The sequence below is a fragment of the Nocardia sp. NPDC058058 genome, from assembly GCF_042885355.1.
Lineage (GTDB): Bacteria > Actinomycetota > Actinomycetes > Mycobacteriales > Mycobacteriaceae > Nocardia.
The window spans coordinates 1,356,396-1,471,738 of record NZ_JBHVSA010000003.1; the positions used below are offsets into that span (position 1 = coordinate 1,356,396).

Here is a 115,343-nt window from a genome sequence, read left to right on the forward strand (position 1 = left end):
CGGTGCGCTGACCCGATGGCAGATCGCAATGGTCGCCGGGGTGACCGTGACCGCGGGCATGGCGTCGCTGTGTTACGAACGGCCGGGGCTCGGACTCGCCGGTGCCGGTGCGGCTCTCACTGTGCTCGGTCTGGGCATCGTGCTCGCGAAACACGGTGTGACGCCGCCCGGTTCACTCATCGTGGCGCGAGGGTCGATATCGCGCCGATACCTGCTCGGATACGCCGTCGCGGGCTGGATCGTCGGCGGCACCGTATTGCCCGCGCTGCATGTTCTGCTGTTCCGCTGGAACGCGCTCGGGGCCGAACAGACGAATCTGCTCTTGCTCGCCTCGGTTCCGGCGATTGCCGCGCTGATGCTGCCCGGCCCGCGAATCGGTGCCGTTGTCCCGCTGCTGATTCTGGCCGCCGGGGGACCGGTGCTGGTGGCGACCGCACCCGGACGGGTGACCCTGACCATTGGGCTCGGCGTGGCGCTGGCCGCCGCCGCTCGCGCCGCGCGGGGGCTCGACCTCGCCGTTCGGGCCGAGGCCGCACGCTCGCATCGCATGGCCGCGCTCACCGCATTGACGGTGGTCATCGCCGGGGCGGGGGGTCTCGCCACGGTCACCGCACTGGGCGAAATCCTCGGTACCGGTTCCGGATTGACCGTGCTGGCGATTCCCGCGCTGGCGCTCGCGCCGCTGTGCGTGCCACGCGCCCCGGTCCGGGTGTCCCGGTCGCCGCTGATCGCCCAGGTTCTAGAAGGAGAAGCCCCGTGATTCGCACCATCGCCCGCTGTCTGGTCATAGTCGCGGCGGCCCTGCCGATGTGGACCGCCCCGGGCCGGGCCGCGCCCGAATCCGGGGCCGCCATCCAGGTGAGCGCTGTCGGTGATCTGACCGAGGGTCAGCGAATAACAGTGAACGGCAGCGGATTTCGCGCCGGACTCGCCGCCGTCGCGGTCGGGCTGTGCAAACAGGGCTTCACCAACGGGTTGAAGGACTGTGATCTCGAGGGCGGCGCGACCTTCGTCAATATCTCCGGCGACGGCACATTTCCCACCGTCACCCTCACCGCGCGCCCGCGTTTCCGCGATATCGACTGCACCCGCAGGCAATGCGTCATCGCCGCCGCACCGCTGCCCGGCACCGAACCGCAAACCGTGATCGACGCGAATTCCGCCGAAGTCGCAATAGGTTTCGCCGGGTCACCGCCCCCGGCCCCCACCTCGGCCCCCACCTCGGCCCCGAGTGCCGCGTCCGTGCGCACCGAGTCCGGCACCAATGGTCCGTCGACGCTGCTCTGGGGTGCGACCGCCGCGCTATTGCTCATCGTCGCCGTCCTGGCCCTCGCCGACCGGCGACGGCTCTGAAAACCCCTGGAGGAACCATGAAAACCATTCGAGCCCGCAGCGCGCTGGGTGCGGTGGCATCGGCCGCGGTGCTGCTGTTCGCGGGCAGTCCGGCGGCCACCGCCGATCCCGCCCTGACACTCAGCGCGAGTTCGGGTCTCGCCGCGGGACAGGTGATTACGGTGTCGCTGGTGGGGCTGCCGCCCAATCTGCCCACCGTGGCGGTGGGACAGTGCAAGCCGGCGGTGGTCAGTCCGGCCGATTGCAACCTGGGCGGATCGCTGATGGGCCGCGCGGACGCACAGGGGGAGTGGCAGCCCAACGGCGGCAATCGGTCGATCACACTGCTCGCCGCGATCGGCGGAACCGATTGCGCCGCAACGTCCGGAGCCTGCACCGTCGCGGTGACGAGCCTGACCGACCCCACCCATATCCTGGCGTCGGTGCCCCTCACCTTCGGCGCCGAGCGGACCCAGGCTCCCACCGCTACCACCACCGCCGCGTCCAAGGACTCGGACGATGACGGCGGCAATACCGGCGTGGTGATCGGCATCGCCGCAGGTGTTGTCGTGGTGCTGGCAGCGGTGGGCTTCGTCGTCGCGCGACGGAGAGGCGGCACCTCGCGCTGAGCGTCTGTGCTGCGCCGACGGTATGGGAGTCTGTCCCGGTGCCGTCGGCGCTTCGCTGTGCCCGGGAAATCATGCTGCGGGCCAACGGAGTTCAGTACGCGGACCGCGACGATCCTTCTGGCGGTCAGCGTTTCGGGTAGGAGAGGATGTCGGCCGGGTCAGAGCTGCGGATAGGCGCGTGCGGACAGGCCGGAACCACCGGCCCGGAACGCGGACGGGGCGTGGCGTACGGTCGTCTGCACGTATTCGCGCAGACCCTCATCGGCGTATTCGCGCCCGAACCCGCTCTGTTTGGTACCGCCGAAGGGTGCCCGCAGCGACATTCCGGTGCGGTTGTGGGTGTTCACGAAGGTGAATCCGGCTTCGATGCGCGCGGCGAAGGCGAAGGCGCGATCCTCATCGGCCGACCACACCGAGGCTCCGAGCCCGAGTTCGCAATCGTTGGCCCGGGCCAGCACGTCGCGCTCATCGGTGTACGTCAGTACCGGCACCGCCGGTCCGAACTGCTCGCGCCGGACCAGCCAGGCGTCGTCGGGCAGATCCAGTGCCAGGGCGGGTGCGACGTAGTAACCGTCTGTGTCGGAGGGGATTTCGGCGAGCGGCACCAGCCAGCCGCCGCGACTCCAGGCGTCCGCCAGCAGGTCGGTCATGCGATGGGCGGCGGCGCGGCTCACCACCGGCCCCATGCTCGTGCGCTCGTTCACGGGGTCACCGACGATCAGAATCCGGTGTGCCGCATCCAGATACGATTCCAGGAACTCGTCCAAGCGCCGCGCGGGCACATACAGCCGTTTGGCGGCCATGCACACCTGCCCCGACGTAGCGAACGATGCGAGTACCAGGCGTTCGTAATCGGCGGGGGAGAGGGTGAAGTCGTCGAGGAATATCGCCGGATCATTGCCGCCGAGTTCGAGCAGCACCGGCGTGAGGGCCTGCCCCGCGGCCGCCGCGATACTGCGCCCGGCTTCCGCGCCGCCGGTGAAGGCCACCTTGCGAATCAGCGGATCGGCGATGAGCGCTCGAACCGTCTCCGGTCCGCCGTGGATGACCCGGACACCGGGCAGCAGCCCCGCCACCTCGGTGACGGCCAGCGGCGCGAGCGGAGAAGGTTTGAGCACCACGGTATTTCCGGCAGCCAGCGCCGGAGCGAGCTTGAGCACCGACAGGATGATCGGCGCGTTCCACGGCGTGATCGCCGCGACCACCCCGAACGGCGCGGCGGAGCGCACCAGCCGCCCCTGCGCGTCATCGATCGCCGAGGCGGTGAGCACGGCGGCGGCGTTATCGCGTACCCAGCGCAGATACGTTGCGGCGAAACCGATCTCACCGCGGCAATCGGCGATGGGCTTACCGCTCTCGCGGGCGAGCAGTTCGGCCAGGTCCGGTGTGCGGGCATCGAGCGCTTCGGCCGCCGTACCGAGTGCGGTCAGCCGCTGCCCGAGCGGTCGCGCCGACCAGTCCAGGAACTCCCGGTGTGACTGCCGCACCACGGCTTCCACCGCCTCGGGCGCGGTTACCGGCACCGATCCGACAATCTCGGTGGGATGGGCCGGATTCTCCCGATCGATCTTCATGGTCATCTCCTGATCGGCTTGATCGCCGGATCTGGACCCGGCGTCGTATCGCGCGGTGACCGGTAGTTCACCGTGGGGTCGCCAGCGAATCGAGCAGGCAGGCGCGGCGCAGATACGCCCGCGCGGCCTCCGGATCCGCTGCCAGCGCGCGCAATTGGTCGCGATAACCCGCGTCGTCACTTCGTAGTCGCTGCCAGTTGTCATGGCTGGTGCGCTGCACATGGTCGACGGCCACGGTGCGCCGCAGCGTGGCGGCATCGTCGAGTCCGCTCTCCGAACCACCGCCGAGCACCTCGGCCAGTGCTTCGCCGAGCCGTACGGCATCGTGGATACCGCTGTTCATCCCCATCCCGCCCAGCGGATTATTGACGTGCGCGGCATCACCCGCCAGCAGCACCCGGCCGATCCGGAAGGATTCGGTGACGCGCTGATGCACGCGGTACAGCGAACCGTGCAGCACCCGCCACGGCCTGCCCAGATCCGCGACCGCGGTCAAACGTGCCGGGAGCCGGTCCATTTCGAGGTGGTCGGCGGTATCGGCGGGCGTGGGCAGCAGTACCCGCCAGTGTTGCGGGGTGCGCAAAAGCACCAGCCATTCGTGCGGATCGAAGACGTAATTGATCGGTGCGATCCCGGGCAGCGCCGCCGCGAGATCCTCATCGACCGAGGCGACCAGGAAGCGTTCGGGATAGGTGCTGCCGTCGAATCCGGCGTGCACGCCATTGCGCACGATCGAATGCGCGCCGTCCGCGCCGATCACCCAATCCGCGCGCACCGGTCCGCGCGAGGTGTGCAGGATGACCCCGTCCGGCCCGGCGTGCAGGCCGTGCACCTCATGATCGAAACGCACCCGCGCGTGAGCGGGTAAGGCGTCCAACAGGATCGGGGTCAGCCTGCTCTGTTCGCACTGCACCCGAAAGGGATAGCGAGTGTCGTGCGCGAGTACGCCGAGATCGAGCGTGGCGATCTCCCCGCCGCCGCGTTCTCGATACTGGAAGGTCGAAGCGATGATCCCTTGGACGAGAAGTGGTTTCAGTACACCGAGGGTTTCGAGCATCTCCAAGGTCGGCGGATGGAAGGTCGAGGCGCGTGATTCGGTGGCGAGTTCCGCGCCGCGCTCGAGCACCGTCACCTCGATGCCGCGCCGGGCCAGGGTCAGCGCGGCGGTGAGGCCCACCGGCCCCGCGCCGACCACGACCACGGTGCTCATGAGGTGTGCAGGGCGAAGCGGCCCTCCACGCCCACCACCCGGGCACCGGTGAAGAAGCGCAGCGTCTCGCCGGTGCCCTCCTCGCCGAGTCCGGACCAGCCCCACGCCGGGCGCGGTGTCATCAGGTGCAGGCTCATCACCGAGGAACCGTTGACCTTGACCTCCCCGGCTCGAATCCGTTGCGCCACGGCCAGAGCCGCTTGCTCGTCCGCGCCGCAGACGTAGCCCTCGAGGCCGTAGGGCAGCGCATTGGCCAGGTGCACCGCCTCGTCCACCGATTCGTAGGTGACCGTTCCCGCGACCGGTCCGAAGATCTCCTCGGTGAGATCGCCGTCCAGCAGTGTGGGCGGCAGATAGTTTCCCTCGCGTGGCGGTGTGCCATAGGTTCGGAACTCACGCCCGGACAACGCATCTCGCACCGCACCCAGGTGCCGCGAGTGCACCAGCGGACCGAACTCGGTCGCGGGATCCAGCGGCGGTCCGAATCGCAAGTCCCCGAGCCGTTTTCCGATGGCTTCGAGGAGTTCACCGGCTCGGTCGGCGGGCAGGATCAACCGCCCGAGCGCCCGGCACCACTGGCCGTTGAGCGTGGTGAGCAATTCGGCGGCGATGCGCGCCGCACCGTCGGTATCGGCATCGGGCAGCACGATGAGCGGATTGTTGCCGCCCAATTCCAGTTGGCACGGCCGCAATAGCGGTGCCGAGGCGGTCGCGACCGAACGCCCACCTGCCAATCCGCCGGTGAAGGACACCGCCCGGATCCGCGGATCGGCGACCAATCGCGCCCCGGTCTCGGGCCCACCCTGCACCAGCTGGAACATCCCCGCCGGAACATGCGCGGCGATCGCCTCCGCCAGCGGAATCGCGCTGTACGGGGCCAGCTCGCTGACCTTCAGAAGCACCGGACAGCCCGCCGCGAGCGCATTCGCCACCTTGTGGGCGGCCATGGGGGCCGGGGCATTCCACGGCACCAGGCATAGCGCGGGCCCGAGCGGGAGCCGGTGCACCTGTACGCCCTCGCGGTCCTCACGCAGTATTCCCGCTCGCACCTGCGCGGCGGCGAGCCGGAACGCCCCGGCGACGATGACACCGAACAACGCGGTCTGCCGTATCGGGACACCCGTCGCACGCGAATCCAATTCGGCTATGTATGCCAATCGCGGTTCCAGCTCGTCCGCGATGGCGTCGAGCATCTCCGGGGTGATCACCCCGGTCGCGCCGTCCGCGACCGCGAGGGCGCGATCGACCCGCTCGGGTGTACTGGCCAACGCCCGGGCCACCTGCTCCCCGGTGGCCGGATCCTCCAGCGCCACACCGAGATCCACACCGGGGACGGCCCACTCGCCATCGATGAACTCGACGATCGCGGGCAGCTCCCCGGTCACCGCGCGGCCTCGGCCGGTGCGGTGGTGAACAGTTCGTTCGCGGTGGCATCGGTGACGATGCGCGCCACCTCGAGCATGCCGCGCTCGGCGGGAAAGGTCATGACCAGACCCATGGCGAGATCGCGCAACGCCCGGCCCGTCACCCCGCTCATCGACGCCGCCGAGGTGCCGCCGGCTTTGAGCGCACCCAGCGCCACCGCGAAGCACGCCTCGGTGACCGCACCCTTACCGAGCCGCCACTGCGTGAAGACCTCCTGCTTGGGTTTGATCGGCGGCTCAACGGTTTCGATGCCCAGCTGATAGCGCAGCCACAGGTAGGCCGACTGAAGCTGACGGGTCATCTCCCCGATGAGCACCTGGTGCACCGGTGAGGACGCGATCGGTTCCCCGGTGTCGGCGAAGGTCTTTCGGGTCGTCGCGGCCAGGGTCTCGTCGTAGACCTGCTGCGCGCACCCGGTGTAAACCGCCGCGATGGCGAGCTGATTGCCCACGAAACTGCCCCGGCTCATGGTGAGCATCTTGGGAAACGCGCCGGGAATGGCCAGGGCTTCGTCCTCGGCGATGAAGACATCGTCCAGGCGAATGCCGTTATTGGCCGTGGCCCGCATCCCGAGCCCGTCCCACGGCGCGCGCACGCTCACCCCCGGTGCTTCGCGCGGGACGAAGAAGGTCGCCAGCCCCTGCGCGGTGTCGTAGCCCTCGAGTTTGGCCGAGGTCAGATAGAAGTCGGCGACGCCGGTGGCGCAGCCGAAGGACTTCTCCCCCCGCAGGATCCAGCCGCCCTCGACCTTGCGCGCGGTGGTGGCGATGGTGATATTGGCCTTGGCGGTCTTGACTGATTCCGAGGCGAAATTGGCCAGCCACACCCCCTCGGCCATCCGGGTCAGGACCTTCTCGGCGAACGCGCGCACCACCGGAATCTCGGTGTCGGCGAACAATCCGGCGTCGATCGCCTCGAGCGGGAGCAGCCCGCGCGAGGCGCTGGTGTTGTGGAAGAAGTAGGCCAGCGCGGTGGACGGGCAGGCGGTACCCATGGCGTAGGTGGCCGCGGCCAGATCGCGCAGGGTGCCGCCGAGTCCGCCGAATTTCTCCGGCACCACCAGGCCCAGCAGTCCCGCATCGCGCAGCAGCGCGACATGGGTGGCGGGGAAGGCGGCGGTGCGGTCGGCCTCCTCGGCGGCGGCGCGCAGTGCGGGCAGCACATCGTCCACCCGTTGCGCGCGTGCGCGTTCGGCGGCGGTCATATCTTCGACGAGTCGTTCGCCGATCATCGAGCTATCCCCTCGTAGTAGGTGCGATCGTGATAGATCAGTGGCGGTGCGGGTCTGGGGGTCGCCGCGTCCTGCACCAGGCCCAGGACGATGGTGTGATCGCCCGCCGGGTGGCAGGCCGCAACCACGCAGTCCACCCAGGCCACCGCATCGGTGAGCACGGCCGCGCCGGTGGTCGCGGTATCCCAGCGTCCGGCGGTGAACCGGTCGTCACCGGCGGTGGAGGTGGCGAAGCGGCGGCCGATGTCCTCGTGATCGTGGCCGAGCACATTGACCGCGAAAACGCCGCTGTGCCGGACGAATCGGCAGGTGCTGCTCGCGGTGGCCAGACATACCGAGACGAGCGGTGGATCCAGGGCCACACTGGTGAAGGAGCTGGCGGTCATGCCGTGCCGGCCGCCGCCGTCGCGCGTGGTGGTGACCACCACGACGCCGCTGGCCCACTGTGCCATGACAGCACGGAGATACGTCGTATCCACCCTGCATCTCCGTTTCGATAGAGGAAACACTGTTACGCACAAGGTAACGCTGCGCGCGGGGTCGCGCAAGAGGGAACGGCCCTGTGACACAGCGATTTCGGCGAATGCGCCCGGATTTCCGCAGCCTGTTTCCCATGGGGAAATTCCGTGCCCTAAGCTGAGAGCGTGTCGGACACCGAGGCCGAGAACCAGAGTCGTTCCATCGCCGCCGTCGAACGGGCCATGGACGTGTTGTTGCTGTTCGGCCGCACCGGCCGGCCCGATCTCGGGGTCACCGAGATCGCCAATGAACTCGGCCTGACCAAGGCCGCGGTGCACCGCATCCTCACCGCGCTGCGCAATCGCGAACTCATCACCCTGGAACCGACCTCGCGCCGCTACGCGCTGGGCCACGCCGCCATCGCACTGGGCCGCGCGTATCTGGCCCGCACCGATCTGCGCGTCATGGCGGCCCCCGAACTGCGCCGCCTGGCCCCGCTCACCGGTGAGACCGCGACGCTGTCCATTCGGCGTGGCGATACCCGCATGTACGTGGATCAGGTTGTGCCGGACCAGGAATTGCGCATGGAGGTCGCGCTCGGGGTGCCGTATCCGCTGCACGCGGGCAGCTCGTCCAAGGTGATTCTGGCGAATCTGCGCAAGCAGGAGATCGACGAATATCTGGATCGGCATGAGCTCACCCCGTTCACCGATGCCACCATCACCACCCCGCGCAAGCTGCGCACCGAACTGGCCGAGGTGCGCAAACGCGGCTACGCGATCTCGCTGGGGGAGCGCCAGATCGGAGCCGCGTCCATTGCCGCGCCCGTACTCGATCATGACGGCGGCGTGGTGGCGGCGATCAGCATCTGCGGCCCGCTCTCGCGCTTCGAGCCGAAGATGAAGGAGTACGTGCCGCTGCTGCAGAAGGCCGCGGCCGCCCTCTCGGCCCAATTGGGTTACACGGCTTAGCCTTCGGGCCGCGGGGTCAACCGCCCAGGTGCGCGCCGGGTTTGAACACGCCCAGCGCCGCTGCGGTGAGCACGCTGCCCCAGATCGCCCACACGTACGGCAGGCAGCCGTCCACGCTGCCGCGCAGGGTTCGCTCGACCTGATCGGTGGAACCGCTGGACATGAGCGTGCCGAACGCGGGGCCGAAGGGGCGCAACGTCATTCGAATGCCGAGGCCCGCCGCGATGGCGGTGGTGTACAGCAGGATCTTGCCGCCCAGCCACTTCGGGTTCGTGGTGACGCCGAAGGGTTCGCTCACCAGCAGCGTGTAGACCCCGGCCGCGGCCATCGCGGCGATAACAGCGCACCTGATCGCGAGATCGGCGCGGTACACCAGCCTGCGGCTGCCGTGTGTTCGGTGCTGAATCACCGTGAGCGCCAACCAGATAGCGGCGAACAGCCACACCGTCACCACGAGCCACCACGGAAACAGCTCGATCCCGAACAGTGAGGCGCCGTGCGGATCCAATGCCATCAGCGTGATGCCGCTGGGCAGGAACAGCACCAGGCAGATCTTCGGACCGAGATCGAGTCCGCTCATGATCGCCAGTGCGGTCGCGCGCGCGGGCGGCGTGAGATCCGGGTTGATCACGAACCTGCTCGAGTAGTACACGCCCAGGTCGCCGCCGAGCCAGAACACGAACAACACCAGGTGCAACAGAATCCACCAGCCGTGTGGATGCGACCCCATGGGCGGGTCTCCGTTCTCTTCTGCGAAACAGTGTTTCGGAGTATGCTCCGCCGATAGTTTCACATCGAAACAGTGTTTCCACAAGCGAAACGGGAGACCCATGCGCGCCATCTCCGCGGCCGCCCTGTCCCTGCTCCTGCTCACCGCCGCACCGGCCGCCGCCGATACCGGTGGCGTGCACCACACCGCGGCGCACATCTCGACCGACGACGCCACGGTCTGGTACCCCGCGCACGCGGACCATCGACTACCGGTGGCCCTATTCCTGCCCGGGGCCAATGTCGGCCGCCAGTACTACAGCCAATTCGCTTCCGCCATAGCCGATTACGGCTTCGTGGTGGTGGTCCCCGAGCGATATCCGATGCCGATGATCGACTACCGCCTGCCGAGCGAATTCCAGCTCACCGACGTGCTCGCCTGGGCGCGCTCACAGGCGGCGGACGCGTCCTCGCCGGTCGGTGCGATCATCGATCCCACCACGCTGGTGGTGGCCGGACACTCCTACGGCGGCGCGGCGGCCCTGTACGCCGCCGCCGACCGCTGTCAGATCCCCTTCTGCCTCGGCCTGAGCTACCGCCATCCGCCGGAGCTGAAAGCCATTGTCGGACATGGCACCAACACCACCATCGGCCCGGTGATCGACGCGGTGGCGGTGAGCGACATCCCGGTCATGTTCATCAACGGCACCCTGGACGGGATCAGCGAGCCCGACGAGGCGCACGAGAGCTTCACCAAACTCACCGGCACCCCCACCGCCGAATACGTGAACCTGCTGGGCGCCAACCACTTCGGCCTCACCGATATCGACGACCCACCCGGCGCGGTCCCCGACACACACCCGGAAACCGTGCCGCGCGCACAGTCGATCGCCACCGCCGCCCGCTGGACCGCCATGTGGTTCCTCGCCCAACTCGGCGACGCCACCGCCCGCGACTACGTCTATCGCACCGGCCCACGAGAGGATTCCACCGTCACCGTCGAAATGCGCTGAGGGGTCGAGCTCGACAAGGGGCCGGGAACCGTGACGAATCGCTGACAGACCAGCGCGGAACCGCAAATTCCGCGCGCCCGGGGTCGAGAATCGCAGTGGTGACCGAATGGGTGTTCCCGGCCCGGCCAACTACTGAAAGGTCCACTGCGATGCCCGACTACAGCGATCTGCGCGCCCTGTTCATCAACTGCACCCTGAAACGGTCGCCGGACCGCAGCAACACCCAGGGCCTGATCGACCTCTCGGCCCACATCATGGAGAAGAACGGCGTCTCGGTATCGCATATCCGGGCCGTCGACCACGATATCGCCACCGGAGTCTGGCCCGATATGACCGAACACGGCTGGGAGCGCGACGAATGGCCCGCCCTGCAGCGCAAGGTGATGGATGCGCACATCCTGGTGCTGGCCGGACCGATCTGGCTGGGCGACAACAGTTCGGTCATGAAACAGGTCATCGAACGGCTCTACGCCAATTCCAGTGTGCTCAACGATGCCGGGCAGTACGCCTACTACGGTCGCGTCGGCGGCTGCCTGATCACCGGCAACGAGGACGGCATCAAACACTGCGCGATGAACGTGCTCTACAGCCTCCAGCACATCGGCTACTCCATTCCGCCGCAGGCGGATGCGGGCTGGATCGGTGAGGCCGGACCGGGACCGTCATACCTGGACCCCGGTTCCGGCGGACCCGACAACGATTTCACCAACCGCAACACCACCTTCATGACCTGGAACCTCATCCACCTGGCCCGCATCCTTGTCGACGCGGGCGGCTTTCCCGCACACGGCAACCAGCGCAGCGAATGGGACGCCGGGTGCCGTTTCGACTTCGAGAATCCCGAATACCGCTGACCGCGGACCCGGCCTGCCACCGCGCTACCGGTTCAGGATGTCCAGTGCCGCAGCGAGGTTCAGGACATCGGCGTATTTCGCGTTGAGATCGTAGAGGTTGCCCTCGTGCAGTCGGGGGTCGCGGTCGCCGCAGGCGTCGGCGACCACCAGCGGGCGGAAGCCGTGCTGCAGGGCATCGGTGGCGGTGGCTCGGACGCAACCGCTGGTGGTGAGTCCGGCGATGAGCAGGGTGTCGATGTGATCGGCGGTCAGGTTGGCGGCCAACGCGGTGCCGTGGAAGGCGCTGGGATACTGCTTGGTGACCACGGTTTCGCCCGGGAGCGGGGCCGGGTCATCGAGGAACTCGCCCAGCGGGTTTCCCTCCTCGAAGACCGCGAGCGTGGGCACCTTGCGGCGGAACAGGCCGCCCTCGGAGGTGCCGGTCCGGTAGGCAACCCGGGTGAAGATGACCGGAATGCCCTTCGTCCGAGCGTGATTCACCAGCGTCGCCGCTGCCGCGACGGCGGATTCCACCGGCGCGCGCAGCGGTGAGTCGTCGTCGAGGTAGGCGGCGCAGATATCGATCACCAGCACCGCGGGATGAGCACCCGCCCCGAGCGGGGTTCCGTACCCGGCGTTGCGGGCGTCTTCGGCGAGATCCTTCACGCTCAATTCCCCTCAGACCACGCCGGATTCGGCGAGTTCGGCCAGTTCCCGCGCACCCAAGCCGAGCAGAGTGCCGTACACCTCGGCGTTGTGCTGTCCGAGGTCCGGTCCCGCATGCCGGATCGCACCGGGTGTGGCGCTGAGTTTGGGCACCACATTGTGCATCGGCAGATCGCCGAGCTCGGGGTGGGTGATGCGCACGATCGCCTCGCGCGCCGCGAAATGCGGATCCGCGAACATATCTCGGGCGGTGTAGATCCGACCCGCCGGCACTCCGGCGGTATGCAACCTGTCCAACAGCGTCTCGGGCGCGACAGTCGAGGTCCAGGCGGCGATGAGGTCGTCGAGTTCGCCCATCCGCGCGCCCCGGGCGGTGTGATTGGCGTAGCGCTCGTCGGTCGCGAGTTCGGGACGGCCCATGAGTTCGGTCAGCCGCGCGAAGACCGTGTCCTGATTGGCGGCGATGAGGATCATGTCACCGCTCGCGGTGGGATAGACATTGCTGGGCGCGACATTCGGCAGCACCGAACCGGTGCGCTCACGCTGGTATCCGGTGATCGCGTATTCGGGAAGCAGCGATTCCATCATGGCGAGCACGGCCTCGTAGATGGCCGAGTCCACCAACTGCCCCTGCCCGGTGCGGGTGCGGTGATGCACCGCGACGAGGGTGCCGATGGTGGCGAACACCGCCGCGAGCGAATCGCCAAGGGAAATGCCGGTGCGGGCGGGCGCGCGGTCGGGATCGCCCGTGGTGTAACGGATTCCGCCCATCGCCTCGCCGATCGAGCCGTAGCCCGCACGCGGTGCGTACGGTCCGGTCTGGCCGTAGCCGCTCACCCGGACCATGATCAGGCCCGGATTGAGTTCGCGCAGCACGTCATAACCCAGGCCCCAGCGTTCCATGGTGCCCGGCCGGAAATTCTCGATCACGATATCGGCCTCGGCGATCAGCGCCCGCGCCAGCCGCTGCCCTCGCGGATCGCGCAGATTGCAGGTCACGGACTTCTTATTGCGCGCCACCACCGGCCACCACAGCGATTTGCCCTGCGCCTGTTCGCGTCCCCACTGGCGCATGGGATCTCCCGAACCCGGTGACTCCAATTTGATCACCTCGGCCCCGAAGTCGCCGAGTAGCTGTCCGCAGAACGGCCCGGCCAGCAACTGACCCATTTCCACGACCCGAAGGTCGGCCAAAGGCCCTGCGGCGGTGGTGGTTTCGGATGGCATGCGGCGGCCCCTTCCAAGACAAGAATGGATACACTGTATCCCTGAGTGAAACAATGCGGCAAGGTAGCAGGAGGATCCATGGACGTCACGGTGGTCGAGGTCGCCCCGCGCGACGGATTGCAGAACGAGTCGCGGATCATCGCGACCGCGGCCAAGGTGCGGTTGATCGAGCGTTCGATCGACGCCGGACTGCGCCGCATCGAGGCGGTGAGTTTCGTGAATCCGCAGCGGGTTCCGCAGATGGCCGACGCGGAGGCGGTGATGGCGGGCGTGCCCCGTCAGCCCGGAGTGTCCTACGCCGGGCTGGTCTTCAATGATCGCGGCCTGGATCGGGCGCTCGCGGCGGGCGTGGACGAGATCAATGTGGTTGTGGTGGCGACCGATACGTTCAGCCGCCGCAATCAGGGCTGCACCACCCAGGAGGGCATCGACCGCTGGCGGGCGCTGGCCGAGCGGGCAGCGGCGGCCGGATTGCGCCGCACCGTAACGATCGCCGCGGCGTTCGGCTGCCCGTTCGAAGGCGAGGTGCATCCGGCCGCGGTACTGGACCTGATCGACAGTGTCGCGGCCGCCCATCCGGACGAGATCGCGCTCGCCGACACCATCGGCGTCGGTACGCCCGATCGGGTGCGTGCGGCCGTGGCGGGGGCGATGAAGCGCGCGCCCGGCATTCCGCTGCGGTGCCACTTCCACAACACGCGAAATACCGGGTACGCCAATGCCATTGCCGCACTCGAAGCCGGAGCGCGGGTGCTCGACGCCAGCACCGGCGGGGTCGGCGGCTGCCCGTTCGCACCGGCCGCCACCGGCAATATCGCCACCGAGGATCTGCTCTACATGCTCGATCGCATGGGCGTCGGCACCGGGGTCGGCATGGAGACCGTGAGCGCGACCGGTCTCTGGCTCGGCGAACAACTCGGCGCACCGGTGCCCGCGCTGCTGGGCCGGGCGGGCGGATTTCCCGCCTGACGCACAGTATTTGGGACGCGAGGTCGCGCCGACGGCCCGGCCGCCGAGGCAGCCGGGCCGTGGCACAGCGGATCCGGATCAACCCGGAACCACCGGTTCGGTGACCTCGAGCAGCGTCAGCAGCTCCTCGAATCGGCCGGGCGCGGCCAACCCGTAGACGGCCTCGGTGACGGCGTCGGCACGGGCGGGGGTCAGTGCCCGCGCGGTATTCAATCGGAACTTGGTGGCGAGTTCGCTTGCCGACAGCGGATTCCCGGGACCGCCGCGATTGACCTCCACGCGTTCGGTGAGCGTGCGCCCATCGCGCAGCCGCGCGGTGAGCACGGCCGGGAATTGAAACGGGAAGATCTGTTCGGATCGGGTATCGGGGACGCATTCGACCTTGGCTGCCAAGGCCAGTCGTCGCGGATCCGCCGCCATGGCGTCGGTGAAATCCTCGTGGAACAGGCCCAGCCCGCCCCCGCCGAGCAGGGCCGCGGCGACCGTGTACGGACCGGAAAACGCTGCGTGGTAACCGGATTCAGGATGCCGCTTGTGTTCGATGGGTTCGCCGATGGTGCGCAGCACGGGCGCGGGTGCGCCGAGGACCAGTCCATCCACCTCGGCGGCGCGGACGCCGCGAGCGCGCAGGCGCAGCGCGGCATCGATGCCCGCATGGGTGAAGTGGTTGCAGGGATAGGGTTTGAAGAACACCCCGGGCAGCTCCCAGCGCTCACCGAGCTCCGCGGTCACGACATCCGGAGTCGCCTGATCGCCGCAAAACGCTTGCAACAGGCCGAATCTGCCCTCGATCACGGTCGGCGGGCCGGTGAGCCCGTGCCGTGCCAGGCTCGCGGCAGTCACCGCGGCGTGCGCCGCCCATCCGCAGTGCACGCGTTTCACGGTCCCGCCGGTTCGATTGGCTTCCAACAGACCCGAACCCATACTCGCCGCGATCCCGAGTGCGTGCGCCACGCCGTCCGCGTCGAGGCCGTAGAGCATGGCCGCCGCGGCTGCTCCGCCGACCGCGCCGCAGATGGCGGTCGCGTGCTGGCCGCGTTCGAAGAACACCGAATTACCCAGTGCCCGGTCATATCCCGCCATGCCCAGTCGGACGGTGACCTCCACCCCGACGGCGATCGCGTCCAGCAACGCCGCACCCGAAGCCCCGGCGGTCTGGGCCACGGCCAGCGCGGTGGGTACCACGGTGGCCGAGGGGTGCAGCACCGACGGCAGATGCGTGTCATCGAAATCCAGTGCGTGCGCGAGTGTTCCACCGAGCAGTGCCGCACCGGCGGCGGGATATCGGCCGGGCTGACCCAGCGCGGTCGCCTGCGATGCGCCTTCCCATTCTAGGATCACCGCCCGCACCGCCGCAGCGGCTGGCGTGTGCAGGGCCGCGAGACTGTTGCCCAGCACATCCAGCACCCGCCGCGCCGCATCCGCCCGCAGCTCGCTGCCCACCCCGTGTGTGCGCGTGGTGATCGCGAAGTCCGCCAACTGGTGGACGATCGTCGGCGCGCTCATCGGCTGACCGCCGCGAGTGGGCGCACCGGCGAGCCGGTACCGCCGACAATGCGCAACGGCGCGAGCACGAAGACGAATTCGTGTAACCGCTCGGCCGCAAGCGTTTCCAGTGCGAGATGCTCGAGGATATAGATCCCGTTTTCCACCAGTAGTACCCGATGCACCGGCAGCACACTGTGCCCGGCTCCCGGCGCTAGGCATTCGTACGCGGTGGTATCGGCTCCGGTGGCTGAGATATCTCGCGCGGCAAGCCATTGCGCCCCGGCGACACCGACCCCCGGGACACCGGTCACCGAACCCAGATAGGCCGGAGGATCGTCGAACCCGCGCGCCCACCCGGTGCGAATGAGCACCACATCGCCCGGTTCGACTCGTACCCCGGCGTATTCGGCCGCGCGCTCGAGATCGCGCACCGTCACCTCGTAGCCGCCGGGAAGGACATCGGTGTCGTGCACCGCGGCGATATCGAGCAGGATGCCCCGGCACACGAATCCGGGCAGCTGCTCCGCGCCGTGTTCGCTGAACGCCCCGCCCCGCTGCGCCGCGAGGGCGTCGACGCCGCCGTGCAGCATGCCGTTCTGGCTGACATGGCTCAGCGCGTCGATATGGGTGCCAACGTGCCCACCGGTGACGATGATCTCCGCCGCCGCCGAGCCGCCGTCCGGGCGCATCATGTCACCGTGCCTGCGCGCCAGCGTCATTCGGAATCCGGGATGATTCGGTGAACACGGCATGCCCGTGAAGAAGGGCTGACCAAGTTCGATAAGCCGGACCCCGCCGCGCACCGCCTGGACCAGAGAGTCGCTCATCGCACCACTCCCGCCGCGCGCAGCTCGGCCAGCGCATCCGGGTCGACCCCGTAGCGGCCCAGCACCTCGGCGGTGTGCGCGCCCAGAGGTGGTCCGGTCCAACGGATTCGGCCCGGGGTCTCGGATAGCCGGAACAGCACGTTCTGCATGCGCACCCGCCCCAGTTCGGCGTCGGGCAGTTCGGCGATGGTGCCCAGTGCGCGGTACTGCGGATCGGCCAGCACATCGGCGGCGGTGTAGACCGGAGCGATGGCGGCCTCGGCCTGTTCGAAGGCTTTCACGACTTCCTCGGTATCGCGCTCGGCGATCCACGCGCCGACCGCGTCATCGAGTTCGTCCGCGTGCGAGGCTCTTTCGGCCCCCGAGCCGAACCACGGTTGGTCGATCAGATCGGGTCGCCCGACCAGGCGCAGGACCCGTTCGGCCACCGAACGCGCACTCGCGGACACCGCCACCCACCCGCCGTCGGCGGTGCGATAGAGATTGCGGGGCGCATTGTTCGACGACCGATTACCCATGCGCGGTTGCAGTTCGCCGAGCTGGTCGTAGGCGATGAGCTGCGGGCCGAGCAGGGTGAGAATCGGCTCGATAATGGCCAGGTCGATCTGCTGGCCGACCCCGGTGCGGTCCCTCGCGCGCAATGCGGTCATGATCGCGAAAGCCGTTGCCTGCGCGGCGATTCCATCGGCCAAGCCGAACGGGGGCAGCATGGGCGGCCCGTCCGGCTCGCCGGTGATCGCGGCGAATCCGCTCATCGCCTCGGCCAGCGTGCCGAAACCGGTACGCCGGGCATAGGGGCCGATCTGTCCGAAACCGGTGACGCGGGCCAGCACCAGGCCCGGATTGATCTCGCGCAGTTCGGGATAGCCAAGGCCCCAGCGTTCCAATGTGCCCGGCCGGAAGTTCTCGACGACCACATCCGCCTCGGCCACCATGCGGCGGAAGATCTGCTGACCCGGCGCCGACCCGAGGTAGAGCGTCACCGATTTCTTGCCGCGCCCCAGCATTTTCCACCACAGTCCCACGCCGTCGCGCTGTGCGCCGTGGCTGCGCACCGGATCGCCGTCGGGATGTTCGATCTTCACCACATCCGCACCGAAATCCGCCAGCAGGGTCGCCGCCAGTGGTCCGGCGAACAGCGTCGCCACATCCAGTACCCGGATTCCCGACAGTGGGCCGTCCATCGCTCAACTCCTACCCGCCACAGCATGTTTCCCACAGCGAAACGTGAAAGTGGGTGTGCGGCATTGACTGTCAGCGCATAGTACTGCGATGATCGCCCAAGTGGTAAAGCTGTTTCGCACAGAGAAACTGGAGTGAGCCGTGGCTACCGAGCTGTTGATCCGGAACGCCCGCGTCGTGCGCCCGGGCGATCCATCCACCGACAGCCCCCGGGCGGTCGATATCGCGATCGCGGGCGGGGTCGTCACCGAGATCGGCGCGCGATTGCCCGCCTCGGGCGTGGACACCGTGATCGACGCACACGGGCTGCTGGCCTTTCCCGGTGTGGTCGACGCCCATCAGCACTGGGGCATCTATCAGGACCTGGCCGCGGACACCGATACCGAGAGCCGCGCGTGCGCCCAGGGCGGCGTCACCACCTCGATCACCTATATGCGCACCGGGCGCTACTACCTCAATCGAGGCGGGGCGTACCGGGACTTCGTACCGGAGGTGCTGGCCGCGATGGCCGGTCGATCCTTCGTCGACCACGCCCTGCACCTGGCCCCGATGACCGCCGAGCATATCGCCGAAATACCTGCTCTCATCAAGGAATTCGGCATCACCTCGTTCAAGATCTTCATGTTCTACGGTGGCCACGGCCTGCACGGCCGCTCCTCGGATCAGGCCGAATTCCTGATGATCCCGCCCACCGAGCGCTACGACCTCGCGCACTTCGAATTCGTCATGCGCGCGATCCAGCGCGCCCGCGCCGGCCTGGGCGATCAACTCTCACTGTCCCTGCACTGCGAGACGGCCGAGATCATGGCCGCCTACACCGAACTCGTCGAACGCGAGGGCACGCTCACCGGGCTGCGGGCCTACAGCGCCTCGCGCCCGGCGCATTCGGAGGGCCTCGCGATCACCACGGCGTCGTACCTCGCCCACGAAACCGGATTGGCGAATATCAATCTGCTGCACCTGTCCTCGGCCAAAGCGGTCGAGGCAGCACTCACCATGGCAGCGGCCTTTCCGCACGTCGACTTCCGCCGCGAAGTCACCATCGGACACCTGCTCGCCGATGTCGACACCGCGCACGGCCTGGGCGGCAAGGTGAATCCGCCACTGCGCGAACGCGAGGATGTCGAGGCGCTCTGGCGGCACCTGCTCGCCGGGGATATCGACTGGGTGGTCAGCGACCACGCCTGCTGTCGCGAAGAACAGAAATTCGGGACCGACCCCGAGGATGTCTTCGCCGCCAAATCCGGCTTCGGTGGCGCGGAGTACCTGCTACCCGGCCTGGTCGGCGAGGGAATACGCCGCGGCCTGCCGCTCTCCCGCATCGCCGAACTCACCGCCCGCAACCCGGCCCGGCGCTACGGACTGGCCGGCAAAGGCGACATCGCACCCGGCTACGACGCCGATATCGTGCTGGTCGATCCCGAGGCCCGATGGACGGTCCGGGCCGCGGATTCCGAATCCGCCCAGGAATACACACCTTTCGAGGGATTCGACATGCGCGCCCGCGTCGACACCGTCCTGCTGCGCGGTCACCGCGTCTACGGCGGCGGCAAGATCCAGGGCGATCCCCGCGGCCGCTACCTGCGCCGCGATCCGCGCGCCGACGGCGGTCGCGAGCAGACGTTGTCCTGATTCGCGGTGTTCTCGGACCGGCCAGCTCAGTCGCGGGGAGTCTTACCGCCATCTGGCGTGTCGGCCGTCCCGGCGGTGCGCTGGCCGGAAGTCGCGGTGTCATCGAGTTCGGTGGAGAAATCACGCAGGGCGCTCACGATCTGAATCATGGCTCGATGGGTCGTTTCCAGCTCCGACTCCGATAGCCCGGACAGCGCGCTGCGCATCCGGGTGGCCAGCGGCATGAAGAACGCCGCGGCCACGGCCATTCCGTGATCGGTGTAGTGCAGCTTCACGCGTCGCCGGTCGGTGGCGTCCACGGCGCGTTCGAGGTGTCCGGACTCGATCATGCGTTCCACCAGGTAGGTGATCGCGGCGGGGGAGACGCCCGCCAGTGCGCCCAATTGTCCGGCCGTCAGCGGCGCGCCCTCGGCTTCGGCGGTCGCCACGTGTACCAGCGCGCGGAAATCATTGGGGCGCAGCTCGTGTGAGCGCGCGAACGAGTGGCCGATCTGCTCGGAGACCGCGGCCAGGGCGCGGACATCGCGGGCGATCTCGGTTTCGAGCGCGGAACGCGCGGTACCCGGTGGGGGCGTACTCGCCGGACGGTCGGCCACCGCTACCTCCTTCGTGGTCAGGCCTTCAGCCTAGTGCCCGTCCGAGATCACCTTTGCGAATTATTTAAGTTTCTGAAATAGTTGCCCGCATGGGTGTATGGGATCGCTACGCGGACCTGGTCACCGGGCGCAGAGCGTGGGCCTTGCTGCTCGCGGTGGTGCTGTCCGGCGGTTTGATCATGGGCTTGGCCGGGAGTAACGACAGTTCCGGGCAGGGACCCAAATCGCTTCCCGATAGCGCGGAGTCCGCGCGTGTCGCCGCCGCGGTCGAGCGGTTTCCCGGTGGTGACACCGCCGCGGCCGTGCTCGTGGCCAGTCGCGCGGACGGCGGGGAGCTGAGCCCGCAGGATCTCGCGGCGGTCGACGCTGCCGCGGACCGCATGCGCTCGGGAGGTGAGCGCGCACCGGCGGTGGTCGCGCCCGATCGCAAGGCCGCACTGGTCACGGTTCCGGTCTCGGCGGAGCTGAGCGGCTTCGCGCTCTCGGATCGAGTCGCCGACCTGCGCGCGGCCGCGAACCGGGATGCACCGGCGCAGCTGACCTTTCAGGTCACGGGCGGTCCGGCCTTCGGCGCGGATATCGCCGAATCGTTCTCCGGCGCGAACGTGCTGCTGCTGGCGGTCACCGCGCTGGTGGTGATGGTGCTGCTCATCCTCACCTATCGCTCACCGGTGCTGTGGTTGCTGCCATTGTCGGTGGTGGCCTTCGCTGATCGGGTCGCCACCGGTGTGGGTACGGGGCTTTCGCAGCTGACCGGGCTCGCATTCGACGGATCCACCAGCGGGATCACCAGCGTGCTCGTCTTCGGCGCGGGCACCAACTACGCGCTGCTGCTGGTTTCGCGGTATCGAGACGAACTGCACCACAACGATTCTCACCGAGACGCACTGCGCGCCGCCGTACGCCGTGCCGCGCCCGCGATTCTCGCCAGCAATGCCACCGTGGTGATGGCGCTGCTGACCCTGCTGCTGGCCGCGCTGCCGAATACCCGCAGTCTCGGGGCGTTCGCCGCGGCGGGATTGGTCGTGGCGCTGGTGTTCGTGCTCTTCGCGCTACCGCCGCTGCTGGCACTGTGCGGTCGAAAAGTCTTCTGGCCCTTCGTTCCCCATCCGGATGATCGTGATGAAGCGCAATCCGGGGTCTGGTACTCGATCGCGCGGCGCGTGGTGCGGCGACCGGTACTCGTGGTGGTTCCGGTGCTCGCGGGACTCCTGCTCTGCGCGAGCGGACTCTTGGTCACCGACGTCGGGCTCGCGCAGACCGAGCAGTTCCGCGTACGTGCGGAATCGGTCGACGGCCTGCACACCCTGGCAGACCATTTCCCCTCCGGCACATCGGATCCCGCGATCGTCCTGGCTCGCACCGATACGGTCGCGGCGGTACAGGCCGTGCTCGATCGCACCGGGGGAGTCTCGCGCGCGGCCGTCAGCGGTGAGTCGGGCGCCGGGCTGACCCGATGGTCGGTGGTCCTGGACGCCCCACCCGCCTCCGCCGAGGCATTCACCACCATCGAAGCCCTGCGCTCGGAACTGCGTGCCATCCCCGGCTCCGAAGCGATGGTCGGAGGCTCGGACGCCCAGGCGCTGGACATCCGGGACGCGGCGCGCCGCGATCAAATGCTGGTCATCCCACTGATTCTCGCGGTCATCCTGCTGGTGCTGCTCGCGCTGCTGCGCGCGGTTCCGGCCGCGCTCATCCTGGTGGCCGTCACCGTGCTCAGCGCGCTCGCGGCACTGGGCCTGGGCAGCCTGGTCAGCGACCACGTCTTCGGCTTCCCCGCGCTGGACACCAACGTGCCGCTGTTCGGCTTCCTGTTCCTGGTCGCCCTGGGCGTGGACTACACCATCTTCCTGGTGGTCCGGGCGCGCGAGGAAGCCGATCGGCACGGGACCGTCGAAGGCATGGTCCGCGCGGTCTCCTCGACCGGCGCGGTGATCACCAGCGCCGGCGTCGTGCTGGCCGCGGTCTTCTGCGTGCTCGGGGTGCTACCCCTGATCACCCTCACCCAGCTGGGCATCGTCGTCGGAATCGGCATTCTGCTCGACACTTTCGTCGTGCGCACCGTGGCGGTGCCCGCGCTGTTCGCCATCCTGGGTGACCGCATCTGGTGGCCCGGCACCCATCACCCCGACAGATCGGGACAGGAGGCCGAACCCGCGACCGTGCACTGATCGAACCTTCGAACTCGTCCGACGAGTACACCGCTAGGTAAGGACAAGCACCATGAATCGAAACCAATTCCGCACGCTGGCAGCGGCTTTCGCACTGAGCGCCGCAACCGTCGCGATCACCGGAACGCCCGCGGCGAACGCGCAGGACCAACCGCAGCCGATAGCCTCCCTGGACCTGAGCCGCTACCTCGGCACCTGGTACCAATTGGCCGCCATGCCACAGTATTTCAACCTCGTCTGCGCCCGCGACACCCGAGCCGAATACGCCCTGGATCCGCAAGGCGATGTCTCGGTACACAATTCGTGCACCACCTGGGCGGGCGGCCCCAACGAGATCCGCGGCACCGCCACCGTCACCGACCCGGTAACCAACGCCCAACTACATGTCAGCTTCCCGGGCGTCCCCACCCAGGAATCCCGCTACGGCGCACCCAACTACATCGTCACCGCCCTCGGCGACAACTATTCCTGGGCCCTGGTCACCGACCCGAACCGCCTCTCCGGCTTCGTCCTCTCCCGCACCCCATCCCTCGACCCCGCCCAGTGGAACGATATCCGCGCCGCGATCACCAGGGCGGGCGAGAACACCTGCCTGTATCTGACGAGCCCCACCACCGGTGGTCTCGACGCGCTCGCCCCGCTATGCGCGGTCTGATCCGGACATCCTCGGGCGCGCGGGCGACCGGTTCGCCAGGCTGCATCGATCGTGAATCGAATGACGCTAGGGTGGGGGCATGAGCGCATCGATCGTGCTTTTCACCCGAGACCTGCGTGTGCACGACAACCCCGCCCTCGATGCGGCGTGCCGGGAGAGCGAGCAGGTGGTGCCGCTATTCGTGCTGGACGCGGACCTACTCGCCAAGGTCTCCGACGCGCCCAACCGGCTGCGGTTCCTCAATGCCGCGCTGGGCGAGCTGGATGCGGAGTTGCGTTCTCGCGGTGGGCGATTGGTGGTGCGCAGCGGGAATGTCGTCGATGAGGTCGAGCGGCTCGCGGCGCAGGTGAAGGCCCCGAGCGTGCATATGGCCGCCGATGTCACCCGCTACAGCGTCAAGCGGGAGGCGGCCCTGCGGGAACGACTGTCCGGCAACGGTTGTGCGCTGCACAGTCATCCCGCGTCCATCACCGCGGTGGATACCGCCACATTGCGGCCCGATACCGGGCGCAGTCACTACGCGATCTTCAGCCCGTATTTCCGGCGCTGGCTCGATACGCCGATGCGGCGGCCGTTGACGCCGCCGACCGCCGTGCGGGTGCCGAAGGTCGCGAGCGAGCCGATTCCCGATACCGCCGCGATCGGGTCCGGATCACCCGACCTCGCACTGGGCGGGGAGACCACCGGGCGGAAAATGCTGGAGCACTGGCTTTCCGGTCCGGTGCGCGAGTACGCCGACGTCAAGGACATCCCGTCGGTGGACGGCACCTCCGGGCTGTCGCCATATCTGCACTTCGGCTGCCTGTCCGCCGGTGAGATCGCGTTCCGGACCGATGCGTCGGATCCGGGCGGCAATGCCTTCGTGCGGCAGGTGGCGTGGCGCGACTTCTATCACCAGGTGCTCGCGGACCGTCCCGAAGTCGCCATCGAGGACTATCGCGGGACGAACGAGCCCTGGCGGAACGATCCGCACGCGGTGGCGGCCTGGCAGGCCGGGCGCACCGGAATTCCGATGGTCGACGCGGGCATGCGCCAGCTCACCGCGACCGGGTTGATGCCAGGCCGTTCCCGGCTGATCGCCGCGAGCTTCCTGGTCAAGACGCTGCGCATCGATTGGCGTCTGGGCGCGGGCTATTTCGAGCAGTGGCTGGTGGACGGTGATATCGCCAATAACCGGATGAACTGGCAGTGGATGGCCGGGACCGGCACCGATACCCGATCGAGCCGGGTGCTCAATCCGTTGCGGCAGGCCGAGCGATTCGATCCCGAAGGGGATTACGTGCGGCGCTGGCTGCCGGAATTGGCGCATCTGCCGGGTGCGGAGATCCACAAGCCGTGGCGTGCGGGGATGCTCGCAGGCGATTATCCGCCGCCGATCGTGGAATTCAACGGCATGTGAACGGGATTCACGGCTCGGGGAGTCCGACCTCGCGGGGTTCGATACCGCGGGGGAGGACATCCGATTGCGCCGGATCGATGCATCGAATATGCATCGATTACCTGGGATGCGCTGAGGCGCGCGACCGTATCCGAGCGGAACGGAACTCGGACCACGCCGGCAGCAGCGCGGTCACCGGCGCCGCGGAGTTAAGCGCGCGCAGGTTGCTCCTGCCGCACACCCAGCTCCCCGAGCGCCTCGACCAGGGTGGCGACGCGGTGCGCCGCATCCGGCAGCAACAGACCATCCCATCCGGGTCCGGTGACCAGCACCCGCGCTCCCGCCTCGGCGCAGGTGCGCACCGCGGAGGTGAGCGCGGTCGCCTCCTGCTGCGACCACAGCACCACAGTGGCCGCTACCCGCAGTCGATTCAGCGTGTCGGACAGGGCGATCGAGGGCACATCGGGTCCGAGCATGCGCACTCCCGCACCCCGCTCGGCCAGCGCCGCCCGCAGCACTTCCAATGGCAGCGAATGGGTTTCGCCACTCGTACAGGCCAGCACGATCGGCACGGACTCATCGATCGCGGTCGGCGCGACGGCACGGTGCAGCGCCGTCACCACGCACCAGGACAGCAGATGTTCCACGTCCACGCAGCCCTCACCGTCGACCTGACGGTCCACGATGCCCGCGAATACCGGGCGGCACAGTCGATCCCAGGTGTCGACGACCCCGTAATCACGCAGATGATTCTCCAGCAGCGCGCACGCGGTGCTGGAATCGAGCGCGAACGCCGCCGCCAGCAGCGTCGCCTGATCGCCGAAGGACAGCACCGGCCCGCGCGCGGCCTCGGCCGCGGCGGCGGGCGTCGACCCCGCCCGGATCAACTCCACCATGCGGGTCAGCACCGCGATATCGCGCTCGGAGTAGAGCCGATGCCGGCCGGGCCGCTCCTGACGCGGCCCGATCCCGTAGCGCCGATTCCAGCTGCGCAGCGTCGCGGTCGGAATGTCCAGCCTCGCCGCGACCGCGCGCACCGACAGCTCGGTCGGTTCGGGCGCGGTCACGGGGCGGTGCATGTCTTGATTGTGCCTGTTCGTCATCGAAAGGAGTGATCACGTGCGGTGTGTGGTTTTCGGAGCCACCGGTTACATCGGCGGCAGACTGGTGCCGGAGTTGCTCGCCGCCGGTCACGAGGTACGCGTATTCGCCCGAGACCCGGGCAAACTCGGCGACGCGCCGTGGCGCGATCAGGTCACCGTCAGCAAGGGCGACGTCACCCGTGCCGAGGACGTCCGGGCCGCCCTGGTCGACCAGGAGGTTCTCTACTACCTGGTGCACTCGCTGACCCGATCCGATTTCGCAGATGTCGATCGTGACGCGGCGAAAATCGTTGCCGCCGAAGCCGACCATGCCGGACTGGCACGCATCGTGTACCTGGGCGGCATCACTCCGGCCGGGCAAACCCTGTCCCGGCATCTGGCCTCGCGCGCCGAGGTCGGCGAGATCCTGCTGGATTGCGACACCCCCGCGGTGGTGCTGCGCGCTGCGGTCATCATCGGTTCCGGCTCGGCCAGTTTCGAGATGCTGCGCTATCTCACCGAGCGGCTCCCGGTGATGGTGACGCCCCGCTGGGTCCGCAATCGCATCCAGCCCATCGCGGTGCGCGATGTGCTCTACTACCTGACCGCCGCCGCCGACCTGCCGCCAACGGTCAACGACGCCTTCGATATCGGCGGCCCGGACGTGCTCACCTACCTGGGCATGATGCGCGGCTACAGCGAGGTCGCCGAACTGCCGCGCCGATTGATCATGCCGGTGCCGGTGCTCACCCCGTGGCTGTCGGCGCAGTGGGTGAACCTGGTGACCCCGGTGCCCCGGGCAATCGCGGTCCCGCTGATGGAATCGCTGGTCAACGATGTCGTCTGCGCCGATCATCGTGTCGCCCAATGGATTCCCGACCCACCCGGTGGGCTCACGCCGTATCCGCGCGCGGTCAGCCTTGCGCTGGAACGCATTCGGACCCTGGACGTCCCGACCCGCTGGTCCGACGCCAGCCCCACCGACGCGCCCTCGAACCCGCTGCCGACCGATCCGGAATGGTCCGGCGGTTCGGCGTATTCCGATGTCCGGGAACAGGACTCCACCGCCGACCCGGCAACCCTGTGGTCGGTGCTGGAATCGATCGGCGGCGTCAACGGCTGGTACTCCTTCCCGCTGGCCTGGGCACTGCGCGGCTGGATCGACCGCCTACTGGGCGGTGCGGGCCTGCGCCGCGGCCGTCGCCATCCGAATCTGCTGCGCGAGGGCGATGCCCTGGACTGGTGGCGAGTCGAACGCCTCGAACGCGGCCACCGCATCCTGCTGCGCGCCGAAATGCGGGTACCCGGCCGCGCCTGGCTCGAATTGACCGTCACCCCGCTGCCCGACGGCGGCTCGCACTACCGCCAGCGCGCCCTGTTCGACCCGCACGGCCTGGCCGGCCATCTCTACTGGCACGCCATCGCACCCTTCCACGCCGTCATCTTCGGCGGCATGGTTCGCAACATCACCGGCGCGGCGGAACGGACACGCTGACCTGCTGAAACCGGCAGCGCCCGAACAGGTGTGATCTGTGTCGTCGGGGAGCTATCCTCGAAGGTGGCCGAATCGATTGCGCCACGCACCGCGCGTGCTCGCTTCGTCCCTTCCCACCCCGGACCCCGGTGGAACCGATCGAGTCCGAGGTATGTGGAAGGGGCATCACCATGATGCGCAACGATTGTCATGTCACAGCATCCGTCATCCGGTAGTCGCGCGGCGGCGATTCCGCTCTCGGCCATTGATGTTCGCTGGTCCGAGGCCGAATCGGCGTTCGTGGCGCGGTCTTCGCGCTATCCGGATCTGATGCACGCCGATCCGTGGTCGGCGCTGGCCGCGGTCGAGGGGTTCATCGAGCGCGCCGCGATGCGACGGGATATCGAACGGTGAGGCGCCGCGACGGCGCCTGCTCGCAATCGTTCAGTTCTGGCGCCGCAGGCGCTCGTTATCCTGCTCGAGCCGTCCATTGTCCAGTTCGAGGCGATCGTTGTCCTGCTCGAGGCGATCATTGTGCGCCCGCAGATCGACATTGGAATCCTCCAGGTCGAGGATGCGCGCGATCGCCGAAAGGTTCACGCCCTCCTCCGCCAGGGCGGTAATGCGTTGCAGCACAGCGAGGTCGTCACCGCTGTAGCGGCGGGTGCCGCCGGGACTGCGTGCGGGCGTTAGCAATCCGTGCTGTTCGTACAGGCGCAGGGTCTGCACGCTGATGCCCGCGAGCTCGGCCGCGACCGAGATGCTGTACACACCGCGGCCTCCGTCGGGCAGATGGGGCTCGTGCGGGGGCGTGTCGGGTTGCGGCAATGCGGATCCTCCTTCTGTACGCGAGAAACTCTCGACGATGGGCTTGCGTTTTCATCGTAGCCGTACTACAAAATCTATATCCATCGACACAGATATTGTGCGGTGAGCGAACGACAAACGTTGATACTGTCAAGCGAGGAGGACCATCGATGACGCGCGAGCGGAACCCGGGCACGACCGGCTCGCATGAGGTATTTCTCCGGCACCGCGCCCCAGCGGTCGAGCCGGGCGGCATCGACCCGGCAGCGGTGCTCATCGATGAGAAAGTGCCGGATCAGGCAGCGCGCCTGGGACCGGTCACGGGCAGTTTCCGATTCTGGTTCGAATCGCAGCGCTGGGAGTGGTCCCCGGAGCTGTACCGCATGCACGGCTACCGGCCCGGCGAGATCGAACCGACCACGGAACTGCTTCTGGCACACAAACATCCGGAGGATCGCGAACACGTCGCCGCCGCCATCGCGCGATCCATCGAACAGGGCGCGCCGTTCTCCAGCAGGCACCGATTCATGGACCGGGCCGGGGTGGAGCACACCGTCATGGTCGTCGCCGATCGTATCTTCGACGATGCGGATACCCCGGTCGGCACCACCGGTTTCTATATCGATCTCAGCGAAACCCTCGCCGACGCAGCACGTCTCACGCTCGACGAGCGCCTACCGGAAATGCTCGAGGCCCGCGCGACGATCGAACAGGCCAAAGGCGTGCTCATGCGCATGTATCGAATCAACCCGGACCAAGCATTCCGGGTCCTGACCTGGCGCTCACAGGAGACCAACGTCAAACTGCGCGTCCTGGCCGAACAACTCATCAAGGAACTGCCGACCCTGCCCGCCCCGGTGCCCTCGACCGTGGCGGCGTTCGACCACGCCCTGCTCACTCTGCACGAGCGCATCCCGCCGCAGTAATGCGGATTGCTCCGAGCGTGTTTCGGTCGCACCGAGTCGGGTAGATCGCACACAGGCCGAGGAATGGAGTAGTCCCATGCCCACACAACTCGATGGCGCCCGTGTCCTGATCGCCACGTCCAATACCGGGGTAGAGCACGACGAACTGATCGTTCCACTGAACGGCCTGCGCGAACGAGGCGCGCTGGTCGTGCACGCGGCGCTGAAAAACGAACCGGTGCACACCTTTCGGCACGACCTCGACCCGGCCGCGACGGTGCAGCCCGATATCGCCCTCGGCGAGGTCGATCCGGGAAAGATCGATCTACTGGTAATTCCCGGCGGCACCGTCAACGCGGACAAACTGCGAATCGACGAATCGGCTCGCGAACTGGTCCGGACCCTGGCCGCCGCGGGCACGCCGATCGCGGCCATCTGTCACGGCCCCTGGCTGCTGGTCGATGCCGGAGTGCTGCCCGGGATGACGCTGACCTCCTACGCGTCACTGCGGACCGATATCGAGAACGCCGGCGGCAAATGGATGGACGAACCGGTGGTGCGCACCGAGTACGACGACTGGACGCTGATCACCTCACGCAAGCCCGACGATCTCCCCGATTTCATCGACGCCATCACCGACCTGCTCGCATCCCGCGGAAGGTCCTCCGCCTGGCGGCGAAGCCTGGGATGAGCGGATGAAACAGTAAGCGTCACTGCGGAACTCGGCATCCTTACCCCGTCGATGGCGGGATAAGGAGTGCGCGGCGGTCGCATCTTCCGGTGGAAGAAATAAACGACCGAATCGTCGATAAGTTGCGCGGATGTGACTTGGGACTCTACGGTCGAGCGGAAACTGTCTGGGCCATTACCCCTTCGGCCCACCGGTGAGGGGCTGTCACCCGGCCCCTGCGACCTTTCACCTCGAGTCAGGGAGTCCTGCGTGTTCCGCCCGAAATTTCGAAGAGTCGCAGCGCCGATCGCTGCGCTGATGACGTTCTCGCTCGTCGCCTTACCGGCGGCAGCCGCCGACCCAGCCGCCAGCGCGCCGGTGTTCACCGGTGTGGACGGCGGGGATCTGGGGGCGCAGTGGACCGCGACGGCCGATGGCCCGCAGCCATTCGACGCGGTGAGCCCTGACCTGGCGATTCCACTGACCATGGACGACGGGGTGGTGATCAAGACCGACGTCCTGCACCCGGCGCACGGTGCGGATCGCTCGAACGAGCCGGGTCCCGTGATCGTCCAATTCCAGGGCTACGGCAAACAACTCGTCAATATCGCCTCGGTGCTCATCAAGATCCCGGGAATCAAGGAAGCGCTGCTGCCGTGGATCGCGTCGGTCCAATTTCCCGGTTCCGGCCTCGACGGCATCACCGATCTCACCTCCGAACTCAGCGGCGGCGCGCTGGAACAGGCGACCCAGGATTTGACGCTGGTCAAGGGCGGCTACACCCTGGTGCAGGTCGACATTCGGGGGACCGGAACGTCCGAGGGAACGTGGCAGGCCTGGGGTGATCGGGAGCGCCGCGACGCCATGCGGGTCCTGGACTGGATCGACGCTCAGCCCTGGAGCAATGGCAAGGTCGGAATCCAGGGCACCTCCTGGACGGGCATCACCGCCATGCAGGCCGCCGCCACCGCCGGTGACAGGGTGAAAGCCGTGTTCGCGGTGGTGCCGAGCTCCGACATTCTCACCGACATCATTGCCCCCGGCGGCGGCGTCGGCATCGGATTCGCGCCGTTGTGGTTGACCGCCATCTCGTTGGCGCGGATGCTCCCCGATGCCGAGGCGGTGCTGGCCGGACGCTTCGATCCCGCGCAACAGTTGCAGTGGGTGCGCGACCGAATCGCCAACCCCGCCCCGCTGCTCGATGTCATCGCCAATGTCGTCACCGCGACCACCACGGATCAGTTCACCGCGAAGACGAAGGAGTTCATGGACGCGAATTCGCCACTGCGCCAAGCGCTGACCTACGACTCGGCGGCGGTTACCGCGCCCACCTTCCGAGCCGGTGCGTTCTCCGACATCTTCGCCAATTCCCCGACCGATTCCTACAACCGCTCACGCTTGTCGGCGCAGGAGAACAAGCTCGTCATGGGCGACGGCTACCACATCAACCCGGTGGTGGAAGGGTACGGGCGGCCGGGCACGCCGCCGCGCGTCGATGTGCTGCAACGTGCGTGGTTCGACAAGTGGCTCAAGGGAATCGACAATGGGGCCGAGACCTACAGCCCGCTGTCGTTCCAGCATGCCGACGGCAGTTGGTCGACCACCTCGTCCTTCCCCCGCCCCGGCGTGGATTACCAGCGCATGTACCTCGGTCCCGCCACCAGCGGCTCCGCGCCGACCGCGCAATACGACGGAAGCCTCACGCGCACAGCAGATCCGGGTATCCAGGATCTGACGGTAGCGCCGAGCCTGCTGAGCATCTGCTCGCGCGACGGCGCGGTCGGCACGGCGGGCGCACTGTCGGTGATCGTGGCATGCGCCGAGGATTCACGGATTCGGGAGCGGGAAGGGCTGACGTTCAGCAGCGGTCCCGTCGCGGAGTCGACCGCGGTGTCCGGCCCGATCGCGGTGCACCTGAACACCATTCACGACACGCAGGACGGCTATTGGACGGTGACGGTCAATGATGTTGCCCCGGATGGGTGGTCCCGGCAGCTCAGTTCCGGGCAGCTGGTGTCCTCGCTCCGGCAGATCGACGACTCGCGCAGCACCACGTCCGCGAATGGCGACTACACGCGCCCGATTCCATACGTCGACATCAACCGCCGCCAGAAAGTGGTTCCGGGGCAACCGGTTACGCTCGATATCGCCACCACGCCGATCGATGCGACCCTCGAGCCCGGACACCGCCTGCGTATCGACGTATTCGCCTCCAACTTCCCCCGCGGATTGCCGCCGACCGCGATTCTGGTCGACAGTCAACTCGCCCCGCAGCATCTGCGGTTGGATCCGTCCGAGCCGAGCTGGGTGAACATCCCGCTCTCGCTATCGATCCCGGAGTAGATCAACGCGGAACGGTTCTGCCCGAGCCGATTCGAGGGTGCGACTACTCGAGATCGAGGAACGCCGAGAAGACCGTCTCGATCGGCCCCTCGAGTGCCCGGTCCAGCTCGGGATCCGGGAATGGCAAGGCGTACAGCGCATCTCCGTCGAAGAACCCCAGAATGATCTTCAGGGCGATCAAGGCCCGCTCGGGCGGAACGCCGGACAGGATCGGAACGGTTCCGGCGGTACGGGCGATTGCTTCGGCGTACGCCTGCAAGGTCGGTTGCAGACACCGCCGCAGATCCGCGTCTGTCCTGGCCGCCACCATCAATTCGGTCCACACCGCATTGATGGGACGGCGGGCGCTCTCCCGCAACAGCAGCAGCACGGCCTGACGGTCACCGGGATCGGCCAACTGCGCGAAATTCGCTTCGAACTGCGCGATTTGGCGTTGACCGACCTCGGCGGCCGCGGCGGCGATGAGGTCGGCCACGGTATCGAAACGCCCGAATAGCCCCCCGCGGGAAACCCCCGACCGCCGGCAGATCACCGCCGCCGTGGTCCGGGCGTACCCGAGTTCCACAATCGATTCGATGGTGGCCTCTACCAGTCGATCTCGTGTCTGGATCCGCCGCTCGGCCTGCGAGCGCCGGGGTTGAGCACGTTCCGGCACCGGTTCAGGCTCCTCGCTTCGGGGGTCCAGCTGTGAAAAACGAGCTTATCCGAGGAGTCGTCCACGGCGGCAAACGGCGTGGCCCATCCCGGACCGCACGCGTGCACAGGTGCGAGATCCAGCGGAGGTCTTGACTTTCCTGCCGGGAAAGTGGAGTCTTACTTTCCAAGTAGGAAAGTGGAATTACTTCTGAAAGGGAGCCCGATATGGGAATCTTCCGCAAGACCAAGCGCGAATCCGAGCCGCAGCCCGACCAGCAACCCGCCTCCGCGCAGGACCAATCCGAGCAGGAAGCCAAGCGCCGCCGCCGGCGTCGTCGCCTCCTGGGCGGCGCATACACCGGCGGCTGGAGCGGAAGCTGAATCCGGCCGCTGCCGACCGGAATCCGCTCAGCGTCAAGCGCTTCGGGCGTACTCGGCCGGGCCGAGTGCCTGTTCGCGCAGTTCGGCCAGCGTCTTGGTCAGGATTCGGGACACCTGCATCTGCGAGATGTTCAAGCGTTCCGCGATCTGGGATTGGGTGCGATTCTCGAAGAAGCGCCACACCAGGATCTGGCGTTCGCGTTCGGGCAGCGCCGCGAGCAGCGGGCGCACGGCCATCGCGTCCTCGAGCAGTCGATAGCTCGGCTCCTCGCTGCCGAGCGTCTCCGCGATCGGCGCGGGCCCGGAATCGTCGTCGCCGTGCGGGGTGTCCAGCGAGCTGGCCTGGTAGGCGTTGCGCGCGATCATCGCCTGGGTGACCTCGACCAGATCCACCTCGAGCTCCGCGGCGATCTCCCGGGCCGTGGGCATGCGGCCGAGCCGCTGCGACAGGGCTTCGGTCACCGGTCCCAGCTGCTGCTGCAACTCCTTGGCCCGGCGCGGCACCCGCACCGCCCAGGTGTGGTCCCGGAAGTACCGGCGCACTTCACCCATGATGGTGGGCACCGCGAACGACAGGAACGTCGTCCCGCGTGAGACATCGAAGCGATCCACGGCCTGCACCAACCCCAGTCGAGCGATTTGGTTCAGGTCGTCGAACGCCTCGCCGCGCCCGGTGAACCGGCGCGCGATATGCACGGCCAACGGCAAGCAGGCCCCGATGATCTCCTCGCGCAGCCGCGCATGCCGCGGATCGTCGGCCGGAATCTCGGCCAGCTCCTGAAACAGGGGCTCGATATCGTCGTAGCTGTCCCCGGCTCCACGGGGCCGGGATGCTTCGGTGGGAAGTATTGCCTCGGACATGGCGATTCCTCTTTCAAAGTTGGCCGACTGGCCGAGTGCTACCCGCACGATTGAAGCTCAAACAGGATGCGCGAGAAAAAATCTCCCGCGTGGCATCGGTTCCGCATCGGATCCACTGAAATGCCCTGTTCGGACCGATTTTCGCGAGATCTAAGTCGGTCATATAGCTGATGGCCGGGCGCGGTGATCACGGGCACTTCGGCGAGCCGCCGCGCCCGCCAGCTCCGAATGAATCAGCTTGGAGCCGAGCGCGAAACGCGGGTGGCGAGCACTCGCACCCCCTCGCCGTCGAGTGCGTCCAGGCCTGCGGGGCGACCTGCCAGACTCATGGCGATCGCTTCGCCGGGTCCGCGCACCTCGGGGCCCTGTCCGACTTGCCAGTCGATATCGGCGGCGCTCAGGCGCAGGCCGCGCATGCGATTCGTAGCGCCCGCGAACGGGTCCGGATTGTCGAGCACGGCGCGCAGGCGCGCTTCGGGGATCACCCGGTCGAGCCCGAGTGGGCGACGAATGTCCTGGTGGTGAATCACCAAGTCGACCAGCGAGAGTCGCGGCAGCACCGCCGCGCCCAGTCCGGCGTCGATCGACGCCTCGACGCGGTCGATCAGCTCATCGGTCGACCACGCCGCCGCGCGCCGCACCTGAATGTCGTTGAGCCGGTGCAGGGATAGCCGTGCCTTCGCGGCATCGCCGAGGTACGTCGCCGTCGGCATGGAATCGTGCAGCAGATGAGCCACGACATCGCGCACTCGCCAGCCGGTGCACAGCGAGGGCGTCTCCCACTGCGCCGGTGACAGTGTGCGCAGCAGCGCGGCCAGATCCGCGCGTTCGTCCCGAATGAGCGGGCGCAGGTCGAAACCGCCGAACAGCGCGATCGGAGAGGTTCGAGCCGAGTTCGTCATAGGCGAATCCTTCCTGAGGTCCGCGCGATTAGGCGGATCGGCGCGGGATCAGAGTCCGAGCCGGATGAAGTTCCCGAGCCCGTGTCGCCGCCAGTCGACGAGCATTTTCGGGGTCGGTAGCCAGAAGGAGTCGGGAACCGGTATGCCCGAGCGGGATTCACGGGTGAGCCCGAAGCGCGGCGCGTTGCGCAGGATATGCGCCATCGAGAGCCTGGGCTGATAGTCATGATTCAGGCGTCCCGGAGCGAGAACCTCGGTGATGACCGCCGCCATCTGCTCGGGCGCGCGGGTGATTCCGTGGATGTCGGGGTGCTTGTCCCGCCATTGCCGCGCGGCATCCTCGGAGGCGAAAAAGCTGTTGTAGTCGCACCATCCGACCACACGATGCGGCATCTCGCGCACGGGATATCCCAGGTGCACGCGCAGGGTGCGCGGCTCGAAGTCGATCAACACGCCGTCCCGCCCGATCAGACGAATGGGTACGCCGGTCTGCCTGCACACCGAATCGACCACCACCTCGGCTCCCGGGAACTGGCCCGAGATCGCGCACGCCTCGACCGCGCATTCGGCGAACCAGCGCTGCACGCCGTCGACGGAGATCCGGTAGTGGTTGGCGAACGCGGCGAACGGTCGCGCGTAGACGATCTCGCCGAGCGCGGGTTGTGGGTTCGCGAGCGGTTCATCCTGAAAGACCGGGCTGTCCGCGTGCTCATCGTCCTGTACGGCAACGCAAATCGCGCCTTCGAGATTGCGTAGCTCACCGCGAAGTTCATCGTCGGTCAGATCGAATTCCGTGCGTAATTCCGCCATGGTCGGCACGGTTCCGAACTCCCGTACCTGGCTCATGATGCGGTCGCGGATGCGGTGAGCGCGAGCGTTGAGTGTGGCCACGAAGCCCTCCAGGTCTGGTCATGTCCGGCATTGTGCATGTACTGATCACTATGCGATCAGTGTTCACTTTTGCGTGAATCGTGTCAACATCTGGACGCCACACCGCTGGTAGCCAGCCGAAAACAACGACACGTCACTTCGCGTACAGTGTTCACAAAGTGAACGGAATGGCGTAACTCCATGCGAGCACGCCCGCCGACGAAGGGATGCCCTCGATGCCCGATCCCGCAGCCGGGACGGTCACCCGCCGCGCCGAACGCCGAGCCGCCACGGTCGCCGAAATCAAGGCGCACGCGCGGCGGCAATTGGCGACCGAGGGCACCGGCGGTCTCTCTCTGCGCGGCATCGCCCGCTCGATGCGCATGTCACCCGCGGCCCTGTTCCGCTACTTCGACAGCCAAACCGCCCTGATCACCGCACTGTGCGTCGATGCCTATGACGCTCTCAACGATTCGATCACCGAGGCGCAGTCCGCCGCCGACCCCGACCCCGCCGCGCAATGGCGAACCCTGTGCCTGACCACCCGTCGCTGGGCGTTGGACCACAGCGCCGACTTCGCCCTCATCAACGGCACCCCCATCCCCGGCTTCGAAGCCCGCCCCGAGGACACCGGCCCGGCCGCCGGCCGCCTACTCACCCTCGTCTCATCGGGCTACATCGCCGCAATCGCCTCCGGCGCAGCCGATCCCGCCGCCACCCAAGTACCACCCCTGGCCACCGGCCCCCTCCTGAACTCACTCCTGGGCACAGACTCCATGCCCGACAGCCCAATCCCCGGCATAGTCCTCAACGGCTGGGCCTCAATCCTCGGCTTCATCGCCGCAGAAGTCTTCGGCAGCCTCGGCACCCTGATCGCCGACCCCGACGCCCTCTACGACGCACACCTCCGAACGGTCATGCACGGCATGGGATTCACCGCGTAATCCCATCCGACCCGAAGCGCTCGATATAGTTCTCACCGCCGCCGGGCTCACGAACGACGGACGATTGGCGACGCAGCGATGAGCGGGACTTTAGCGGTTGCCGCGGGCGGCGGTGGTGATGCCGTCACCGCGGCCGTAATCGCGTCTGCGATGGCGGAACTCGGGGTTTCGGCGATCCTGACCTACTCGTGGGACCGGCTCATGATCGATCCGACACCGGGTCCGCGCTCGGTGGCGGACTTCGACGGACTGGTCATTCACTCCCGATCGGTGGCGCAGGTTCCTGCTACAGCCAGCTTGCGGACGGGCAGCCGATCCACGATTCCCCGCCTCGCGCAACATCTTTCGCTGCCCCTGCTGTTGATGGATATCAGTAATGGTGCGCCGGGGCTGGCGTCCCAAATCCGCGCCGCCGCTGAGGTTTTCGGTGCCGATTCGGTGGTGGTGATCGATGTCGGCGGGGATATTCTCGCCGAGGGGCATGAAACAAGTCTGCGGAGTCCTCTAGCCGATTCATTGGCGCTCGCGGCATCGGTGATCTCGAGACTTCCAGTTCGGGTTTTGGTGGCAGGTGTGGGGCTCGACGGAGAGTTGACCGACACTGAGCTTCAGAACCGTCTTGCCCGCCTTGATGCGCAACCCGTCAGAATTCTCGCACCATCGGATGTTCTTGCCTATGAAGGTGTTTGGGAGTGGCACCCGTCCGAAGCGAACGGTCTGCTCGCGGTCGCGGCAAGCGGGTGGCGTGGCCAGGTCGAAACCCAGCGCGACGCCGTGATTCGGATCAGTGACAATTCGGCGGTGGTGTATGAAGTCTGCACCGCCGGTCTCTACGAGTCCTCGTTGGCTTCACGGCTATCCGTTCTGCAGTCGCTCGCCGAGGTCGAGCGTCTGCTTCGGCAGGTTCGTGGATACAGCGATATCGATATCGAACGGCGTCGACTGCAAACGCGACCGGAGGCGCGCCAACCTACCGAAGGAGCACTGGATCTCATCGATCGATACGCCGCTGATGCTGCCGCCCGCAGTATCGACGCTTTGACGATCCGCCGAGTTGCCGAACTGGTCCATGCGACCGACCCCGAGGCAGTCGAAGCCCTTCGCGTCTCGCTGATGCGTATGCGTCCGAGCCAATTTCGCCCACCCCTTTACCTCACCCGCCCGCAGGTGCCCATCAATCGATCGAGCCCAACGGACGCCGTGTAGAAATCCTCGGCGTGGTCCACATGTGAGAGAACAAGGTTGCCCCGCCATACGTGGTGCTCGCCATGGTGCGACGGGCTGCGGACTCTATTCCACTGCTGCTGTGACGTTCTCGACCCAGGCCGCATATTGCTCGATCGCCCATTCGACAGGGGTAGCGACGATTTCGGCCGCCGCGGCCCACGGGTGAAGTTCCTGAATTCGGTTGGCGAGGTCGTCGCGGGTGGCGGCGGAGGTTTTGAGGGTGACGCGCCATTCTTGCCCTTCACCGAGCTCGCCGTTGTGCCAGAACACCGACATGGCCGGGCCGGTTACTTCCGCGCCGGCGGCGAGCCGTTCGGAGACTGCGGTTCGGGCGAGAAGTTGGGCGTCCTCCGCTGTTGGGGTTGTCGAGGTGACCGACCACACCCTTGCCTCTGTCATGTCCTCGACTCTATTCGGGCCGCCGCGCCCGTCGACACGCGGTTTCGTACGGTCGCGCGTGGCACGAACCCTGCTGTGTGACGCTAGCCACACTGTTGCTAACTATTTGCCTTGCGTGTTCGATGATTGCTTTGTGATCAATGATCGCGTTCCGGTGAACCGATGGTGAGGAGCTTCGTCATGAAACGTGTAGCACTGGTGGCCGCCGCGATCGCGGGTATCGCGGCACCGATTGCGGCTATGCCCGCCGCGAATGCCGCGCCGGAGGGGTCGGCGTACTTCAACTACGGCGGGAAGAACTGTGCGATCACCCCCGACGGGGTTATCGGTTGTGACGGTTGGCAGCAGGTTCAGGTGTTGTCGATTCCGCTGGGTGGGGGTATCCCGGTCTCCATTCCCGCGCCGCAGTCCATTCAGGACGCGGGTGGCGTCCGGCCGAGTTATGACTTCAGTCAGCCGTTCACTCAGCCCGGCGGGAACCCCGACTTCTTCGCGGTGGCCAACGATCAGGGACCGTTCGGTCCGAAGCTTTCGCATGCGGGTGCCTTCTGCGAGATCAGTTTTCGCGGCTGGTTCCGCTGCGTCGCTCGCGGACAGTAGCCGCGACCATTCCCGCGTGACTCGAGAAAGGCACTGACAAGTGAAGCGATTACTCACTGCACTGGCGGGCTTGGCTCTGATTGCCGGCGCCGCAGCATGTTCCAATAGCTCCACGCCCGCACCGAGTACAACCACGGCCGCCGCATCGACCACGCAAAAGGCCACGATGACCACCTCGGTCGCCGCAACCTCGGTCCAGCCCGCCCCGACCACCACGCAGCAGCGCGGTGCCGACGGCTCCACGGGCAACAACCTCTCGGCCGAATACTGTGCGAAGAACCAGGATCCCGGTTGTCCCGCAGGTAGTTACATCGGCCCCAATGCCATCCAGAATCCCAATGGCAACGGCACGTGGGTGCCTTGCGAGGGCACCATTTGCACCAACCCCAATCATGGTGCGGGCCCGGACATCACCACACCCCCGCCGGTCGAGACGACCACCCCGCCCCCTAACGGCGACAAAGTCGCGGGCGCACCCTGTGAAGGCGATGGCCGCTGGGTCCACCTCGAGGGCGGCAACGCCGGTCACTACGGCACCGAATGGCTGTGCCAGCACTGACATCGATTCCTTCGACGGTCACCCGTCAGAGTCCGAACAGCGGAAACAGTTGGGCGCCATGAAAAGCCACGACTCTGCTGATGCCCTCGGCGGTGACCGTCAGGACGTGCAGGGCGTGGGGATGGCGCGTGCCGTCATCCCCACGCCGGTACACGGCGAATGCGGGTTGTCCATTGGCGGAGGTGGCGACCAGCTCGGTGGGGCCGATGATCCGCATTTGTCGAGCCAGGAACGCGCACACGGTGTCGCGACCTTCGAACCACACTGCGATGGGCGGCATTTCCCATCGCGCGTCTTCGGTCAGGACCGTGACGAGTTGATCGACATCGGCGGTCTCGAAGGCGGTGGTGTAGCGCTCCAACAGGTCTCGCTGATGCGGCTCATCCGGCTCGGTGAGATCGTCCTGGCTGAGCGGGATCTGGGCTCGTGCGCGTTGCAGTGCGCTGTTGACGGCCGCGGTTGTCATCTGGAGCAGTTCGGCAACTTCGGTGGCGCGCCATTGCAACACATCGCGCAGGATCAGCACCGCCCGTTGTCGCGGCGGCAGTTGTTGCAGCGCGCCCACCAGAGCGAGACGCATTGATTGACGCTGCACCACAACGGTTTCCGGGTCGTCCGGCGCGGTGGAGAACAGATAGTCGGGTATCGGCCGCAGCCACGGTATTTCCGGGTTACGCGGGAGCGGGCCGATGCCCGGATCAGGCTCGGGATCGCCGAGGTCGGCGGGCAGCGGTCTGCGCCGGATCCGTTCCAGCGCTTTGAAACACGCGCGAGTGGCGATGCGGTACAGCCAGGTGCGCAATGACGAGCGGGCCTCGAACCGGTCATAGGCCCGCCACGCGTCCAGGTAGACCTCCTGCACCACTTCTTCCGCGTCCTCGGCCGAGCCGAGCATGCGGTAGCAGTAGGCGAGCAACTCGCGTCGGTACGGTGCACTGAGCCGTCCGAAATCCTCGTTGCCGGTGCTGGTTTCGGTCATTGTTTGCATGTTCCACCTAATCTGCCGAAAGTGCGGGCGATCTCATCGCACGGTGATGCCGGCCATGTCGATGGCGACCAGCACGATCCGGTCGTCGCCCACTGCGGTGTAGGCCCGCCGGGTTGCCGGGATGATGATGCCGTCGACATCGCGATAGTCCTGGGCGTACAGGTGTGACTCGGTGGACGGGTCGACGATGTCGATGGCGAAATCGTGACGGCGCAGCAATCCGTCCGGTCCGAAGCAGAACACCTGTTCGCGGGAGTGGGTCTTGATGTTGTCCGGGAACTTCACATGGAGCCGCCGCCAGATTTCACCCTCGAACTCGATGGGCGTGATCTCGTCGCACTCGAAACCCGGCCAGGTGAATAGGAACGGCGCGTTCAAGTACGTCCACAGCGCTTCCCCCGTGAAATACGCGAGATGCAAATCGTCCCAAGGAGTTTGGAACTGATGGCCCTCGAACGACCGCTCCGGGTCCTGGCGTTCCCCGATGAGCGTGCCGTCGGCCCGTTCGAGAACGACCCGGTCAGGCTCGAAAACCGTCCGCCGATCTCGGCCGACGAAATCCATGGTCAGTCGCTCCCGCCTGGTATCAACCTCGAATCGGATGTCCCGCAATGCGTCACCATGTCCCTTGATCTGCCAGAAGGCCCCGCTGATCGCGGCCTCGACTCGGATTGCCCGGATTCGATTCCACCGGTCCGAACCGCCGTGCGCGGCAAGCGCACTCGCGAGTAATTCGTTCATTGCTGTGCTCCTGCGCCGGGTGGTGCTCAGTCGACGATGATTCCGCCGGTCAGATTGGCGACTGTGCCGGTCATCGCCGATGCGTGATCGGAGGCGAGGAAAACCGCGACCGCGGTGAGCTCGGCCAACGTGGTCGGCCGCTTGCGATGGGTCAACTCGACTGCGGCAGCGGTGAATTGGTCCCGTGTGATACCCAGCGCATCGGCGTGCAGCTGATACACCACGTCGATCACCGGTGTCTCGACCATGCCCGTGGTGCGCAGGCAGATCGAGCGGACCCCATGCGGCGCCCATTCGGCGGATAGCGCCCGGTTGAGCGCTTCCATCGCCGCCCACCCCACGCTCATGCCACCGACCAGCGGCATACTCGCCCGGGCGGGTTCGGGCGTATGCATCATGATCACGCCGGATCCACGGGGAATCATGTGCCGCGCAGCCGATTTCGCCGTCAAGAAGTGCGTCCGTGCGTAGGTCTGCACCGGCCGCAGGAAATCGTCGACCGGCAGATCGGCGAGCGGAACCCCCTGCAACCCGCGCGGCGAGATACCGATCGCGTTGAAAGACACATCGATTCCGCCGGAATCGGCGACCACGCCCGCGAGGTGCCCGCTCACGGCCCGCTCGTCCAAGGCGTCCACCACCGCTGCTTCGGCGACGCCACCCCCGGCGACGATCTCCTTGGCGACGGCATCGAGGACGCCGGAATCTCGTCCGGTCAGAAACACTTTGGCCCCCGCACGTGCGAATTCCCGAGCCACCGCACCACCCACGGCCCCACCCGCACCATAGACAACGACGTTCTTGCCTTCGAGCAACATATTCTTCTCTTTCCGGTCGTTCACCCGGCGCACGAAGTCCGCCTACTCATATAGAGGCGAGAGCAACGCGAAAGTCATCGGTGCCCAGCTGCGGCAGGTTGACCGGCCTACCTCACGACTGCGGCTCCTTCGTGCCGGCTGGCGCGCGGAGGTGCGGATCCGGTGGGGCGTTGGGCGACCGACAATCTGTGCCAAAGTTCGCTCGTCAATTGCCAACGTGCTGTTTACGTTTCAGGATTCATGAACTGCTATTGCTTGATTGTTAGGGGGAACGTTGTCCTATCCCATCCCGCCCGCCTCAGATCCACAGTTGAAGCGTCGCACGCGCAATAAATGGATACTCGCCATCGTCGGCGGTATCGCGGGTGTTCTGGTGTTGCTAACCGTTGTCGGTGCGGTTTTCGGCAAGAAGACGAATTCGTCCGCTTCCCAGTCGATCACGGCGTCAGCACCGACGCTGGTACCCGCGCCGTCCACTGTTGTGCCGACCGCTGAGTCGCAGGCGGTTGCTCCGGAAGCCGCTGTTACGACGTCGGCCACGAACAGTGCGCCGACGACGGCCCCGCAACTCGGGGCCGTTCCTTCGGATCCGCGATGCGCGCCAGCCTCCGCGTCAGTGGTCACGGCGGTGGCGGCGGGACTGAGTAAAGCGGGCTATGAGTTGCGCAACGGCACCGTAATCACCGCCGGGGGGCTGGTCTACTTCGGTGGGTCGATCTTCGATGGTGCGGGGAAAATGAAGGAACGCTCGGATGTGTGGGTGGTCAAGAATGGAGCGGTGTACGCATCCACCGGTGGAGCTCGCAACAACACGATGTTTCCGAAAGCCTCTGCGGCACCGTTGAATATCTCACCGGGCGACGAGATCGTGCAGGCTCTGGACCGATGCGTGATCAATCAGACGCTCGGTCGTTGAGCTGTGCCGAAACAGCTAGCGATAGACCGCGGGGCTGAGGGCGGACAGGACGCGGCCGGTGTTGGGGCCGAAGCAGAGTAGGACGGCGTCGGACATGTCGATGATTCGTTTGTCGCGGCCCGCGGGGGTTTGGGCGACGCCGGGGAGTTTGTAGAGGGCGGAGGGGCCGCCGATGGAGTCGAGGCCGTCGGTCATGACCAGCAGGATGTCGGGGCGGGCGGCGATGAGGGCTTCGCTGGTGATGGTGACGAAGGGTTCGGTGAGACCGGCGGCGGTGCCCGCGTCCTCGGCGCGCAGGCCGGTGATGAGGGCGTCGGCGCCGGAGCCGGGGCCCGCGAGCATTGTCAACGCGGTGCCGCGCAGGTAGATGAAGGCGATGCGGGGTTGGGGGTTGTGCGGTGTGATCGCCGCGCCGGCGGCTTGTATCTCGGCGGTGGTGCGGGCGGCGAGGGCGGTGCCCGCGTCGTGGACGCCGAGGGCGTCGGCGACCGCCTGGATCTGTGGTCCCGTTCCGGCGAGTGTGCGGGCGGGATCGAAGAATACGAGGGTGACACCGGCCGCGCGCAATTGTTCGAAGACCGCGGCGGTGCCGGTGGTCGAATCGGTGAGCAGCACCGTCGGGTGCAGCGCCAGCACGGCTTCGACGCTCATCGATTCGCCGTTGGGGGTGACGTCCGGGCGGTTGATGATCGCGGGCAGCTTGGCCGCGGTGCTGCGGCCGATCAGATGCGTGCCGAGGCCGAGCGCGTACACGGTCTGGGCCAGCGTGCCGAAGCGGTCGACGGCGATAATGCGATCGATATCGGAGACCGTGACGGAATTGCCGTCGAACCCGCGCAGCGTGACCGGCAGTACCGGGTGCGGATCGGATGCGATCGGTGTCGGATCGGGATCGCGTAGGGTTGCTGTAACTTCGCCACTGGCTGCGACATTGGCGGGCCCCGGTGATGAGCATGCTCCGAGGGCAACCGTGAGTGCGAGTCCGATGGCTACGAGTCCGAACCTGCCGCCGCTGAACATGGTTGTCATGATAAGCGGTCGCAGCGCACCGCTCGCTACTCAATTCTGGCGGTCCCGGGTGTGGAAATCGGCTTCCTGCAAAGGTTTTGCGGATTTCACCCGCTGTTCACCCGCGCCCCGCGGCCGTGCCCGGAAGTTTCCAGGTGGGGATATCGAAGTCGGCGGTTCGACCCCGGAGGTGAACTCGGCGCATCGCAGGTGAACGTCTACCTAAGCGTGAGCCAATAGGTCGATTGACCAGTAGTTTTCGCGGGGCCGGTGTCTGGTACGCCGGGTATTGGTCCGGTCGATGACCTTGCGATTGTTGGGTAGAGTGCCGTTAACCCGAGGGTATCGGTCGATTGATATCCCGGCGCACCGTGGGTGGGACGCAAAGGGGAAAATCTGAAATGGCAACCGTGGCATGGATATTGCGCTGGCGCCGAGCGATTGTGCACGGTGATCACTGCCACGGGGTTGCGGACTGTTCGCGCGGCCGGGGCTTCGGCGCATGAGCCGGGAGCCGGGCACGGTGGCCGCGCGGCTGAAGGCGCGGCAGCAGGACGTACTCGACAGGTACCGCCGCGAACTCGAACTCATCGGCAGTGCGCTCGTCGCCGATCCCGAGGTATGGGACGAATGCGTGATCCAGGCGTGCCGGATCATCGGCGAATGCGCCGAGACCCTGGATGAGGACGGGCAGCCGACCGGCGTGCACGTTCCGCTCCAGGCGATCGTCGATATGGCGGAACGACGTGGCGGCAGGGGAATTCGGCCGGACTCCTCGGTGCGCGCGGCGATGATCCTGTTCGAACTGGTACTGGCGGAGGCGACCGAGGTGGTGAAGTCCGGGCGGGCCGACGCCCGGCATCGGATCGCGGATCTTGCCACGCAACTGAGCCGCAGCCTGTTCACTCGGCTGGAAGCGGGCGCGAAGGGATACGACGCGTTCCTGCTCGATCAGATCCGCATCGTGAACGATGCCGACCGGCGCATGCTCGCCCGCGAGATCCATGACCGGCTGGGCAATACGCTCAGCCTCGCCATGCATCAGCTCGAGATCATCGCGGCGGGAGAAACCAAGGGCCGCAAGGGCATCGAGTCCGCGGCTGATGTGCTCTCGGACGCGATCGGCGAATTGGCCGCGATCACATCGGGATTGCGCACCGTCGAGGGCGGAACCTCCCTGCGCGATGCGCTGACCGCCTTCGTGCAATCGCTGCGCCGCACGGTGCCGGTCGTGGATATTCGCGTAAACGGTTCGCAATCATGGGTTTCCGCGGAAGCGCTGGACGAGGTCTTCCTGGTACTGCGCGAGGCCCTGCGCAATGCCTTCGCGCACGCCCAGGCGACCAAGGTCTCCGTCGAGGTCGACCTGGCCCCGCACGAGGTCTGGGCACGCGTGGTGGACAATGGAATCGGCTTCGATCCCGCCCGCCCGCGCCGCGCGAACGGACTCACCTCGATGCGCGAACGCGCCGAAGCGCTCTCGGGTTCGGTGACATTCGGCTCGTGCCCCGGCGCCGGGACCCGCATCGCGCTATGGATACCGCTGACGATCGACGAGGCGCGCTGATCGCGATGATATCGGTGCTGGTGATCGACGATCACAACATGCTGCGCGGCGCCCTCTGCGAAATCCTGGACCAGGCAAGCGATATCACCGTGATCGGGGAGGCCGCCGACGGCCGCGCCGGTGTCGAGCGGGCGGAGCTGCTGCGCCCGGATGTCGTGATCCTCGATGTCGAGATCCCCGGCGACGACGTCGTGCAGACCCTGCGCAAGATCCAGCAGGCCAGTCCCGAATCACGGGTGCTGATCGTGAGCATGCATCAGGACATGAGCCTGATCCGGGAACTGGTCGAGCACGGCATCGCCGGTTACCTGCACAAGAGTGCCCGGCTCGAGACGCTGCTGTCGGCGATCCGCACCGCCGATGGTGACGGCGAGGTCATCGTCTACGTGTCCTGGCAGGAGGACCGCCGGGCGCGCGCCGACAGCCGGTCCGAATCGCCCGATCAGGCGCTCACCGCACGGGAATTGGAGATCGTGGAACTGGTGGCGAGCGCCATGAGCAACCGGCAGATCGCCAATGCCCTCGGCATTACCGAGGGCACGGTGAAGCGGCACCTGCGCAATATCTTCCGCAAGCTCGGCGCGGTCTCGCGTCTGGATACCGTCAAACGCGCGACCGCCGCCAAGCTCATCGGGCCGTATTCGCCGGAGTGATCAGACCGGCAGGACGCTCAGCACCGCACCGGCGTTCGCGGCCATCTGGGTGATCATGAACGCTCGATAGGGCCGCCGGCTCACCGGTCGCGGATCGCGATAGCGCGTGGTGAGCGTATTGCCGATCACCATCGCGGCACCGAAAATAACCACCGCACAAGGATATTCGAGTACGGGCAGGTGGTACGCGCCGATCGCGAGTCCACCGGCGACCGCGGCGGCTGCCACGGAAATCGAAGTGCGCAAACGCATTTCACCGACAAGCAGGGTCAGCACGCGCCGATGCGCGGCCCGATCGCCCGCCACATCGGAGAAATCTTTGACCACGGCCCCGACCAGTCCCATCCATAGTGACATCGCCACGGCGAAGACGATCAGATCGGCGGTGCGCGGCGCACCGGTGGCGACTGCCCCGGCCAGGTAGGTGCAGAGCCCGCCGAGGGTGACGATCACACCCGACCCGGCCCAGGTGCGGCTGAGCCGGAACGGCGGCATGGAATAGGCGTAACCCAGCGCGAGGAACGCGATCACCAGCACGGTCATGGTGAGCCCGACGAACACCGCGAGTCCGAGCGCGGCCGCCGCGATGACCCAGGCGGCGGTGGCGGCATCACGCGGATCCAGCTCCCCGCGGCCCACCGGCCGCCCCACCTCGTTGACGCGGTCGTTCACGCTGTCCGCGATGCCGTTGAGTAAATAGACGTGGACGGTCGCCAGGAACCAGGCGGCCAGCGCGCACAGATAATCGGTCCAGGCCGCATGCGGTATTCCGGAGAACTGTGACGCGGTCAAACTCGATGCCGCGATGAAACGTAATGCGAACATCAATTGAACAGCCGGTCGTGCTTCGATGAAACAAAGAAATAGAATTCGTACTGGTTTAACAATCGGGAGGGCTGCGGTTCGCATGGAATATTCCGACGTTCGACTGTTGATCGCCATGTCCGCAGTCTTACAGATCGCATGCGAAATGGTCCACCCACCAGCCATTTTCTATAACTCGTTTCATTTTAAATGCGCCCGTGTACCACTTTAGATACACGTCCGTGTGCTCCCTTTGTGACCTTCAGTGCGTCCGCCGATCCTGTTTAGATGAGACGGAATCGTGATCAACCGTGAAGGGGTAGGCATGGCAAAGGTGGCAGTGATCGGCGCTGGAATAGCAGGCATATCGGCTGCTTATCACCTGCGCGGGCATGCCGAGGTGACGGTATTCGAAAAAGAAGCCGTCGCAGGCGGACACGCGAATTCCGTCGAAGTTACCGATGCGGGCCGGACGCTCGGTCTGGATACCGCCTTCATTGTCTACAACGAGCCGCACTACCAGAAGATCACGCAGTTCTTCGCCGATCTCGGGGTGGCCTGCCAAGCGCATCCGGGCCGCTTCAGCTTCCACAACGCCGATACCCGGGTCTGCTACGTCTCCGATGATTTCGAACTGGACGAGGCCGCGATCCGGGCCAAATATCCGGCCGATTTCGTGCAGCTGTGGGCCGAGGCCGAGCGTTTCTACACCGAATCGCCGGGCCATTTCATCCGCAAGCAGGCCGAGATGTCGCTCGGCGACTATCTGACCGCGAACGGTTACAGCGATACCTTTCGCTACGGATTCATCGTGCTGGTCGCCACCGCCGCGTGGTCCGTGCCCGCCGATCGGATCTGGGATATGCCCGCCGCGACGGTGATCGCGTTCTTCCTCGGGCACGGTCGCGAAGGGCTCGGCGGCCGAACCGCGCCGTGGCGCACCGTAACCGGCGGCAGCATCAACTATGTGCGGGCCGCGCTGGAGCGGTTGCGCGCGGCCGGGCACGAGATCAAACTCGGCACCGCGGTCGAGCGGGTCGCGGAGGACGCGAGCGGAGTCGCGGTGACGACCGCCGCGGGTACCGAGCATTTCGACGAGGCGATCATCGCCCTGCACGCCGACGATGCGCTGAATGTGCTTGCCGCCCCGACCGACCCGCAGCGCGCGCTGGAGGCGATTCAATACAACACTACGCGCGCGGCCCTACACACCGATACCGCCTGTATGCCGCTGGATCGGGAGAAGTGGCGGAGCTGGAATTACGCTCGCTCGGGCAGTAACGACGATATGAGTACCTGGGTCGTCTATTACTTGAATTCGCTGCATGATTTCACCAGCGAGACAGATTACTTCCTCACCCTGGATTATCCGTTCGATATCGATCCCGAACGGATCATCCGGGAATTCGACTACCGGCATCCGGTGTTCACCACCGCTGCCCGGGCATTGCAGTCCACGATCCACTCCATCAATGCGGGCGATTCGCGTGTGAAGTTCGCCGGATCATATTTCCACTCGCGGAAAATGGGCATCGATATCGTCGGCAGTCACGAGTCGGGTTTCGATTCCGGCACGGCCGCGGCCGATGCGGTGCTGCGCAGTCTCTCCATCGATAGTGCTCTCTGACCATTTCGAACAGCTGCTGGAGTTTTCATCATGACCGAAAAGGTTGACGTCCCCGCCCTCACCGTCGAACAGGTCCAGGACTGGCTGGCCGAGAAGATCGCCTTCAAATTGCAGGCCGAGCCCTCGGATATCTCCTTCGACGACTTCTTCGATTCCTTCGGACTCGATTCCACCGAGGCCCTGGTGCTGGGCAACGAGCTGGAATCCTGGCTCGGTTTCGAGCTGGAGACCACGGCCCTGTGGTACCACCCGACCATCGCTGAGCTGGCCCGCTACATCGTCACCGAGAAGGACCGCCTCGCGGCGGCCTGACCGGTCGAACATCGCCGAGGGATATGCAATGGACAATCGGATGAAGCTGAGTGACACCCCGATCGCGATCGTGGGCCTGGGCGCACTGTTCCCGCGTTCGGCCGACCTGTCGGAATTCTGGACCAATGTGGTCGAGGCCGCCGACTGCATCGAGGACGTGCCCGAATCGCACTGGAAGATCGAGGACCATTACGACCCCGATCCCAGCGCCCCGGACAAGACCTATGCCAAGCGCGGCGGATTCATTCCGACGGTCGACTTCAACCCGCTGGAGTTCGGTCTGCCGCCGAACCAGCTCGAAGTCACCGATGTACTGCAATTGCTCAGCCTGGTGGTGGCCAAGCAGACCCTCGCGGACGCGGGCGCCCCGGATTCGCAGTGGTACGACTCCAGCCGCACCGGCGTCATTCTCGGTATCACCGGCGCGAATTCGCTGACCCAGCCGCTCGCGACGCGTTTGCAGACCCCGGTGCTCAAAGAGGTCGTGCGCAGCTGCGGCCTGAGTGATCAGGACGCCGAGGAGATCGCGGCGAAGTTCGTGAAGGCGTTCGCGCCCTGGGAGGAGAACTCCTTCCCGGGCATGCTCGGCAATGTCGTTTCCGGGCGCATCGCGAACCGCTTCGATCTGGGCGGCACCAATTGCACGGTCGACGCCGCGTGTGCGAGCTCACTGGCGGCGGTGCATATGGCGGTCGCCGAATTGGTTTCCGGCCGTGCCGATCTGATGATCAGCGGTGGTTGCGACGCCGAGAACACCATCCTGATGTACCTGTGCTTCAGCAAGACCCCCGCGCTGTCCAAGTCCGGGGTGATCCGGCCGTTCGACGAGAACTCCGACGGCACCATGATCGGCGAGGGCATGGGCATGCTCGCGCTCAAGCGTCTGGCCGACGCCGAGCGCGATGGCGACCGTATCTACTCGGTGCTGCGCGGTATCGGCAGCTCCAGTGATGGGCGGTTCAAGAGCATCTACGCCCCGCGCAAGGAAGGTCAGATCGTCGCGCTGGAACGCGCGTACGAGGACGCCGGATTCGGACCCGAGCAGATCGGTCTGCTCGAATGCCACGGCACCGGAACCGCGGTCGGCGATGTCACCGAATTGTCCGCGCTGCGTGAGGTTTTCACCGCGGCCAGCGCGGACAAGCAGTTCTGCGCGGTGGGCAGCGTCAAATCTCAGATCGGCCACACCAAGGCGGCGGCCGGTGCGGCCGGACTCATCAAGCTGTCGATGGCGCTGCACCAGAAGGTGCTGCCGCCGACCATCAATGTCGAAAAGCCCAAGGAATCGGTCGATTTCCCGAATTCGCCGTTCTGGGTGAACACGACCACGCGGCCGTGGGTGCTGGAGCCCGCGCGTGAGCGGCGGCGGGCGGCGAGCTCGTCGTTCGGCTTCGGTGGCACCAATTTCCACTGTGTGCTGGAGGAATACGACCCCTCCGGCGCGGACGCGCATGCGCTGCACCGGGATTACCAGGTGCACCTGTGGCAGGGCGCTGACACCGAGGCGCTGCTGGCCGAAGTCGCCGCGAACCCGTCCGGCACGTCTGCCGAGCACGCATTAGATGCCGACCAGCCGCGCCTGGCCGTGGTCGCTCGCGACGCCGCTGAGTTGAAAGCGCTGCGGGACAAGGCAATCGAGCGACTGCGCGCCGAGCCCGCGATCGAATCCTTCGAACTGCCCGGCGGGGCCTGGTACCGGCGTCGCGCCGAGGTACCCGGTAAGGTCGCCGCGCTGTTCGCCGGACAGGGCAGCCAGTATGTCGGTATGGGTGGGCGGGCCGCGCTCGCTATCCCGCCGATTCGTGCCGCCCTGGACGCCGCCAGCCGGATCTCGGACCCCGCCGAACCGCTGAGCCGGGTGCTCTTCCCGCCGCAGTCGTTCGACGCCGACACCGCCGCGGCCGGTGAAGAAGCGTTGCGCCGCACCGATTTCGCGCAGCCCTCGATCGGCGCGCTGTCGGCCGGTCAGTACCGCTATCTGACCGAGCTCGGCTTCGCCGCCGACGGGGCGATGGGCCACAGCTTCGGTGAGCTCACCGCACTGTGGGCGGCGGGCGCGGTGGACGAGGACGGTTTCCACCGCTTGGCCCGCGCCCGTGGCCGGGCGATGGCTCAGCTGCCCGAGGGCGAGTCGGATCGCGGCACCATGGCCGCATTGCGCTGTGCCCCGGAACAACTCACCGAATTGCTGAGCGCACACCCCGACGTGGTGGTGTGCAATATCAACGCCCCCGAGCAGACGGTGGTGGGCGGCGGCACCGACGCCGTGCGCGCCTTCGCCGCGGCCGCGAACCAGCTCGGGCTGGGCGCGAACCTGCTCCCGGTGTCCGCGGCATTCCACACCGCCTATGTGGCGCACGGTATTCCGGCGTTCCGGGAGGCGGTCGCCCAGACGTCCTTCGCCCGCCCGCTCATCCCGGTGTTCGCGAACACCGGGAGCGCGCAGTACACCGAGGACATCGAGGCCAATCGGTCGGTGCTGGTCGACCAGCTCTCCCAGCCGGTGGCTTTCGCGCCGCGCGTGCTGGAGATGTATGAGGCCGGGTACCGGGTGTTCGTCGAATTCGGCCCCAAGTCGGTGCTCTCCGGCCTCGTGCGCAAGATCCTGGCCGATCGGGACGACGTGGTCGTGCTGGCCGCCGACGCCGGTCCCGGTTCCGACGGCGACCGTTCGCTCAAACAGCTGGCCGCGCGGCTCGCGGTCCTCGGACTGCCCCTGGCCGGATTCAACCGCTACAGCGCACCAGCCCCCGAAGTAGTCGAGACCAAAGGAATGAGGATTCCCTTGAACGGCATCAACTATGTGTCCGAGGAGCGCCGCGAGGCCTATCGCGACGCGCTCGAGAACGGGTACCAGGTCCCCGCACCCGCCGCCGCGCCGGTCGCCGGCAACGGCAACGGCAATGGCAATGGGAACGGAAATGGCAACGGTCACACCGTGACCGCTCCGGCTCCGGCCGCGCACACGGCCGGACACGATAGCATGGCGGGCGACCACCTGGCCCTGCACCGCGAATACCTGAGCAGCCAGCTGCGGGTCGCCGAAAGGCTCAGCGGCATCCTGGAATACGACGCCATGCAGGGCACCCTGAGTGACCGCACGGTGGCCGGACTGGCCTCGGTCAGCGATCAGAGCGTCGCGATCGGCCAGGCACACGGCCAGGCCAGCGAGGTACTGCTGGGCTTCGCCTACCTCGAGGCCGGACTCGGTGGCGCGGCTCCGGCCGTGCGCCGCCCGGTCGAGCGCGTCTCGCGTCCCGAGCTGGAGGTCGGCCACTCCTCCTACGCCCCGGCCATTTCCGCTCCGGTCCAGGCCCCGGTTGCCCAGCCCGTGGCGTACGCCCAGCCGGTCGCCGTCGCTCAGCCGGTGGCGGTTCCCGCCGCACCGGTCGCCCCTGCTCCGGTCGCCTCGGTTGCTGCACCGGTTGCCGCGCCTGTCGCCCCGGCCCCGGTTCCCGCGCCCGCCGCTCCGGCCCCTGCCGCTGTTGCTCCCGCCGCTCCGGCCGGTGACGTCACCGAGACCGTCCGCCAGGCCCTGCTCGAGGTCGTGGCCGAGAAGACCGGCTACCCCACCGACATGCTCGACATGGACATGGACGTCGAGGCCGACCTCGGCATCGACTCCATCAAGCGGGTCGAGATCATGGGCGCGCTCGGTGAGCGCTTCCCCGACAGTCCGCAGGCCGGACCCGAGCAGATGGGTGAATTGCGCACCCTGGGCGGCATCGTGGACTTCATCAGCGGTGCCCTCGCCGGTGCGAACGGGGTGGAGGCGAACCACCCAAAAGCTGATGGCGCGTCCCGCATCGGCCGGATGCAGGCGCGCCTTATCGAAATCCCCTCTGTCTTCACTCTGGTCGGCGCGTACGCCGAAGCGCCGGTGGCATTGGTCGCCGGCGCCGGGAGCACGCTGGCCGACCCTCTCACCGACGCCTTGACGGCGGCGGGCTGGACCGTGCAGCGCGGCACGGAACTGCCGGTGGGCCGGGTGGATCTGGTGCTGTTCCTGGCCCCGGATGCCCCGGCCGACTGGGCCGAATCCATCGCATCGTTGGAATCCGCCCTACTGCTGGCGGGCTCGGCTCAGCGTGCGCTCGAAGAGCGGGCCGAGACGAGTCGCGCGGGCTTCGTCACGGTCAGTCGTGTCGACGGGCTGCTGGGTCTCTCGGGTTCCGCCGATGCCGCCGGTCTGCTCGGCGGTCTGCCGGGTCTGGTGAAAACCCTTGCGATCGAGGCTCCTTCGCTGTTCTGCCGGGCGATCGACGTGAGTCCCGCGCTCACCGCGGCGCAGGCGGCGGCACAGTTGGTCGCTGAGATCAACGATGCGGAGACCGCCACCGCCGAGGTCGGCATCGCGGCGGATCTGACTCGTCGCACGCTGGCCGCCACCCTCGACGATGGGACCGATCCGCTCCTGCCGCAGGGTGATTCGGTTGCCGAGCCGACGACCGCGGATCTGCTGGTGGTCACCGGTGGCGGGCGCGGTGTCACCGCGGCGTGCGCCATCGGCCTGGCTCGCCGCTATCGCTGTGGCCTGCTGCTGCTGGGCCGCAGCGAACTCGCCGACGAACCCGCCTGGGCCGCAGGGGTACCCGACGGTGCCCTCAAGGGCGCGATCGTCACCGATCTGCGGTCGGCGGGCACCAAACCCACTCCGCGTGAGGTGGAACGGATCTATCGCGGCATGGTCGCCGGTCGGGAGATCCGGGAAACCCTGGCGGCGATCCGGGCCGCGGGAGCCACGGCGGAGTACGTGGCCGTGGATGTCACCGATACCTCCTCCACCACAACAGCACTCGCACCGTACCGGGATCGGATTACCGGCCTCGTGCACGGCGCGGGTGTGCTCGCCGACAAGGCGATTGTCGATCAGCGCGCCGCCGATGTCGGCCCGGTGTTGGCGACGAAGCTGGCCGGCTTGCGCTCGGTGCTCGACGCGCTCGGCGAAGAGCGGCTCACCCACGTGGTGCTGTTCTCCTCCATCGCCGGATTCTTCGGCAATCGCGGCCAATCCAGCTATGCCAGTGCGAATGAGGCCCTCAACCGGGTCGCCACCGCATTGCGCCGCCGACTCCCGCGCGCCCGGGTCACCTCGGTGAACTGGGGCGCGTGGGCGGGCGGCATGGTGACCCCGGAGCTGGAGCGCATGTTCGCCGAGCGCGGGGTGACTCTGATCCCGCTCCCGGTCGGCGTGGACTTCTTCACCGAACAGTTCAGTGCCGCTCGCGCACACGATGTGGTGTGCGTGGTCGGGCCCAATCAGCCGCTGTCGGTCAAACCCGCGCGTGAGATCGGCTCCGGCACGGCGATTCTGCGGCTGCCGCTGACCGGTCTGGCGGACGATGAGGTGCTGTCCGACCATGCCATCGGTGGCATCGCGGTACTGCCCGCCACGGCGGCGGTCGGGGCGATCCTGGGTGCGGTGCAACGACTGCGCGGCGGTGTGATCTCCCGGCTGACCGATTTCTCGGTGCTGAAAGGTCTGGTGTTCGACGAGAATTCGCCGCAGCACCTGGACCTGGCGGTGACCGGGGCCAAGGTGCTGGTGACGGATTCGTCGGGACGTCCGCGCTTCCGTGCGCTGGTACCGGCGCAGATCCCGGCCGCCGCAACCGCTCTCGTGCTGCCCGACCTGGCAGGCGTCGAGCCGACCACCGCCTACACCGCCGGTGTGCTCTTCCACGGCCCGTCGCTGGCCCGGATCACCGGCACCCTGACAGCTTCGGACGGCCGACTGGTCGCTGTGTGCCGCCCGGTCGAACCATCCCTCGCCGCAGGAACTTTCGCGGTGGGGGAGTACGCACCGGAATCCGCCGACCTGCTGTTGCAGGCGGCACTGATCCAGGTGCACGCGACCACCGGACTCAACAGCCTGCCGACGGCGATCGGTGCGGTCGAGATCTACGACGCACTGCCGCGAACCGGTGAGTTCCTGGTGGTGGTGGATCCCCTGCAGGTGAATGGCTCGGTGGCGCAGGGTTCGGTCACGGCGTGCACGCCCGACGGGCGGGCACTGCTGCGCTTCGATGCGGTGCGACTGGTCGCCGACGCGGCGCTGGGCGCGAAATTCCTGACAGATCAATCGGATCGGACAGCGTGACTTAGCATGTCGGACACATACAGCGGCACGCCGATCGCCATCGTCGGCATCGGCTGTCTGCTCCCGGGCGCGACTACGCCCCAGCAGTTCTGGGACAACCTGCTCACCGGCGCGGACCTGCGTCGGCCGGGCGGTGCCGAGACCTTCGGCACGGATCCCGCCACTCCGGGCGGCTGGGGTGACGAGACCCACGGAATCACTTCCGTACGAGGGGGTTTCGTCACCGAGCCGGTCATGGATCACGAGGGACTGCGCATCGACGCGCAAACCGTCGAGGACCTGGGAGCGGTGGTCCGGTGGCCGCTGTACGCGATCCGGCAGGCGTTGACCGACGCCGGGATCGCCGAGGACGACCCGGTGCTCGAGCGCACCGGGCTCGTCCTGGGCAACTATTCCTTCCCCACCGAGGAATCGGTCCGACTGTGCCTGCCCTTCTTCGAGGAGGGCGTCAGCCGGGGTTTGCGGCAGGCCGGACTGTCGTTGCCGGACAATGGATCCGGCCCCTGGCAGCCGCACGAACAGGTGCGGTCGCTGTGGCCCTCGGGCCTGCCCACCACCGTCGTTGCCGATGCGCTCGGCCTGCACGGGCCGCGGCTCGCGCTGGACGCGGCGTGCTCCTCGGCGCTGTACAGCATGAGCCTGGGCCGCGACTACCTCGCGACCGGTGCGGCCGATGTGGTGCTCGCGGGTGCGGTGTGCGCTCCCGATCCGACACTGATTCACCTGTCCTTCAGCGACTTACACGCGTACCCGGGCAATGGCGTCAGCCAGCCCTTCGACGCGGCCTCGACCGGCATCGTGACCGGTCAGGGCGCGGGGGTGTTCGTGCTCAAGCGCCTCGCCGATGCCGTGCGCGACGGCAACCGCATCCACGCCGTGGTCGAGTCCATCGGCCTCGGCAACGACGGCGCCGGCGCACATCCCCTGGTACCCAATATCTCCGGCCAACTCGCCGCGTACCGGCAGGCCTACGACGACCGCGTCGACGCGGCCTCGGTGGACTACATCGAATGCCACGCCACCGGTACCCCGGTCGGCGATCCGATCGAGCTGCGTGGACTCACCGAATTCTTCGGCGCGGCAGGCATACCGCTGCTGGGTTCGGTGAAAGGCAATGTGGGCCACCTGCTCACCGTCGCGGGCTTCACCAGCGTGCTCAAGGCGATCATGGCCATGCGCAATGGGATCATCCCCGCGACTCCGGCGCAGACCGAGCCGATTCGCCCCGCCGGAGCCGAATCGGCGGCCGATCGACTCGTCACCGCGAACCAGCCTTGGCCGGATAACGGCGGGCGCCCCCGCCGGGCGGGAGTGTCGGCCTTCGGTTTCGGTGGCACCAACGCACACCTGGTACTCACCGACGCCGTGACTTCCGGGCCGGAATCGGCTCACGTACAGAACGCGACGGTCTTGTCGGAGACGTCCGCCACACCAGTTACGGCAGACGTGAACACCACTGCTGGTTCGGCCGCTGCGACGGTCACCGGTGATTGGGCCGACGCGACCGCTGCTCCTGGTTCGGCCGCTGCGGCGGTTCATCCTGATTCGGCGGACGTGAGCGTCGCGAGGCCTGCCGTACCAGCGCCGGTAGTCGGGGCTCCGCAACCGGTTCGGATGGCGATCACGGGTCTGAGCGTACGGGTCGGCGCGGTCGCCGGTGTCGCCGCGCTGCGCCGCATTCGGCGCGCGGGTCGTTCCGGGCTGGCGCAGCGCCCCGAAACCCGTTGGTACGGGGCGGAATCCCTCGGAATCTCCGAGTTGGAGCAGGATTTCGCCGCGGGCTATGCCGACAGTGTCGAGGTCGATGTGCGCGGCTATCGCATGCCGCCCGCCGAACTGCGCCAGGCCAATCCGCAGCACCTGCTGCTATTCGAAGCGGCCGATGAAGCCCTCGCCGAGGCCGGACTGACCGCCACGAAGGAACGGCCCGAGCGCCGTATCGGTGTGGTCGTGGCCATGGAGATGGAACCGCGTTCGCATGCGCACCGCGCCCGCTTCGACATCGGTGCGCATGTTCGCGCCGAATGTGACCGCGCCGCACTGGATCTCACCGCAGATGAGATCGATCGTCTCGAGGCCGCGGTGCGCGCTGGCCTGCACGATCCCATCGGCGCGAACGAGGTGCTGAGCTATATCGGCAACGTGATGGCGGCGCGCATCGCCTCCGCGCACAATTTCACCGGCCCGGCGTTCACCGTGTCGGCCGACGCGACCGGCGGCGCTCGCGCCCTCGAGGTCGCCGGACTGCTGCTGCTGGATCCCACCGTGGAAGCGGTGCTGGTCGGTGGCGTCGAGCTGGCGGCGGGCTACGAGAACACCCTGGTCCGAACAACTCTCGCCGATGGTGTGCGCCCGATCCTGGGCGACGGCGCGGCGGCGGTCGTGTTGACCCGCGCCACCGACGACTCGGCACTCACCCTCGACGCGGTGGCCACCACCGTCGACGGCGCCGAATCGATTGCGCGCCAAGTCCGCTCGACGCTGGCTCACCACGGCCTGACGCCGGAGGACATCGGCTACCTGGAACTCGCCAGCGGCCTGGACTCCGCGGGCCTGACCGACCTGACCCGCCTGTACGGCGACCGCGGCGCGGATGCTCCCGGTTGCGCATTGGCGGGGCACCTACCGCTGGTCGGCGATACCCAGCAGGCGAGCGTGCTGGTCGGCGTGGTCGCCGCGGCGTTGAGCCTGCGCCATCGCGAGCTGCCCCCTGCCACGCCGGAGCTGCGCGAGATTGCCGGTACCGCAGCCGAATTCACCGATTCCGCACTGCGCCTGCTCGACGCCGCGGTCCCGTGGCTGGGATGCGGTGTCGACGACCGCCTCGTCGCCGCCGTGCACGCGGTCGACGGCCCGCGCGTCGCGCACATCGTGCTCTCCGCCGCCCCCGCACGACCCCCGGTCGAGACGATCGACTGGCCGGGCGCGACTGCCCCGGTACTGATCCCGCTCTGCGCCGACAGCGGATCGGACTTGGCCGCCGCCGCACTGGAATGCCTCGCGGCGCTCGACGCTGGAACCGCTCTGATCGACATCGCCCGCGACCGGGTCAAGGCGGCCCGCCCGGAGCCTGATGACGCCGCATGCTCGGGGCTCGAGACCGCTGTGCTCTCGGGACGTACTGACACTGTGCGCCCAGGGCGCTTTACGGCCGTCATCGTCGCGGCCGACTCGGAGGGAGCACGTCGCGAGCTCAATGCGGCAATCAAGCATCTTCCGGAAACCATTGCCGTGGAGCGTGATTGGACGACGCCATCGGGCAGCTATTGCACCGCGCGCCCGGTCGGCGCGCGGGGCCGGATCGCCTTCGTCTATCCGGGTGCGTTCACCGCGTACCCCGAAGCGGGACGCGACCTGTTCACCGCATTTCCCGGCCTGCTCTCGGAGTTCGAACGCGATGCCCGCGCACCGTGGGCGGAATACAAGCATGCGGCCGTGTTTCCCAGCGGTGCACTGGGATTCGACCGCACCGCGCTCATGCGGCACGAGGGCGAGCTGATCGAGTCGATCCCCACCATGCTCGCCATCGGCACGAATGCAGCCGTGCTCTCGACCCGAATGCTGCGCGACGCCCTGGGAATTCGCCCCGACGGCGGCTTCGGCTACAGCCTGGGGGAGAGCAGCATGCTCTTCGCCATGGACGTGTGGGACGCGGCCGTGCGCGATGACGCCGCGCTGAACCGCTCGCCACTGTTCATCGATCAACTGCGCGGACCCAAGAAGCTCATCAGGTCGCTGTGGGCGCTGCCGGACGAGACGCCGGACCGTGAAGTGTGGACCACCCAGGTGCTTCTGGCCGACGCCGAACAGGTGCGCGCGGCCATGGCGACGCTGGATCGGGTGTACCTGACCCACGTCAACACCCCTCGGGAAGTGGTGGTCGCCGGATTCCCCGAGCAGGTCCGCGCACTCATCGCGACCCTGGGCTGCAAGGCCGCCAAAGCCCCCGCGAACCACGTCATGCACTGCGCCGCGGTGGAATCCGAGCGGGCCGAATTCGCCGCGCTGAACAACCACCCGCTCGGCGCTCCCACCCGGGGCCTGGAGCTGCTGTCCAGCTTCGACTACGCCACCGTGGACACCGCGGACCGCGCCGTCATCTCCGACCGTATCGCCGAAACGCTCTGCACCACCGTTGATTTCGCCAAACTCACCGAGAACGCGTACGACCGCGGATTCCGGGTGTTCATCGAAGTCGGTCCCGGCGCCACCTGCACCCGCTGGATCGGTGAAACCCTCGGTACCCGAGAGCATGTCGCGGTCGCGGTGGACCGCCGGGGCATGTCCGTCGGGCAGTCGGTCGCCGCCGCCCTCGCCCGGCTGGTCAGCCACGGTGTCGACGTACGACTGGACCGCCTGTTCCCCGCCGCGAGCGCCGCACCGGCGCGCCCGGTCTTCCGTGCCACCGTCACAGTTGGTGGGGAATCCCTGGTCGAGCGGGTGCGCGAGCGCGCCCGGCCCATTCTCGCCGAATCGAACGCACGTCGCGCGGCTCAGGAAGTCGAGGCGCAGCTGCTCATGCCGATCATCATCGAACCCGATGCCATCATCATCGAGGGGGAACCCTTCGTGTACCTGCCGCAACGCCGTCCCACAGCGTCCGCCACCCCGTCCCCGTTCATCGCCGCACCCGTGGCCGCGGCTGCCGCACCTGCCCCGCTCGGCTCGGGTTCCGCCGCCCTGGCCCCCACCGCGTACCAGTTCACTCCCGGGGCGTCCGTGTCCCAGTTCGCTGCCGGGGATCCCGCCGCATCACCTTCCGCCGCGCCGCGATTCGCGCCCGGCGGCACTGTGCCACAGCCTGCTTCGCCCTACGTGGTCGCGGCACGCACCCGCGTCCTACAGCCCATGCGCCACAGCGTGTCCTACGCGCACGAGTCGTTCCTGCGGGTGCAGGGCGCGCTCGCGCACGCCAGTCTCGACGCCCTCGAGGCGAGCCGCGGTGCGGTGCCACCCTCCGATGCGCTCCCGGCCGTGCCGTCTCAGCCCACCCGCCCGGTGATCTGGGATGAGGCGCAGCTGCTCGAATTCGCCTCGGGCAGAGTCGAGAACGTCTTCGGTCCCGATTTCGCTGCCTACGACACCTACCCGGTCCGCGTGCGTCTGCCCGAGCCGCCGTACCACTTCGTCACCCGCGTCACCGAAATCAACGGCACCCCCGGCGTTTACGAGCCGTCCTCGATCACCACCGAGTACGACGTACCGGTGGGAGCCTGGTACACCGTGGACGGCCTGGTGCCCTGCGCGGTCACCATCGAAGCCGGACAGTGCGATCTGCTGCTGATCAGCTATCTGGGCATCGATTTCCGCAATCAGGGCCGGCGCGTCTACCGCCTGCTGGACAGCGAATTGGTCTTCCACGGCGGACTGCCCCGCGAGGGCCAGACCCTGCGCTACGAGATCAATATCGCGCGCTTCGTATGGAACGGCGACAGCCTGCTCTTCTTCTTCAACTACCGCTGCTACGCCGACGGCGTGCTCATCCTCGAGCTGCTCAACGCCTGCGCCGGGTTCTTCTCCCCGCTGGAGCTGGAGAATTCGCTCGGCGTGGTCAGCAATATCGCGGACCGCAGGCGTCGCGAGGCCATGGTCCGGACCTGGTTCAAACCGCTGGCCCGCACCGAGCGCACCGCACTGTCGGGCGGGGATCTGGAACTGCTCGCCCAGGGCCGTCCCGCCGAGGTGTTCGGCCCCGCCTGGGATCAGACCGCCGACGGCTGCAATCGCTCACTGCGCCTGCCTGATTCGATGCTGCGCATGATCGACGAGATCACCGCGATCGATCGCCTCGGCGGTCCGTGCGCGCTCGGTGAGATCAGCGCGGTCAAGTATCTCGACCCCGAGGGCTGGTACTTCAAGTGCCACTTCCCCGGTGACCCGGTGCTGGCCGGGTCGCTGGTGGCCGAGGGCGGCGTGCAGCTGCTCCAGGTGTACGCGATGTACCTGGGCATGCACCTGGTGCTGCCCGATGCCGAATTCCAGTCCATCCCGGGTCTGAAGACCCAGGTGAAGGTGCGCGGGCAGATCACCCCGGGACAGCGTGAGATCCGCTACCACGTCGAGATCACCAAGCTGACCATGCTGCCGCGTCCGGCCGTTATCGCGGATATCACCGTGTACGACGGCGATAAGGCGATGATCAGCATGCAGAACTTCGGCGTGCAGGTCCGGGAGAAGCCGGGCACCCCGTACCGGCCCGAAACCGGCGGCATCCCAGCGTTTCTCGGCCGCCGCAATGCCCACGGTGAGCCCGCGTTCATCAACGAACTGCATCTGGCGCACGCCGCCAAGGGCGATCTGGCCACCGCCATGGGCCCGGAATTCGAGATCTACGCCGACCGCAAGGCCCCCTATATCCCCAACGGGGACTTCAGGTTCGTGGACCGCATCATGCGATTCAGCGGTGTGCGTGGGCAATTGAAGTCCGGCTCCACCATGGAGACCGAATACGACTGCCCGCCCGAGGCCTGGTACTTCCACGAGAACGCGTTCCCCGGCATGCCGAACTGCGTCTACATGGAATCCTCACTCCAGGCCGCGATTCTGCTCGGCTACTACCAGGGTGCGAGCCTGGCCACCCCGGACCAGGAACTCAATATTCGCAACCTGGACGGCACGGCCAGTCTTGTCAAGCAGATCGATTTGCGCGGCAAGACAATTCGCCAGCACACCCGGATGACCTTCAGTCAGATCATGCCCGGAACCTCGCTCCAGAAATTCGCGTACGAGCTGTTCGCCGACGGTGAGCTGTTCTATCGCGGTGAATCCATGTTCGGCTTCCACACCGCCGACGCCCTGTCCAACCAGGTCGGTCTGGACGGCGGCAAATACGTCGCCCCGTGGCTGGCCGAGCAGCAAAACCTGCCCGCCGACGCGATTCGCTCGCTCCCGGTCCGCGGCCGGGACGACTGGTTCACCCGGTCGGGCCTGCGCCTGGCCGATGGCCACCTGCGCATGGTCGACACCGTGGACATCGTTTCCGGCGGCGGCAAGTACGAGCGGGGCTACCTGAGCGGACACCGCGAAATCGACCACGACGACTGGTATTTCGAATGCCACTTCTACCGTGATCCGGTCATGCCCGGCTCACTCGGCGTGGAAGCGCTGATCCAGGCCCTGCAGGTCTACGCGATCGATCAGGCGATCGGTGCGGAGCTCGAGGACCCGGTGTTCGCCATGCCGCTCGGTGTACCCATGACCTGGAAGTACCGCGGCCAGATCTTGCGCACCGAGGGCCCGATGACCTTCGACCTGCACATCAAGGAAATCCGCCGCGAGGACGACCGCACGCTGATCATCGCCGATGCCAATGTCTGGAAACCGGGCATGCGCATCTACGAGATCACCGATATCGCCGTCGAGGTGCACAACCGCCGAGAGGACGAACGATGAGTATCACCGTCGGAACCGAACCCGCCGTCGAACCCGCAGTCCACACCACCGTCCAAGGTTGCTACGAGACCCTCGTCGACCTCGACGCGCCGATCTATGTCGTGCACACCGCGGACGGCAACGGCATCGGACTGAGCACCCACCGCCCGCTCGATGACGCGACCGTGATCGCCGCCGTCGGGCCGCTGTCCCCGGATCGCTTGGGCTCCGCCGCTTTTCGCGCGCACCACGGGGTGAAGTACGCCTACATGGGCGGTGCCATGGCCGGGGGCATCGCCTCGGCCGACTACGTGATCGCCCTCGCACGGGCCGGATACCTCGGCTCGTTCGGAGCCGCGGGCATGCTGCCCGCTCACGTGGAGGCGGCGCTGCAACGCTTCGCCGCCGAGATTCCGGGACTTCCGTACGCCGCCAACCTGATTCACAGCCCCAGCGAAGCCGAACTGGAGCGCGCGGCGGTGGAGCTGTTCCTGCGCTACGGGGTGCGCTGCGTCGAGGCGTCCGCGTTCATGGATGTGACGCCGAATATCGTGCGATACCGTGTGGCCGGGCTCGCTCGATCCGCCGATGGTGGCCTGATCATCGGAAATCGGGTGATCGCCAAGGTTTCTCGCGCCGAGGTGGCCGAGAAGTTCATGCGGCCCGCGCCCGAGGCCATGGTCGCCGATCTCGTCGCGGCCGGTCTGATCACCGCCGAACAGGCGGAGTTGGCCCGGCTGGTGCCGCTGGCCGATGACATCACCGCCGAGGCCGACTCCGGCGGCCACACCGACCGTCGCCCGCTCACCACGCTGTTCCCTTCCCTGGTGCGCCGCCGCGATCAGCTGCGCCACGAGTTGAACCTGCCGGTGCGCGTGCGGGTCGGCGCGGCGGGCGGTATCGGCACCCCGATCGCCGCCGCGGCTGCCTTCGCCATGGGAGCCGACTACATCGTCACCGGTTCGGTGAACCAATCCTGCTTGGAGGCGGGCACTTCCAGCGAAGTGCGGCATCTGCTCGCCCAGGCCGGCGTCGCCGATGTGGAGATGGCACCCGCCGCCGACATGTTCGAACTCGGTGTGGAACTTCAGGTGCTCAAGAAGGGCACCATGTTCGCGATGCGCGCCAAGCGCCTCTACGAACTGTATTGCGCCTACCCGGGTTTGGACGCGGTCCCGGCCGAGGAACTGGCCAAGCTGGAGCGGCAGATCCTGCGCCGCACGGTGGACGAGGTGTGGCAGGACGTGGTGGAGTACTTCACCCGCCGCGATCCGGACCAGCTCACCCGCGCCGCCGGTGACCCGAAACGCAAGATGGCCTTGATCTTCCGGTGGTACCTCGGCATGGCCTCGCGCTGGGCCGTGGTCGGGGACGGCGATCGCGGTCTGGACTACCAGATCTGGTGCGGCCCCGCGATGGGCAGCTTCAACGAATGGGTGCGCGGGTCCTACCTGGCCGCCGCGGAGAACCGCCGCGTCGTCGATGTCGCCCGAAACCTGTTGCACGGGGCGGCTTTCACCACGCGGGTGCAGCAGTTGGCGCTCGCCGGCGTACGGCTGCCCCTCGATTGCGGCGACTACCATCCCGCCCCGGCCGAGCAGATCGGCGACGAGCTATGACAGTCGTGGTCGACACCGCCGAAACCCTCGCTTCGGCAACCGCCTCGCCGGAAACCAGTGCCGCCCAACTGTATTCGGCGGCGGCCGATCTCGACGCCGCACTCGGTGATCCCGAGGACCCGCACAATGCGTGCGGATTCGCCGCCATGGTTACCCGCGCGGAGTCGGGGAACTTCCCCGACGCGCTTTCCGAGGCGGCCGGACCGGTGCTTCGGCTGGCATATGTGCCCGAGTCCGCCGGCGGCGAATTGATCCGATACGACGAGACATACGCACTGGTGCGCGTGGCGGCCCGGCGCGATCTGACCCTCATGCCCGCCACGATGATCGATATCACCGCCGCCACCTGCGTATTGCTGTCCGGCTCGGCGGCCCAGCGCCGCTGGGTCGTGGATCTGCTGCGCCGGGGCCGCTCCATCGGATTCGCGTTCTCCGAGCCCGAGCACGGCAGCGATCTGCTGGCCAATACCTGCGCGCTGTCCAGGTCCGGGGACGGCTGGCGTCTCGACGGGGTCAAGTGGCTGGTCGGTTTCGGCCGCGAGGTCGAGGCGGCCCTGGTGATCGCGCACACCGGTGGCCGGGGTCCCGCCGCGTTCAGCGCGGTAATCCTCGCGGATCCTCTCGAAATACCTTCCCGCACAGCGGAGCCCGGTGCGTCGATTCGATTCCAGCGGGTAGCCGGTATGCGCGGCGCGCGCTACGCGGAGTTCCATTTCGACGATGTCCAGGTCGAGGCGGACGCGCTGGTGGGACCACTCGGGCGGGGCATGGAAACCGCCATGAAGGCCATGCAGATCGTGCGCGCGACCAGCACCGCCGCGAATCTGGCCGGGGCCGATAGCGCGCTTCGGCTGACACTGGACTTCGCGCGCGGACACCTGGTCGCCAATCGCCCGGTCGACAATCACGCGCCGAATCGCCGCGAACTCGGCACGGCCGCAGCGGCATTGATCGCCGCCGACGCGGCCGCGCTCGGGTGTGTGCGTGCGATGCATACCTTCCCGGAAGTGCAGAGCCTGTGGTCGGGCACCTTGAAGACGGTCCTGACCGGACTCTCGGAAGAGGTGTTCACCCGCTGCGCCGATGTGCTCGGCACCCGCAGCGTGCTGCGCGAAGGTCCGGCGGGCGCGTTCGATGTGCTGCGCGCGGACAACGCCGCCGTCCGGTTCTTCGACACCAGCCCGATGGCGAATCTGCGCCTGGTGTCGATGCAGCTGAACTGCTTCGCCGATCCCCGGCCCGCACCGTCCGATCGCGAATTGCTGGCCGCGACTTTCGATTTGGGAAGCGACCTGCCGCCGTTCGACCTGCAACGATTCACGCTGTCCGCGCGCCGCGATGTAGTCATCGGAGCCCTGTCCGGTGTGCTGGCGGACATCCGGGCCGTACTCGAGCCCTCCGCGCTGGACCGCGGCATCCTGGAAGCCGACGCGATCCAGCTGCTCGAGGAACTCGAGTTGCTCGACCTCGAGGTGCGCTCGGCGGTTGCCGATATCCGCCGCCTGCCCGAGCTGCCTCCCGTACAACGCGGTGTGGCACAGCTGGATCTGGCCCGCCGCATCAGCTATCTGACCGCCGCCGCGTCCTGCGTGCACCTGTGGTGGTTCAACCGGGACCGCTCGCTGTACCGCTGCCCGCCCGGCGCGGTCGGCTGGCTCACCGCCGCGGTCGCCCTGCTGCTGGACAGGTCCAGCGAGCGCACCGCACGACTGCCGATTCCCTTGGCGGGCACCGCGTTCGCGGTGACGTCCCGCCTCTGCCAGGAACGGCGGCTGCTGTCCGCCGTGCCCATCCCGCTGGCCGGACCGCACACCGCTCCGGTGCGGGAGAAAGGACACGCGCTGTCATGACCGCGCAGCACAACCTCACCATCGCCGAACAGCTCGAACGCGATCTCGGCGATCCGCACGATCCGGCGACGCTGCTGTCGTTCCAGCGGATTCTGCGCTACGACGAACTCGAGGAATTCCCGCACGAACTGGTCGGCGAACTGCAGCGGCGCGCGGTGCACGAATACTGCCTGCCCGCCGAATGGGGCGGGCGCGCGGGCGATGTCGAGACCGGCTTCCTGCTGCTGCGCCTGGTGGCTCGCCGCGACCCCACCACCGCCAGCGCGCTCATGCTCACCGACCTGGCCTTCATGCCGACCTGGATCGGCGGCAGCGATGAGCAGCGCCTGCGGTTCGTCTCCATGATCAACAACGGCGCGAAGATGGCGTGGGGGCTGTCCGAACGGCACCACGGCAGCGATGTGCTCGCCAATGACACGCACGCGGAGAAGGTCGTCGGCGGCTACGTGCTCACCGGTGAGAAATGGCTCATCGGTATGGCCACCCTCGCCGATGTGGTCACCGTGCACGCTCGCACCGGAGCCCGCGGCGGTCCCGGTGACTGGTCGGTGTTCGCGATCGAAAAGCGTTTGTGCACCGCAGGTTCGGTGCGTGAGGTGCCCAATGAGCGCCTGCACGGGCTGCGTGCGCTGGACCTGAGCGGTATCCGCCTGGACGAGGTGTTCGTGCCCGAGAGCCACCGCATCGGCGCGGAAGGCCAAGGGCTGGAACTGGTGTTGAAGAGCGCGCAGGTCGCACGCACCACCATCAGCGGTATCGCACTCGGCGCGGCCGATACCGCGCTCCGGGTGACCTGTGATTTCATCGTCACCCGGGAGATCTTCGGCAAGACGGTCGATCAGATCCCGTACACCCGCCGCCAGATCGCCGAGAGCTTCGCCGATCTGCTGCTGGCCGAAGCGGTCGCCACGGGCGGGGTGCGCGGGCTGCAAGCCTGCCCCGAACAGGCCGGTGTGCTCTCGGCGATCGTCAAGTACTTCGTGCCGACCTCGCTCGAGCGCACCCTCGCACAGCTGTCGCTGGTGCTCGGCGCGCGGCTGTACCTGCGCGAACATCCGCACTACGGCATCTTCCAGAAGATGTTGCGGGACATCCTGGTATCGGTGTTCGCCGACGGCAATACCGTGGTCAATCTCAAGAGTGTCGGCGCGCAACTGGAGACGATTCTCTCGCGCGGACAGCACGCGACGCCGGAGCAGCGCGCGGCCGCGGCGACCAAGGTCGCGCTGATGTACGACATCGACGCGAAACTGGAGACCTGGGTTCCGGCGCAACAGCAGCTGTTCTGCCGCGACGGCGATATCGCGTTGCTGGCGCTGCCCGCGGCGATCGAGCGGCTGCGCGAGCTCGCCCTGACCCGCGACGGTGCGCAGCGCGCCTGGCTGGAGCGCTCGGCCGATCTCGCCGAACGTGTACTGGGCCAGGCGGATCGGCTCGCGACCGAACAGCGCGACGCCCAGCAGCGGCTGGGCCGCGACTACGGTTCCTCGGCCGAACTGTATCGGCTCGCCGAACAGTACTGCGCCCTGCACGCCGGTGCGGCGATCGTGCATCTGACCGTCAATTCCGCTGCGGCGCTGTCGGATCCGTTCCCGGACGGCGCGGTGCTGCTGCTGTGCCTGGAACGGGTGTGGCGCACCTTCCATCCCATCGAGACCCTTACCGGCGCCGCCGAGATCGATCGCGTCGCCGATGTGCTCCTACTTCTGCATCGAGACCGAAAGCTGTTCTCGCATTGGCAGATCCAGCTACAGGCCTCCGGCGACGCCGGAACCACGGAATGAATGGAATTGGCATGGTGTATTCGATGACCACGCGGCATCCGGCGTCGTGCGGGCCCGAGCAGGTGTGGGACGTACTGCTGGACTACGCCTCCTACCCGGAGTTCATGACCGGTGTCAACGAGGTCGAGATCCTCGATGACGAGCAGGGCCGCCGCACCAGCAGTTGGGTGGTCGAGCTCAAGGGCTCGGAAATGGAGTGGGAGCAGGAGGATCTCATCTCCATCGAGACCCGCCGCATCGAATTCCGGCAGACCGACGGCGATCTCGCGGTCTACCACGGGTACTGGCAGGTGCACCCCGATGCCCTGGAGTTGAGCGTGCTGTTCGATATCGGCATGCCGCTGGTCGCGGAGATGATCCATCCCGCCGTGGCCAAGGCGCTCGAAGGCTACGCGGGCTCGGTTGTCGCCCGGGCCGAGCAGTAGGGGCGTGCCATGAGCGATATCAAGGCCTCCGACGCCAAGTCCACGTTCAAGCGGGTCAAGCGGCACTTCTCACCGTCCATGGCACTGGCGGGCAAGTTCACCGGACAGGGCGCGGTCGAGGCCGGCTCCAACGGCTGCCGGATCACCCTGTCCGATGGCCGCGAGGCGCTGGACTTCGGTTCCTACGCGGTGGCGCTGCTCGGGCACCGTCACCCCGCGGTCGTGGACGCGGTTCGCGCACAGCTGGATTCGATGCCGACCTCCACCCGTTCGGTGCTGAATCCGGTGCCCGCGCTGGCAGCCGAAACCGTGGTCGACTACCTCGGCGGCACGCTGCCCAAGGTGTACTTCGGCGGCAGCGGTGCCGACGTTGTCGAGGCCGCGGTCAAGCTCGCCCGCGTCGCGACGGGCCGCGGCACGGTCATCGCGGTGCAGGGGTCCTATCACGGTAAAACCCTTGGTGCGCTGGCGCTCACCCACCACCCTCGGTTCCGGGGCAACCTCGACGCACTGCTCGGCGGTGCGGTGCACGTCGATCCCGAGGACGCCGGCGCGGTGGCGCGGGTGCTCGCCGAGACCGAGGTCGCCGCGCTGATCTTCGAACCGGTACAGGGTGAGAACGGTGTCACCGCACTGGATCCGGAGATCCTGGAGCGGTGGTGCGCCGACGCCAAGGCCGCCGGGGCGTTCGTGATCGCCGATGAGATCCAGGTCGGATTGCGCCGCTGCGGTGAGCGCTCCCTCGCGCTCGCGGCCGGACTGCCCGTGGACGCCGTGCTGCTGGGCAAGGCCCTGGGTGGCGGCATCGTTCCGGTGTCCGCGCTGGTGTGCTCCGAACAGCTGTACGCGCCGCTGGCGGCGGATCCGGTGCTGCACACCGCGACCTTCTCCGGGCATCCGCTCTGCACGGCGGCGGTGATTCCCGCGCTGACCGCGATCGAGGAGCATGTGCACGACGGAGTGCGGATCAGCGGCGAAATGGCCGCCGGGCTGGCCGGAATCGTCGATGACCACGACACCGTCGTCACCGATGTGCGGGGCCGAGGTCTGCTGTGGGGCATCGACTTCCACACCCCCGAGTTCGCCGGTGAGGTGCAGGTCGGCCTGGCCCAGCGCGGGCTGGTCGTGTCGACCTGCCTGAGCCGTCCCGAGGTGCTGCGCCTGATCCCGCCGATCGTGGCCACCTCGGCGGATGTGGCGCAGGCGCTGTTCCTGCTGCGCGGATCGATCGAACAGGCTTGCGCCGCAACGGCGTAACGAGAGCGCGGAGGAACCGGACATGACATCTCTCGAAATCGAAGGCGACGCCGAACAACTCGCCGCCGACAGTGTGCTGGCCGCGGATGTGCGCGGCTTCATCCCGCGCACGTCTGCCGCCGCGGCGCGGTCGGTGCTGCTCACCGGCGCGACGGGCTTCCTCGGCGCGTTCCTGCTGCGGGAATTGCTCGCGGCGGGATTGACCGTGCACTGCCTGGTTCGCGCGGACTCGGTGGAGGCGGGCCGGGATCGGTTGCGCGCCAACCTGGAGACCTACGACCTTACCGCCGCCATCGCGATGGAGCGGATCGAGATCGTGCCGGGCGATATCACCCTGGAGCGATTCGGCTTGTCCGAGAACGACTATGACGATCTCACCGGTCGCATCGAGGCGATCTATCACACCGCGGCCAAAGTCAACTTCCTCACGCCCTACAAGTGGCTGCGCAAGTCCACCGTCAGCGGCATTCACGAGGTGCTGCGCTTCGCGTGCGCGGCTTCTGCTCCGCTGCACCATATTTCGACCACGGGCGTATTCAGCGGTCAGACCGGCGACAACACCACCCCGCGCGGCGAACAGCACATCACCGGCCCGGCGGCCGGAATGCCGCTGGGCTACACCAAGAGCAAATGGGTCGCCGAGCAGCTGATCGCCCAGGCCCGCGAGCGCGGGGTACCGGTAACGGTGCATCGGCCCACCCAGGTGTGGGGCGATTCGCGCTCGGGCGCGTGCCAGCGCAATGATTTCGTGTGGCGCTTCGTGATCGGCTCCATCCAGGCCGGTGCGTACCCGCGCAAATTCCGGCTGAAGATGAATCTGGTGCCGGTCGACTACGTGTGCGCGGCGGTGGTGGCGATCTCCCGCCAGGATGCCGCGATCGGCGGGATCTATCACCAGATCGGGCCGGTGGCAATCGATTCCGCCATGATCCGCGACTTCATTCTCGCCGCCGGATACGACCTGCGGGAAGTCAGCATCATCAAATGGATGAAGGCGATCACCGCCGACGTCGAGAACGTCATGTTCCCGCTGCTGCGCACCACCATGCTGATGGAGCACGAGGAACAGCCGCCGTTCGACGATGAGATCACGCGCCGGTTCCTGCGCGGAACCGGGCTCGACGGCGGCGATGTGAGTTGCCCGCCGATCGACGCGGCGCTGTTCTCCACCTACGCGGAATTCTTCGTCCGCAGCGGGTTCCTGCCCGCACCGTAAGACACTCGAGCAGCAGGAGAGTTCGATGACCATCGTATCGTTCGCCACGCAGCGCGATACCTCCGCCACCCTCACCCGCCGCGAGCGTGTGATCGTGGCCCTGGCGGCGCAGGGCATGCCGAATCGCGAGATCGCCGAACGATTGTTCATTTCGGTACGGACAGTCGAAAACCACCTGCAACGTAGCTACATCAAACTCGGAATTCACAGCCGACAGGAACTCGGCGACGCCGCGGTGCGCGCATCGGCCGCCGTATGAACGGAGGGGTCATGGCACAGAGCGAATCCCTACTGGGTGCGCTGCTAGCGCCGATTCGATGGCGGGTGCGCGCGGCGATGCTCGCCCAGGGGCTCGGTGCGATCGCGGGGGTGCTGCCCTTCATCGCGATCGCGGAGTTGGGCCGAGTGCTGGTGGAAACGGGGCCGGACCGCGCGCATGACGCGTGGCGCTGGGTGCTGGTCGCGGTACTGGCGCTGCTGGTGCGCACCGCGCTGTTGCTCACCGCGGGCGGTATCACCCACTTCGCCGATAATGAACTGCAACTGCATATTCGGCGGCGGCTGGTGCGTCGACTGCGTGAAGTGCCGCTCGCGTGGTTCTCCGATCGGAACTCGGGGACCGTGAAGAAAGTCGTCACCGACGATGTCGAGGCGATGCACCATCTGGTGGCGCATTCGATGCTGGAGTTGACCTCCGCGGTGGTGGTGCCGGTGACCTCGCTGGCCTATCTGGTGTGGGTCGACTGGCGGATGACGCTGGTGACCATCGCGCCGCTGGTGATCGGGCTGGGGCTGTACACCATCACCATGGCGGCGATGGGGCCGCGCATGGGGGAGTACGACCGGGCGATGACCGAGATCAACAGTCGCGCCGTGGAATTCGTACAGGGCATCGGGGTGGTGAAGATCTTCGGGCAGACCCGGCGGGCGCATGCGCGCTACGCGCGAGCCGCGGATGACTTCGCCGCCTTCTTCACCGCCTGGGTGCGCTCGACCTTGAATTCCAAGACCGCGGCCGAAGTGGTCTTGTCGCCGGTGGCGGTCTTGGCCGCGGTACTAGGCGGTGGGGCGATCTTCGTGACGCAGGGCTGGTTGACCGCGGTCGACCTGCTGCCGTTCGCGCTGCTGGGGGTGGGCCTGACCGCTCCGGTACTGGCGCTGTTCTACGCCAGTTACGAACTGCGACTTGCCAAGTCGGCCGCGTTGCGGGTGAGCGAGACGCTCGCCGCCGAGGTGCTGCCGGTGGCGGCGCACCCGCGCGTTCCGCAGGGGAACACCGTCGGGTTCGACGGGGTGCACTGCTCCTACGACGGCGATACCGAAGTGCTCGCCGGTATCGATCTCGAACTCGCCGAGGGGACCGTGACCGCGCTGGTCGGGTCGTCGGGTGCGGGTAAGAGCACCCTGGCCACACTGGTGCCGCGCTTTCGGGATGTGAGCGGGGGCGTTGTCACGGTCGGCGGGGTGGACGTGCGCGATATCGCGCCGTCGGAGCTCTACCGCCGAGTCGCCTTCGTATTCCAGGACGTTCGGCTGATTCGCGACAGCATCGCGGCCAATATCGCCATGGCCCGGCCCGGGGCCGAGCGCGAGGAGATCGAGGCCGTTGCGAAAGCGGCCGGAGTGCACGAGGAGATCGAGGCGCTGCCGCGCGGCTACGACTCGATCCACGGCGTGGATGTCCAACTGTCCGGCGGTCAGGCGCAACGGGTTTCGATCGCCCGGGCGCTGCTCGCGGACACCCCGATCATCGTGCTCGACGAAGCCGCGGCCTATGTCGATCCCGAATCGGAAGCGGTTGTGCAGGAGGCGCTCTCGCGACTGACCGCAGGCAAGACCGTGCTGATGATCGCGCACCGGCTCTCGACCGTGACCGGGGCGGACCAGATCGTGGTCCTGGACGGCGGTGCGATCGCCGAACGCGGCACGCACCCTGAGCTGGTGGCCGCGCAGGGCCGATACGCCCGCATGTGGGCGGCATACGAACGCACCAGCGAGAGGACCGGGGCATGATTGGCAAACTGTTGAAAGCCGTTGGCGCCGAGCATGACCGGGCGTTGCGGCGGATGCTCGCGGTGCTGGTCGCCGGTGCGGTGTTGCAAGGCATCGCCTTCGCGCTGTTGGTGCCGATTCTGAAGGCGCTCTTCGGATCCGATCCCGGATCGGTGTGGCCGTGGATCTATCTGCTGCTCGGCGTCACCGCGGCGTACTCGGTGGCGTACTACGTGAGCATGCGCCTGGGCGTGGACGTCGGTTCGGCGCTGTCCAAGAGCCTGCATCAGCGGCTGGGCGATACCGTGTCCACGCTGCCGCTGGGCTGGTTCGGGGCGGAGCGGGTCGGTCAGCTCGGTCAGCTCGCCACCAAGAGCGTCATGGACATCATGGGCGTCCCCGCGCATCTGCTGCGGCCGGTGGTGACGACCGTGGTCACGCCGCTCACCGTCGTCCTCGCCATGTATCTGTTCGACTGGCGACTCGCGGTTGCGCTCACGGTGATGGTTCCGCTGATCGTACTGGTCTACCGCTGGAGTGTGACGCTGAGCGGTAAGGCCGATGCCGGGCGCGCCGAGTCGCGTTCGGCAACCGGTGGGCGCGTGGTCGAATTCGCCCAATTGCAGCCGGTGCTCCGGGTTTTCGGTCGCGGTGAGACCGACGAACTACTCGATGAAGCGCTGCGCACCGATCACGGTGCGTCCCGGCGGGTGCTGGCCGCCACGGTGCCCGGCCTGGTCGGATTGAGTGTCGCGGTCCAGACGACCTTCACCGTCGTCATCGTCCTGGGCGTGTACCTGGTGCTCGACCGCGGCCTCGAGGTCGCGACGCTGCTCGCGGTGCTGGTGCTGGCGGCCCGATTCACCGAGCCCATCGCCGAATTGGCGATCCTGGGCTCGACCCTGAAGTCCGCCACCGGTGCCCTCGATCGTGTCATCGCCCTGCTGGACGAACCAGTGCTGCCGGAGCCGCTCACGCCGAAAGAACTCTCCGGCAACGAGATCCGCTTCGAGAAGGTCGAATTCGGCTACGGCGACAGCTCGGTACTGCGCGAGGTGACCTTCACCATCCCCGAAGGCACCACCACCGCCCTGGTCGGCCCCTCCGGTTCCGGAAAGACCACCATCGGCCGTCTGATCGCCCGCTTCTGGGATGTCAACGAAGGACGAATCCTGTTGGGCGGTGTAGACATTCGCTCACTCGCCGGTGCCGACCTCATGTCCCGAATCTCCGTCGTCTTCCAAGACGTCTACCTCTTCGAAGACACCATCGAGGAAAACATCCGCCTGGGCCGCCCCGGCGCCACCGACGCCGAAGTACACGCCGCCGCCGACGCGGCCCGAGTCACCGAAATCGTCACCCGCCTCCCCGACGGCTGGGCAACGCGCGTGGGCGAAGCGGGCGCCTCCCTCTCCGGCGGTGAACGCCAACGCGTTTCGATAGCCCGAGCCATCCTGAAAAACGCCCCCATCGTCATCCTCGACGAAGCCACCGCGGCCCTGGACCCCGAAAACGAACAAGCCGTCCAAGAAGCCTTGACCACCCTCACCGCCGACCGCACCGTCCTGGTCATCGCCCACCGCCTGCACACCGTCATGCGTGCCGACCAAATCCTGTTCCTGGACAACGGTTTCATCATCGAACACGGCACCCACCCCGAACTCATCGCGGCAGGTGGCCGCTACGCCGGCTTCTGGGCCCAGCGCGACCGAGCCAGCACCTGGTCCCTGACCTGAGCGGCCCAAGTCGCTAGTGGTCGACGTATTGTCCGAGCGTTTGCTGGAGTTCGCTGAGACCGGGTTCGGAATACAGCTTGCCGAGTGTCATCACCAGGACCGGACAACGCTCCTCGCGTTTGCCCACGACCCGCTCGGACGCTACTTTCCGGCCGGTCTTGGCTTCGTACAGGTTCGCCTGGTAGATGCCCTGGTACATGGGCAGGGTCTTGCCTCCATCGAACCAACAGTCCTTTATGAGCACCCCTTCGGAGGCCTTGCCGAGGCATGCGATGAGCTGAATCCGGTGCATGTCCGGACGTGTGAGCTCCGGTGGCCCCCATTGGGGCGGCGCCTTGGCGTCCTCCAAGATCACGGGCTGGATTCTCCCCGTATCGGTGGTGAGGAACGTCGTGACTCGATGCGGACCGCTTCCGGTATAGGCGTCCATATCCGGGTAATAGATCCGCGGGCTGTCGCATCCACCGCGCATCTCCCAGATGGATTGAACCTCAGCGGAATTCGCGACCAGCGACGGCTTCTCATCCCGCTTCGCCAGCTCCATATCGACGATGTAGGAGAGTGCCATGCACACCGCGACCGCCCCGGCTACCGTCCATCGCCGCTGCCGTGACCACGGCTTCGACGAGGGCCGTGCGGTGGGGGAGAACGACCCTTGTCGTGGGGGAGTGAGCGGCACTTGTCGTGCGGCGGTGATGGGCTTTTGTCGTGCGCGGGTGACGGACTCTTGTCTTGCGGGGGTGACCGATCCCCGTCGCCCCCGTGGTGCTCGGACCATCTGCCCGGCCTCACCGAGCACCATCGGCAGCACCGAATCGATCCCATCCAGCCGCGTCCCGAGCACATCCGCCTGAATCGCATCCAACAACTCGACCCGATCGAGCCCATCCCCTCGTAGTGCCCGCGCAGCCGCCGACCTCTCGTCCGCGACCAACCCCAGCACCATCATCCCCACCGGCAACGGCCACAGCCCATACCGATACGCCAGCCGCCCCGCAACCTCCATCCCCACCGCACACCCATCGGTCAAAGGCACCCCGTTCCAATCGAACGCCCCCGCCCCAACCGCCTCCGAAACCGGCTTGCGCCCAACAGCATCCGGATCACCCACGAACAGCTGAATCCGCCCCCACCGCCCCACCGAATCAGCCTGCATCAACTCAACCAGCAGCGCCCGCGTATCAACCGGCCCACTCGCCCGCCCAGCAGCCGCCCGCAACGCCGCCACCACCGTGGAATGCAGCGACGCCCCAACAAGCACGCCATTCATGATGAAATCCCCTCAGCTAGAGGAATCCATCATGAATATCACCAGCGTTCTGGCGCAATATATTTGGGAGTCTGCCGAAAATACGCTATCGCTCAATGTCGGTGAATGGGACGAGGTAGGGGGAGACGCTGGTGAGTTTTTCGCAGGTTTCCTCGAATTCTCGGTCGGGGGTGGATTGGGCGATGACGCCTGCGCCGGCGCGGAGCCAGGTGGAGTCGGGGGTTTGGTAGACGGCGCGTAGGACGAGGGTGGCTTCCAGTTCGCCTGCGGCGGAGAAGGTCACTACCGCACCGGAATAGAGGTTTCGGGGGGAGTTGTCCAGGCGGAAGATGGCGTCTACCGCAGGGTGTTTGGGGATGCCGGAGGCGGTGACTGAGGGGAAGAGGACTTCGAGGGCGTCCCAGGGGGTGTGGTGGGGGGAGATGTGGCCTTGGACGGTGGAGGCCAGGTGCTGGACGCTGCCGCGTTCGCGGACGGACATGAAGTCGGTGACGGTGAGGGTGCCGGGGGTGGCCACGGCGGAGACCTCGGTGCAGGAGGCTCGGACCGAGACCGCGTGTTCGACAATCTCTTTGGGGTCGGATTCGAGGTCGGTGCGGGCGGCGGAGTCCGAATCCCGGCCGCGGCCGAAAGCGCGGGTACCGGCGAGGGGTTCGGTGGTCACCGTTCCGTCGAGGTCGACGGCCGCCACCAGTTCGGGGCTGAAGCCCGCTGCCTCCAGGGTGCCCAGGCGCAGCAGGAAGGAACGTGCGGGGGTGTTGTGGGCGCGGCCCAGGCGGTAGGTCTCGGCGATGTCGACCTTGAACGGCACGCTCACTCGGCGCGAGAGAATGACCTTGTCGTACTGGCCTTTTCGAATCTCGGCAATGGCGGTGGCGACGCGCTCACGGTAGTCGGTCTCATCGACGGTGACATCGATCGGACGCGGCGTCGACGTGGGCTCGGGGGCGGTGCCGAGTACGTTCGCGATGAAGGCGGCTTCGGCGTCCGACGCACCCGTCACCGTGACGCCGTGGTCCGTCAGCGTGACCTCGACGCGGGGAATCATCAAGTGCGCCAATCCGATTCCCGGACGCAGATGATGTTGGGCGTCGAAGGACCGCGCGCAGAACTCGAAGCCGATCCAGCCGTAGACGGTGCCGGACGCGGCGGCCGGATCGCTCATGCGGAGCTGGTCGAGGGTGCGTTCGAGCACGGTGACCGGGCGGCCGGTCCAGGGCTCGTCGGAGACCCGGTCACCGGTGGTGACGCGGATGCGGTCGGTATCCAGTTCGATGGTGGCGAGCGGGTCGGCGGCGAAGACCACCGCGCCGAGGCGTTCGTAGACCACGTATTCGCCGAATAGCCCCGATCGTGCCAATCTGCTGACCGCTGCCACCTGATCGGCGGTGGTTTCGGGCGCGGCGAACTCTGTTGTTGTCACGTGCGTACTCCGTCGTTGAATTAGGTGTTCAGCGAAAAGCGTTGGTCACTGGTACATGAGGGCTTTGTCCCACGATTCGTGTGGGCCGAAGAGGTAGCGCGCCTTGAGAATGTCGCGGTGGGAGGTGAGGACCTCGGTGGGCACCAAGGTGCCGGGCGGCAATGCGGTGATGCGGTGCGGGATATCGAGGGTTTCGGTGATCGCGGCGCTCAACTCCCGCCTGGCCTGTTCGCGCACCTCATCGGGTGCCTCGAATTCCAGGATCACCGCGTCCGGGGTGGCCTGCGCCCGCCAGAACATCACCTGATATTCGAGGGGGAGCCCGAATACCAACTCCTCCAACTGATTCTGCGTCACCGTGCGCCCACGCACCGGATAGCCGAACCCGGCCCGCCCGAAGACCCGGACGGTGGGCAGCACCAGCCCGCACGGGCACGGGGCGTAGCTGATCTCGACATCATCGGCGAGGTTGTAGCGCAGTAGCGGCATGGCTTCGCGATAGAGCGGCGTCACGACCAACTGCCCACGGCCGTCGGCTCGAATCTCGCCGGTCGTGGGGGAGTACACCTCGAAGATCGCCCGATCCGCCCACAGGTGCAGGCGTCCGTCGGGGCATTCACCGGCCACGGTGCCGGTCTCGGTGGACCCGTACTCCTCGACGATCGCCGCCCCGCCCCAGATCTCGCCGAGCCGTCGCTTGCGCGCCGCTGTCATCGGTTCCGCCGCGACGAAAAGTGCACGCAGCGAAGGGAAGTCGACATCGGGACGCAGACCCGCCGCGCGCGCCGCCGCCGCGATCGTCACCGCCTCGGTGGGGTTGCACCAGGTCAGACTGACCTCCAGCGCCGCCATCAGCCGCACGATGCGCGAGAGCGGCAATGCCAGCGACCGCGCGTCCCCCGGCACCACGGTCGCCCCGCGCAGCCGCCCGGCCGCCTGGGCGAGATGCCCGGTGATGACCAGCGCGTACGGCGTGCGCACCAGAAAAGTGTCCTCGGGAGTGATCCCGACCCATTTGCGGGCATATCGCTCGGCCAGATCAACCCAGTCGCGCTCGGTGTAATACGACGCCGTCGGCTGCCCCGAAGTACCACTGGATTCGTGATAGGTGGCCAACTCCCGCCGGTCCACCGCGAGCAAACCGAACGGATAGGAGTCGCGCAGATCCTGCTTGCCGGTCACCGCGAGCGATTCGAAATCCGCGGCCGTCACCGGTGCCCCGCCCCCCGCATAACGCCGGGCATAGAACGGCGAGCGCAGCGCCCGCTCGAACAGTTCGGGCAGGCGGGACCGCTGTAGCCGCGCGAGTTCGTCGAAGTCCGACCAATCGCCGAGATCCGGGCGCTCACGAGTCTCGGTGCGGTCGGCCGATAGTTGCGTCATGAATACTCCTTCAGCGAAACATATTCATGACTACCGCGCCGCACCCGGCGCTGCCCAGAGGGTAGGCTACTCAAACCCGGTCGCGGCCTACTCAATTTGCGGAATGTTTTCCGGCGCAAATAAATTGAGTATCGACTACTCATGATTTCTCGGCACTCATAGTGGTCGTATGGTCTTCATGCGGACCCAAGACCTCTTCCTCGCAGGCATCGGAAGTCAGGTGCCGGAACTGATTTCGACCGAAGCGGCCGTCGCCGCGGGCTGGTACGACGAGGCGGCGCGCAAGGCCTCGGGCCTGCTCTCGATCGCGGTGAGCGCGACCACCCCCGCCCCCGATCTGGCCATCGCCGCCGCGCGGACGGCACTGTCCGCCAGCGGGCACTCCGCCGACGATATCGGCGCGCTGCTGCACAGCTACACCCATCACCAGGGCCCGGACGGCTGGTCCGCGGCACACTACATTCTGAACAACACGGTGGACCGCCCGGTGCCCGCCATGGAGATCAAGCAGGGCTGCCTCGGCATGCTCGCCAGCCTGGAGTCGGCGGCGAATCGGCTGGCGGCCAACCCTTCTCACGATGCGGTGCTGATCACCACCGGCGACAACTTCTCCACCCCGCTGGTCGACCGCTGGCGCGCGTCGAAGCTGTTCGTGCTCGCCGACGCCGGATCCGCCGCGGTGGTCTCGCGCCGTACCGGTTTCGCACGGGTGCACGCGGTCGGATCGCTCTCGGATTCGTCGATGGAGATCCTGCACCGCGCGGGCGAAGACCTCTTCCCGCCGGGCGTCACCCGCGGCGTCGGACTCAATTTCGATGACCGGGCGATGAAGGTTCGCGAGCAGTGGGCCACCGGTCAGGCCCCGCCGATTCGCAACTTCGGGCTCCGCGTCGCCGCGATCGCGAACCGCACCCTGGACGAGGCCGGCGTTTCCATGGACAAGGTCGCCAAGGTCTGCCACATCGGCTTCTCCCGCGACTCGCTCGAGGCCATGTTCCTGCTGCCGCTGGAAGTCGAAGAGCACCAAGAGGTTTGGGACCATGCCCGGACCATCGGCCACACCGGCGCGGCGGACCTGTTCCTCGGACTCGAACACGTATGGCGCACCGGACAGGTGCAGCCCGGCGACCACGTACTCATGATCGCCGCCGCGACCGGTATGGAAGCCGGTGCCGCCGTGGTCGAGATCCTCGCTCCCGCACCGGCCGAATAGGAGATCGTGATGCTGGCCGGATGCACCCCGTGGCCCGAAGACACCGCCGCTCGCTATCGCCGCCTGGGCATTTGGCGCGGCGAAGCCCTCGACACCGTACTGACCCGCTCGGCCGAACGCGATCGCGATGCCATCGCCCTGGTCCACGATGAGCGCCGCATCTCGTTCGGGGACCTGGACGCGTGGGTGACCCGCCTGGCCGCCGGTTTCGCCCGCGAAGGCGTGCTGCCCGGCGACCGAGTCCTGGTGCAGCTGCCCAACATTCCCGAATTCGTCGCGATCGTATTCGCGCTGGTGCGGGCGGGCGCGATTCCGGTGTTCTCGCTGATCGCGCACCGCCACACCGAAATCAGCCACCTGGTGCGGCTCTCGGGGGCAACGCACTATGTGTTCCCGGATGCGCACCGGGGCTACGATCACCGTGGTCTCGCTGCTCGAATCAAGGACGAAAACAGCGAACTGCGAACACTTTTCGTCATCGGCGAGCCCGTCGACAGTATGACCGCGGTGGCCGACCTGGCAGGCGAGGACACCTGGACACCTCCGCCCGCCGACCCGTCCGATATCGCCTTCTTCCTGCTCTCGGGCGGCACCACGGCCCTGCCCAAGCTCGTGCCCCGCACCCACGACGACTACCTGTTCCAGATCACCCAGGCGGGCATCCTGTGCGGACTCACCGACAAGGACGTCTACCTGGCGGTCCTGCCCATCGAATTCAACTTCGCCTGGGGCTGCCCGGGAGTGGTGGGCACCCTCGCGGTCGGCGGCACCGTGGTGCTGGCGGACACCCCGAACCCCATGGCGTGCCTGCCGTTGATCGAACGCGAGTGGGTATCGATCACCTCCCTGGTCCCCTCGGTGCTCACGCTCTGGCTCGAAACCGCCGAATGGACGCCCGCGGACCTGACCAGCCTGCGCCTGGTCCAAATCGGCGGCGCGAAACTTGCCCCCGAGCTGGCCGCCCGCGTCATGCCCGCCCTGGGCTGCGATCTGCAACAGGTCTTCGGCATGGCCGAGGGTCTGCTGTGCTTCAACCGCGCCGACGATCCGGCCGAGGTGAAGGTGAACACGCAGGGCAAACCGATCTCCTTCGCCGATGAGATCCGCATTGTCGACGGCCTCGAACCGGTGCCGCTGGGCGAGGTGGGGGAGCTGATCACGTGCGGCCCCTATACGATTCGCGGCTACTACCGCGTCCCCGAACACAATGCCCGCGCGTTCACCAGCGACGGGTTCTACCGCACCGGAGACCTGGCCCGGCTCACACCGCGCGGCGATCTGGTGATCGAGGGCCGCATCAAGGATGTGATCATCCGCGGCGGCGACAAGGTCAATGCCGCCGAGGTCGAGGACTACCTGCTCGCGCACCCGGCCATTGCGGCCGCGGCAGCGGTCGGACTGCCCGATGAGCTACTCGGCGAACGCATTTGCGCGTTCATCGTCCCCAGCGGCCCCACGCCCGCGCTCGCCGAACTCCGATCGGCGATGCACGCGCGCGGTGCCGCCGACTACAAACTGCCCGACGAAGTCCGAGTCGTCGGTGAACTGCCCCTGACCCCGCTCGGCAAGGTCGACAAGAAAGCGCTGGCGCGCGTAGAGGAAGGAGTGCCGTCATGACGAACGGTGCGGTGCATGCGATTTCGGCGATCCCCGATGAGCCCCAGCTGCGCGCCCTACTGGCGGCGGCGTTGGAGCTGGCCGACCCGGCCGAGCTGGACGCCGATGCGAATCTCGTCCTGCTGGGCTTGAGTTCGCTCGAGGTGATGCGAATGGTCGGGCGCTGGAACAAATCCGGCGTACGCGCCGATTTCGACGCCCTGATCGAAACCCCGACGCTGCGAGCCTGGCTGGTCTACTTCGGCGAATTGGCGCAGAACTGATGGGCGAGAAGGCGATTCTGCTCGAAGGCGGCTGCGTCTATCAGGCCGATGCCGCCGGTAGCGTGCTTCCGCGCGGCTCGATATTGATCGTGGGCGACCGCATCGCCGCGGTGGGTTCCGCAGACGATGTCCGTGCCGCAGTCGCGGCCCTGGACGCGGATCTCCGCGATAACCTCGAAGTCGTCGACGCCCGCTCGATGATGGTGCTGCCCGGATTCGTCAACGCGCACTGGCATGACATGTTCGCCATGGGATTCCCGCTGCGCGGCGCCCTGCGTCCGGCCTCGGACCGCGCCGATGAGATCGGATTCTTCGGCGGCGGTGGCGATATGCACACCATCTCGCGCACCTTCGATTCCTTCGACGGGCTGATCGCGGGCCTGACCGCCGATGAGGCCTACGATATTGCCCGATACTCGATGTGGACCCAATTGCGCGGCGGTGTCACCACCATCGGTGACGTCGGCTCACTCAATCAGCCACTCGAAATGGTGCGAGCGGCACAGGATCTGGGCATTCGCCTGAGCGCCACCACCTGGGCCGGCGATGCCGTCTGCCCGCCGGACGGGGACCGCTTCCAGCGCACCAGGGACACCGATACGGTCCTGACCGCCGTCGAGGATCTGTTGCGGCACTGCGCTTCCGACACCACCGGCCGCATTCGCTGCCGCCCGAGCATCGCCTACGTCACCAATATGACCGACGAACTCGGCCGCGGCTTCGCCGATCTGGCGCGGCGGCACCAGGTCGGCTTCGCCACCCATGTCGGCGCGGTGCGCAATGAGCCCGACACCCTGCGCAAGTACTACGGCACCTCCGGGGTGCGACGGCTGCACGATCTGGGCCTGCTGACCGACCGGTTGATGGCGGCGCACTGCGCCTTCGTCGACGACGAGGAGCAGAAGCTGCTGCTCGACGCCGGTGTCCACATCAGCCACTCGCCCGGAAAGTACGGCCCCGCAGGCGAATCCACGCTCACCGAATCCGGTGTGGTACCCATCCTGCGCCGCGCTGGACTCGATGTGTCGCTGTCCACCGACGGCGCGTCGCTCCCCAACGCCGGTATGGCCGAGACGATGCGAGCGGTCTGGCAGATGTACAACGAGATGGCCGCCAGCCAGATCGACGTGCTGCCCACCGACGCGCTGGCCATGGCCACCCGCATCGCCGCCAAGGGGCTGGGCTGGTCGAACGAGATCGGCAGCCTCGAGCCCGGCAAACAGGCCGACCTGGTGCTGATCAGGGCCGACGATTGGCGCTATCTGCTCAATCCCCGTCCGCTGGAAAGCTTCCTGTGGCTGGGCGGGTCGGCCGATATCGACACCGTCATGGTCGCGGGCCGCACGCTGATCGAGCGGGGACAGCCCGTCGGCGTGGACTACGCCGAGTTGCGCGACCGCTACCTCGACGCGCTGGCCGGCTTCACCACCCGCTGCCTGCGCGTGCCCGGCGAAGTGGTCGCCGGTGTGCTTTCCGGAGTGCCGCGATGAAGGTCGCGCTGGTGACCGGAGCCGCGGGCGGTATCGGCGCGGCCATCGTTCGCGAACTGGCCGCGGCCGGCATCGCCATCGCGCTGGTGGACCGCGACAAGGATGAATTGCATCGGGTCACCACCGGATTGACCGGTCGCGCCCTGGCTATCGTCGCCGATGTCAGTTCGATCGAGCAGGTCGAAGCGGCGGTGCTCGAAGCCGAAGCCACCCTGGGGCCGATCGACTTCCTGGTCAATGTCGCCGGTGTGCTGCAATCGGGCTGGATCACCGAAATGTCCGCCGCGGATTGGTATTCCACCCTGGCGATCAATGCCGGGGGAGTGTTCAACGTCAGCCGCGCCGTGGCGCGCGGCATGATTCACCGCACCGGCGGGGCCATCGTCACCGTGTCCTCCAATGCCGGATCGACACCGCGCGTGGGAATGGCCGCCTACGCCGCCTCGAAAGCCGCCGCCACCATGTTCACCCGCTGCCTCGGACTGGAGCTGGCCAAATACGGCGTCCGCTGCAATGTGGTCGCCCCCGGATCGACCGCGACCCCGATGCTGACCGACCTGTGGAAGGACGATGCCGGGGAACGCGCCGCGATCGAAGGCGTCCCCGAATCGTTCCGAGTCGGAATTCCCCTGGGCCGCATAGCCCAACCCGAGGACATCGCAGCGGCCGTGCGCTTCCTACTCTCCGACGCCGCATCCCACATCACCCTGCAGGAGCTCGTCGTCGACGGCGGCGCGACGCTGGGTACCTGACAACCGGAGGACCGTCGCCGTGGCGATATCACCCATAGCCCCCTATCCCATGCCGACCGAGTCCGAGCTGCCCGAGAACATGGTCGACTGGCCACTCGACGCGCACCGGACCGTCCTGCTCGTGCACGATATGCAGCACTACTTCCTCGCGCCGTTCGATGACGCGCACGAACCGCTGAACACCCTCATGCGCAATGTGCGCTGGCTGCGCGGACGCTGTGCGCAACTGGGCATTCCGATCGTCTACACCGCACAGCCGGGCAGCATGACCACCGATCAGCGCGGTCTGCTGCTGGACTTCTGGGGTCCGGGCATGTCGGCGGATCCCGAGCACCGGGGTATTCCGGTGCCGATCGCCCCCGCCGTTGGCGATGCCGTGCTCACCAAGTGGCGGGCCAGCGCTTTTCATCGCACCGAACTGCTGGAACTGATGCGGATTCACGACCGCGACCAGTTGCTCATCTGCGGTGTCTACGCCCACGTCGGTGTCATGCTCACCGCCGCCGACGCGTTCGCGAACGATCTGCGAGCGTTCGTCGTCGCGGACGCCATCGCGGACTTCACCCCCGAATTCCACCGCATGGCAGTGGATTACGTGTCCAGCCGGTGCGGGCGAGTGCTCAACGCCTCGCACGTGGCCGCCGAACTCGCGCGTTCCGAGACGAGAGTGCCGTGATCTCCGCCGAACAGCGGCTGATCGACGAATTGGCCTGCGGTGGTGCACCGTTCGCGCTGCTGTGCCGGTCCGAGAACGAATCCGGCGCGGTCATCGAACTGCTGCGCGGTGAGCTGCACGAGGTGCCGTCCACGGCCGGGTTACCCGACACTCCGACCTGCGCTCGGGACAGTCACGATCTACTGGCCATCCTGCCGTACCGCGTGGTGGGCGAACGCGGCTTCGCGCACCGCCCCGATGCCGTGCCGATCTCGTATCTGCGTGTCACCCAGCAGTTCCGGCTCGATCGCGAACGGTTCCGCGATGCGGTGCCCGACCGCCGAATCGAGGTCGCGGACGGCGACTTCGACCTCGGTGACACCGAATACGCCGAACTCGTCGCCCGGGTCATCGCCGAGGAGATCGGTCGCGGTGCGGGCGCGAACTTCGTCTTGCGCCGCACCTGGCAGGGGCGGATCCAGGGCTGGGATGTGCGCACGGGCCTGGCGCTGTTCGCGCGCCTGCTGGCCGGTGAACGCAGCGCGTACTGGACCTTCCTGGTCTACACCGGGGACCGCATGCTCATCGGCGCCAGCCCCGAACGGCATGTCAGCCTCGATCGCGGCCAGGTCGTCATGACCCCGATCAGCGGCACCTACCGCTATCCCGACGGTGGCCCGACCACCGGTGGCGTGCTCAACTTCCTGGCCGACGGCAAGGAAGCCAACGAGCTGTACATGGTGCTCGACGAAGAGCTCAAGATGATGTGCCAGCTGTGCGACGACCCGTACGTGCGGGGACCGGAATTGCAGGAGATGGCACACCTGGCGCACACCCGCTATGTCATCTCCGGCCACAGCGACCGCGACTATCGCGAGGTGCTGCGCGCGACACTGCTGGCTCCGACCGTCACCGGCAGCCCGCTCGAGAACGCCTGCCGGGTGATCGCCCGGTTCGAACCGGACGGCCGCGGCTATTACGCCGGGGTGCTCGCGCTCATCGGGCGCGATGAACGCGGTGCGCGGCGCATGGATTCGGCGATCATGATCCGCACCGCCGATATCGATCGATCCGGTGGCATGCGAATCGGCGTGGGAGCCACCGTGGTTCGCGATTCCGATCCGGCCGCCGAGGCGCAGGAGACCCGCGCCAAGGCGGCCGGACTGCTGAACGCACTCCAGCACAACATCATTCGGCCGAGCTATCCGGACGTCGGCGGCCGCGACGCGGTGCGCCGTGCCCTCGCCGCGCGCAATCGCCCGCTCGCGCCGCTGTGGCTCGAACCCGCACCGTCCTCGCCGGAACATGCCGGTCGCACCGCGGTGATCATCGACGGTGAGGACTCCTTCACCGCCATGGGCGCGCGACTGCTGCGCGCGCTCGGATTCGCGGTCACCGTAACCAGATTCGACGCCCCGCTGGATCCGCTGGGTTTCGATCTCGCGGTGGTCGGCCCCGGTCCGGGCGATCCGCGCGATCTGGCCGATCCCAAGGTCGCCCGTTTGCGCGCCCTGACCCATGAGCTGCTGGCGAGCGAAAAGCCGTTCTTCTCGGTATGTCTGGGCCATCAGGTACTCAGTGGCGTGCTCGGTCTGCCGGTTCGCCGTCGATCGGTATCGAACCAGGGCGTGCTGCGGGTGATCGATCTGTTCGGCAACCCCGAGCCGGTGTACTTCTACAACGCCTTCGAGGCGCACAGCGCGACCGACTTCTTCGAGACCCCGCACCGTACCCGCCCGGTCGCCGTATCCCGTGACCCGCGCACGGGCGAAGTGCACGCCCTGCGCGGTGACGGTTTCGCCTCGCTCCAGTTCCATCCCGCCTCGGTCATGTCCCGCAACGGCAGCGCGATCGTGGCGGAACTGGTGTCGGGACTGTTAACTCCGGCTGAACTGTCCGCCGCAGCGGTTGATAAGGTAGGTGAGTGCTCACTAAACTAAGCGGCATGAGTTCATCGGCTCGAGTGCGAATGTCGGCGGCCGCGCGGCGCGAACAGGTGCTGGCCGCGGCTATTTCCGAATTCGCCACCGGTGGCTTTGCGGCGACGTCAACGGAGTCGATCGCCCGGCGGGCCGAGATTTCGCAGGCCTATCTCTTCCGATTGTTCCCGACCAAGAAGTCCATCTTCCTCGCCGCGACGAATCACGCGTTCGACGCGGTCGAGGTGGTCTTCCGCTCGGCGGCCGCGCAGAGCGGGGAAGCCGACCGCTGGGACGCGATGGCGGACGCCTATATCGAGATGTTGAGCGATCGCCAATCGCTGGTATTCCAATTGCAGGTATACGCCGCCGCGGGCCTCGACGACGAGATTCGCGATCTGGCCCGAGACCGCTTCCATCGCCTCTACCAGCTCGTTCGTGACCTGTTCGGCACCGATTCCGGTGGTGCGCTGGACTTCATGGCGCAGGGCATGCTGCTCAATGTCACGAGCGCGCTGGATCTGGATCTGCTGGAACCGCCCGCCGCCGAATAGTGTTCGATTCTCGGTAGGTTCCTGGCGTATCCGTATTCATGTGACACGCGAAATATCCTCACAAGGAAATACCGATGACAAACACGGACAATCGTCGCGTGTTGGGGACCTTCGTGGTCAGCGGAATCGCCATCTTCATGGTTTCTCTCGACAATCTTGTGGTCTTCAATGCCCTGCCGACAATTCGGACCGAACTGCACACGGGCCTCGACGGCCTGCAGTGGATTATCAATTCCTACACGTTGACCGAAGCGGTTCTGCTACTCGCCGGTGCGTCACTCGGTGATCGGTTCGGCCGCAAGCGCCTGTTCATCGCGGGTCTGATCATCTTCACCGCGGCCTCGGCGGCCTGCGCGCTCTCCTCCTCCATCGAGATGCTGATCGCCGCGCGAGCGGTGCAGGGTCTGGGCGCGGCCATCGTCATCCCGCTCACCCTGACCGTGCTGATCCAGGCGGTGCCGAATGCCAAGCGCGGCGCGGCCATTGGAATGTGGAGTGCGGTAAGCGGTTTGGCGGTCGGACTGGGTCCGGTCGTGGGCGGTGCGATCACCAATAGCGCGTCGTGGGAATGGATCTTCTGGATCAATGTCCCGATCGGCGCGGTGCTCATTCCGCTCGCCGTCGGTGCGCTGGGCGAGAGCTTCGGTCCCGATACCCGCCTCGACCTGGTGGGTAATACCTTGATCGCCGCCAGCCTGTTCGGAATCGTCTTCGGCCTGATCCGCGGCAACGATCACGGCTGGACGAGTACCGCTGTCCTGGGCCCGCTGCTGGCCGGAGCGCTGCTGCTGATCCTGTTCGTGGTCTGGATCAATCGCGCCTCCGAACCGATGGTGCCGCCGGTGCTGTTCACCAGCCGCGGTTTCTGTCTCACCCTGCTGGCCGGACTCGGCATGGCGGTCGGCATGTTCGGCGCGGTCTTCTTCCTGGTGCAGTTCCTGCAGACGGTGCAGCACTATTCGGCGCTGTCGGCGGGCGTGCACACCCTGGCCTGGACCGCCGTCCCGACCCTCACCGCGCCGATCGCGGGCGTGCTGATCGATCGCGTCGGCGGTAAACCGTTGCTGATCGCCGGTCTCGCGCTCCAGGCGATCGGACTCGGCTGGCTGGCCGCGGTCACCTCCGCCGATGTCTCCTACGCGGTCCTGGTCCCGGCCTTCGTCATCAGCGGTGCGGGCATGGGCCTGTTCTTCCCGCCGATCGCGCGGCTGGCGCTGGAATACGTCGCCCCGCAGTACGAAGGGGTGGCCTCCGGATTGTCAAGCGCGGTGCGCTATTTCGGCACCGTGCTCGGAATCGCTGTTCTCGGTGCGGTTTTCGCCGCGCACGGCAGCTACGCCGATCGCGACTCGTTCACCGCGGGGTACCTGCCCACGCTGTGGTGGGCCTGCGCCTTCCTGGCCGTGTCGACGCTGATCGCGCTGCTGCTGCCGCGTCGCCCGGCCACTACGGAGGCCGCCGATCTCGTCGAGTCCGATCTAACTGAGATCGAAAAGTCCACGGCTCGTTGATCTTTCACGCCCGAAAGGGGTAATGCCATGTTGGAACGATTAGGTCATTTCGTCCACCGACGCCGACTCGCCGTGCTGTTCGTCTCGGCCGTGATCGCGATCCTGTCCGGCGGCTACGGCCTGGGCGTATTCGGCGATATGGTGCCGAACGGTTTCGAGGCGCGCGGCTCGGAAAGTCGCCACGCCGCCGAGCTGGCCGACAAATCCTTCGCACAGCGCAGTCCGGACGCGGTGATCGTCTACCGCAGCGCGGATCGCACCGTCGACGACGCCGGATTCCGCAGCTCGGTCGAGAATGTGCTTACCGCACTGCCGGATTCGGCGGTCACCGGATCGGTCGACTTCTGGCGCTCGGGCCTGACCGAACTGGTCAGCCATGACCGGCACGCCACCTACGTGCTGCTGAACTTCGTCGGCGGTGACGACAACGCCAAACAGGACAGCTACCTGAAGATCAAGGACAAGCTGTCCGCGCCCGGCCTGGAGACCTTCCGCGGCGGCAATACGCCCGCCGGATACGAGGCGGGGGACCAGGTGGGCAAGGACCTGGGCATGGCCGAAGGGCTGTCCTTCCCGGTGCTGTTCATCCTGCTGGTCATCGTCTTCGGCGGATTCGTGGCCGCCAGCCTGCCGCTCGCGGTCGGTGGCCTGTCGATCCTGGGGTCGATGGCGGTACTGCGGATCTTCGCGCAATTCACCGACATCTCGGTTTTCGCGATGAGTTTGGTGACGATCATCGGCCTGGCCGTCGCCATCGATTACGGCCTGTTCATCGTCAGCCGATTCCGCGAGGAGATGGAGCAGGGCCGCACCGGAGCCGACGCGGTGGGCCGCACCCTGGCCACCGCCGGGCGCACCGTCGCGGTCTCGGGCATCACCGTGGCGGTCGCGTTCGCCTCGATGAGCTTCTTCCCCTTCGTCTTCCTCAAATCCATGGCCTACGGCGGCATCGCGGTGGTGCTGCTGGCGATGTTCTTCTCCCTGATCGCCCTGCCCGCCACGCTGGCTCTGCTGGGGCACCGGATCAACGCGCTGTCGCTGTGGAAGCAGCGCCCGGCGGCCGCCGGCGCCACCGGATTCTGGGATCGGCTGGCCCGCGCGGTCATGCGCCGCCCCATCCTGGTCGCCACCGGAGCCATCGCGCTGCTGCTGGTGCTGGCCGCGCCGGTGCTGCGCATCGAGTTCGGCGTGAATGACGCCCGGCAGCTGCCGGATTCGGCGCAGGGCCGACAGGTCTACAACATGCTGGAGAAGGATTTCCCGGCGGGCGGCGCCAAGACGATCGACGCGGTGATCCAGCTGCCCGGAGCCGCCGATCAGCCGGAACAGCAAGCCGCACTGTCGGATTACACCCAGCGGTTGATCGCGGTACCCGGTGCGCGCCGCGCCGAGATCACCGGTGTCGGCGGCACCGTCGCGCGGATCTCGGTCGACTACGACGGCGCGGCGGTGTCCAAGCCGAGCCGGGAGCTGTTGCACCGCTTGGAGGATCAGCCCAGGCCGCCCGGTTCGACCGTCTACTTCGGCGGCGAGACCGCGACCTACGATGACACGCTCAACAGTCTCGGCGACGCCCTGCCGGGCATGCTGCTCTACATCGCGGTGGCCACCTATCTGCTGCTGTTCCTGGCATTCGGCTCGGTACTGCTGCCGCTCAAGGCGATCGCGATGAACCTGCTCTCGCTCTCGGCGACCTTCGGTGTGCTGGTCTGGGTGTTCCAGGACGGTCACTTCTCGGATCTGCTGGGCTTCCAGCCCACCGGCAATATCGAACCGAATATGCCGATCATGTTGTTCGCCTTGATCTTCGGGCTCTCGATGGACTACGAGGTCTTCCTGCTCTCGCGGGTGCGCGAACAATACGACAAACTCGGTGACCCGACCGCGGCGGTGGCAACGGGTGTACAGCGCACCGGCCGACTCATCACCAGCGCGGCGCTGCTGATGTGTGTCCCGCTGGCCGCGATGTCCTCCAGCAAGATTCTGACGATGATTCTGTTCGGTGTCGGTATGGTCGTGGCGATCGTGCTCGATGCCACCGTGGTCCGAATCCTGCTGGTGCCCGCCATTATGCGACTGCTCGGACACCTGAGCTGGTGGGCTCCGGGGCCGCTGCGCCGGTTCTACGACCGCTACGGCATCCACGAGTCGGACGGCGATATCGCAGCACCCGAACCCGACGCGAAACCCGAGCTGGCCGCCAGCGCCTCGGTCTGAGCGGTCGTTCCATCCGTACCGAATTCGGTCTGCCGACACAGGAGTGGCGATGCCGCAGAAGATTCGAATGATCAGCGAGTTCTCCTTCCCCGCAGCGGTTCTGCACGAGGCGCTGGTCAGTGCCGAGTACTGGGAAGCTCGGGTACGAGAGCTCGACGGCCCGCACGCCGAGCTGTCGATCCACCACGACGATGACGGAACGCTGGTCGCGTCGATCTCCAAACCGGTTGTCACGGAGCGAATTCCCCCGCGACTGCTGCGCTTCTGGCCGTCCGGATTGCGGCTGGACTACTCCGAACACTGGCCACCGCTGGTGGACGGGGTGGCCACGGCCGAAATCAGCGGCGGTATCGCCGCGGTCGGCTCGCTGACCGGAATCTGCGAGCTGAGCGATGGCGCGACCGGGTGCCTGTCGGAGTACTCGGTCACGGTCGAATCCGGAATTCCCATGGCGGGCAAGCTGATCGCCGGTGCGTTCGCCAAGGGCATCATCGAGGACTCCGGAGCGGTGGACGCCTTCACCGAGCGCTGGCTGCGGATGCGCCAGGAGCGGGTGTGATACCGGAGGAGGCGCTCGCGAACTGGACCCGGCGCATGCGCCGGGCCGATCCCGGTCGCCCGGCGCTGGTGTGCTTTCCACCGGGCGGCGGGGCGGCCGGGGGGTACCGCGCCCTCGCGAACCACATCGGCCCCGGGATCGGCGTCTATGCCGTCCAGTACCCGGGCCGCCGGGACAGGCTGCGCGACAGCCTGATTCCCTGTCTGATCGAACTGGCGGATGCGGTGACGGCGGCCCTGGAACCGCTGCTCGGTGGGGAACTCGCGCTGTTCGGCCACAGTATGGGCGCGACGGTCGCGTTCGAGACCGCGCGCCGCCTCGAGGCACGCGGTCAGAAGCTGACCGCGCTGTTCGTCTCCGGTCGCACAGCACCGTCCGAACCGGTATCGGACCGACTGGCAGACACCGGTGACGCCGCGCTGATCGCCGAAATGGAGCGTCTGGCAAACGATCCGGCGTCGGTGGCCGTGCTGCGCACCGACCCCGCGCTCGCGGCCGCGGTGCTGCCCGCGGTCCGCAACGACTACCTCGCGATCGAGAAGTACCACTACACCCCCGCAGAACCCCTGCAATGCCCGGTGATCGCCCTCACCGGCGAGTTGGACCCGGTGGTCACCCCGGCCCAGGTCGAACGCTGGAGTGCGCACACCACGGGCGCTTTCGAACTGCTCACCTTCCCCGGATCGCACTTCTACCTCGACGCCCAGCCCGCCGTCATCGCCCAGGTGATCAACAGCCGTATCTGATCCGAGCGCGCTCGCCGCTCACATTTCGGCAGCGGCAGGACAGCCCGCGAGAGGAACAGCGGTGACCCGCACCCGATTATCGGCCGATGAGCGCCGCCGGCAGATCACCGGCGCGGCGATCGAGGAATTCGCCGCGAATGGATTCGCGGCGACGACGACCGACGCCATCGCCCGTCGCGCGGGCGTCAGCCAGCCCTATGTATTCCGGCTGTTTCCCTCCAAGACGGCGTTATTCATCGCGGCGTCGCAGAATGTATTCGAACAGGTGGGTACGCAGCTCGAAATCATCGGGCGTGATTCGGCGACCGCCGATCGACCCGCCTGTGCCGCGGCCTGCCGAAATGTGCTGGGCGACGGCGTCAATGCGCGGTTTCTGGTGCAGCTCTACAGCGTGGCCTGCATCGATGACGAGGTCCGGGCGACAGCGGCACAGGGGTTTTCGCAATTGTGCGCGCGCTTACTGCTTCTGTTGGAAGGCGATATCGCGCAGGTGCACGCCCTGGTGACCCGGACATTGATGTCGCGCATTCATATCACTTTCGAGGTATGCGACTACCCCCAAAGGGGACTCCAGCTCGCGGGCGAGCCCACATAGCCTGGGAAGCACGCTATTTCGGACAATGAAGGTTGGATATGACTGAGGACGATGGCTCGGCCGGTGCACGGCAACGCCTCATAACGCGTCGCATCGCCGGAATTCTCTTGATAGTTATGCCGTCGGTGGAATTCGGCGGATATTTTCTCACCCTGGTCGACACCGGTAAGGTGCCCCAAACCGCTTTCCAGCAGAGCTTCGATCGGGCCGGGCACGCACACGCCGGTGTGCTGTTGATCCTGTCACTGGTCACGCTGCTGTTCACCGATTCCATGCGGCTGTCCGGCTGGTTCGGTCTGGCCACCCGATTGCTGATTCCCCTTGCGGCCGTACTGGTCTCGTCCGGCTTCTTCCTGTCCGCGCTCGGTGCGGGCCGGACACAGCCGAATGCGTTCGTCATTGTGCTGTGGCTGGGTGTGGTCGCGCTGGCCGGCGGATTGATCAACCTCGGCGTCGCGCTGCTGCGCCGCTAGCTTTCTCGAGTTTCCGTTCCGAAGTTTCCGGTTGGAGTCCTGCCATGTTCACGCGCATCGCGATCGTCAATCGTGGGGAGGCGGCCCGCCGCCTGATTCACGCCGTCCGGGAATTCAATTCCGAACATCGGGATCGTGCGCCACTACGGACGATCGCGCTCTACACCGAGGGTGAACGACACGCGGGATTCGTGCGGGCCGCCGACGAATCGTATGACCTGGGTCCGGCCGCGGCGCGGCCCTACCTGGATCTGGCGGTGCTGGAGCGGGCGCTGACCGAGACCGGCGCGGATGCGGCATGGGCCGGTTGGGGCTTCGTGGCCGAGGATCCCGCGTTCGTGGAACTGTGCGACCGGCTCGGTGTGCGATTCCTGGGTCCGAGCGCCGCGGCCATGCGGTCGCTGGGCGATAAGATCGGCGCGAAACTGCTGGCCGAGGACGTCGGCGTGCCCGTCGCGCCGTGGAGCCGCGGCCCGGTCACCTCGCCCGAGGCGGCGCTGACCGCGGCCGCCGAGATCGGCTACCCGCTGATGCTCAAGGCCACCGCCGGTGGCGGCGGGCGCGGCATTCGTATCGTGGCCTCGCCCGATGAGCTGCGCGAGGCATACACCCGCACCAGCGCCGAAGCCGAGCGGGCCTTCGGCAGCGGGGTGGTGTTCCTGGAACGGCTGGTCGAGGGCGCGCGGCATATCGAGGTGCAGATCATCGCGGACGGCCACGGCACCGCCTGGGCGCTCGGGGTGCGCGACTGCACGGTGCAGCGGCGCAATCAGAAGATCATCGAGGAGTCCGCGTCACCACTGCTGAGCGCGGAACAGATTGCGACGGTGAAGGATTCGGCCGAACGACTGGCACTGACCGTCGGCTACCAGGGTGCGGCCACGGTGGAGTTTCTCTATCAGCCGCAGGAGCGGCTGTTCGCCTTCCTCGAGGTCAACACCAGGCTTCAGGTCGAACACCCGATCACCGAATTGACGACCGGCTTCGATCTGGTCAAGGCCCAGATCGAGGTCGCGGCCGGGCTGCCGCTGCCCGGCGCGCGACCGGTCGAGCGCGGGCATGCGATCGAGGCGCGACTCAATGCCGAAGACGCCGATCGCGACTTCGCGCCCGCTCCCGGGCGCATCGAACTGCTGCGCTGGCCGTCCGGACCCGGCATCCGCATCGATACCGGCGTGGTCGAAGGTGATGAGATACCACCGGATTTCGACTCCATGATCGCCAAGATCATCGCGTACGGCCGCGATCGGAACGAGGCGCTCGCACGCCTGCGCCGCGCGATCAGCGAGACCACCGTGGTGATCGAGGGCGGAGCCACCAACAAGAGTCTGGTGCTGTCGCTGCTGGACGATCCCGCCGTCGTCGACGCGACCGCCGACACCAGGTGGGTCGATCGCGCACACGCGGCGGGTGCGCTCGCACCGGTCCAGCAGCCGGGTATCGCACTCGCGATTGCCGCCATCGCCGGGTACGAGCGCGATGAGCAGTCCCGGCGCACGAGACTGTGGGAGACCGGTCGCGGCGGGCGACCGCAGGTATTGGATGAGGGGATACCTGCGCTCGACGTCGAACTCGGCGGTCGCGGATATCGGGTGGCCGCGGCCCGGCTCGCGGCCGACCGCTACTGGATCACTATCGGCGACAGCGGATTTCCCGCCGAACTCGAGCGCCGCGACGGCTATTCCTGTGTGTTGCGGGTGGGCGAGAATGGCTATCGGATCGTCACCGCCGTGCACGGCGCGGTGCGCATGGTCGAGGTGGACGGTATCGCCCATCGGATCAGCCATGACGGGGGCGGCGCGGTACGAGCGCCCGCTCCGGCGCTGGTGGTCGCCACCCCGGTCGGCGTGGGTGACGAAATCGCTTCGGGCGCACCGGTGCTGGTGCTGGAGAGCATGAAGATGGAGACGGTGCTGCCGGCTCCGTTCGACGCCCGGGTGCGCAGGCTGCTGGTCTCGGTCGGCAGTCAGGTGACGACCGGAACGCTGCTCGCGCACCTGGAACCGGTGGGGGAGGGCGCACCGCAGGTGCGGACCGAGCCCGGTGATCTGCTGCTGCCGCCATCGGTGCGGGACGAGTCCGTCACCCGGGACGCACGGTCCCTGTTGGCTGAATTGGCCGGAGAGATAACGGGTTTCGATCGCAGCGACGAATCCGTTTCGGTGCTGGAGCGGTACCTGCGCGAGCGCAACCGGCTGGTGGCCGAGGACAGCGCACCGCTCGCCGCCGAGGCCGCGCTGATCGATGCCTTCTGCGATCTGGCCGAATTGTTCGACCCGGCGCCGGAACCGGACTCGCACCGCAGCCACCGCGAACAACTGCACACCTACCTGCACACTCTCGATGCGGGTGCCGGAGCGCTCTCGGCGGGCTTCCGGACCGCGTTGGCCGCGGCCCTGGGCCGCTACGGCGTCGACGGCGCGGCTCGCACACCCGAGCTGGAGCAGGCTGTCTATCGAATCATTCTGGCGGGTAAGCGATTCGACGACAGCGCCCGCATCGTCCAGGAAGTGCTCAAGGTATGGCTCGCTGAGCCGCACCCCGGTGACAGCCCCGCCATTCGGGCCGCACTCGCACGGCTGAGTCGCGTCGGCGCGGTACGCACGCCGATCCTGGCCGAACTGGCCCGCAGCGCCGAATTCCGCTGGTACCTGCATCCCGAGGCACAGGCGGCACAGGCCGCCGCGCTGGCCGGTGTCGCCGCTGAACTGCGGTCGCTCGCCGGTACACCCGAGTCGGCCGAACGCACACGGCGGATCACCGCGATCGCCGATATCGCGGAATCGTTGGACCACATGGTTATTTCGCGGCTGCGGCAGGACGGGGTCGGTCCCGCCGAGCCGATCCTGGAAGTGCTGTGCCGCCGCCGCTACGGCGAGCAGCGGCTGCGCGCGGTGTACGCGGAAACCATTGCGGGACGGGCCTTCGCCGTCTGCGACTATGCGCTCGAATTGCGGCCGGACAACTCGGTGCCGACCACCTGCGTTGCCACACTGGGCCGAATGAGCGACCTGCGCGAAGGACCGACGGGCGCTCTCGTGACCGCACTGCGCGGCCTGCTCGACCGCGCGCCCGCGGACCATGTGCACGTGGTCGATCTGCTGCTGTGCTGGCCGTACGCCCCCGCCTCGGTGGAGGAACGCGCGAGCGGCCTACTCGAGGCGCTGAGCGACACCGGACTCGCGGCGCATGCCCGGCGCATCACCGTCGCGCTCGCTCCTTCCGAGGGAAACTCGCTGGAACACTTCACCTTCCGGCGGCGCGCCGGAGAGCTGTTGGAGGACAACGTGATTCGCGGTGTGCATCCGCTGGTCGGCAGGCACCTGCACCTGTGGCGACTGCGTGATTTCGAGCTCGAGCGCAAGCCCGCACCGGCCGATGTGCTGATGTATCACGCGGTGGCCAAGGACAACCCGCACGATGAGCGACTGGTCGCCCTTGCCCAGGTCCGGCGCTTCGAGCCGATCCGGGACGACGCGGGCGCGATCATCACCGTGCGCGGGGCCGAGACGGTGCTGAACGCCTGCGCCGAGGTGGTGGCACAGACCCGTCGCGATATCGACCCCGCCGGAACGCGATTCGAACTCAATCACGTCTGGCTCGATATCCGTCCGGTGATCGATATCGACACCACCGCCCTGGCGGACTGGCTGCACGCGACCGCACCGCAGATCGTGCGGGCCGGTATTCAGGAAGTGCTCGTGCACGGGCGGATTCGCCGCACCGACGGCTCGCACGAGTTCCAGGTCACCCGCTTTCGCTACGACCTGACCGGCGGCACCGAGGTGACCATGGACGCCCCGCCGTCCGCGCCGCTCGCCCCGCTGGGCGATTACGACCAGAAGGTGCTACGGGTGCGCCGTCGTGGTGCGGTCTACCCGTACGAACTGATCGATCTGGTTCGCGGACCCGGCGGCGGTTTCACCGAACTCGATCTGGATTCGAGCGGCACCGGCCTGGTCGCGGTGGATCGTCCGCGCGGCCGGAACTCGGCGGGTGTGGTGGTCGGAGAGGCCAGCACGCCGACCGCGCTGCACCCTGAGGGCGTGCGGCGCGTAGTACTGCTCGGTGACCCGTACCGCGAACTCGGCGCGCTCGGCGAGCCCGAATGCGCCCGCATCGAGGCCGCGCTCGAACGCGCACAGCGCGAAGGCATTCCGCTGGAGTGGTATTCGCTGTCCTCCGGTGCGCGGATCTCGATGGAGTCGGGCACCGAGAATATGGACTGGGTGGCGCGGGTACTGCGCGCGATCGTGCGATTCACCCAGCGCGGCGGCGAGATCAATATCGTCGTGGCCGGAATCAATGTCGGTGCCCAGCCGTACTGGAATGCCGAAGCGACCATGCTCATGCACACCCGGGGCATCCTGGTGATGACCCCGGCCAGTGCGATGGTGCTGACCGGCAAACAGTCCCTGGACTTCTCGGGCGGGGTCTCCGCCGAGGACAACCTGGGCATCGGCGGTTACGCCCGCGTCATGGGCCCCAATGGACAGGCCCAATACTTCGCACCGAATCTGCCTGCCGCGCACGAGATCCTGATCGGTCACTACGAGCACACCTACGTGCGGGCCGACGAGTCCGGCCCGCGCCGCGCCGAATCCACCGATCCGGTGCGGCGCGATATCACCGTTTTCCCGCACAGCCACCCCGACAGTGATTTCACCACGGTCGGTGAGATCTTCGCCGCGGCAACCAATCCCGACCGCAAGAAGCCGTTCTCGATCCGCGCGGTGTTGCGGGCGGTGTCGGATCAGGACCACCTGCTCACCGAGCGCTGGGCCGATATGGCCGAGGCCGAAACCGCGGTGGTGGCCGACGGCCGCATCGACGGCCGGTCGGTCTGCCTGATCGGCATCGAATCCGTCGTCGTCGCCCGGCACGGCTTCCCGCCCGCGGACGGGCCGGAATCCTTCACCGCCGGAACGCTTTTCCCGATGTCCTCGAAGAAGGTCGCCCGCGCGATCAACGCGGCCAGCGGCAATCGTCCCGTCGTGGTGCTGGCGAACCTGTCCGGCTTCGATGGCTCACCGGAGTCGATGCGACGCCTGCAATTGGAGTACGGCGCCGAAATCGGCCGCGCCATAGTCAATTTCGAAGGCCGAATCGTGTTCTGCGTCATCTCGCGCTACCACGGCGGCGCATTCGTCGTGTTCTCCAAGGCGCTCAACCCCGATATGACCGTGCTGGCGGTGGAAGGCTCGTTCGCCTCGGTCATCGGCGGAGCCCCCGCCGCGGCAGTGGTTTTCGCGCGCACCGTCGACGCCCGTACCGACCAGGACCCCCGAATCCGCGATGTCGAACAGCGCATCGCGACCGCCGACGACTCCGGTAAACGTGCGGAACTGCTCACCGAGGTCGCCGAACTGCGCACCTCGGTCCGCGCTGAGCAGCTGTCCGCGCTGGCCGCCGAATTCGATGGCGTGCACAGTATTCAACGCGCCGTACAAGTAGGTTCCGTCGATGCGGTTATTCCCGCCGCGGAAATCCGTCCGCGCATCGCCGCCGCCATAAATCGCGAGTAATCGGCATCACACAATAGGCGGGGACAAATGTCCCTACCTGGCCGGGTGTGCCCAGACTTAACGTTTCCTTGTCAAGCACTGAATGTTTCAGCAAATTCGAAGCAGTAGGGGTTGGAAGGGGAACGTCATGATCAAGGTCAAGTATGCGGCGGTGGCGGCGCTGGTTGCGGTGGCATCGGCGGTATCGGCCGGGACGGCGAACGCGGCGACCGGATCGGTCGGTGACGTGATTCACTACAACGCCTCGGCCACCGATCATTCGGCGACCATCTCCACCGATATCGGCTCCATGGATATCGCGGACGGCGTCTTCGAAATCAAGGCGCCCAATGGCGCCGTGGTCGCCGGAACTCAATTGTCCTTCCGCGTAGACGATTTCGTCTTCCCCATTGCCGCGGCCATTCGCGACAATTCGGCAACCCTCACCCCGCTGTTCGATCTTCAGCACGCGAGCTACCAACCGGTCGCCCTGCCCTATCAGGACGGCGCACCGTGGAAGACTCCCTACGACCGGGAGCAGGCCGCGTGGAACCGCATGAAGGACACCATCGCCCTGGGCGCGACCATCGGCACCCTGGTCGGCGGAATCGGCGGCGCCGCAGTCGGATGCGCACTCGGCGGCATCGCGGTCGGCGCGGGCGCCAGCATCGCCACCGGCATCATCGGCGGCCTGTTCTTCTTCCTCCCGGGCGCGGTCGTCGGCTGCCTCGCCGGTGCCGCGGCCATGGGCGCACTGGGCGCGGTCGGCGGCATGATCCTGATAACCGCCCCCGTCGCCATCGCCGCAGCGGTGCAGTACTTCACCACGATCAACGAACCCTTCACCCCCGCCCCGGCGAAATAGTCCGTCCCACCGTACGACCGTGTCTTGACGAGGTTCGAGACACGGTCGTACGTTATATGTATGAGTCACACATATAACGCGGACGGACCCGCAGTCGCTGCGGTGGAACCCCCGCAAGCCCGCATGAAGACCGTCGCCAGTCTCGACCTGCTCACCGGGATCGAACACCTCCAGAAGGCGATTCACGCCGGAGGCGTCGACCCGCTCCTGCTCGAACTGGTCCACCTGCGCGCCAGCCAAATCAACGGTTGCAGCCCATGCGTGCTCTCCGGCGTGCAGTCCGCGAAACAGCAGGGCGAGACCGAGGAACGCTTGCACAGCGTGATCGCCTGGCGAGAAACCCCCTACTTCACCGAAGCGGAGCGAGCGGCGCTCGACCTGACCGAGGCCGCCACCAGGATCCAGGACGGTTCACCGGGCGTGACCGACGAGATCTGGGAGACCGCCGCCGCCCACTTCGGCGACAAGCAAATCTTCTCGATCATCCTGAACGTCGCCATCACCAATTTCTTCAACCGGATCAATCACACGATCCGAGAGCCGGCCGGCAAGCCCTGGTGAACCAGGAATACCGGTTGAGTCTCAGCTGGTCTTCTTGATGGGGGGAAGGTATTTGCCGAGGGTTGCGGGGTTCTTCGCGTCGGCGTCGGGGAGGTAGATGCGGTAGTTCAGCCGGAACTGCCCGTCGGCGGCCGAAGGCAGCCAGTTGTCGGTGTGGTTCGCCGGTTGCTGGTTCTGAATGTAGATATCGAGGGAGCCGTCGGGATTCTTGATCAGGCCGGGGGTGCGGTCGCCGATGGAATAGCGGTCGATCGGGTTCTTCACGAGCTGAAAGTCGGCCCCGTACATGGTGATCGACCAGAATCCGCCGGGAAGCGTGGGCGGAATCTGGTCGGCGTCGAAATGCAGCACATACTTTTGTGCACCGTCGAGCAGGTTCGCGTCGCCGTCTTCGTAGGTGCTGAAGTACTCGGCTTCGTCGCGGTCGTGAACGAACAGTCCCTCCAATGACCCTGCGGCGCGGTCGAAATAGTTGACACCGTAGGTACCGGGTTCGAGGTTGTTCCAGCGCGTGGGATAGGGGGTGCCGCGGTATTTCACCTTCCATGACATCACCTGCGGTCCGTCGATCGCCGCCTGCGCCAAGCCCTTTCGCATCGGCTCGCTGAGGTTGTTGACATCCATGGGCTTGCCGAGGGTGATTCCGCCGCGGCTGAGCAGCTCGATGGCGGCCTCGTTGCCCGGTGCCGGGGGATTTTCGGCGGCCAGGTCGGCGACCGTTTGGAAGAACGCGAGATCGCCGTCGTAGTGCGGGCGTATGCCCAGATCCGGCACCGCCGCCCGGCCGTGTTTGGCTGGGTCACTCCAATTGGATAGTGCGGTAAGCGTGAATTTCTCTTGCAGCGCATTGACTTCGGCGAGATCGCCGGTATCGCCGGGCAGCACGCCGATGCGGATCGCGAACATCACGCTGTTGTTCGGCACCCGATGTTCGATCACTCCGGGCGGTAGGTCACCGTGCCAGTTCGGTCCGACGAAGGCGTGGTCGCCGCCCCTACCGCCGGTCGCCCGGGTTCCGATGTAGAACACATTGTTGGTGTAGGTGTCGGCGACCTCGACCGACCAGTATCGGTCCATGATGTCCGGGGCGGTCAGGATCATCGGCTCATCGCGAAGTTCCAGCAGCGCACCGCTGTACACGGTGTCGTTGTTCGGGGTGTAAGGCATCGTATCGTCAGCTGTAGCAAGGGTTTTCATGTGGCCGATCTGGTTGAGCGGAGCGGCCGGAGCGTACGCTTTCGCCTTCTCCAACGCGACCGGATCGAGCCGCAGGGTGCGCTCGCGTTCGTAGATCGTCAGCGGGAGACCGAACACATAGTTCTGGATCCCGACCGAATAGGCCCATTGTTGCTCGGACTTCGCGTCCGTCGCGCGAGTGTCCGAACCCTGCGGCGAGGCATCGTCGCTCCCGCCATTCGCGCCGCTCGCGCATCCCAGCAACAGGATGGCAAGTCCAAGACACAGCGCTGGCACCCGGATATGGCACAGGTTGCGTCGCGGCGGTCGCGGACCAGTCCGGCGCACATTCATGGCGACTCCCTAGACCTCGAAGACCGGTACCGGGTACTTTCCGTCTCGTATGTCCTGGTTCGGGCCGTACATCCGCAGGATCAGGTAACTGTCCTTGTCCGGGATGGGCAGGTAGTTCGGGTCGTCGGCGTGTGTGCTGACATCGGAGCCGAGTTCGAGTGTGTAGTAACCCTCGGAATCGGCGGTGAGGGTGCGGTCGCCGCGACTGTGGCGGTTGATGGCGTTATGTGCCATGAGCCGGTCGTCATTGCCGTAGACGGTGAATGACCAGAATTCACTGACCGGCGGGGGCCGGAAGCGGGCCCGGTAGGTCTTGCCGCCGGACCCGTTGATCGGCAGTCCATCCGAGCCGGTCTCGATCTTCAGGTACACCGATTCGACCGGGGGCAGACCCCACTGGCCGAGGAAGGTGCCGATCGCGAAGGTATCCCGGGGTGTGTTCTGCAGGTCGGCGCGGGTGCCCAGCAATTGCTCGGAGTTGGTCAGCCGCGGGGCGAGTTCGTGGATGCGAGCCATTCCCAGTCGCTGTCCGCGCTCTGCGGCCTCCAGCTGTTCGGATGTGAAATCCTTTGCGCCGGGACCTAATCCGTTCTCACGGTAGCGGGCGAGCCAGTCGGCATCGGCGGTCGCCATCGCGCCGAGCGTGAGCACGAAATCAACGCGCCCGAGCCAGTTCGTCGAAGCCGGATCCGGGTAGTCACGAGAAACCGGCACCGGTCCTGGAACATCCAGGAATCGCGACAGCGTCTGTATCGCCCATCGATCCTGTAGATCACGGGCGATGGCCAGGTCGTCGCCACCGGTGGTCATTATTCGGCCCATGACCTTGATCAGATCCGATTCCGAGCGCACGACCTCGTCGATGCCGGATGGCACCGCGCCGGCCCATGTGCTGCTCGCGAACAGGAACCGCCCGCCCTCGGTGCCGCGGGTACGCGAGCCGATCATGGCGTTGGTGTAATGGCCCAGGTCCATGGCGTGCAGGATCCAGTAGCGGCCGGGATCGAAATCGGGGATGGTGACCACCACCGGCTCGGCTCCCACATCGAACCATCCCTGCAGGTGCAGGGTGTCGTTATTGATGGTGGGGTGCGCGGTGTAGGTGTCATCGGCGAGATCGCGCAGCAACTGGAAACGATTGAGTTCGATGCCCGGTTCGATGGTCGTCTCGTAGAGGAACTTGTACGCCTCGTCGATCGAATACCCGTACAGGTAGGCGTCCCTGGCCAGATCGTCGGGAATCGCCATACGATCACCTCCGAGTTCACATCGAACGGCGTCAACGGACCCAGCACATCTCCAGCAATCGGAGCGCGGACTCAGTATGCCAGGCGGACTGCGAGTTCATCTCCCCGATCCCGGTGAGTTCGACGCTCCGGCATTCGACCGAACCCTGCGCGGGCACCCTCGGCGAATCGGCGTTCCGCCCCCTCGGCCCCTTCGACCTAGCGCGGCCGAAGGGGCTTTGAATTGACACCCTGCGATTCTCAGCTCTTGGCGCAGGTGAACTGGACGACGTCGATCAGGCCGGAGCGGAAGCGGTCGGCGCAGCCGGTGAGGTAGCGGATGTAGGTGTCGTAGGTTTCCACGCCGCACAGGGCGATCGCTTCGTCGCGGTGGTCCTGTAGGGCGGCGGCCCAATTGTCCAGTGTGCGTGCGTAATGCGGTTGCAGGGCGTGCATGCGCTCGACGTCGAATCCGGCTGCTTCGGCGTATTCCTTGACGCCCTTGAAGGCGGGGCTGGCGGGGAAGGGCAGGCAGCCGTTGGGGAAGATCTCCTTGCGGATGAACTTGAGGAACTCGACATCGTCACGGGTGTAGGAGATTCCGCGGTCGTGCAGATAGCCCTGGGTATTCATGACTATGGTGTGCAACAACATTCGGCCGTCGGCGGGCATGGCCGAGTACGCGAAATCGAAAAAGTCGGGGTAGCGCTCCTTGCGGAAATGCTCGAACGCTCCGATGCTGACAATTCGATCGACCTGTCCGTCGAATTCTTCCCAGCCCTGTAATCGCACCTCGGCGTGCCTGCCGCCGCCCGGGCGGCTGTCGAGCTGGGACTGGACGTAATCGTGCTGGTTGCGGCTCAGGGTCAGCCCGATCACGTTGACGTCGTAAGCGTCCAGGGCGCGCAGCATGGTCGCGCCCCAGCCACAGCCGACGTCGAGCAGGGTCATCCCCGGCCGCAGATCGCATTTACCCAGTGCGAGATCGACTTTCGCGCGCTGCGCTTCTTCGAGGGTGTAATCGTCCCGCTCGAAGTAGGCACAGCTATAGGTGCGGGTCGGATCGAGGAACAGTGCGAAGAACTCGTCGGACAGGTCGTAATGGGCCTGAATATCGTCGAAGAACGGCGTGTGACGGCTCACGGGTGAATTGCCTCCGGATTCGTGGGACAAACGGTGAGTAATTCAATTACCAACGAGTCGGTTTGCCCGCCGCAAACGCTTGGTGAATTTCTGTGATCTGCATCACGTTTCAATGCTCGGAAAGTCGATCCGCCCGGTCGAGGAGATATCGCTGTTCGGGCAGGCTTGTCGTACGCCGGGCGGCGAGCAGATACGCCGCACGCGCGGCGGCGTCGTCGCTCGCCAACTCCAGCAGATGAGCGCGCACCGCGTGCAGTCGATGATGCCCGGCCATGCGCGAATCGGCGTCCAACTCCGCCAGCAGCTCCAGCGCCACCCGAGGTCCGTCCGTCATCGCCACGGCGACCGCGTGATTGAGGGTCACCATCGGGTTCGGCGCGATGCGATTCAGGATCTTGTAAAGCGTGCGGATCTGCGACCAGTCGGTGTCCTGCGCGCGGGGCGCTTGCACATGCAGCGCCGCGATCGCGGCCTGGAGTTGATACGGGCCGAGCGCCGAGCGCGCCATGGCATCGCTCACCAGGGTCACGCCCTCCTCGATTCGCGCTGTGTCCCAACGGGTTCGGTCCTGCTCGGCGAGCGGGACCAGACCTCCGTCGACATCCACGCGCGCCGAGCGGCGTGCATCGGTCAGCAGCATCAATGCCAGTAGCCCCGCTACCTCGCCGTCATCGGGCAATGCGAGATGCACCGAGCGGGTCAGCCGGATCGCCTCCGAGGCGAGTTCATCGCGTCGCAGCTCGGGTCCGGAGCTCGCGGTATAGCCCTCATTGAAGATCAGGTACAGCACATGCAGCACCGCACCCAGCCGCTCGGTGTACTCCTCGCCGGTCGGCATTTCGAAGCGGGATCCCGCCGCCCGAATCCGCTGCTTGGCCCGGCTGATTCGCGGACCCATGGTGGCCTCGGGCACCAGGAACGCGCGCGCTACCTCCGCGGTCCCGAGGCCGCCCACCGCCCGCAGGGTGAGCGCGATCCGCGAAGATTCGGTCAGCGCCGGATGGCAGCACAGAAATAGCAGGGTGAGAGTGTCGTCCCGGTTACTCGGGTCCGAATCATCTGGTGCCGCAGCGAGATACGCCTCCGGGCCATCGCGGACCGCAGCGGCCTCCTCGCGGCGGCGGCGCGCTTCCTCGCTGCGAATATGGTCCACGACTCGACGCGAGGCGACGGTGACCAGCCAGGCGCGCGGGTCATCGGGCGTTCCATCCACGGGCCACTGCCGCACCGCCGCCAGCAACGCCTCCTGCACCGCGTCCTCGCAGGTGTCGAACGCCTCGTAGCGTCGCAGCAGCGCCCCGAGAACCTGGGGTGCCAACTCGCGCAACCGATTTCCCAGGTCCTCGGGGGCTACCATCACATCTCCCAACCGGCGGGTGTCATCAGCGGCCGTATCTCCACCGCGTCGAATCGCGTTGCGGGATAACGTGCTGCGAGCTCCACCGCCCGAGCGAGGTCGTCGCAATCGAGCACGTAGTAACTGCTCGCAGCGACCCCCGACGCGAGGTACGGCCCCTCGGTGAGCACCGGTTCCCCATTCCTGATCCGCAGCACCGTATATGTCGACGGATCGGCGAACACCTGCCCGTCGACGAGCTCCCCGGACTGCCGCAGATTGTCGGCGAATGCCGCCGCATCCGCCGAATGGCTATGCGCCACTTGCGAACCCGACTCCTCGAGATAGATGTTCAGCAGGAACTTCACGGTGTATCCAGATCACCGCGATCGCTGGCGAACACCACCCGCCGCACCTCGATCCCAAGCCCCTCGACCTTGGCGTCGGGGATCATCCCCGCCAACTCCAGCGCACGTTCGCGGCTCTCACACTCGACCAGGTAGTACCCGCCCAGGTACTCCTTGGCCTCGAGATACGGCCCGTCCGTCACCGTCCGCGCACCGTTGCGGACACTCACCACAACACTCTCGGAGACATCGGCCAGCGCCGCGGTCCCGAGCATCTCCCCGGATTCCCGGATCGTATCCATGAACGCCCCGTGCCCGCTCATCACCTCATTGCGCTCGGCATCGGTGAGCGCGTCCCAGATCAACGGGTTCGAATGCATGATCAGCATGAATTTCACGATGTTTCCTCCTGGCCGATGCGATGCCCCGACGGCGCCGCTCACCCATGAGTCGGAGCAGCCCACTCGATCTTGACATCCCGAGCACGCGATCTCGCCGCAAATTTCACGAGCCCGCTCCGACCACCTGGTGAGCGTGCCGCACCCGGCACCCGCGGATGAACCGGAGAACCACCATGACCCTCCCTCGTATCGGCATCGGCCTGCCGAGCTTCGGCCCGCACGCCGGACCCGAGGCCATCGCCCTGGTCGCCCAGGCAGCCGAACGCTTCGGCTTCCACGCGCTCTCGGTCAACGAGCGCCTGCTGCTGCCGGTCGACCCGACCACCAGCCTCAAAGACGGCCTGCCCGAGTCCTACGTCTGGGATCCCCTGGAAGTCCTGACCTGGGCCGCCGCTCGCACCAACCGAATTCGCCTGACGACCGGCGTGGTGAACTCGCTCTTCCAGCCCCCGATCATCCTCGCTCGCCGCCTCGCCACCCTCGACCGACTCTCCCGAGGCCGCCTCGAAGCCGGTATCGGCCAGGGCGGCGGAGGCGCGGAAGACGCCTCCTGGATGATCCCCGAAGAGTTCGCCGCAGCGGGCATCCCGCGCACCCACCGCGGCGCGGGCTTCATCGAACACGTCGCCGCCCTGCGCGCCTGCTGGGCCCCCGACCCGGTCGAATTCCACGGCACCCGCTATCACATCCCGCGCTCGACGGTCGGCCCGAAACCGTGGGCAGACTCGATCCCCCTCTACTTCGGCGCGATGGTCCGCTCCACCATCGAACGCGCCGCCACCCTCGCCGACGGCTTCATCACCGTCGCCCTGGACTGGAACGAAACCCCCACCAGAATCGCCTGGTACCGCGACGCGGGCGGCCCAGGCCCGGTAATCCTCAACACCCTTCAGTCCTACCCCGGCGGCCAACCCGCCACCCCAACCGTTTTCACCGACACCATCTGCGCCGACCTCGCGCGAGCCCAGGCCGCCGGCGCCGACGAGATGCACCTCACCCTCAACCTGGCAGCCGTCCACCCCGAACGCCAGGTGGAATTGCTTGGCGCACTTGCCGATACGCTCGATCTGACGGCGCCGCTCAACCCCGTTCCGGCCAGCACCTTCTGACCTCGTCGGCGGGAGGTTCGATCACCATGTCGTTCGTCCCGCCGATGGCGCGCGAACTCGGAGCCCCGGGCTGCCACGGCGTCCAGCCCGGATCGCCCTTCCAGAGGAAGGCTTTCCAGGCGTCGACCAGTGTGGTCCGCACGGCCAGGTGCGCCGGGGTGGCAGCGTCGACCTGGGCCAGTTTGTCGAAGATGAAGAGCAGGTCCGAGCCGTGGAATGCGCCCATTCGCGAGCCACACGGTTCGTCCTCGAGCAGGAAGTGGTGGGCGGTCCCGCCCGCCGCGAGCTGGGCTCGGACCAGATCGATCGCGGGTCTGCGATAAACGGCGTCGCTAAGGAAAGCGACTCGAACGTCCGCCGGATCACCGGAGCCGATTCGGGCGATGTAGGCATCGGCCAGGGCCGCCGGATCGGTGACGCCGATCCGGCGCATTTCATCGTGGACCCGCGGCATGGGAATCGCGAAGGCATCACCGGCGAGCAGGCGGAATATTCGCACCTCGTCGCGGGTGGCTCCGACCAACAGCGGAACATCCCCGGTGATCGCGTGCAACGGGTGCACCGGGACCACGGTGCCGTCCACGACGGTGCCCCAGGCCCGCCCACCCGGCAGGTTGCGCTCGCCGATATCCCCGGACACGACCGTGCCCTGCAATTCGAGAATCGACCGCAGTGGCACGGTCCGAAGTTGCTCGGGTTCGTCGACACGCAGCGCATCGAGCAGGTCGGCCGCCATGGCGGCCGCCACGGGCCGGTCGATAACGCGTGAGGCATTTCCGCTGTGCAGGATGGCTTTCGCGAACAGGCCGCGAGCACTCGGCATACCGAGCAGCGTGCCGATCGAGAACGCGCCCGCGGACTGCCCGGCCACGATGATGTTGTCCGGATCGCCGCCGAACCGCTCGATATTGCGCTTCACCCAGCCGAGCGCGCAAACCTGGTCCTGGAGCGCGAGATTCGACGACCACCCTTCCAAGAAGAGGTGGCCGAGGGCGGCGAGCCGGTAGTTGATCGTCACCACGACCGCACCCGTGAGGCGGGACAGGGCGGAGCCATCGCTGTACGGCGGATTGGCCGAACCCGCCTCCAGGCCGCCCCCGAAGATCCACACCACCACCGGGAGCGGTTCGCTGCTCGCCGCCGGAGTCCACACGTTCAGATACAGGCAGTCTTCCGACGTCGTGGTGATTGCCGCGGTCGGAAAGGTGGGAAACGTCGACCCTCCGTCACCGGCCAGGCCTCCCGATCCCTGTGCCGGAGCCGGTGAATAGTGTTCGGCCGAACGGATATCGGACCAGCCCGGTGCGGGTTGTGGCGGTTGGAACCGAAGGTCGCCCACCGGCGGCATCGCGAACGGAATGCCACGAAAGCAGCGCCCATTCCCGTCGTCGGCGACGCCACGCACCGCGCCCTCGGTCGTCTCGACTACCAATCGGTCGTCCATCGCACCGCCCCGGATCGTCAACTGAAATCAAAGGTCAGCATCGCGGGCGCTGTTGCGAGGTGCCCGTCTCATCGATCTCGAACGACAGTACCGGGCGATCACCGTCGTCCGCCGGATTCGATGAACGGAATCCGCGAGCGTCGCGCCCAGGACAGCGGGTCGAGCGCATTACGATGGTCGGAACCGTTCGGCCGGTGCGTAATTCGAGCTCTCCGACGGCGACGGGATACGAGCCCCAACCAGCGGAGGTGTCAGGTGGCCGAACGCGCACAGCACGGATTCGGGATGGTGGCAGCCCATTTCATCGTCTCGGACGACGTCGAGCGCTCGCAGCGCTTCTACACCGAGGTGCTCGGCGGCACGGTGGTCTTCTCCGGCGGACCAGTCTATGTCGCACTCGCCAATACCTTCGTCATCATCAATGTCGGCGGCGGTCCGACCGATGACAAGCCCACGGTTGTCCTGGAGACCCCGCGCGATCCCGATCGGGTCAGCAGCTTCCTCAATCTCCGGGTCGAGGACATCCAGGCCGCGTACACCGAATGGAGCGCGCGGGGCGCTCACTTCCTCACCCCGCCGAAGCAGCACGAATCCGAAATCCGTTGCTACATACGTGATCCCGACGGCTACCTGATCGAAGTGGGGCAAACCACGGATGCCTCGGGCGATTGGACGCCGTGGCTGTCGCGCACCCCACCCGAGTCAGGGGCGTGATGAGCTCACAGGGTGGAACCACGCCATGCCAGATGGAGTTCGTTCTCGCCCACCGATGGGCGGAATGAACACAGCGCTGGGCTGCAAGCGGTTTCGAACGCGGCCGCCCGGGTAGGCGGCTGCCAGGTGTGGTCACCATCGAATGCGGAGTACCAGATCTCCGGTCCGCTGGCGGATTTCCACGCCAGGTGCAGGCGACCGTCGTGGGCGGCGAGCGCGGGCGCGAGATCGGAATAGGCATCGGCGGGATTGGCCCGCGACGTCCACGACACGCCATTGGTGGTGCTCCACAGGCGAATCCACTTGTCATCGTCGAGCATTGCCTTGGTGCCGCGGTGCGCGAGATAGAGGGTATCGCCCAGCACGGCGAGCGCGGGGCTCTCCGCCGACGCCATACCGGGCAGACCGATGGGTGCGCTCCAGCCGGTGTCGCCGTGCACGGCGCTGTAGAGATTCTGATTCGAGGTGATCAGGTGCTCGCCGCCGCGCCAAAAGGCTTGCAGGACATCGCGAAACACGATCAGGCTCGGCCCGCGTGACGTCTCGGCCCCGCCCAGGATCTGCTGGTCCTCCCACTTGTGGCCGTCGGCGGAGGTGGACCAGTAAATGCTCTGGTCGTGCTGCTGCCCCTTCCATGCCAGGTAGAGCGTTTCGGTGCCGGCGACGAACAGGGCGGACAGTGCGGGCCGATCGGACGTGCCGACATAGGGCAGGTTCCACGGTGAGCCCGCGCCATCGACGGTATCGGTGAACCACATGCTGTCGGTGCTGTCCTCCGCACGCCAGGCCAGGTGCAGGCGATGCTGGAACACCGCGAGCGCCGGAGCGGTCGGCGAAGTCGCGCCGGGAACCGGCGCCTGGTCGGCCCAAGCGCCGGGCTGGGCCGTGCCCGAGGACCAGAGTCGAGTATCGGGCTGCGGGCGGGATAGAGGTGACATCGGAACTCACCGCGGCTTTCTGCGCTGGAGCGGTTGAAGTCGAGCAATGCGACGACGGCATTGTGCGTCCGAGGAAATCAGTGTAGTTCGGGAGCTTGCTTATCACCTGAAAACCGCTCGCGCAGAACATATCTCGACAATTTTGAACCGCCTGGTCGGTCCGAGTCCGGCGGGTCTCGCGCGACGGATCCTCATGCTGCTCAACCAGCGATGGATGGACCGCTCGGGAGATTGCGAGCCGGGTTTGTCGCGCGTCTAACCCGCGTGAGTGAGTCGGTGCGCGCGATCGTTGAGGTACCGCTGTTCGGGGATGCTCGCGGTGAGTTGTGCGGCCCGCAGGTAGCTTTCGATGGCGGCGGTGCGATCACCGGTCATCTCCAGCAGGTGCGCGCGTACCGCGTGGGTGCGGTGATGACGCTGTACCGACGGGTTGTCCAGCAGCGGTGCGATCAACTCCAAGCCCCGGCGTGGACCGAAGGCCATACCGACGGCGACGGCGCGATTCAGAGTCACGACCCAACTGGGCGCGAGGTGATCCAGCATGGCGTAGAGGACGCAGATCTGCCGCCAGTCGGTGTCCTCCCACGCGGAGGACTCCGCGTGCACCGCGGCGATCGCGGCCTGCAACTGAAACCGGCCCACATGACCGCGTGGCAGGACTCGCTCCAAGATGGCGACGCCTTCCGCGATCAGATCCCGATCCCACCGGGCACGGTTCTGTTCGGCCAGCGGAACCAGATCGCCATCCTCGGTGCGCGTCGCCGCCCGGGCGTGAGTGAGCAGCATCAGCGCGAGAGCACCCGCGACCTCGTCGTGATCCGGTATCGCACAATGCAATTGGCGGGTGAGTCGGATCGCCTCTTCGGTCAGGCCGCGATCCATGAGTGCGCCGCCCGTCGAACGGGTGTGTCCTTCGGTGAACATCAGATGGCACACGTCGAGCACGGCCGCGATACGTGCGGGCAGGTCCGTTCGATTCGGGAGCTCGAACACCGCACCCGCCGACCGCAGCGTCGATCGAGCCCGGCTCAGGCGCTGCGCCATGGTGCGTTCCGGAACGAGGTAGGCGGCCGCGATCTCGCCGGTTCCCAGACCGCCGACCGCGTGCAGGGTCAACGCGACTTGCGATGAGCGGCTCAGACTCGGGTGGCAGCACAGTACGAACAGTCGCAGCATGTCGTCGTGGTCGCCGGTTGTCGTCGGATCCGTCGACGGGACGCGGGACTGCGCGACCGCCACCGCCTCTTCGCGTCCGGCACGTGCCCGGTCGGCTCGCGATCGGTCGATCAATCGCCGCGATGCCACGGTGATCAGCCAGCCCCGCGGATTGGCGGGCACACCGTCGCGATCCCACTGCACCGCCGCCGCCTCCGCCGCGTCCTGCGCGGCATCCTCGCAATCCCCGAGGTCGCCGTGTCTGCGCAGCAGGGCGGCGAGGACGTGTGGCGACTCGCGCCGCCACACCTCCTCGACCACCCGGTCGCTCACTGGTCGTCGCCGCCCGGCCACATCGCGGGCCGCAGTTCGATGGTTTCGCCCGGCCCGGCGAACCGCGCGGCGATCTCCTCCGCGCGGGCGTGGTTTTCCACGTCGATAAGGAAGAACCCGGCCAGATGTTCCTTGGCCTCCGAATACGGCCCATCGGTCACCAGTGGCTTCTCATCGGCCCACCGGTACAGCCGCGATGACTCGGGCGCTCCCAACGCCTCCCCGGTCAGCAACTCACCCTTCGCCTGCATCTCACCGAGCAGGTTCTCGAAATCGGAGGTCATCCGATCGCGCTCTTCCTGAGTCATCGCCTGGTACTCGGGCAGGTAATCACCCGTCGGATGGCCCCACGGCTGCGGATTCGAATGGATCAAGATCACGTACTTCATCACGGCTCCTTCGATCACGGATGCGCCCGAATGACCCATCCTCACCCGAACGTCGGAGCCGATCCCGCCGTGTCGACATCCGCCGCGAAAAAAACAGTGCAGTCATCCGCTGACGTGAGCGGTGTTGTCGAGCCAGTGCTGAGCGAGTCCGGTGTCGCCTTCGACGGTGATGCCGGTGTCGCGGTCGGTGAGCGGGAGTCGCCGGGTCAAGATCAGCAGCAGCGATTGCGCCGGGCCACTCACCGTGACATCGGCGGGCCGGATTCCGGGCAGCCAGCTCGCGCCGCCGGGTTGCCGTTCGACGAACCAGCCGCCCGCGTCACCGGTGAGATCGGTTGCCGCCCACTGCAATCGTTGCCCGGTGCCGCGAATGGCGTGCGCGGACGCGGCCCGCTGCAGCTCCCAGGTGGGGGAGGTGAGCATCGCGAAGTGGTTGCCGATGAGCGCGGCCGCGATAGCGGGGTCGATATCGACCGTTCGCTTCGCGGCGTTGGCGGCATCGACCCCGTGCACGACCGATTCGTTCAGCATGCCGGCGAGCCAGAATCGCGTCCCGGACCGCTCGTCCCCGGCGGGATTGAACACCGGCGCGTCGAGCGCGTCGTCCGAGCACGCGTCCGCGACCCGTTGCGCGGACTCGGCCAGCCACTGCGGCCACCGGTGCGGATCAGCGGGGAGAACGGCCATCTCCCCGGGCAATTGGGTGGGGTCGGTGATGCGCCGCTCGATGATCTCCGCGACCCAGTGCTGGGTTTGGCCCACGTGTCGGACCAGATCGGAGACGGTCCATTCGGGAGCGGTCGGCACGGCGGCGTCGGGTCCGGCGGCGGCCGCTGATTCCGCGAGTCGCCGGGTGTGTTCGACGATTGCCCGCCTGGCGTTTTCGGCGTTCGATTCGCTCATGCTGAGCATCCTTTCGTGAATTCGTCGCGTGGGTTATGACCGGCCGCATCGGTCGAATTCATCGGTGGCGCGCCAGCGCCCGTGCCCAGGGCGACATTCGCCGCTCCTTCGGTCGGTGACACGGCCGGGGCCGTGAGCGCGTAAACGCTCACGGCCCCGGCCGTTTCTCACGGTCGATCAGTAGTAGTGGCTGCGCCCGCCGACAGCGCGACCGGTCGCGCCGAGCAGTGCCAGGACCGCTCCGACGACGAGCAGGATGACGCCGAGGGTGGTCAGGATGGGGATGCCGATCAGAATGCCGGCGATCAGGAGGATGAGCCCGAGGGCGATCATTGGAGGTCCTTCGGTTGAGCGGACTTGTCGAAACCGCTATTCCCGGTTGACCGTTGTCCAAACAACAGATGTTCGATCTCGAACCCGTTGGCGGGCAGACAATCCCGATCGACGCCCGGTCGCTACGCGCTGATATCGACCTTGTTCGCGTAGAAAGCGATGTAGCCCTTGATGTTTGCCGCGGCATCCATCGGTTCGGGGTAGTACCAGGCAGCGTCGCTCAGCGGGTTGCCGTCGCCGATATCGACGGTGTAATAGCTTGCGGTGCCTTTCCATCCGCACACCGTGTGCGTGTCGGTGGGTGTGAAGTACTCCTGCTTGATCGCAGCGGGCGGGAAGTAGATATTGCCCTCGACCGTCTCGTAGTCGTCGGTCTCGGCGATGATGACGCCGTTCACGGTTGCCGTCGCATGTGCCATACCGCGATTGTGCCAGCGGCGCAGGCGGTTCGGCGTCAGGAATCGAGTCGGCCGTAGATCAGGCGCAGGATCGCCTCGGTGAGATCGTCGATACCGTGCACCACATCGGTGCGCGGCGCCGCGGACAATTGCGAGAGTCGCCCATCTCGCATGAGGGTGACCAAGGCAGCCAGGGTCGCCGAATCGATTCCCGTGGGAGCGAGGCCCGCCGCGCGGTCGCGATCGATCTTGGCGGCGAGTGCGCTGGTGAATCGGGTTTGCATGCTCAGCAGGAATTCCTGCAGCGGCGGATAGCTGCTGTCGTACCCCTCCAATGAGCAGACCATGATCTTGCTGTTGTCGTGCCAGATCTGCGCGGCCCCGGTGAGCTGGGTGTGCAGCAGCTCGCGCTGCGGGCCGGTGGACGGCAGCCAGACGTGGGTCTCGGCGTAGCGGTCGCTCACATCCTCCATCAGGCGCGCGAGCACGGCCTGTTTGGACGGGAAGTAGAAGTAGAAACTCGTGCGGGAGATGCCGGTGGCGCCGGTGATGTCGTCGATGGTCAGTTTGGCCATCGGCTTGTTCGCGAGCAGTTCGCGAGTCGCGTCCAGGATCTGGGCCTCGCGCTGATCACCCTTGGACAGGGTGCCGCGGCGTCGCACCGCCTCGGTCGTGTCTCGGACCTGGTTCACCGTGGGTCCGCCCTTCTGCGCCATGGCCACACCATAGAGCGATTTGCCTATCGATACTGGACGTGGCGTCCATCATAATCGACACTATGTCGATTCCAGCGTAGGGTACCGGCAATGACCTCCCCGCTCGAGCTTCGGCGTACCGCGTCGCCGACCGCGATCGTGCTGACCATGGCCAGCACCGTGTTTCTCCTGGCACTGGTTCAGACTCTGCCCGTGCCCGCGCTGCCGCAGATCGGTCACCAGCTCGGCGTCTCGGCGACGACCGTCGGCTGGGTGACGACCGCGACCATGCTGGCGGCCTCCGCGCTCACCCCGCTGCTAGGTCGCCTCGGCGATGTCTACGGCCACAAGCCGGTCGTGCTGGCGACATTGGTCGTGACGCTGGTGGGCAGCGTGTTGGCCGCCTCGGCGACCAGCATCGACCTGCTCATCGTCGGAAGGGCGTTGCAGGGAGCCAGTTTCGGCCTCTTCCCGCTGGCGATCAGCGTGCTACGCCATGAACTTCCGGCCGAGCGCCTGACCGGAGCCCTCGCGGTCACCGCGTCGACCCTGGGTGTGGGCAGCGGTGTCGCACTGGTCGCTACCGGCCTGCTGACCCAGGGCGGTGCGGACTACCGCCGCATCTTCTGGCTGTGCGTGGTGCTGACCGCCGTGGTGCTGGTGCTGGCGTTCCGCATCCTGCCGCGCCGCGCGGGCCAGGGCGGCCGCGTCGACTACATCGGTGCCGCAGTGCTGGGCCTGGGCCTGGTCTGCCTGCTGCTGCCGATCTCCCAGGGGCACGAATGGGGTTGGGGCAGTGCGCAAGTGATCGGCCTGTTCGTGGCCTCGGTCGTGGTGCTCGCGGGATTCCTGCTGCTGCAATCCAAACTGCGTGAGCCCCTGGTGGCGACCTCGCTGCTGGCGCATCGCCCGGTCGCGGTGACCAACCTGGCCAGCTTCTGCGTCGGTTTCGCCATGTTCAGCGTGTTCCTCGGCGCGACCTACTTCGTCGCGACCCCACATGGGTTGGCGGGCTTCGGATTCGACGCTTCGGTGCTCCGCACCAGCGTGGCGTTCATGCTCCCCGGCGCGGTGGTCTCGGTCTTGATGGGCCCGATCGCGGGCCGTCTGGTCGGCCGCATCGGCCCCCGCTACGTGCTGCTGCTCGCCAGCGTCATCGGCCTGTTCGCCCTGACCGCCCTGGCGGTTCTGCACTCGACCAGCGCGGAAGTCATTGTCGCACTTGTCATCGCGAACGCCGCGATCGCAATCGCCTACTCCGCCATGCCCGCCCTGCTGGTCGCCAATGTCGCCCCGCAGGAAACCGGCATCGCCAACTCCATCAACTCGATCATGCGCACCGTCGGCGGCGCCATCGGCAGCGCCCTGGTGGTCACCATCCTGACCAGCGACACCCTGCGCCACACCCTCCCCGGCGGCGGCGCCATCGTCCTCCCCGCCGAGAGTGCCTACCGCATCGCATTCCTCACCGGCGCAGCCTTTTTCGCGGTAGCAGCCCTGCTGGCCGCCTTCGGCCTCCGCAACACCGGCCGCCCGCTGACCCAGCACGAAGTCGAAGAAGACATCGCCCTGGCCGGCGCCGGCGAATTCGCCACGGTATCCACCAGCCTCTGACCCCCCACTGAAATGTCCTGAACGGATCATTACTTGGAGGGAATCGCAGGGATGGCGTGGCTGCGGCAGAGTCGTCGCCATGAGCGAATCAGAGGTCATGCGCTACACGCGAATCGAAACGTCCGTGGACGGTGGTTCGGAGTTC

General features: G+C 67.0%; 98 protein-coding genes and 1 pseudogene (2 of these 99 cut by a window edge). 58 read left to right on the plus strand and 41 right to left on the minus strand.

Annotated features, from left to right (window positions below; translation table 11 throughout):
• The 3 genes in view from ACFVUS_RS30145 to ACFVUS_RS30155 are tightly spaced (at most 17 nt apart) and all read left to right on the plus strand, a layout consistent with a single transcriptional unit that may run on beyond the window.
• Positions 1-760, plus strand: partial view of a hypothetical protein gene (locus ACFVUS_RS30145; protein WP_387773925.1) — the 3' portion only. Its footprint begins 371 nt before the window's first position; 760 of the gene's 1,131 nt are visible here — the last part of the coding sequence; the start codon falls outside the window, past its left edge; it ends in the stop codon at positions 758-760.
• The gene (locus ACFVUS_RS30150) at positions 757-1,353 is read left to right on the plus strand and encodes a GPS-CTERM domain-containing protein (protein WP_387773928.1); all 597 of its coding nucleotides are present in this window, start codon (positions 757-759) and stop codon (positions 1,351-1,353) included. The genes ACFVUS_RS30145 and ACFVUS_RS30150 overlap by 4 nt, the downstream gene beginning before the upstream one ends.
• Before the next feature lie 17 nt (positions 1,354-1,370).
• Entirely contained in the window at positions 1,371-1,961 is a 591-nt protein-coding gene (locus ACFVUS_RS30155) for a neocarzinostatin apoprotein domain-containing protein (protein WP_387773931.1), read from the plus strand.
• 158 nt (positions 1,962-2,119) lie between these two features.
• On the opposite strand, the gene ACFVUS_RS30160 is transcribed toward ACFVUS_RS30155, so the two are convergent.
• From ACFVUS_RS30160 to ACFVUS_RS30180, 5 genes are all read right to left on the minus strand, one after another.
• Positions 2,120-3,535, minus strand: a complete 1,416-nt coding sequence (locus ACFVUS_RS30160) for an aldehyde dehydrogenase family protein (RefSeq protein ID WP_387773934.1) — start codon at positions 3,533-3,535, stop codon at positions 2,120-2,122.
• 67 nt (positions 3,536-3,602) lie between these two features.
• Complete coding sequence (locus tag ACFVUS_RS30165) at positions 3,603-4,745, minus strand: FAD-dependent oxidoreductase (protein WP_387773937.1); 1,143 nt, start codon at positions 4,743-4,745, stop codon at positions 3,603-3,605.
• A complete protein-coding gene (locus ACFVUS_RS30170) occupies positions 4,742-6,130 on the minus strand; it encodes an aldehyde dehydrogenase family protein (protein WP_387773940.1) in 1,389 nt (462 codons plus the stop codon). The genes ACFVUS_RS30165 and ACFVUS_RS30170 overlap by 4 nt, the downstream gene beginning before the upstream one ends.
• Positions 6,127-7,401: an acyl-CoA dehydrogenase family protein gene (locus tag ACFVUS_RS30175; RefSeq protein WP_387773943.1), complete on the minus strand. Its 1,275-nt coding sequence runs from the start codon at positions 7,399-7,401 to the stop codon at positions 6,127-6,129. Before ACFVUS_RS30175 ends, ACFVUS_RS30170 begins: the two co-directional genes overlap by 4 nt.
• Complete coding sequence (locus ACFVUS_RS30180) at positions 7,398-7,880, minus strand: flavin reductase family protein (protein ID WP_387773946.1); 483 nt, start codon at positions 7,878-7,880, stop codon at positions 7,398-7,400. Before ACFVUS_RS30180 ends, ACFVUS_RS30175 begins: the two co-directional genes overlap by 4 nt.
• 165 nt (positions 7,881-8,045) lie before the next feature.
• Here ACFVUS_RS30180 and ACFVUS_RS30185 point away from each other — a divergent pair, with 165 nt between their 5' ends.
• Positions 8,046-8,831 (plus strand): IclR family transcriptional regulator, encoded by a 786-nt coding sequence (locus tag ACFVUS_RS30185; RefSeq protein WP_364648522.1) that lies wholly within the window; start codon positions 8,046-8,048, stop codon positions 8,829-8,831.
• Between the two features lie 16 nt (positions 8,832-8,847).
• Here the strand turns inward: ACFVUS_RS30185 and ACFVUS_RS30190 are convergent, their stop codons facing one another.
• Positions 8,848-9,561 carry a hypothetical protein gene (locus tag ACFVUS_RS30190; RefSeq protein WP_387773950.1) on the minus strand — a complete coding sequence of 238 codons (714 nt, stop codon included), beginning with the start codon at positions 9,559-9,561 and terminating at the stop codon, positions 8,848-8,850.
• A gap of 100 nt (positions 9,562-9,661) precedes the next feature.
• Between ACFVUS_RS30190 and ACFVUS_RS30195 the strand changes: the two genes are divergently transcribed.
• On the plus strand, positions 9,662-10,552 hold the full coding sequence (locus ACFVUS_RS30195; protein ID WP_387773953.1) for a hypothetical protein: 891 nt from the start codon (positions 9,662-9,664) through the stop codon (positions 10,550-10,552).
• A gap of 149 nt (positions 10,553-10,701) precedes the next feature.
• Positions 10,702-11,406 carry a flavodoxin family protein gene (locus tag ACFVUS_RS30200; protein ID WP_387773956.1) on the plus strand — a complete coding sequence of 235 codons (705 nt, stop codon included), beginning with the start codon at positions 10,702-10,704 and terminating at the stop codon, positions 11,404-11,406.
• Positions 11,407-11,430: 24 nt separating this feature from the next.
• Here ACFVUS_RS30200 and ACFVUS_RS30205 read toward each other — a convergent pair whose 3' ends face one another.
• Both ACFVUS_RS30205 and ACFVUS_RS30210 read right to left on the minus strand, forming a co-directional pair.
• Positions 11,431-12,051 (minus strand): isochorismatase family protein, encoded by a 621-nt coding sequence (locus ACFVUS_RS30205; protein ID WP_387773958.1) that lies wholly within the window; start codon positions 12,049-12,051, stop codon positions 11,431-11,433.
• Between the two features lie 12 nt (positions 12,052-12,063).
• On the minus strand, positions 12,064-13,278 hold the full coding sequence (locus tag ACFVUS_RS30210; protein ID WP_387773961.1) for a CaiB/BaiF CoA transferase family protein: 1,215 nt from the start codon (positions 13,276-13,278) through the stop codon (positions 12,064-12,066).
• A 78-nt stretch (positions 13,279-13,356) separates the two neighbouring features.
• On the opposite strand from ACFVUS_RS30210, the gene ACFVUS_RS30215 reads away from it, so the two are divergent.
• Complete coding sequence (locus ACFVUS_RS30215) at positions 13,357-14,247, plus strand: hydroxymethylglutaryl-CoA lyase (RefSeq protein ID WP_387773964.1); 891 nt, start codon at positions 13,357-13,359, stop codon at positions 14,245-14,247.
• Positions 14,248-14,325: 78 nt separating this feature from the next.
• Here ACFVUS_RS30215 and ACFVUS_RS30220 read toward each other — a convergent pair whose 3' ends face one another.
• The 3 genes from ACFVUS_RS30220 to ACFVUS_RS30230 are packed head-to-tail and all read right to left on the minus strand — an operon-like array spanning position 14,326 to position 17,746.
• On the minus strand, positions 14,326-15,753 hold the full coding sequence (locus ACFVUS_RS30220) for an MmgE/PrpD family protein (protein WP_387773967.1): 1,428 nt from the start codon (positions 15,751-15,753) through the stop codon (positions 14,326-14,328).
• Positions 15,750-16,562 (minus strand): cyclase family protein, encoded by an 813-nt coding sequence (locus ACFVUS_RS30225; protein WP_387773970.1) that lies wholly within the window; start codon positions 16,560-16,562, stop codon positions 15,750-15,752. The genes ACFVUS_RS30220 and ACFVUS_RS30225 overlap by 4 nt, the downstream gene beginning before the upstream one ends.
• Positions 16,559-17,746 (minus strand): CaiB/BaiF CoA transferase family protein, encoded by a 1,188-nt coding sequence (locus ACFVUS_RS30230; protein WP_387773972.1) that lies wholly within the window; start codon positions 17,744-17,746, stop codon positions 16,559-16,561. The genes ACFVUS_RS30225 and ACFVUS_RS30230 overlap by 4 nt, the downstream gene beginning before the upstream one ends.
• Positions 17,747-17,885: 139 nt before the next feature.
• On the opposite strand from ACFVUS_RS30230, the gene ACFVUS_RS30235 reads away from it, so the two are divergent.
• Positions 17,886-19,376 (plus strand): dihydroorotase family protein, encoded by a 1,491-nt coding sequence (locus ACFVUS_RS30235; protein ID WP_387773975.1) that lies wholly within the window; start codon positions 17,886-17,888, stop codon positions 19,374-19,376.
• A 26-nt stretch (positions 19,377-19,402) separates the two neighbouring features.
• Here ACFVUS_RS30235 and ACFVUS_RS30240 read toward each other — a convergent pair whose 3' ends face one another.
• A complete protein-coding gene (locus tag ACFVUS_RS30240; protein ID WP_387773978.1) occupies positions 19,403-19,972 on the minus strand; it encodes a MarR family winged helix-turn-helix transcriptional regulator in 570 nt (189 codons plus the stop codon).
• An 89-nt stretch (positions 19,973-20,061) separates the two neighbouring features.
• Between ACFVUS_RS30240 and ACFVUS_RS30245 the strand changes: the two genes are divergently transcribed.
• The 3 genes from ACFVUS_RS30245 to ACFVUS_RS30255 all read left to right on the plus strand — a co-directional run bounded on the left by ACFVUS_RS30245 (position 20,062) and on the right by ACFVUS_RS30255 (position 24,197).
• The gene (locus ACFVUS_RS30245) at positions 20,062-22,143 is read left to right on the plus strand and encodes an MMPL family transporter (RefSeq protein ID WP_387773981.1); all 2,082 of its coding nucleotides are present in this window, start codon (positions 20,062-20,064) and stop codon (positions 22,141-22,143) included.
• A gap of 52 nt (positions 22,144-22,195) precedes the next feature.
• Entirely contained in the window at positions 22,196-22,798 is a 603-nt protein-coding gene (locus ACFVUS_RS30250; protein WP_387773984.1) for a lipocalin family protein, read from the plus strand.
• A gap of 79 nt (positions 22,799-22,877) precedes the next feature.
• A complete protein-coding gene (locus ACFVUS_RS30255) occupies positions 22,878-24,197 on the plus strand; it encodes a cryptochrome/photolyase family protein (protein WP_387773986.1) in 1,320 nt (439 codons plus the stop codon).
• Positions 24,198-24,385: 188 nt separating this feature from the next.
• On the opposite strand, the gene ACFVUS_RS30260 is transcribed toward ACFVUS_RS30255, so the two are convergent.
• Positions 24,386-25,255, minus strand: coding sequence for a MerR family transcriptional regulator (locus ACFVUS_RS30260; protein WP_387773988.1), 870 nt, complete (start codon positions 25,253-25,255; stop codon positions 24,386-24,388).
• A 40-nt stretch (positions 25,256-25,295) separates the two neighbouring features.
• Between ACFVUS_RS30260 and ACFVUS_RS30265 the strand changes: the two genes are divergently transcribed.
• Positions 25,296-26,753: an SDR family oxidoreductase gene (locus ACFVUS_RS30265; RefSeq protein WP_387773990.1), complete on the plus strand. Its 1,458-nt coding sequence runs from the start codon at positions 25,296-25,298 to the stop codon at positions 26,751-26,753.
• A gap of 189 nt (positions 26,754-26,942) precedes the next feature.
• Positions 26,943-27,146, plus strand: a complete 204-nt coding sequence (locus ACFVUS_RS30270; RefSeq protein ID WP_387773992.1) for a hypothetical protein — start codon at positions 26,943-26,945, stop codon at positions 27,144-27,146.
• Positions 27,147-27,176: 30 nt separating this feature from the next.
• Here ACFVUS_RS30270 and ACFVUS_RS30275 read toward each other — a convergent pair whose 3' ends face one another.
• Positions 27,177-27,503: a MerR family transcriptional regulator gene (locus tag ACFVUS_RS30275; RefSeq protein WP_387773994.1), complete on the minus strand. Its 327-nt coding sequence runs from the start codon at positions 27,501-27,503 to the stop codon at positions 27,177-27,179.
• Between the two features lie 206 nt (positions 27,504-27,709).
• On the opposite strand from ACFVUS_RS30275, the gene ACFVUS_RS30280 reads away from it, so the two are divergent.
• The 3 genes from ACFVUS_RS30280 (at position 27,710) to ACFVUS_RS30290 (ending at position 31,457) form a co-directional block, all read left to right on the plus strand.
• Positions 27,710-28,465, plus strand: coding sequence for a PAS and ANTAR domain-containing protein (locus ACFVUS_RS30280; protein ID WP_387773997.1), 756 nt, complete (start codon positions 27,710-27,712; stop codon positions 28,463-28,465).
• A gap of 76 nt (positions 28,466-28,541) precedes the next feature.
• Complete coding sequence (locus ACFVUS_RS30285; RefSeq protein WP_387774000.1) at positions 28,542-29,135, plus strand: type 1 glutamine amidotransferase domain-containing protein; 594 nt, start codon at positions 28,542-28,544, stop codon at positions 29,133-29,135.
• A gap of 297 nt (positions 29,136-29,432) precedes the next feature.
• Positions 29,433-31,457, plus strand: coding sequence for a CocE/NonD family hydrolase (locus ACFVUS_RS30290; RefSeq protein ID WP_387774003.1), 2,025 nt, complete (start codon positions 29,433-29,435; stop codon positions 31,455-31,457).
• A 43-nt stretch (positions 31,458-31,500) separates the two neighbouring features.
• Here the strand turns inward: ACFVUS_RS30290 and ACFVUS_RS30295 are convergent, their stop codons facing one another.
• Complete coding sequence (locus ACFVUS_RS30295; protein WP_387774006.1) at positions 31,501-32,112, minus strand: TetR/AcrR family transcriptional regulator; 612 nt, start codon at positions 32,110-32,112, stop codon at positions 31,501-31,503.
• A 206-nt stretch (positions 32,113-32,318) separates the two neighbouring features.
• Between ACFVUS_RS30295 and ACFVUS_RS30300 the strand changes: the two genes are divergently transcribed.
• Positions 32,319-32,474, plus strand: coding sequence for a hypothetical protein (locus ACFVUS_RS30300; RefSeq protein WP_387774009.1), 156 nt, complete (start codon positions 32,319-32,321; stop codon positions 32,472-32,474).
• A gap of 33 nt (positions 32,475-32,507) precedes the next feature.
• Here ACFVUS_RS30300 and ACFVUS_RS30305 read toward each other — a convergent pair whose 3' ends face one another.
• From ACFVUS_RS30305 to ACFVUS_RS30315, 3 genes are all read right to left on the minus strand, one after another.
• Positions 32,508-33,335: an RNA polymerase sigma factor SigF gene (locus ACFVUS_RS30305; protein ID WP_387774012.1), complete on the minus strand. Its 828-nt coding sequence runs from the start codon at positions 33,333-33,335 to the stop codon at positions 32,508-32,510.
• A 233-nt stretch (positions 33,336-33,568) separates the two neighbouring features.
• Positions 33,569-34,237, minus strand: coding sequence for a maleylpyruvate isomerase family mycothiol-dependent enzyme (locus ACFVUS_RS30310; RefSeq protein ID WP_387774015.1), 669 nt, complete (start codon positions 34,235-34,237; stop codon positions 33,569-33,571).
• Between the two features lie 48 nt (positions 34,238-34,285).
• Positions 34,286-35,128, minus strand: a complete 843-nt coding sequence (locus ACFVUS_RS30315; RefSeq protein WP_387774018.1) for an alkylmercury lyase family protein — start codon at positions 35,126-35,128, stop codon at positions 34,286-34,288.
• Positions 35,129-35,334: 206 nt separating this feature from the next.
• Here ACFVUS_RS30315 and ACFVUS_RS30320 point away from each other — a divergent pair, with 206 nt between their 5' ends.
• Both ACFVUS_RS30320 and ACFVUS_RS30325 read left to right on the plus strand, forming a co-directional pair.
• Complete coding sequence (locus tag ACFVUS_RS30320) at positions 35,335-36,051, plus strand: TetR/AcrR family transcriptional regulator (RefSeq protein ID WP_387774021.1); 717 nt, start codon at positions 35,335-35,337, stop codon at positions 36,049-36,051.
• Positions 36,052-36,129: 78 nt separating this feature from the next.
• Complete coding sequence (locus tag ACFVUS_RS30325; RefSeq protein WP_387774024.1) at positions 36,130-37,257, plus strand: DUF1152 domain-containing protein; 1,128 nt, start codon at positions 36,130-36,132, stop codon at positions 37,255-37,257.
• 84 nt (positions 37,258-37,341) lie between these two features.
• On the opposite strand, the gene cutA is transcribed toward ACFVUS_RS30325, so the two are convergent.
• Positions 37,342-37,662, minus strand: a complete 321-nt coding sequence (cutA, locus tag ACFVUS_RS30330) for a divalent-cation tolerance protein CutA (RefSeq protein WP_387774027.1) — start codon at positions 37,660-37,662, stop codon at positions 37,342-37,344.
• A 195-nt stretch (positions 37,663-37,857) separates the two neighbouring features.
• Between cutA and ACFVUS_RS30335 the strand changes: the two genes are divergently transcribed.
• Positions 37,858-38,277, plus strand: coding sequence for a hypothetical protein (locus tag ACFVUS_RS30335; RefSeq protein WP_387774030.1), 420 nt, complete (start codon positions 37,858-37,860; stop codon positions 38,275-38,277).
• A 223-nt stretch (positions 38,278-38,500) separates the two neighbouring features.
• Positions 38,501-38,836: pseudogene (locus ACFVUS_RS30340) on the plus strand (hypothetical protein); the annotation flags it as partial.
• Positions 38,837-38,861: 25 nt separating this feature from the next.
• Here ACFVUS_RS30340 and ACFVUS_RS30345 read toward each other — a convergent pair.
• From ACFVUS_RS30345 to ACFVUS_RS30355, 3 genes are read right to left on the minus strand one after another with little or no spacing between them, the layout of a single operon-like run.
• Positions 38,862-39,815, minus strand: a complete 954-nt coding sequence (locus tag ACFVUS_RS30345) for a sigma-70 family RNA polymerase sigma factor (RefSeq protein WP_387774033.1) — start codon at positions 39,813-39,815, stop codon at positions 38,862-38,864.
• Positions 39,816-39,857: 42 nt separating this feature from the next.
• The gene (locus ACFVUS_RS30350; RefSeq protein ID WP_387774036.1) at positions 39,858-40,565 is read right to left on the minus strand and encodes a hypothetical protein; all 708 of its coding nucleotides are present in this window, start codon (positions 40,563-40,565) and stop codon (positions 39,858-39,860) included.
• A gap of 26 nt (positions 40,566-40,591) precedes the next feature.
• Entirely contained in the window at positions 40,592-41,407 is an 816-nt protein-coding gene (locus ACFVUS_RS30355; RefSeq protein WP_387774039.1) for an SDR family NAD(P)-dependent oxidoreductase, read from the minus strand.
• A 286-nt stretch (positions 41,408-41,693) separates the two neighbouring features.
• Between ACFVUS_RS30355 and ACFVUS_RS30360 the strand changes: the two genes are divergently transcribed.
• Positions 41,694-42,299 carry a DUF2510 domain-containing protein gene (locus ACFVUS_RS30360; protein ID WP_387774042.1) on the plus strand — a complete coding sequence of 202 codons (606 nt, stop codon included), beginning with the start codon at positions 41,694-41,696 and terminating at the stop codon, positions 42,297-42,299.
• 15 nt (positions 42,300-42,314) lie between these two features.
• On the opposite strand, the gene ACFVUS_RS30365 is transcribed toward ACFVUS_RS30360, so the two are convergent.
• Positions 42,315-43,319, minus strand: a complete 1,005-nt coding sequence (locus ACFVUS_RS30365) for a hemin ABC transporter substrate-binding protein (protein ID WP_387774045.1) — start codon at positions 43,317-43,319, stop codon at positions 42,315-42,317.
• Positions 43,320-43,809: 490 nt separating this feature from the next.
• Here ACFVUS_RS30365 and ACFVUS_RS30370 point away from each other — a divergent pair, with 490 nt between their 5' ends.
• Both ACFVUS_RS30370 and ACFVUS_RS30375 read left to right on the plus strand, forming a co-directional pair.
• A complete protein-coding gene (locus ACFVUS_RS30370) occupies positions 43,810-44,874 on the plus strand; it encodes a sensor histidine kinase (RefSeq protein ID WP_387774048.1) in 1,065 nt (354 codons plus the stop codon).
• Positions 44,841-45,527 (plus strand): response regulator, encoded by a 687-nt coding sequence (locus ACFVUS_RS30375; protein ID WP_387774051.1) that lies wholly within the window; start codon positions 44,841-44,843, stop codon positions 45,525-45,527. Before ACFVUS_RS30370 ends, ACFVUS_RS30375 begins: the two co-directional genes overlap by 34 nt.
• Here ACFVUS_RS30375 and ACFVUS_RS30380 read toward each other — a convergent pair whose 3' ends face one another.
• Positions 45,528-46,319, minus strand: a complete 792-nt coding sequence (locus tag ACFVUS_RS30380) for a UbiA family prenyltransferase (protein WP_387774054.1) — start codon at positions 46,317-46,319, stop codon at positions 45,528-45,530. It lies immediately after the preceding gene.
• 337 nt (positions 46,320-46,656) lie between these two features.
• Between ACFVUS_RS30380 and ACFVUS_RS30385 the strand changes: the two genes are divergently transcribed.
• Genes ACFVUS_RS30385 through ACFVUS_RS30445 form a run of 13 tightly spaced genes read left to right on the plus strand, consistent with a single transcriptional unit; the run spans position 46,657 to position 73,620 of the window.
• Complete coding sequence (locus ACFVUS_RS30385; protein WP_387774057.1) at positions 46,657-47,958, plus strand: NAD(P)/FAD-dependent oxidoreductase; 1,302 nt, start codon at positions 46,657-46,659, stop codon at positions 47,956-47,958.
• A 30-nt stretch (positions 47,959-47,988) separates the two neighbouring features.
• Positions 47,989-48,270: an acyl carrier protein gene (locus tag ACFVUS_RS30390; RefSeq protein ID WP_387774060.1), complete on the plus strand. Its 282-nt coding sequence runs from the start codon at positions 47,989-47,991 to the stop codon at positions 48,268-48,270.
• A gap of 28 nt (positions 48,271-48,298) precedes the next feature.
• A complete protein-coding gene (locus tag ACFVUS_RS30395; RefSeq protein ID WP_387774063.1) occupies positions 48,299-54,370 on the plus strand; it encodes an SDR family NAD(P)-dependent oxidoreductase in 6,072 nt (2,023 codons plus the stop codon).
• A gap of 6 nt (positions 54,371-54,376) precedes the next feature.
• On the plus strand, positions 54,377-61,762 hold the full coding sequence (locus ACFVUS_RS30400; protein WP_387774066.1) for a beta-ketoacyl synthase N-terminal-like domain-containing protein: 7,386 nt from the start codon (positions 54,377-54,379) through the stop codon (positions 61,760-61,762).
• Complete coding sequence (locus ACFVUS_RS30405; protein WP_387774069.1) at positions 61,759-63,360, plus strand: PfaD family polyunsaturated fatty acid/polyketide biosynthesis protein; 1,602 nt, start codon at positions 61,759-61,761, stop codon at positions 63,358-63,360. Before ACFVUS_RS30400 ends, ACFVUS_RS30405 begins: the two co-directional genes overlap by 4 nt.
• Positions 63,357-65,210: an acyl-CoA dehydrogenase family protein gene (locus ACFVUS_RS30410; RefSeq protein ID WP_387774072.1), complete on the plus strand. Its 1,854-nt coding sequence runs from the start codon at positions 63,357-63,359 to the stop codon at positions 65,208-65,210. The genes ACFVUS_RS30405 and ACFVUS_RS30410 overlap by 4 nt, the downstream gene beginning before the upstream one ends.
• Positions 65,207-66,994 (plus strand): acyl-CoA dehydrogenase family protein, encoded by a 1,788-nt coding sequence (locus tag ACFVUS_RS30415; RefSeq protein ID WP_387774075.1) that lies wholly within the window; start codon positions 65,207-65,209, stop codon positions 66,992-66,994. The genes ACFVUS_RS30410 and ACFVUS_RS30415 overlap by 4 nt, the downstream gene beginning before the upstream one ends.
• An 11-nt stretch (positions 66,995-67,005) precedes the next feature.
• Positions 67,006-67,419, plus strand: coding sequence for a type II toxin-antitoxin system RatA family toxin (locus tag ACFVUS_RS30420; protein ID WP_387774078.1), 414 nt, complete (start codon positions 67,006-67,008; stop codon positions 67,417-67,419).
• Between the two features lie 9 nt (positions 67,420-67,428).
• On the plus strand, positions 67,429-68,676 hold the full coding sequence (locus tag ACFVUS_RS30425; RefSeq protein ID WP_387774081.1) for an aspartate aminotransferase family protein: 1,248 nt from the start codon (positions 67,429-67,431) through the stop codon (positions 68,674-68,676).
• A gap of 22 nt (positions 68,677-68,698) precedes the next feature.
• Positions 68,699-69,892, plus strand: coding sequence for a thioester reductase domain-containing protein (locus ACFVUS_RS30430; RefSeq protein WP_387774084.1), 1,194 nt, complete (start codon positions 68,699-68,701; stop codon positions 69,890-69,892).
• Between the two features lie 25 nt (positions 69,893-69,917).
• Complete coding sequence (locus ACFVUS_RS30435) at positions 69,918-70,151, plus strand: response regulator transcription factor (protein ID WP_375959693.1); 234 nt, start codon at positions 69,918-69,920, stop codon at positions 70,149-70,151.
• Between the two features lie 11 nt (positions 70,152-70,162).
• Entirely contained in the window at positions 70,163-71,905 is a 1,743-nt protein-coding gene (locus ACFVUS_RS30440) for an ABC transporter ATP-binding protein (protein WP_387774088.1), read from the plus strand.
• Positions 71,902-73,620, plus strand: a complete 1,719-nt coding sequence (locus ACFVUS_RS30445; protein ID WP_387774091.1) for an ABC transporter ATP-binding protein — start codon at positions 71,902-71,904, stop codon at positions 73,618-73,620. The genes ACFVUS_RS30440 and ACFVUS_RS30445 overlap by 4 nt, the downstream gene beginning before the upstream one ends.
• Before the next feature lie 13 nt (positions 73,621-73,633).
• On the opposite strand, the gene ACFVUS_RS30450 is transcribed toward ACFVUS_RS30445, so the two are convergent.
• From ACFVUS_RS30450 to ACFVUS_RS30460, 3 genes are all read right to left on the minus strand, one after another.
• The gene (locus ACFVUS_RS30450) at positions 73,634-74,890 is read right to left on the minus strand and encodes a hypothetical protein (RefSeq protein WP_387774094.1); all 1,257 of its coding nucleotides are present in this window, start codon (positions 74,888-74,890) and stop codon (positions 73,634-73,636) included.
• 85 nt (positions 74,891-74,975) lie between these two features.
• Positions 74,976-76,313, minus strand: coding sequence for a salicylate synthase (locus ACFVUS_RS30455; protein ID WP_387774097.1), 1,338 nt, complete (start codon positions 76,311-76,313; stop codon positions 74,976-74,978).
• A 45-nt stretch (positions 76,314-76,358) separates the two neighbouring features.
• Positions 76,359-77,696 (minus strand): phenylacetate--CoA ligase family protein, encoded by a 1,338-nt coding sequence (locus tag ACFVUS_RS30460; protein WP_387774099.1) that lies wholly within the window; start codon positions 77,694-77,696, stop codon positions 76,359-76,361.
• A 178-nt stretch (positions 77,697-77,874) separates the two neighbouring features.
• Between ACFVUS_RS30460 and ACFVUS_RS30465 the strand changes: the two genes are divergently transcribed.
• From ACFVUS_RS30465 to ACFVUS_RS30545, 17 genes are all read left to right on the plus strand, one after another.
• The gene (locus ACFVUS_RS30465) at positions 77,875-78,909 is read left to right on the plus strand and encodes a ketoacyl-ACP synthase III family protein (RefSeq protein ID WP_387774101.1); all 1,035 of its coding nucleotides are present in this window, start codon (positions 77,875-77,877) and stop codon (positions 78,907-78,909) included.
• 9 nt (positions 78,910-78,918) lie between these two features.
• A complete protein-coding gene (locus ACFVUS_RS30470; RefSeq protein ID WP_387774104.1) occupies positions 78,919-80,526 on the plus strand; it encodes a (2,3-dihydroxybenzoyl)adenylate synthase in 1,608 nt (535 codons plus the stop codon).
• Positions 80,523-80,789, plus strand: a complete 267-nt coding sequence (locus ACFVUS_RS30475) for a phosphopantetheine-binding protein (protein ID WP_387774107.1) — start codon at positions 80,523-80,525, stop codon at positions 80,787-80,789. Before ACFVUS_RS30470 ends, ACFVUS_RS30475 begins: the two co-directional genes overlap by 4 nt.
• Positions 80,789-82,279, plus strand: coding sequence for an amidohydrolase family protein (locus tag ACFVUS_RS30480; protein ID WP_387774110.1), 1,491 nt, complete (start codon positions 80,789-80,791; stop codon positions 82,277-82,279). The genes ACFVUS_RS30475 and ACFVUS_RS30480 overlap by 1 nt, the downstream gene beginning before the upstream one ends.
• The gene (locus ACFVUS_RS30485) at positions 82,276-83,031 is read left to right on the plus strand and encodes a 2,3-dihydro-2,3-dihydroxybenzoate dehydrogenase (RefSeq protein ID WP_387774113.1); all 756 of its coding nucleotides are present in this window, start codon (positions 82,276-82,278) and stop codon (positions 83,029-83,031) included. The genes ACFVUS_RS30480 and ACFVUS_RS30485 overlap by 4 nt, the downstream gene beginning before the upstream one ends.
• A gap of 49 nt (positions 83,032-83,080) precedes the next feature.
• Positions 83,081-83,707: an isochorismatase family protein gene (locus ACFVUS_RS30490; protein WP_387774756.1), complete on the plus strand. Its 627-nt coding sequence runs from the start codon at positions 83,081-83,083 to the stop codon at positions 83,705-83,707.
• Positions 83,704-85,626, plus strand: a complete 1,923-nt coding sequence (locus tag ACFVUS_RS30495) for an anthranilate synthase family protein (protein ID WP_387774116.1) — start codon at positions 83,704-83,706, stop codon at positions 85,624-85,626. Before ACFVUS_RS30490 ends, ACFVUS_RS30495 begins: the two co-directional genes overlap by 4 nt.
• 5 nt (positions 85,627-85,631) lie before the next feature.
• Entirely contained in the window at positions 85,632-86,159 is a 528-nt protein-coding gene (locus tag ACFVUS_RS30500) for a TetR/AcrR family transcriptional regulator (protein ID WP_387774118.1), read from the plus strand.
• A gap of 74 nt (positions 86,160-86,233) precedes the next feature.
• Positions 86,234-87,670 carry an MFS transporter gene (locus tag ACFVUS_RS30505; RefSeq protein WP_387774121.1) on the plus strand — a complete coding sequence of 479 codons (1,437 nt, stop codon included), beginning with the start codon at positions 86,234-86,236 and terminating at the stop codon, positions 87,668-87,670.
• 27 nt (positions 87,671-87,697) lie between these two features.
• Positions 87,698-89,887 (plus strand): MMPL family transporter, encoded by a 2,190-nt coding sequence (locus tag ACFVUS_RS30510; RefSeq protein WP_387774124.1) that lies wholly within the window; start codon positions 87,698-87,700, stop codon positions 89,885-89,887.
• A 49-nt stretch (positions 89,888-89,936) separates the two neighbouring features.
• Positions 89,937-90,446 (plus strand): DUF2505 domain-containing protein, encoded by a 510-nt coding sequence (locus ACFVUS_RS30515; RefSeq protein ID WP_387774127.1) that lies wholly within the window; start codon positions 89,937-89,939, stop codon positions 90,444-90,446.
• On the plus strand, positions 90,443-91,192 hold the full coding sequence (locus tag ACFVUS_RS30520) for a thioesterase II family protein (RefSeq protein ID WP_387774130.1): 750 nt from the start codon (positions 90,443-90,445) through the stop codon (positions 91,190-91,192). The genes ACFVUS_RS30515 and ACFVUS_RS30520 overlap by 4 nt, the downstream gene beginning before the upstream one ends.
• Positions 91,193-91,253: 61 nt before the next feature.
• Positions 91,254-91,787, plus strand: a complete 534-nt coding sequence (locus ACFVUS_RS30525) for a TetR/AcrR family transcriptional regulator (RefSeq protein WP_387774133.1) — start codon at positions 91,254-91,256, stop codon at positions 91,785-91,787.
• 38 nt (positions 91,788-91,825) lie between these two features.
• Positions 91,826-92,260 carry a hypothetical protein gene (locus ACFVUS_RS30530; RefSeq protein WP_387774135.1) on the plus strand — a complete coding sequence of 145 codons (435 nt, stop codon included), beginning with the start codon at positions 91,826-91,828 and terminating at the stop codon, positions 92,258-92,260.
• A gap of 44 nt (positions 92,261-92,304) precedes the next feature.
• Complete coding sequence (locus ACFVUS_RS30535; protein WP_387774138.1) at positions 92,305-97,785, plus strand: carboxyl transferase domain-containing protein; 5,481 nt, start codon at positions 92,305-92,307, stop codon at positions 97,783-97,785.
• Between the two features lie 127 nt (positions 97,786-97,912).
• Entirely contained in the window at positions 97,913-98,629 is a 717-nt protein-coding gene (locus tag ACFVUS_RS30540) for a hypothetical protein (RefSeq protein ID WP_387774141.1), read from the plus strand.
• A 123-nt stretch (positions 98,630-98,752) separates the two neighbouring features.
• Positions 98,753-99,190 carry a carboxymuconolactone decarboxylase family protein gene (locus tag ACFVUS_RS30545; protein WP_387774144.1) on the plus strand — a complete coding sequence of 146 codons (438 nt, stop codon included), beginning with the start codon at positions 98,753-98,755 and terminating at the stop codon, positions 99,188-99,190.
• Between the two features lie 21 nt (positions 99,191-99,211).
• On the opposite strand, the gene ACFVUS_RS30550 is transcribed toward ACFVUS_RS30545, so the two are convergent.
• The 6 genes from ACFVUS_RS30550 to ACFVUS_RS30575 all read right to left on the minus strand — a co-directional run bounded on the left by ACFVUS_RS30550 (position 99,212) and on the right by ACFVUS_RS30575 (position 105,161).
• Positions 99,212-100,663 carry a DUF1254 domain-containing protein gene (locus tag ACFVUS_RS30550; protein ID WP_387774147.1) on the minus strand — a complete coding sequence of 484 codons (1,452 nt, stop codon included), beginning with the start codon at positions 100,661-100,663 and terminating at the stop codon, positions 99,212-99,214.
• Positions 100,664-100,729: 66 nt separating this feature from the next.
• Positions 100,730-101,968 (minus strand): DUF1254 domain-containing protein, encoded by a 1,239-nt coding sequence (locus ACFVUS_RS30555; protein ID WP_387774150.1) that lies wholly within the window; start codon positions 101,966-101,968, stop codon positions 100,730-100,732.
• Positions 101,969-102,207: 239 nt separating this feature from the next.
• Entirely contained in the window at positions 102,208-103,089 is an 882-nt protein-coding gene (locus ACFVUS_RS30560) for a cyclopropane mycolic acid synthase family methyltransferase (RefSeq protein WP_387774153.1), read from the minus strand.
• 109 nt (positions 103,090-103,198) lie between these two features.
• Entirely contained in the window at positions 103,199-104,446 is a 1,248-nt protein-coding gene (locus ACFVUS_RS30565) for an RNA polymerase sigma factor (protein WP_387774156.1), read from the minus strand.
• Complete coding sequence (locus ACFVUS_RS30570) at positions 104,446-104,793, minus strand: YciI family protein (protein WP_387774159.1); 348 nt, start codon at positions 104,791-104,793, stop codon at positions 104,446-104,448. The genes ACFVUS_RS30565 and ACFVUS_RS30570 overlap by 1 nt, the downstream gene beginning before the upstream one ends.
• A complete protein-coding gene (locus ACFVUS_RS30575) occupies positions 104,790-105,161 on the minus strand; it encodes a YciI family protein (RefSeq protein ID WP_387774759.1) in 372 nt (123 codons plus the stop codon). The genes ACFVUS_RS30570 and ACFVUS_RS30575 overlap by 4 nt, the downstream gene beginning before the upstream one ends.
• 185 nt (positions 105,162-105,346) lie before the next feature.
• Here ACFVUS_RS30575 and ACFVUS_RS30580 point away from each other — a divergent pair, with 185 nt between their 5' ends.
• Positions 105,347-106,282 (plus strand): LLM class flavin-dependent oxidoreductase, encoded by a 936-nt coding sequence (locus ACFVUS_RS30580; RefSeq protein ID WP_387774162.1) that lies wholly within the window; start codon positions 105,347-105,349, stop codon positions 106,280-106,282.
• On the opposite strand, the gene ACFVUS_RS30585 is transcribed toward ACFVUS_RS30580, so the two are convergent.
• Positions 106,254-107,726 carry a carboxylesterase/lipase family protein gene (locus ACFVUS_RS30585; RefSeq protein WP_387774165.1) on the minus strand — a complete coding sequence of 491 codons (1,473 nt, stop codon included), beginning with the start codon at positions 107,724-107,726 and terminating at the stop codon, positions 106,254-106,256. The two genes, ACFVUS_RS30580 and ACFVUS_RS30585, sit on opposite strands and share 29 nt — an antisense overlap.
• A gap of 255 nt (positions 107,727-107,981) precedes the next feature.
• Here ACFVUS_RS30585 and ACFVUS_RS30590 point away from each other — a divergent pair, with 255 nt between their 5' ends.
• Entirely contained in the window at positions 107,982-108,440 is a 459-nt protein-coding gene (locus tag ACFVUS_RS30590; protein ID WP_387774168.1) for a VOC family protein, read from the plus strand.
• A gap of 5 nt (positions 108,441-108,445) precedes the next feature.
• On the opposite strand, the gene ACFVUS_RS30595 is transcribed toward ACFVUS_RS30590, so the two are convergent.
• From ACFVUS_RS30595 to ACFVUS_RS30625, 7 genes are all read right to left on the minus strand, one after another.
• Entirely contained in the window at positions 108,446-109,378 is a 933-nt protein-coding gene (locus ACFVUS_RS30595; RefSeq protein ID WP_387774171.1) for a hypothetical protein, read from the minus strand.
• Between the two features lie 255 nt (positions 109,379-109,633).
• Entirely contained in the window at positions 109,634-110,866 is a 1,233-nt protein-coding gene (locus ACFVUS_RS30600) for an RNA polymerase sigma factor (protein WP_387774174.1), read from the minus strand.
• Entirely contained in the window at positions 110,863-111,255 is a 393-nt protein-coding gene (locus ACFVUS_RS30605) for a YciI family protein (protein ID WP_387774177.1), read from the minus strand. The genes ACFVUS_RS30600 and ACFVUS_RS30605 overlap by 4 nt, the downstream gene beginning before the upstream one ends.
• Positions 111,256-111,357: 102 nt before the next feature.
• Positions 111,358-112,158, minus strand: a complete 801-nt coding sequence (locus tag ACFVUS_RS30610) for a maleylpyruvate isomerase family mycothiol-dependent enzyme (RefSeq protein ID WP_387774180.1) — start codon at positions 112,156-112,158, stop codon at positions 111,358-111,360.
• A 177-nt stretch (positions 112,159-112,335) separates the two neighbouring features.
• Positions 112,336-112,491 carry a DUF6131 family protein gene (locus tag ACFVUS_RS30615; protein WP_387774183.1) on the minus strand — a complete coding sequence of 52 codons (156 nt, stop codon included), beginning with the start codon at positions 112,489-112,491 and terminating at the stop codon, positions 112,336-112,338.
• A gap of 122 nt (positions 112,492-112,613) precedes the next feature.
• Positions 112,614-112,910, minus strand: coding sequence for a DUF427 domain-containing protein (locus tag ACFVUS_RS30620; protein WP_387774186.1), 297 nt, complete (start codon positions 112,908-112,910; stop codon positions 112,614-112,616).
• Between the two features lie 35 nt (positions 112,911-112,945).
• Positions 112,946-113,605 (minus strand): TetR/AcrR family transcriptional regulator, encoded by a 660-nt coding sequence (locus tag ACFVUS_RS30625; protein ID WP_387774189.1) that lies wholly within the window; start codon positions 113,603-113,605, stop codon positions 112,946-112,948.
• A 90-nt stretch (positions 113,606-113,695) separates the two neighbouring features.
• Between ACFVUS_RS30625 and ACFVUS_RS30630 the strand changes: the two genes are divergently transcribed.
• Both ACFVUS_RS30630 and ACFVUS_RS30635 read left to right on the plus strand, forming a co-directional pair.
• Positions 113,696-115,198 carry an MFS transporter gene (locus ACFVUS_RS30630; protein ID WP_387774192.1) on the plus strand — a complete coding sequence of 501 codons (1,503 nt, stop codon included), beginning with the start codon at positions 113,696-113,698 and terminating at the stop codon, positions 115,196-115,198.
• 79 nt (positions 115,199-115,277) lie between these two features.
• Positions 115,278-115,343 carry the 5' portion of a hypothetical protein gene (locus tag ACFVUS_RS30635; protein WP_387774195.1) on the plus strand. 321 nt of this gene lie beyond the right edge of the window, so the window shows 66 of its 387 coding nt (coding positions 1-66); the start codon lies at positions 115,278-115,280; its stop codon lies off the right edge, out of view.

Excerpts from the sequence above, each read along its gene's own strand:
- ACFVUS_RS30155 (WP_387773931.1), top strand. The coding sequence starts at position 1,371 with ATGAAAACCATTCGAGCCCGCAGCGCGCTGGGTGCGGTGGCATCGGCC.
- ACFVUS_RS30160 (WP_387773934.1), bottom strand. The coding sequence starts at position 3,535 with ATGAAGATCGATCGGGAGAATCCGGCCCATCCCACCGAGATTGTCGGA.
- ACFVUS_RS30165 (WP_387773937.1), bottom strand. The coding sequence starts at position 4,745 with ATGAGCACCGTGGTCGTGGTCGGCGCGGGGCCGGTGGGCCTCACCGCC.
- ACFVUS_RS30175 (WP_387773943.1), bottom strand. The coding sequence starts at position 7,401 with ATGATCGGCGAACGACTCGTCGAAGATATGACCGCCGCCGAACGCGCA.
- ACFVUS_RS30190 (WP_387773950.1), bottom strand. The coding sequence starts at position 9,561 with ATGGGGTCGCATCCACACGGCTGGTGGATTCTGTTGCACCTGGTGTTG.
- ACFVUS_RS30195 (WP_387773953.1), top strand. The coding sequence starts at position 9,662 with ATGCGCGCCATCTCCGCGGCCGCCCTGTCCCTGCTCCTGCTCACCGCC.
- ACFVUS_RS30200 (WP_387773956.1), top strand. The coding sequence starts at position 10,702 with ATGCCCGACTACAGCGATCTGCGCGCCCTGTTCATCAACTGCACCCTG.
- ACFVUS_RS30210 (WP_387773961.1), bottom strand. The coding sequence starts at position 13,278 with ATGCCATCCGAAACCACCACCGCCGCAGGGCCTTTGGCCGACCTTCGG.
- ACFVUS_RS30215 (WP_387773964.1), top strand. The coding sequence starts at position 13,357 with ATGGACGTCACGGTGGTCGAGGTCGCCCCGCGCGACGGATTGCAGAAC.
- ACFVUS_RS30220 (WP_387773967.1), bottom strand. The coding sequence starts at position 15,753 with ATGAGCGCGCCGACGATCGTCCACCAGTTGGCGGACTTCGCGATCACC.
- ACFVUS_RS30225 (WP_387773970.1), bottom strand. The coding sequence starts at position 16,562 with ATGAGCGACTCTCTGGTCCAGGCGGTGCGCGGCGGGGTCCGGCTTATC.
- ACFVUS_RS30230 (WP_387773972.1), bottom strand. The coding sequence starts at position 17,746 with ATGGACGGCCCACTGTCGGGAATCCGGGTACTGGATGTGGCGACGCTG.
- ACFVUS_RS30245 (WP_387773981.1), top strand. The coding sequence starts at position 20,062 with ATGGGTGTATGGGATCGCTACGCGGACCTGGTCACCGGGCGCAGAGCG.
- ACFVUS_RS30250 (WP_387773984.1), top strand. The coding sequence starts at position 22,196 with ATGAATCGAAACCAATTCCGCACGCTGGCAGCGGCTTTCGCACTGAGC.
- ACFVUS_RS30255 (WP_387773986.1), top strand. The coding sequence starts at position 22,878 with ATGAGCGCATCGATCGTGCTTTTCACCCGAGACCTGCGTGTGCACGAC.
- ACFVUS_RS30260 (WP_387773988.1), bottom strand. The coding sequence starts at position 25,255 with ATGCACCGCCCCGTGACCGCGCCCGAACCGACCGAGCTGTCGGTGCGC.
- ACFVUS_RS30270 (WP_387773992.1), top strand. The coding sequence starts at position 26,943 with ATGTCACAGCATCCGTCATCCGGTAGTCGCGCGGCGGCGATTCCGCTC.
- ACFVUS_RS30280 (WP_387773997.1), top strand. The coding sequence starts at position 27,710 with ATGACGCGCGAGCGGAACCCGGGCACGACCGGCTCGCATGAGGTATTT.
- ACFVUS_RS30285 (WP_387774000.1), top strand. The coding sequence starts at position 28,542 with ATGCCCACACAACTCGATGGCGCCCGTGTCCTGATCGCCACGTCCAAT.
- ACFVUS_RS30290 (WP_387774003.1), top strand. The coding sequence starts at position 29,433 with ATGACGTTCTCGCTCGTCGCCTTACCGGCGGCAGCCGCCGACCCAGCC.
- ACFVUS_RS30300 (WP_387774009.1), top strand. The coding sequence starts at position 32,319 with ATGGGAATCTTCCGCAAGACCAAGCGCGAATCCGAGCCGCAGCCCGAC.
- ACFVUS_RS30305 (WP_387774012.1), bottom strand. The coding sequence starts at position 33,335 with ATGTCCGAGGCAATACTTCCCACCGAAGCATCCCGGCCCCGTGGAGCC.
- ACFVUS_RS30310 (WP_387774015.1), bottom strand. The coding sequence starts at position 34,237 with ATGACGAACTCGGCTCGAACCTCTCCGATCGCGCTGTTCGGCGGTTTC.
- ACFVUS_RS30320 (WP_387774021.1), top strand. The coding sequence starts at position 35,335 with ATGCCCTCGATGCCCGATCCCGCAGCCGGGACGGTCACCCGCCGCGCC.
- ACFVUS_RS30325 (WP_387774024.1), top strand. The coding sequence starts at position 36,130 with ATGAGCGGGACTTTAGCGGTTGCCGCGGGCGGCGGTGGTGATGCCGTC.
- ACFVUS_RS30335 (WP_387774030.1), top strand. The coding sequence starts at position 37,858 with ATGAAACGTGTAGCACTGGTGGCCGCCGCGATCGCGGGTATCGCGGCA.
- ACFVUS_RS30345 (WP_387774033.1), bottom strand. The coding sequence starts at position 39,815 with ATGACCGAAACCAGCACCGGCAACGAGGATTTCGGACGGCTCAGTGCA.
- ACFVUS_RS30350 (WP_387774036.1), bottom strand. The coding sequence starts at position 40,565 with ATGAACGAATTACTCGCGAGTGCGCTTGCCGCGCACGGCGGTTCGGAC.
- ACFVUS_RS30365 (WP_387774045.1), bottom strand. The coding sequence starts at position 43,319 with ATGTTCAGCGGCGGCAGGTTCGGACTCGTAGCCATCGGACTCGCACTC.
- ACFVUS_RS30370 (WP_387774048.1), top strand. The coding sequence starts at position 43,810 with ATGAGCCGGGAGCCGGGCACGGTGGCCGCGCGGCTGAAGGCGCGGCAG.
- ACFVUS_RS30375 (WP_387774051.1), top strand. The coding sequence starts at position 44,841 with ATGGATACCGCTGACGATCGACGAGGCGCGCTGATCGCGATGATATCG.
- ACFVUS_RS30385 (WP_387774057.1), top strand. The coding sequence starts at position 46,657 with ATGGCAAAGGTGGCAGTGATCGGCGCTGGAATAGCAGGCATATCGGCT.
- ACFVUS_RS30390 (WP_387774060.1), top strand. The coding sequence starts at position 47,989 with ATGACCGAAAAGGTTGACGTCCCCGCCCTCACCGTCGAACAGGTCCAG.
- ACFVUS_RS30395 (WP_387774063.1), top strand. The coding sequence starts at position 48,299 with ATGGACAATCGGATGAAGCTGAGTGACACCCCGATCGCGATCGTGGGC.
- ACFVUS_RS30400 (WP_387774066.1), top strand. The coding sequence starts at position 54,377 with ATGTCGGACACATACAGCGGCACGCCGATCGCCATCGTCGGCATCGGC.
- ACFVUS_RS30405 (WP_387774069.1), top strand. The coding sequence starts at position 61,759 with ATGAGTATCACCGTCGGAACCGAACCCGCCGTCGAACCCGCAGTCCAC.
- ACFVUS_RS30410 (WP_387774072.1), top strand. The coding sequence starts at position 63,357 with ATGACAGTCGTGGTCGACACCGCCGAAACCCTCGCTTCGGCAACCGCC.
- ACFVUS_RS30415 (WP_387774075.1), top strand. The coding sequence starts at position 65,207 with ATGACCGCGCAGCACAACCTCACCATCGCCGAACAGCTCGAACGCGAT.
- ACFVUS_RS30420 (WP_387774078.1), top strand. The coding sequence starts at position 67,006 with ATGGTGTATTCGATGACCACGCGGCATCCGGCGTCGTGCGGGCCCGAG.
- ACFVUS_RS30425 (WP_387774081.1), top strand. The coding sequence starts at position 67,429 with ATGAGCGATATCAAGGCCTCCGACGCCAAGTCCACGTTCAAGCGGGTC.
- ACFVUS_RS30430 (WP_387774084.1), top strand. The coding sequence starts at position 68,699 with ATGACATCTCTCGAAATCGAAGGCGACGCCGAACAACTCGCCGCCGAC.
- ACFVUS_RS30435 (WP_375959693.1), top strand. The coding sequence starts at position 69,918 with ATGACCATCGTATCGTTCGCCACGCAGCGCGATACCTCCGCCACCCTC.
- ACFVUS_RS30440 (WP_387774088.1), top strand. The coding sequence starts at position 70,163 with ATGGCACAGAGCGAATCCCTACTGGGTGCGCTGCTAGCGCCGATTCGA.
- ACFVUS_RS30445 (WP_387774091.1), top strand. The coding sequence starts at position 71,902 with ATGATTGGCAAACTGTTGAAAGCCGTTGGCGCCGAGCATGACCGGGCG.
- ACFVUS_RS30450 (WP_387774094.1), bottom strand. The coding sequence starts at position 74,890 with ATGAATGGCGTGCTTGTTGGGGCGTCGCTGCATTCCACGGTGGTGGCG.
- ACFVUS_RS30460 (WP_387774099.1), bottom strand. The coding sequence starts at position 77,696 with ATGACGCAACTATCGGCCGACCGCACCGAGACTCGTGAGCGCCCGGAT.
- ACFVUS_RS30465 (WP_387774101.1), top strand. The coding sequence starts at position 77,875 with ATGCGGACCCAAGACCTCTTCCTCGCAGGCATCGGAAGTCAGGTGCCG.
- ACFVUS_RS30470 (WP_387774104.1), top strand. The coding sequence starts at position 78,919 with ATGCTGGCCGGATGCACCCCGTGGCCCGAAGACACCGCCGCTCGCTAT.
- ACFVUS_RS30475 (WP_387774107.1), top strand. The coding sequence starts at position 80,523 with ATGACGAACGGTGCGGTGCATGCGATTTCGGCGATCCCCGATGAGCCC.
- ACFVUS_RS30480 (WP_387774110.1), top strand. The coding sequence starts at position 80,789 with ATGGGCGAGAAGGCGATTCTGCTCGAAGGCGGCTGCGTCTATCAGGCC.
- ACFVUS_RS30485 (WP_387774113.1), top strand. The coding sequence starts at position 82,276 with ATGAAGGTCGCGCTGGTGACCGGAGCCGCGGGCGGTATCGGCGCGGCC.
- ACFVUS_RS30490 (WP_387774756.1), top strand. The coding sequence starts at position 83,081 with ATGCCGACCGAGTCCGAGCTGCCCGAGAACATGGTCGACTGGCCACTC.
- ACFVUS_RS30500 (WP_387774118.1), top strand. The coding sequence starts at position 85,632 with ATGAGTTCATCGGCTCGAGTGCGAATGTCGGCGGCCGCGCGGCGCGAA.
- ACFVUS_RS30505 (WP_387774121.1), top strand. The coding sequence starts at position 86,234 with ATGACAAACACGGACAATCGTCGCGTGTTGGGGACCTTCGTGGTCAGC.
- ACFVUS_RS30510 (WP_387774124.1), top strand. The coding sequence starts at position 87,698 with ATGTTGGAACGATTAGGTCATTTCGTCCACCGACGCCGACTCGCCGTG.
- ACFVUS_RS30515 (WP_387774127.1), top strand. The coding sequence starts at position 89,937 with ATGCCGCAGAAGATTCGAATGATCAGCGAGTTCTCCTTCCCCGCAGCG.
- ACFVUS_RS30530 (WP_387774135.1), top strand. The coding sequence starts at position 91,826 with ATGACTGAGGACGATGGCTCGGCCGGTGCACGGCAACGCCTCATAACG.
- ACFVUS_RS30535 (WP_387774138.1), top strand. The coding sequence starts at position 92,305 with ATGTTCACGCGCATCGCGATCGTCAATCGTGGGGAGGCGGCCCGCCGC.
- ACFVUS_RS30540 (WP_387774141.1), top strand. The coding sequence starts at position 97,913 with ATGATCAAGGTCAAGTATGCGGCGGTGGCGGCGCTGGTTGCGGTGGCA.
- ACFVUS_RS30545 (WP_387774144.1), top strand. The coding sequence starts at position 98,753 with ATGAAGACCGTCGCCAGTCTCGACCTGCTCACCGGGATCGAACACCTC.
- ACFVUS_RS30555 (WP_387774150.1), bottom strand. The coding sequence starts at position 101,968 with ATGGCGATTCCCGACGATCTGGCCAGGGACGCCTACCTGTACGGGTAT.
- ACFVUS_RS30565 (WP_387774156.1), bottom strand. The coding sequence starts at position 104,446 with ATGGTAGCCCCCGAGGACCTGGGAAATCGGTTGCGCGAGTTGGCACCC.
- ACFVUS_RS30575 (WP_387774759.1), bottom strand. The coding sequence starts at position 105,161 with ATGCTGATCATGCATTCGAACCCGTTGATCTGGGACGCGCTCACCGAT.
- ACFVUS_RS30580 (WP_387774162.1), top strand. The coding sequence starts at position 105,347 with ATGACCCTCCCTCGTATCGGCATCGGCCTGCCGAGCTTCGGCCCGCAC.
- ACFVUS_RS30585 (WP_387774165.1), bottom strand. The coding sequence starts at position 107,726 with ATGGACGACCGATTGGTAGTCGAGACGACCGAGGGCGCGGTGCGTGGC.
- ACFVUS_RS30595 (WP_387774171.1), bottom strand. The coding sequence starts at position 109,378 with ATGTCACCTCTATCCCGCCCGCAGCCCGATACTCGACTCTGGTCCTCG.
- ACFVUS_RS30605 (WP_387774177.1), bottom strand. The coding sequence starts at position 111,255 with ATGAAGTACGTGATCTTGATCCATTCGAATCCGCAGCCGTGGGGCCAT.
- ACFVUS_RS30610 (WP_387774180.1), bottom strand. The coding sequence starts at position 112,158 with ATGAGCGAATCGAACGCCGAAAACGCCAGGCGGGCAATCGTCGAACAC.
- ACFVUS_RS30615 (WP_387774183.1), bottom strand. The coding sequence starts at position 112,491 with ATGATCGCCCTCGGGCTCATCCTCCTGATCGCCGGCATTCTGATCGGC.
- ACFVUS_RS30620 (WP_387774186.1), bottom strand. The coding sequence starts at position 112,910 with ATGGCACATGCGACGGCAACCGTGAACGGCGTCATCATCGCCGAGACC.
- ACFVUS_RS30625 (WP_387774189.1), bottom strand. The coding sequence starts at position 113,605 with ATGGCGCAGAAGGGCGGACCCACGGTGAACCAGGTCCGAGACACGACC.
- ACFVUS_RS30630 (WP_387774192.1), top strand. The coding sequence starts at position 113,696 with ATGACCTCCCCGCTCGAGCTTCGGCGTACCGCGTCGCCGACCGCGATC.